Genomic DNA, 112584 nt, shown 5'->3' with positions numbered 1-112584 from the left:
GCCTCGAACACTTCCGAGGCCGCACTTTCCCTGAAAGTGCGCAGACCCAGGCACCCCCACCCCGACGGCCAGGACCTGCGGCGGGTTAGCTGAGGGTGGCCCGGAGGGCGGCTTCCTTGGCGGCTACCAGGTTCTCCAGGTCCTGCTGGTAGGTCGTCATCTTGGCGCGCAGGTGCTCGTCAGCCGCGCCGAGAATCCGCACGGCGAGCAGGCCGGCGTTGCGGGCGTTGCCGATCGAGACGGTGGCCACCGGAATCCCGGCCGGCATCTGCACGATGGACAGCAGCGAGTCCATGCCGTCGAGGTGCTTCAGCGGCACCGGCACGCCGATCACCGGTAGCGGGGTCACCGAGGCCACCATGCCGGGCAGCGCCGCGGCCCCACCGGCACCGGCGATGATGACCTTCAGGCCACGGTCGGCGGCGTCACGACCGTACTCGATCATCGCGACCGGGGTCCGGTGCGCCGAGATCACCCGGACCTCGTACGGCACCCCGAAGTCGTCCAGCACCTCGGCTGCGGCCCGCATGGTCGGCCAGTCCGAGTCACTGCCCATGATCAACCCGACCTTGGTCACTCCGGTGTCCCCTCCGTTCGCGACCGCGGGGCTCGCGGGCTCGCGCTTCGCGCTCACTCCTGCCCCTCGCGCAGCCAGCGCACGGCCCGCGCGGCACGCGCCCGTACGTCGTCCAGGTCGTCACCGAGCACCGTGACGTGCCCGACCTTGCGGCCGGGCCGCACCTGCTTGCCGTAGAGGTGCACCTTGGCGCCCGGCTCGGCCGCGAAGAGGTGGTGCAGCCGCTCGTCGATCGACATCCCGCCCGGCTCGCCGCCGAGCACGTTCGCCATCACCACAACCGGCGCGGCCAGCGCGGTGTCACCCATCGGGTAGTCGAGCACCGCCCGCAGGTGCTGCTCGAACTGGGAGGTCCGGGCCCCCTCGATGGTCCAGTGCCCAGAGTTGTGCGGACGCATCGCCAGCTCGTTGACCACGATCGCCGGTCGGCCGGTCGCGTCGCGCACCTCGAAGAGTTCCACCGCGAGCAGGCCGACCACGCCGAGGGCGGTGGCCAGGTCGATGGCGAGCTGCTGGGCGGTGACCGCCAGTTCCTCGTCCAGGCCGGGCGCCGGCGCCAGCACCTCCACATTGATGCCGTCCCGCTGCACGGTCTCGACGACGGGGTACGCGGCCACCTGGCCGAACGGCGAGCGGGCCACCTGCACGGCGAGCTCCCGCAGCAGCGGCACCCGCTCCTCGACGATCAGCCGGGTGCCGCCGGCGAGCAGCGTCCGTGCCAGCTCGATGGCCTGGGCGGCGTCGTCGACCAGCCAGACCCCCCGGCCGTCGTAGCCACCGCGGGCCGCCTTGAGCACCACCGGCCAGCCGACCTGCTCACCGAATCCGACCAGGTCGGCGGGCTCGGCGACCGGTCGCCACGCCGGATTGGGTGCGCCCAGCTCGGCCAGACGCTCCCGCATGACCTGCTTGTCCTGGGCGTACAGCAGCGCGTCCGCTGGCGGGTACAGGGTCACGCCCTCTGCCGCCAGTGTGCGGATGTGCTCGGTGGGCACATGCTCGTGATCGAAGGTGACCACGTCGCAGCCCTTGGCGAAGGTGCGCAGTGCGGCCAGGTCGGTGTGGTCGCCGTACTGGACGTCGGCGGCGACCAGCGCCGCGCCGTCGTCGGGGGCGGCCGCGAGTACGCGCAGTGACTGGCCGAGGGCGATCGCGGCCTGGTGGGTCATCCGGGCCAGCTGGCCGCCGCCCACCATGCCGACAACAGGCAGACCGGTACGGGAATCCATAGCGCGGCCAGCCTATCCGGGCCGCCGACGCGGCTACCCGCAGGGCCGGCGCTCCCGCCGTCGAACCGTCCGGGCACCGCCCCCGGTGCCGGGCCCGGGGCGCGGGCCACCTCGCGGGCCGCTACGCCGGGCAACCGTCGGGCCGGCGGGACGCTCAGCTGAGCTCGGCAATCAACTCCTCGACCGACGTGACCGGGCGCTGGCAGACGAAGCCCCGGCAGACGTACGCGGCGGACCGCCCGTCGACCAGCGGCCGGTCGGCCAGCAGCGGCACCCCGGGCTGGTCCGGGCGCCCGGCGACCACCACCGCGCCGGGCGGGGCGTGCCGGTGGGCCGCCGCCACCAGCGGGTCGCCGGTCGGGTCGTCGGTCGCCACGGCGATCTCGTACGGCCCGGAGAGCAGCGCCTCGCCGACCGTGGCCGCGTACCCGGTGAACCGGGCGTGCTGCCCGACGATCGGCGCGACCGTGCCGAGTGCCACCTCGGCGGCCTCCCGGTAGCGGGTCTCCCCGGTCAACGCCGTGTACGCGACCAGCCCGGCGACCAGCGCCGACCGACCGGACGGGGTCGCGTTGTCGGTCGGGTCCGCCGGACGGGCGACCAGCCGCTCCGCGTCGTCGGCGGTGTCGTAGAAGGCGCCACCGGGCGCGGCGAAGTGCTCCAGCGCGGTGTCCAGCAGCCCGCCGGCCAAAGTGAGCCAGCGGCCCTCGCCGGTGAGCTGGTGCAGCGCGCAGAACGCCTCGGCCACGGAGCCGTAGTCCTCCAGCACGCCGGCCGGCGCACCGACCGCACCGCCCCGGGAGACCCGGCGCAACCGGCCATCGACCAGGTGCACGGTGGCCAGGTGCTCGGCCGCGTCGCGCATCGCACCGTCGGCGACGATGACGACGCCCTCCATCAGGTTCGCGTCGTCGTCCTCGGGCGACGCGTACAGCGCGACGACCTGCTGGAACTCGACGATGGCGGTGATCGCCAGGCCGTTCCAGGCCGCCACCACCTTGTCGTCACGGGCTGGCTGTGGCCGGTCGTCCCGGGCCGTGAGCAGCCGCCCCACCACCTGCTGCCAGCGAGCCCGGATCTCGGGTGCGACATCGTCGACGTCCCGGGCGAGCCGCAACACGCTCGTGCCATGTTCGAACGTGCCCTCGTCGGTCACGGCGAACAGGTCCGCGGCCCAGCGGCCGTCCTCCTCGCCCAGCACCTCGACGAGTTGGGCCGGCGTCCAGGCGTAGGTGAGCCCTTCGACGCCCTCGGTGTCGGCGTCCAGCGCGGACGCGAAGCCCTCCCCCGGCCGGTGCAGTTCGTCGGCGAGGAAGCGGGCGGTGTCCCGGGCGACCCGGCGCGCCAGCGGGTCCCCGGTCAGCCGCCAGAGCTGGGTGTAGACCCGGAGCAGCAGCGCGTTGTCGTAGAGCATCTTCTCGAAGTGCGGCACCGTCCAGTGCGCGTCCACCGAGTACCGGGCGAAGCCTCCGGCGAGCTGGTCGTAGATGCCGCCCCGGGCCATCGCCTCGGCGGTGTGCCGGACGATCTCCAGGCTGCGCGGGTCGCCCGTTCGCTGGTGGTGGCGCAGCAGGAAGAGCAGGTTCATGTGCGGCGGGAACTTCGGGGCGCCACCGAAGCCGCCGTTGGTCGCGTCGTACCCGCCGGCCAGGTTCGCGGCTGCGGCGTCGAGCAGCGGGGCGTCCAGCGGCGCGGTGGGGCCGCCCACGGCCTGGGCGCCACCGATCGCCTCGACCACCGCGGCGCCCTGGCGCAGCACCTCCTCGCGCTGGTCCCGCCACGCGGTGGCGACCGACTGGAGCAATCGGACGAAGTTCGCCCGCGGAAAGTAGGTGCCGCAGAAGAACGGGGTGCCGTCCGGGGTGGCGAAGACGGTCATCGGCCAGCCGCCGTGACCGGTCATCGCCTGGGTGGCGGTCATGTAGACCGCGTCCACGTCCGGGCGTTCCTCACGGTCCACCTTGATCGACACGAAGTCGTCGTTCATCAGGGCGCCGACCTGCTCGTTCTCGAACGACTCGTGTGCCATCACGTGGCACCAGTGGCAGGCGGCGTATCCCACCGAGATGAGCACCGGCACGTTCCGCCGCTTCGCCTCGGCGAACGCCTCGTCGCACCAGGGCCACCAGTCGACCGGGTTGTCGGCGTGCTGGAGCAGGTACGGACTGGTGGCAGTGGCTAGTCGGTTCACCCGACGACCATAACCAGCCCCGGCCGGTCACGCCGGGCGGTCACCCGCCGAGCACCCGCCCCGGGCCGCGGGACCCGGGCACGACATCCACACAGCTCAATCGACTCTAGGGCGTCGACGGACGATTGGCTGCCCCGTCCGAAACAGATCAGCGGAGGTGGCCCCGGCGGTCAGGAGGCGCCGTCGGCGCGGAGGCGGAAGACGTTCGACTCCGCCGAGTCGCGCAGCGACCCGAGCACGGCACTGATCTTGTCGGCCGGCATCGGCTTGAAGAAGTGGTAGCCCTGCGCGGAGGTGCACCCCAGCTCGGCGAGCGCCATCCGCTGCTCGGCGGTCTCCACCCCCTCGGCCACCACCCGCAGCCCCAGCTCGTGGGCGAGGCCCACGGTGGTCCGCACGATCGCCGCCGCCTCCGGCGAGTCCGCCATCCGGATCACGAAGGAGCGGTCCACCTTCAACTCGTCCACCGCAATGCGGGTGAGGAAGGTCAGCGAGGAGAAGCCGGTGCCGAAGTCGTCCACCGCGAGCTGCACACCCATCGACCGGAGCGTGGCCAGCACCTCGTCGATGACCTCCAGCTCGCTCATCACCACCGTCTCGGTGATCTCCAGGACCAGCCGGCGCGGTGGCACCTGGTGCCGCCGCAGCGCGTCGGCGATCTCCGTCGGCAGCCGGGGGTCGAGCAGGCTACGCGCGGACAGGTTCACCGAGATCGGGACGTCGAGCCCCTCCTGGGCCCAGCCGGCGGCCACGCCGAGCGCCTTGTCCAGCACGTACCGGGTGAAGGTGCCGAGCTGCTCGCTGTTTTCCACCGGGCGGATGAAGTCGGCCGGGCCCAGCCAGCCGCGCCGGGGATGCCGCCACCGGATCAGCGCCTCCACACCGGTGGGCGCGCCGGTGGCCAGGTCGACCGCCGGCTGCAATGCCAGCACCAGCTGGTCGTCGACCTTCAGCGCCTCGCGCAGCTCGGCGAGCAGGGCCAGTTGGTCGGTGCTGGCCGCGTCGCGGGCGCTGTCGTACGCGGCGACACTGCCGCCGCCCTCCTTGGCCTGGTACATCGCGATGTCGGCCCGGCGCAGGAGCTCCGTCAGGTCGGCGGTGCCCGCGTCGGCCACGACCACCCCGACGGAGACCTCGATCGACATCCGCACCCCGGCCACCTCGGTCGGCGCGGCCAGCCGTTCGGCGATCTCCCGGGCCTGGCGCATCGCGTGCGCCATCGGGGCGGCCCGGTCGCCGACCACCGGCACCGAGGTGAGCAGCAGAGCGAACTCGTCGCCACCGAGCCGGCCGAGCAGGTCACCGGAGCGGGCCAGCGCGCTGAGCCGGTTCGCGGTCAGCCGCAGCAGCTGGTCACCCGCGGCGTGCCCCAGCGTGTCGTTGACTTCCTTGAACTGGTTGATGTCCAGCAGCAGCAGCGCCACCGGGTGGTCGTGCGCGAGCTGCCGCAGCGCCTGATCGCCCTTGCCGAGCATGGCGGGCCGGTTGGCCAGCCCGGTGAGCGGGTCGTGCACCGCCTCGTACGACGACCGGGCCGTGACCAGCCGCAGCTCGCGGTGGGTCGCGGCGTCGTGCAACGCGGCGGCGAGCGCGTCGCCGAACGCGGCCACCGCGTCGTGTTCCCGGGCGGTGGGCGGAGCGGACCGGGGGAACCGGACCCGCAGCCGACCGACCGGCGCGGCACCCACCGACAGCGGACGGATCAGCTCGTCCTCGTCGGGTTCCGACCGGTCCGGCGGGCCCACCTCCCGGTCGACCAACTGGCCGCCGGCGTCGCCCCGGTAGCGGCGCCACCGGCCGTCGGCCCGGGCCACGTCCACATCGACCAGCTCGGCGTTGAACAGCGCCAGCGCGCCGGTCACCGCCGCGCTGGCCACGCCCCGCTCGTCGAGCTGGTTGAGAGCCGCGGTGGCCTCGGCGAAGGCCCGCCACGTCCGGCGTTCCTGGTCGGCGCGCAGCCGGTAGCGGTAGGTCTGCTGGAGCAGCCAGAGCAGCGGCGGGAGCAGCAGCAACCAGCGCGGGTCGAGCTCCAGCAGCGCGACCACCACCAGGCCGACCGCCACATTGCCGACGAACATCAGCAGCTTGCCGCGCAGCGCGGCGAGCAGCGGCGGCCCGATCGGCAGCCCGTGCCGCAGGCCCAGCGTCACCCCACCGAGCCACGCGGTCACCAGGAGGTACGTCACCGAGCCCGCGATCACGGCCAGCGCCAGCCTCGGGGTGGGCGCGGCGAGCAGCGGGTGGCCCAGCGCGGTGGCCACGGACACGGCCAGCGCCGACGCGGCGGCCAGCGACGCGGCGATCCGGACGATCTCCAGCACCGGTCGACGGTCGTTGTGCAGCGAGAGCACCGCCCAGGCCAGCCCGGCGCCGAGCAGCGTGGCCGACGGTAGCCAGCCGGCCGGCGCCAGATAGAGGCAGACGATCAGCGCCGCCTCGCCCCAGGTGATGCTGACCATGCCGGCGGCGGAGCGGAACCGCAGCCGTGCGAACTGGGCGACGGCGAAGACGGCCACGGCGATGCCGAAGCGGGCCGGTCCGCCGAGCGGATCGTCGGCCGGCAGCCGGTGCGGGAGGGTCAACCCGACCGCGGCGGCGACCAGGGCGGTCAGCGTCACGGCGGCGGTGAGCACGAGCAGCCGGGCAGGCGTGCCGCGCACCCCGAGCCGGTCGAACGGGTCGCCGGCCGGGCCGGAGGTCATCGACCTCCCCCGTCAGCCGAGCGACCAACGACGATACGGCGGGCGGCCGGTGCTGTGACGGTCATCGGCGCCCCCTTCCGCGCACGGCTCGGGGACTTTTGGTCCCCCCGGCGGAAGGCTAAGCCAAACCGGGTGGTCGCAACAGGGGGCGACCACCCGGTTCGGCGTGAATCATGCGTGGACTACCCGTTCCGGTGCTGCTGGTGCCCGTTGGGAGCGGGCGTGGAGGAATCACGCGCTCCGGTCCCGTCTGTCGGATCGGCGACTGCCGCTTCGGCCCTGGGCGGGTCGGTCGGCGGCGTCTGCTGCGGAAACCGGTCGGGCAGCCGGCGCAGCCGGGCGTTCATGTTGCGGATCAGCAGGATGGTCGCGGTGGCCAGCAGCAGGATGAGGAACAGGCCCATCGGACCGGCCAGGCCACCCGTGCGGGTGTCCCCGAAGTTGTTCGCCGCGAGCACCTGGGCAGCGGTCAGCATGGCGTTCCTCCGATGTGCGGTTGGTTACCAGGGTAGCCCCGTGCGGAATCAGCGCGCGTGCGCCGTCTCCCGCACCCCGGCGAAGAGATCGGACTCGGGCATCGGGCTGTCCACCACCGAACGGGCGAGCTCGTAGTCCTCCGTCGGCCAGGCGCGCCGCTGGAGTTCCATCGGCACGTGGAACCAGAAGCCGTCCGGGTCGACCTGGGTGGCGTGGGCGCGCAGCGCGTCGTCACGGACCGGGAAGTATTCGGCGCAGTCCACCCGGGTCGTGATCCGGGGGCCCTTGTCCGGCCGATCCTCCCAGCGCTTGAGCCACTCGTCGTAGGGCGACTCCAGGCCGGCGGCGAGCATGCCCTCGTGCAAGGCCATGATCTTGGCCTTGGAGAAGCCGATGTCGTAGTAGAGCTTCAGTGGCTGCCACGGGGCGCCCAGCTCCGGGTAGCGCTCCGGGTCGCCGGCCGCCTCGAAGGCGGCCACGCTCACCTTGTGGCACATGATGTGGTCGGGGTGCGGGTAGCCGCCCTCTTCGTCGTACGTGGTGACCACGTGCGGACGGAACTCGCGCATCAGCCGCACCAGCGGGCCGGCGGCCACCTCGACGTCCTGGAGGGCGAAGCAGCCCCCGGGCAGCGGCGGCAGCGGGTCACCCTCGGGCAGCCCGGAGTCGACGAAGCCGAGCCAGGCCTGCTCGACGCCGAGGATCGCCCGGGCGGCGTCCATCTCGGCGCGGCGGATCTCGCCGATGTTGGCCCACACGTCGGGGCGGTCGAGCTTGGGGTTGAGCACGCTGCCGCGCTCCCCGCCGGTGCACGTCACGACCAGGACATCCACGCCCTCGGCGACGTACTTGGCCATGGTCGCCGCACCCTTGCTCGATTCGTCGTCCGGGTGCGCGTGGACGGCCATGAGACGCAGTTGTTCTGCCAACTTCGGCACTCCTCGTCTGTGCCGGCCGGTGGACCCGACCGGGCTCGACCGGCTGACCTGCCGGGATCCTCCTCCGCACCCGGTCGCCGATCGGCACCAGGGGTGCCCGACCTGCCATTCCCGCCGCTGAGCCGGGCTGGGAGGATGGACTCTGTCATTCTTGCTGATGCCGCCGACAACAACGCCAGGAGATACCCGCCGGTGACCGAGACGCACGCCACAATTCCACCGGGCGCGCCGGTTTTTCCGGCCGGCCGCTACGGCCGCCGTCGGGCGACCGGCGGCGGGCGCCGCCGCACGCTGCTGACCGCGCTGGCGCTGGTGGTGCTGGTGGGGGCGCTGAGCCTGATCTCGGTCCGGCTCTACCGGCAGTACGGCGACCCCGTCTACGACGCCCAAGTGATCACCTATACCGACATCACGGACAACCAGGTGCTGGTCGACTTCCGGGTGACCGTGCCACCGGGTGGATCGACGGTCTGCGTCCTGCGTGCCCGGGACCGCGCTGGCGCCGAGGTGGCCCGCGAGGAGGTCACGGTGACCGCCGAGCCGGGCAACCGGCACGTGACCGCCCGGCACCGCCTGGCCACCACCGGCCGGCCGTTCATCGGCGAGGTGCTGCGCTGCCGAGCCCCGGCCTGAGCTGCCACGACAGCGCCGCGGCAGGCGGTCGGGAGGGGCCGGTGCGGACCCGTACCCCCGGTGTTGGAGGCGGACACCAGCGGTGATCACCGACACCCTGTGTCGTACCGCACTGGTAACTTGGTAGTTCACCTGTCAGCCAGCCACGCACAACTGAGGAGACCGCCTGTGTCCACTGGCAACGAGGCGCCCGCCACCTGGCTGTCCCAGGACGCGTACGACCGCCTCCAGGCCGAGCTCGACGAGCACATCGCCAACCGCCCGGCGATCGCCGCGGAGATCAACGCCCGGCGCGAGGAGGGCGACCTGCGGGAGAACGGCGGCTACCACGCCGCCCGCGAGGAGCAGGGCAAGGCCGAGGGCCGGATCCGCTACCTGCAGGAGCTGCTGCGCACCGCCAAGGTCGGCGAGGCGCCGACGACGGACGCGGTGTCGCCCGGCATGGTGGTGACGATCTACTTCGACGACGACACCGAGGACACCGAGACCTTCCTGCTCGGCTCCCGGGAGATCGCGGCCACCACCGACCTGACCGTCTACAGCCCCGAGTCGGCGCTCGGCAAGGCGATCCTGGGCGGTCGGCCCGGGCAGACCTGCACCTACACGGCGCCGAGCGGTGCCGACATCAAGGTGACCGTGGTCAGCTTCGACCCGTTCTCCGGCTGATCGCCACCGGCCCCACCACACGCTGCGGCGCACCGCCGGCGAGGCGTGGCACCTGCGGGTGTCACGCCTCGCCGGCGAAGACCACCTGGTAACCGCTGGCCCGCAGTGCGCTGATCAGCGTGTCCGAGTGCTCCACCCCCCGTGTCTCCACCGACAGCGCCACCTCCACCTCGCCGAGGCCGAGGTGCGGGTTGGCCCGCTGGTGCTCCACGTCCACCACGTTGGCCCGATGCTCGGCGATCTGGGTGAGCAGCGAGGCCAGTTGCCCGGGCCGGTCCGAGCAGCGCACCGTCACCCTCAGGTAGCGACCCGCGGCGGCCAGACCATGCTCGATCACCCGCAGCATCAGCAGCGGGTCGATGTTGCCGCCGGAGAGCACCGCGACCACCGGGGCCTCCACCTGCACCACACCGGCCAGCAACGCGGCGACGCCGACCGCGCCGGCCGGCTCGACCACCTGCTTGCCCCGCTCCAACAGCATCAGCAGCGCCCGGGAGATGTCCTCCTCCGAGACCGTGACGATCTCGTCGACCAGCTTGCGGACGTGACTGAAGGTGATCTCCCCCGGCCGGCCGACCGCGATGCCGTCCGCGATGGTGGAGAAGGCGGGCAACCGGACCGGTTCCCCAGCCACCAGTGAGGGCGGGAAGGCCGCCGCGCCGGCCGCCTGCACACCGATGATGCGGACGTCGGGCCGCAGCGCCTTGGCGGCCACCGCCATGCCCGAGATCAGACCGCCGCCACCCACCCCGGTGATGATGGTACGCACGTCCGGGCACTGTTCGAGGATCTCCAGCGCCACCGTGCCCTGGCCGGCGATCACATCCGGGTGGTCGAACGGGTGGATCAGCACCGCGCCGGTGCGCTCGGCGTACGTGTGCGCGGCGACCAGCGCCTCGTCGACCGTGTTGCCGGCCAACTCGACCTGCGCGCCGTACCCCTTGGTGGCGGCCACCTTCGGCAACGGCGCGTTGACCGGCATGAAGACCGTGGCGTGCGTGCCGACCAGACCGGCGGCCAGCGCCACGCCCTGCGCATGGTTGCCCGCGCTCGCCGCGACCACGCCGCGTTCCCGCTCCGCCGCCGACAGCCGCGAGATCCGCACGTACGCACCGCGCACCTTGTACGAGCCGGCCCGCTGCACGTTCTCGCACTTCAGCCACGTCGGCCCGCCCAGCGCCGCGCTCAGCGGCCGGGAGGGCTCCAGCGGCGTGGTCCGGGTGACGCCGGCGAGCAGTTCGCGCGCGGCCCGCACGTCGTCGAGACCGACCAGTTCCGTCATGCCCCGATCGTGCCACCCGCCCCCGGCGCCCCCTGCGGCGACACCGCGGACGCCGGAGGCAACCCGGTCGGCACGGGTTCACCCGGCGCCGGCACGCCGAGGACCGGGAGCACCGGCCAGCCCGGGGCGGCGACCGGCCAGACCGGCATGGCCCGGGCGATGCGCGCCTCCTGCATGGTGGAGATCCGGCGGACCAGCACGATCAGCGCCACGGCGGCGACCACGCAGGCCACGGCGGGCAGCGTGTTGCGGAGCACGGAGTCCCGGTAGTGGTCGACGTACGCCTGGTAGCCGGCATCGGTGAAGGGGGCCTCCGGCAGCCTGTCGTACGCCTCGCCGTCGGCGCGACTGACCAGCCGCTCGCCGAGGAGGAACACCAGCCAGGCGGCCCACCAGACGTACACAGGCTCGGGGTGAACCGCCGCCAGAGGCTGTCGCGGGCCACGTTGGCCACCACCCGGGCCGGCATCACGAAGTTCGCGAACGGCACCAGCCAACCGGCGATCGCCCAGCCGGCCGCGAGCGACGGCAGCGCACCCGGGAACGCCTCGATGTTCTTCCGCGCCCGCCACGTCCAGATGATGACCAGCACGGCGGCGGTGAGGTACGCGGCCAACATGGGCAGCGACAGCAGCCCTCCGACGATCGCCGCGCCGAGCAGCAGGTCCGCGTTGCCCTCGGCCCTGGCCTGCCGGGCCATCGCCATCCCCACCAGCGGAGCGAGTGCCGCTACGAGGTACAGCACAGCGGTCGCGCCGACCGCGATGCGGGCAGCCAGGCCGATGCCACGTACCGAGTAGGTCGGCAGCCCCGGAGTGACGGCGGGCTGGCCGATCGGCGTGTAGCAGCGCTGGCATTCGTGGTGCTCGGGGGAAGTGGCGTCCCCGCAGGTCTGGCAGCGCATTGATGTCTCCCGGTCAGCGCGACGATGCGCGCACACCGTAGACGATCATGCGGCGGCCGGCGACCCCGTTCCGACCCGGGGATAGCCGGGGGCGTGCCGGGACCACGGGGCGGCCATCTCGAACTGACCGGCCACGCCGAGCAGCAGCAGCTCCGAGCCGGGCGGACCGACCAGCTGCACGGCGACGGGCAGCCCGTCCGGGCGGCGACCCACCGGCACCACGATCGCCGGCAGACCGGCGATGTTCCACGGCGCAGCGAACGGGGCGTACCGGATGTTGGCCGTCATGTTCGCCCGCCAGGACCGGTCGGACCAGCGTGCGGCCTCCGGCGGCGCGCTGGCCAGCGCCGGGGTGAGCAGCAGGTCGACGGAGTGGTCGGTGAAGAAGTCGATGGACCGCTGCCGCCAGGCGGCCCGGTCGGCCTCCCGGACGTAGCCGCGGCGCTGCGCCCACTCGCCCAGGGCGACGTGTCGCCGGGTGCGCCGTTGCAGGTCGCGCCGGTCCAGCCCGCCGGCCCGGACGTCGGCCGCGGCGGCGGCGAACCAGGTGGCGATGCCCTGCAGGCCGAGCGCGGTGGGATAGACCGGATCGGCCGGCACGGTGTCGTGCCCGGCCGCGGCGAGCAGCCGGCCGGCGGCCGCGACCGCGTCGCGGTTGGGCGCGTCCGGCGAGACACCGCGCACCGGGGAGCGCAGCGAGACGCCCACCCGCAGCCGCTGCGGCGGGACCAGCTTCTCCGGTCGCCGGCCGGCGAGCACCGAGAAGCTGACCGCCGCGTCCGCCACCGTGCTGGTCAACATGCCGTGCTCGGTGAGGCCGAACCAGTCTTCCGCGCCGAGCTGGCGGGGGACCACGCCCCGGCCGGGCTTGAGCCCGACCAGGCCACAGCAGGCCGCCGGGATCCGGATCGAACCGAGGCCGTCGTTGCCGTGCGCGATCGGCACCAGCCCGGCGGCCACCGCGGCGGCGGCGCCGCCGGAGGAGCCGCCGGGTGTACGCCCGCTGTCCCACGGATTGCGGGTCACCGCACCGTTGTCGTCGGTGAGCGCCCACAGCCCCAGCTCGGGCATCCGGGTCACGCCGAGGATCACCGCGCCGGCTCCGCGCAGGCGGCGCACCACCTCGTGGTCGGCCTCCGCCACCTCGGTACGCACCGCGGCGGAGCCGTTCCAGGTGGGCAGGCCGGCGACCGGAGTGTTCTCCTTGACCGCCACCGGCACCCCGGCCAGCGGCAGGTTGGCCAGGTCCTCCTGCTCGTCGACCTTCTCCGCCTCGGTGATCGCCTCGCCGCCGCGCACGGCGCGGAACGCGGCCAGCTCGCCGTCGGCCCGCGCGATGTACTCGAGGTGATCGGCGACGACCTGGGTGGCCGAGACGTCTCCCCTGCGTACGCCCCGGGCGATCTGCTTGGCGGTCGCCCCGACCCAGGTCGCCATGATGTCCTGCACGGCCATCCTCCCCAGCGGTCAGCCCAGTGCCTGCTCCAGATCGGCGAGCAGGTCGTCGACCGTCTCGATGCCGACAGACAGTCGCACGAGATCGCCGGGAACTTCAAGCGGCGAGCCGGCAGCACTTGCGTGTGTCATCCGCCCCGGGTGCTCGATCAGGGACTCCACCCCGCCCAGCGACTCGGCGAGCACGAAGAGCTTGGCCCGGTTGCAGATCTCCACCGCGTGGTCCTCGCCGCCGGCCGCCCGGAAGGAGATCATGCCGCCGAACCGGCGCATCTGCTTGGCGGCCACCTCGTGGCCGGGGTGCGAGGGCAGCCCGGGGTAGAGCACCTGGGCCACCTTGGCGTGCCCGTCGAGGTATCCAGCGAGCCGCTCGGCGTTGTCGCAGTGCCGGTCCATCCGTACCCCGAGGGTCTTGATGCCGCGCAGGGTGAGCCAGGCGTCGAACGGGCCGTTGATCGCGCCCATCGCGTTCTGGTGGTAGCGCAGCTCCTCGCCGAGCGCGGCGTCGGCGACGACTAGCGCGCCACCGACCACATCGGAGTGGCCACCGATGTACTTGGTGGTGGAGTGCACCACCACGTCCGCGCCGTGCGCGATCGGCTGTTGCAGGTACGGCGAGGCGAAGGTGTTGTCGACCACCAGCAGCGCGCCCGCGTCGTGCGCCACGGCGGCCAGGGCGGCGATGTCGGCGATGCCGAGCAGCGGGTTGGTCGGCGTCTCCACCCAGACGATCTTCGTACGGCCCGGCTGCACGGCGGCCCGGACCGCGGCCGCGTCGGACACCTTGGCCGGGGTGAACTCCAGGCCCCACCGCTGGGCGACCCGGGCGAACAGCCGGTACGTGCCGCCGTACGCGTCGTCCGGGATGACCACGTGGTCGCCCGGCTTGCAGACGGCCCGCAGCAGGGTGTCCTCGGCAGCCAGGCCGCTGGCGAAGGCGAGCCCCACCGGCCCGCCCTCGAGCGCGGCCAGGCACTCCTGGAGCGCGTCGCGGGTCGGGTTGCCGGAGCGGCTGTACTCGTAGCCGAGCCGGGGCGCGCCGACAGCGTCCTGCGCGTACGTGCTGGTCTGGTAGATCGGTGGAATCACCGCGCCGGTGCGGGCCTCAGGGTCCTGACCGGCGTGAATGGCGAGCGTCTCGAAGCCGTGGTTCATTCTGGTGAGGCTAGTGCCCCGCCCGGCGGTCCGGGGCGGGGCCGGGCAGCCGGCATAGCCTGGACCGATGAGCGGGTGCGTCTTCTGTGGGATCGTGGCCGGCGAGGTGCCCGCGTTCCGGGTGGCCGACGAGCCGGACGGAGTGGCGTTCCTGGACACCCGCCCGGTCTTCGTGGGGCACGTGCTGGTGGTGCCCCGGGCCCACCTGGTGACCCTGGCCGAGCTGCCGGCCGACCTGCTGCCGGGCTACTTCGCGCTGGTCCAGCGGCTCGCGGTGGCTGTGGAGACCGGTCTGGGGGCTGGTGGGACGTTCGTAGCGATGAACAACAAGGTGTCCCAATCCGTGCCGCACCTGCACACCCACGTGGTGCCCCGGACGAAGAAGGACGGGCTGCGCGGGTTCTTCTGGCCGCGTACCCGCTACCCGAGCGATCAGGACGCCCGGGACGTCGCCGCCCGGGTGGCCGACGCGCTGCCACCCCCGCCCGGCCGGCGGCCTGACTGCCGGCCTGGCGGGTAAGGAACCTGGGCCCGCCGGCGTTGCATGCGGCAGAGGTAGGAGAGGAGTTCCACCGTGTTCCTTCGCCAGTCCAAGGCTGAGCTGCCCACCCCCGACCAGGCCCTGCCGGGCCGCTCGATCCCCATGCCGGTCGCCGACCGGCACGAGGTGCTCGGGACCCCGCTGAAGGGCCCGTACCCGGAGGGCCTCCAGGTCGCCGTCTTCGGTATGGGCTGTTTCTGGGGCGCCGAGCGGCTGTTCTGGACGCTGCCAGGGGTGTTCACCACCTCCGCCGGCTACGCGGGTGGCATCACCAAGAACCCGACGTACGAGGAGACGTGCTCCGGCCGGACCGGGCACGCCGAGGTCGTCCAGGTGGTCTACGACCCGAGCAAGATCGCTTATGAGGATCTGCTGAAGGTCTTCTGGGAGAACCACGACCCGACCCAGGGCATGCGCCAGGGCAACGACGTGGGCACCCAGTACCGGTCGGCGATCTACACGACCACCGACGAGCAGCGGGCCACCGCGGAGTCGTCCCGGGACGCGTTCCGGCCCATCGTGACGCGGGCCGGCAAGGGTGAGATCACCACGGAGATCGCCCCGCTCGCCGGCTACTACTTCGCTGAGGACTACCACCAGCAGTACCTGGCGCCGACAAAGAACCCGAACGGGTACTGCAACCACGGCCCGAACGGGCTGAGCTGCCCGGTCGGCGTGGCGCGCACCGCCGGCTGACCGCCAGCCACCCGCACGACCACGATGCCCGGCCGCCGAGAGGCGGCCGGGCATTCCCGTCCGGCGTGTGATCGAAATCCGTTGCCGAGCCCGGCCGGGACTCGATAGCGTGGCGGTACACGTGAAAGGAGGTGGTCCAGACTTGTATAGCAATCGGACTCGTGAGGTGGCTGTCCGCTAGCCGCTGTCCTCGACAGTGATCGGTCCGCCGCGAGGCGGGCACCAGCAACAACGTCGAGACCGTGTGGCAGCGGTGCGGCGAATCCACGACAGCCACCCGACCCCCGGGGTGCCGGCCCAGTCCAGCCGGCCCGCGCGAGAGCGCGGAACACCCCGGGGGTCGCTTCATCTCCCGGCAGGGGCCGGGCCGGTCAGGTCAGCCGGAGGAGAGCGCCGTGTCGATGCGCGAGCTGGTGGTGCTCGGGACGGCCAGTCAGGCCCCGACCCGGCGGCGCAACCACAACGGTTACGTGCTGCGCTGGGACGACGAGGTGATCCTCTTTGACCCGGGCGAGGGCAGCCAGCGCCAACTCCTGCACACCACGGTCACCGCCACCGACCTGACCCGGATCTGCGTCACCCACTTCCACGGCGACCACTGCCTCGGCCTGCCCGGCACCATCCAGCGGCTCTCGCTGGACCGGGTGACGCACCCGGTCGCCGTGCACTTCCCGGCCGGCGGCGCCGAATACTTCGCCCGGCTGCGGCACGCCACCTCCTTCTACGAGACCGCCGAGCTGCGGGTCGAACCGATCGAGGCGGACGGGCAGCGGATCACCCTGGGCTGCGGCACGCTGGAGGCGCGCCGGCTGCGGCACCCCATTGAGACGTACGGCTACCGGCTCATCGAGCCGGACGGCTGCCGGATGCTGCCGGAGAAGCTGGCCGCGTACGGCATCGCCGGGCCGGCCGTCGGCGAGCTGATCCGGGTGGGCCACCTCGACCTGGACGGACGCCGCGTCACCCGGGACGAGGTGAGCGTGCCCCGGCCGGGGCAGCGGTTCGCCTTCGTGATGGACACCGGTCTCTGCGACGGCGTCTACGCCCTCGCCGAGCACGCCGACCTGCTGGTCATCGAGTCGACCTTCCTGGAGTCGGAGGCCGCGCTCGCCGCCGAGGTCGGCCATCTGACCGCGGCGCAGGCCGCCCGGGTGGCGACCGAGTCCGGGGTACGGCGGCTGCTGCTCACCCACTTCTCGCAGCGGTACCCCGACCCGCGCCGGTTCCACGACGAGGCGCGCGCGCACTTCGACGGCGACCTGATCATCGCCGAGGACCTGACCACGGTGCAGCTCCCACCACGCCGGGTAGCCTCGGCCGGGTGACCGTCACGCTCCGCCCCGCCACCGGTGACGACCTGATGGGGGTGGGCGCCCTGCACCAGCGCTCCCGGGTCGCCACGTACTCCTCCTTCCTGCCGGCCGAGGCGCTGGCCGACCCGACACCGGAGGCGATGGGGCGGTACTGGTCCGAGCGGTGGGGCTGGGAGCGGGACACCCACCGGCTGACCGTGGCGGAGCGCGCCGGGACGCTGGTCGGGTTCAGCTACCTCGGCCCGGACGACGAGGACGATCCGGCCACCGGGCTGCTCAACGCCATCCACCTGGACCCGGCCGAGCAGGGGCGGGGCATCGGCCGCACGCTGATGGTCGACGCGCTGGACGCCATGCGCGGGCGGGGCTGGCGGCGAGCGGTGCTCTGGGTGCTCCGGGACAACGTGCACGCCCGTGGCTTCTACGAGCGCGGCGGGTGGATCCCGACCGGTCTGGAGCGCGAGGAGCACATCGGTGCCGCCCTTACGCCTCAACTTCGCTACACACGCCTCTGCTGAGAAGACCGGGTGAGCGCCTCCGCGCGCCAGGCGCCTCCGCGCGTCAGGCGCCCACCCCTATTTCAGGGCCTTTGCTCTGCTTCAACCTACGCAACAGTGAACGTCCGATTATCGGACACTCGATGTTGCGTGGAGTGAAGCAGAGCAAAGGACACGGTGGAGGTCGGTGCCGCCCGCACCTGGGAACTCGAAGGCAGGGCGGAGAGGGACTTAGTGGGCACCCAGGTGGGCGAGGAGGTCCTGGCGGGTGAGGACGCCCTTGGGCTTGCCGTCGACGAGGACCAGGGCGGCGTCGGACTTCTCCAGCAGGCCGACGGCCTCGCTGACCGGCTGGCCACCACCGATCATCGGCAGCGGGTCGCCCATGTGCCGCTCGATCGTGTCGTGCAGGTGCGCCTGCCCGGTGAACAGCGCGTCGAGCAGGTCCCGTTCCGCGATGGAACCGGCCACCTCGCCGGTCACCACCGGCGGCTCGGCCTTGAGCACCGGCAGCTGCGAGACGCCGTACTCGCGCATGTAGTCGATCGCGTCGCGGACCGTCTCGGTCGGGTGGACGTGCACCAGCTCGGGCAGCCCGCCCGGCTTGCTCGCCAGCGCGTCGGCCACCGTCGGCTCGGTGCCGGAGTTGTCGAGGAAGCCGTACCGGGCCATCCACGAGTCGTTGAAAATCTTGGAAAGGTAGCCCCGGCCACCGTCCGGCAGCAGCACGACCACCACGTCGTCCGGGCCGGCCCGGCGAGCCACCTCCAGCGCGGCGACCACCGCCATGCCGCAGGAACCGCCGACCAGCAGCCCCTCCTCGCGGGCCAGCCGCCGGGTCATCTCGAAGGACGCCTTGTCGGAGACCTCGACGATCTCGTCGGCGACGCCCCGGTCGTACGTCTCCGGCCAGAAGTCCTCGCCGACGCCCTCCACCAGGTACGGCCGGCCGGTGCCGCCGGAGTAGACGGAGCCCTCCGGGTCGGCCCCGATGATCCGCACCCGGCCCTCGGAGGCCTCCTTGAGGTAGCGGCCGATGCCGGAGATGGTGCCGCCGGTGCCGACGCCCGCCACGAAGTGGGTGAGCCCGCCCTCGGTCTGCTTCCACAGCTCCGGGCCGGTCGTCTCGTAGTGCGAGCGCGGGTTGGCCGGGTTGCTGTACTGGTTGGGCTTCCAGGCGCCGGGGATCTCCCGGGTCAGCCGGTCGGAGACGTTGTAGTACGAGCGCGGGTCCTCCGGGGCGACGGCGGTCGGGCAGACCACCACCTCGGCGCCGTACGCCCGGAGCACGTCCTGCTTGTCCTGGCTGACCTTGTCGGGGCAGACGAAGACGCAGCGGTAGCCCTTGAGCTGGGCCACCAGGGCCAGCCCGACGCCGGTGTTGCCACTGGTCGGCTCGACGATGGTGCCGCCGGGCTTGAGCAGGCCGGCCGCCTCGGCGTCCTCCACCATCCGCAGCGCGATCCGATCCTTCACCGAGCCGCCCGGGTTGACGTACTCGACCTTGGCGAGCACGGTGGCCTGGATGCCCTCGGTGACGTTACGCAGGCGTACCAGCGGGGTGTTGCCGATCATGTCGACGACGTTGTCGTAGTACTGCACGGTGTGCCCTTCGTTGCGGCGCCGGCGACGGCGGCCGGGCAGACGTTTCCTCGCCGCCCAGGGTACGTGCCGTCAGGGCACCAGCCCCCCGGGGATGACCGAGCTGCGCCGGGCCTCCCACTCGAGGAAGCGGTCGGTCTCGGCGAGCACGCTCCCGGCCAGCCAAGTGACCATGACCGCGTCGTCCGCGAGCCCGAAGATCGCCAGTGGGATCTCGGGGAGCAGGTCGATCGGCGAGACGATGTACGCCGTCGCCGCGGTCATCAGGGCCAGCCGGAGGCCACCGTCGTACTGCCCACGGGCGGTGGCCCGGATCATCCGGGGCAGTGCCGCCAACCGGGCGCCCAGTGACGGCCCGCCGCGTGCCCCGGACGCCAGTGCCCGGGCCAGCGCCGTGAACGCCGCGCTGCGCTTCAGTGTCTTTGCCATGGTCGCGCTCCTCTCCGCCGGATCAGCGTGGCGGGTCGGCGCAAGTCTGCCGGCCTCCCCCGGGACAGGTACCCCGTCGCGTCGGTTTCCAGGCACCCGCGAGCCGTCACGACGACAGCGGCGTGTCGGCCCGGCGAGATAATGTCGTGGTATGGGGGTGGCTGGTTCCGTCGTACCCGTTGATCCGCGCTGGCGGCAGGCCCGGCGGGTCGCCCGCCTGGCGGCCCTCGGGACGGGCGCCACCGCGGCGGCCGCGATCGCGACCGGCGGCGTGCTGCTCGGCCAGGCCCGCCAGGCCCGGCGCACCATCCCGATGGCCGAGGCGCCGCCGCCGCGCTGTGACGGGGTGTACGGCGCGAAGTTCCCTGGCCCGGCGCTCACCATGGTCGTGCTCGGCGACTCGTCGGCGGCCGGCTACGGGGTGCACCGCCGCCGGGAGACGCCCGGCGCTCTGCTCGCCACCGGCCTGTCCCGAAGGCTGCACCGGCCGGTGCGGCTGCACCGTTTCGCGGTGGTCGGGGCCATCTCGGCAGTGCTCCGGCACCAGGTGGAAGCGGCGCTGGAGCGCCAGCCCGACATCGCGGTGATCCTGATCGGCGGCAACGACATCACCAACCGCACCCCGCGCGGGCTGGCCGTGCGCTACCTGGTTGAGGCGGTCCGCACACTGCGCGACGCCGGATGCGAGGTGGTCGTCGGCACCTGCCCCGATCTGGGCGCGATCCGCCCGATCCAGCCACCGCTGCGTTGGCTGGCGCACCGGTGGAGCCGGCAGCTCGCCGCCGCCCAGACGGTGGCCGTGGTCGAGGCGGGCGGCTGGACGGTCTCTCTCGGCGACCTGCTCGGCCCCCGCTTCGTGGCCGAGCCGCACCGGATGTTCGCCTGGGACCGGTTCCATCCCTCGGCCGAGGGGTACGCGGTGGCCGCCGCCGCGCTGCTTCCGACGATGCTCTCCGCGCTCGGCACGGGGCAGGAACGACGGGTCACACCTACACCGGGCGAGGGCGTACGGTCGCTGCCGGAGGCCGCGCAGGAGGCGGCCCGGCACGCCGGCACGGAGGTCAGCGGCACCCAGGTCCGGGGCCACGACCGCGGGCCGGCCGGCCGGTGGGCGCAGCTGCGCCGCCGGGCGTTCTTCGGTGTCGGTGCGGTGCCGCAGCGCGGGGCCGCCCCGGACACCTCGACAGTGGAGGGACTGGCATGAACGAGCGCAGCGAGCGGGACGTGACCGCCGGTTTTTCGGGCCGACTGGGTCGGGCCGCGGCCCTCTCGCTGCTCGCCGGCACCGTGGGCGGCGCTGCCGTCCTGGCCGGCGAGGCGTTCGTCGCCCGGCACCGGCGCTACGCGCAACCGGAGCTGGGGCTGGCGCTGCGGGCCACGATCGGCCGGGCTGGCGCGCCGCCGCTGCGGCTGGTGCTGCTCGGCGACTCGTCGGCGTTGGGCGTGGGCGTCGACCGGCTCGAGGACACCATCGGCGGGCAGTTGGCCAACCTGCTCGCCGAGGGCCCCGCCGGGCTGCGGGTGCACCTGTCCAGCGTCGGCGTCTCCGGGTCCCGCTCGACGGACCTGACCACCCAGGTGGCCCGGGCCCTGCTCGGCGAGCGGCCCGACGTGGCGCTGGTCCTGATCGGGTCGAACGACGCCACCGGGCTGCGCCGGCCCGCCGACGCGGCGGCGTATCTCGGTGCGGCGGTGCACCGGCTGCGCGAGGCGCGGGTCGAGGTGGTGGTGGGCACCTGCCCCGATCTCGGCGCCGTACGGGCCATCGCGCCCCCGTTGCGTCAGCTCGTCGGCTGGTCCGGGCGCCGCGTGGCCCGAGCCCAGACCACGGCCGTGCTGGATGCCGGCGGCGCGGTGGTCGATCTGGCCACCGAGACCGGGCCGGTGTTCCGGGCCGACGCGGGCACGCTCTGCCACGACGGCTTCCATCCCTCCGCCGACGGCTACCGGGTGTGGGCGCACGCCCTGCTCCCCGCCGTAGCGGCCGCTGCGGTGGTCGCCTCGCGCCGCTAGATCGACCGGGCTCGGGGTGACATTTCCCGCCGGGCCGCCTTCTTCCGCGCCAAGTTACCGTCGGGTTAACGTGGGTCCATGCCGATTGAGTCGTCCCGCGACGCCGTCATCGTCGCCACCGCCCGCTCCCCCATCGGCCGGGCGCACAAGGGGTCCCTGCGCGACGTCCGCTCCGACGACCTCGCCGCGACCGTCGTCCAGGCGGCCCTGGACAAGATCCCCCAGCTCGACCCGACCACGATCGACGACCTCTACCTCGGGTGCGGCCTGCCCGGTGGCGAGCAGGGCTTCAACATGGCCCGGGTGGTGACCACCCTGCTCGGGCTGGACACCGTGCCCGGCGCCACGCTCACCCGCTACTGCGCCTCCTCCTTGCAGACCACCCGGATGGCCATGCACGCGATCCGGGCCGGCGAGGGCGACGTGTTCGTCTCCGCCGGCGTGGAGATGGTCTCCCGGTACGCCCGGGGCAGCTCCGACGGGCTGCCCCCCGAGGCGCAGGCGCTGGTCGGCGGCGGTTGGGAAAATTCGCGCTTCGCGGCGGCCGGTGAGCGCTCGAAGCGTCGCGCGCAGGGCGGCGCCGAGGTGTGGACCGACCCACGCGAGTCCGGCGAGCTGCCGGACATCTACCTGACCATGGGGCAGACCGCGGAGAACCTGGCCCAGGTGTACGACGTCACCCGCGCCGACATGGACGCGTTCGGCGTCCGCAGCCAGAACCTCGCCGAGAAGGCCATCGCCGACGGCTTCTGGGCCCGGGAGATCACCCCGGTCACCACGCCGGACGGCACGGTGGTGAGCACCGACGACGGCCCGCGGGCGGGCGTCACCGTGGAGGGCGTGGCCGGCCTGAAGCCGGTGTTCCGTCCGGACGGCCGGATCACCGCCGGCAACTGCTGCCCGCTCAACGACGGCGCCGCCGCCGTGGTGGTGATGAGCGCGCAGCGGGCTGAGGAGCTCGGGCTGACCCCGCTGGCCCGGATCGTCTCCACCGGCGTGACCGCGCTGTCACCGGAGATCATGGGCCTCGGTCCGGTCGAGGCGTCCCGGCAGGCGCTGCGCCGCGCCGGCATGACCATCGACGACGTCGACCTGGTCGAGATCAACGAGGCGTTCGCCGCGCAGGTCATTCCCTCGTACCGGGAGCTGGGCATCCCGGAGGAGAAGCTGAACGTGATGGGCGGCGCGATCGCCGTCGGCCACCCGTTCGGCATGACCGGCGCCCGGATCACCGGCACCCTGCTCAACGCACTGGAGTGGCACGACAAGACCATCGGTCTGGAGACCATGTGCGTCGGCGGCGGTCAGGGCATGGCCATGGTGCTGGAGCGGCTCAGCTGAGCCGACAGTCTCTCAAAGAGCGCTGCGGGTCGCCGTCACCTCGGCGGCGGCCCGCGCCAGCACCTCGGCACCCGGGCCGGCGGCGATCAGGTCCGCCACCACCACCCGCACCTGGTCGGGCAGGGCCAGGTCGTTGTCCAGCCGGGGCACCACCCGGCGGGGCTCGCCCTCGGCATCGGCGGCCAGGTTGGCGATCTCCTGGACGAGCCGGTGCACCAGGTCGGCGCGGGACATGTTGCCGGTGGTCGCGGCCGCCGCCCAGCGGGGCTGCTGCCAGTGCCCGACCTGACGGACCAGCAGCTGCACGGCCTGGTCCAACTCCGCTGCGCTCATCGCCGCCGAGTCTACGGCCGGCGCCGGGCGCTGGACGTCGGGCCGGTCAGCGGCGCAGGTAGCTGAGCAGCCGCAGCAGCTGCCAGTAGAGGAAGACCAGCCCTGTGAGCAGGCCGAACGCGCTCAGCCACGCGTACCGGCGGGGTCGGCCGTCGCGCACCGAGCGCTCGACGAGGTCGAAGTCGAGGATGAAGCTGAGCGCGCCAGCGATGATGGCCACGACCGAGAAGGCGTACGGCAGCCAGCCGACCTCGCCACTGACGCTGTAGACGGCCAGCCCCGGCCGCCCCGAAATCAGGTACGACACCAGGTTGACCACGCTGAGCACGGCGATGCCGAGCAGCGCCCCGATCACCAGGCGGGCCAGCCGGGGCGTCGCCCGGATGATCCGGGCCCGGTAGAGCGCCGCCATGCCGAGGAAGACGCCGAAGGTGCCGGCCACCGCCTGCACCACGATGCCCGGATAGACCAGCTCGAAGGCGCGGCTGGCCACCCCCAGCAGCAGCCCCTGGAGCAGGGCGTAGCCGACGATCGGCACCGGGTTGGTGATCCCGCGCAGCGAGATGACCAGGACCAGCGCGATCGAGGCGAGCGCGCTACCGGCCAGCGCGGCGGGCAGCCAGGCCGCCTCCGGCACCACGGCCCAGGAGACCGCCGCGGCCGCGCCGGTGAGCAGCAGCAACCCGACGGTGCGGACCACCACGTCGTCGACGGTCATCGCCTCGACGTCGCGGGCGCCGAGCACCCGGGCCTCCAACCGGCCGGTCTCGTCCAGCCGGTTGAGCACCGGGTTGTTGCTGCGCACCGCCGCCTCCTTCGCCGCGTACCCCATCGCAGTCACTCTGCCCCGGGCGGACCGGCGGCGGCGGGTAAACGGCACGGCCGGCGCAGACGACGGCGCCCGCCACCGCGGAAGCGGGGCGGGCGCCGGTCGGCACTGCGGACGAGATCAGTCGTCACCCTGGAAGTAGCTCAGCAGGCGCAGGATCTCGATGTACAGCCAGACCAGGCTGACCAGGATGCCGAAGGCGGCCGTCCAGGAGTAGCGCTGCGGCAGGCCCATCCGGACGCCGTCCTCGATCTCCTTGAAGCTGAGCACGAAGCTCAGCGAGGCGACCACGATGCACACCAGGCTGAAGCCGATGGCCAGCGGACTGCCGTCGCGCAGGCCGGTGTTGACACCGAACAGGGCCAGCACCAGGTTGATCAGCATGACCGCGAAGAGACCGGTCATCACCGCGATCATGCCCTTGACGAAGGCCGGGGTGGCCCGGATGACCTTCGCCCGGTACAGCATCGCCATCAGGAAGAAGATGCCGAAGCTGGCCGCCGCGGCCTGGAGCACGATGCCGTCGAACGCCGTCTCGAACGCCTTGCTGACCATGCCGACGAAGACGCCCTCGACGACCGCGTACGTGATGACCAGCGCCGGGTTGGCCATCCGGGAGAACGAGATGATCAGGCCGAGCACCAGGCCGACGACCGCCGCGCCGATCCAGGCGACACCGACCAGCGCGTCGGGCACGAGCACCCAGGCGGCTGCGGCGGAGATGCCGAGGATGCCGAGCAGGGCGACGGTCTTGACCACCACGTCGTCGACGGTCATGGGCGCCACGGTCGGCGGCGCTGCCGGGTAACCGGCCTGGGACGGGTACTGCTGGGGAATGCCGGGCTGTCCGTACGGCCCGGTCGGGGCGTACCCGGCGGAACGCTCCCGCTCGGCCGCCTGGCCGAGCCGGGCGAGCACCGGGTTCGAGGTCTTCACTGTCTGGCCTCCCTCAGGGGGTCGTTTGCACGTGAACGTGCCCTCCAAGAGTAAACGGCCCGGCCAACTCCTGGTGATCACGAATGAGAATGCGTTCAAGCCCGCTGGTGCCCGGGGCGGGGGTCGAACCCGCACGCCTTGCGGCAGCCGCTTTTAAGGCGGCCGTGTCTGCCGTTCCACCACCCGGGCGGGGTGGCACCGGCGCGCCGACACGCACGGTGCAGTGTCACCGTAGCCGGTTCACGGCGACCCGGCGTACCCCGCCAGGCTGGCCGCACTAGGGTCGATGCCGTGAGCAGCGCAGCCCCCACGGCCCCCGACGCCGCCCCTGAGCAGGCCTTCCGCCTCGCCGATCAGGTCAACCGCCAAGCCTGGGCCGTCCGGCTGCTGGCCGCCGTCCGTCGGCACCGGGCGGACCTGCTCGTCGCGCTGATCTGCACGGTGGTGGCCGGCTGGCTCACCCACGGGCTGTGGCCCGACCCGGCCGGCCGGACGCTGGCGCTGAACCCGGAGGACCAGGCCCTCTACGAGTGGTTCCTCGCGGTCGACGCGCGAGCGCTGCTCGGCGACTTCAGCCTGCTCACCGACCGGCTCAACGCCCCCGACGGGGTCAACCTGATGGCCAACACCACGGTCATCGCGCTCGGCATCGTCTGCGCGCCGATCACCCTGCTGCTCGGCGCGCCGGTCACCTTCGCGCTGCTCGCCGCCGCCAACCTGGCCGGCACCGCCGTCGCCTGGTACCTGCTGTTCCACCGCGCGATGCGCGTCCGCCGGTTCGCCGCCGCCCTCGGCGGAGGGCTGTGCGGGTTCGGCCCCGGCATGATCTCGCAGACCAACAGTCATCTGCACATGACCGCCCAGTGGCTGGTGCCGGTGATCGTCTGGCTGGTGGCCCGGCTGCTGCGGGCGTCCGACCCGGGGCCCACGCCGCCCGCCACCCGCGCCGGGTCCGACCGTGCGCTGCGCGCCGCACCGGACCGGCGGCGCATGCTCAGCTCCGCGGCCGGGCTGGCCGCGACGGTCACCGCACAGGTCTTCATCGGCGAGGAGGTGCTCTTCCTCGCCGCCGTCACGCTGCTGGTGATGGCGGTCAGCTACGCCGTGGCGGACCGGGACCTGGCCCGCCGGGCGCTGCCCAACTTCGCCGGCGGGCTGGCGATCGCCGCCGGGCTGGCCCTGCTGGTACTCGGATATCCGCTGTGGTTCCAGTTCGCCGGACCACAGGGGGTCGCCGACGGGATGTTCAGTCCGGCCTACTTCTCCGCCGACCTCAGCAGCTGGTGGACCGTCTCCCCACTGTCGGTGGCCGGCAGCGCCGAATCCGCCCGGCTGACCACCGGCCCGGCTGAGTACAACACCTTCCTCGGCCTGCCGCTGCTGCTGGTCACCGCGCTCTGCGCGATCTGGGTCTGGATGGGGCGGCGCCGGCTGGTTCTCGCCTGCGTGGTCGCGGCGCTGGCGATGGGCGCGCTCTCACTCGGTCCGGAGGTGGTGCTCGGCGGCACCAGGACGGCGCTGCCCGGCCCGTACGCCCTGCTGGCCGGGTTGCCGGTGGTGGACGGCGCGCTGCCGATGCGGTTCGGCCTGGCGCTGCTCCCGATCGTCGCGACACTGCTGGTGCTGGCACTCGACAAGGCCCTCCGCAGCACCGGTCGGGCGCGGCGGCTGGTGCCGCTGGGCGTCGTCGCGGCGCTGCTGCCGATCTTCCCGACGCCGCTGCCGACGGCCGAGCGGCCCGCCGTGCCGGAGTTCATCACCGGCGGGCACTGGCGGCAGTGCGTCCACCCGGGCGGCGTGCTGGTCCCGGTACCGCTGCCCACGCCCAAGGAACCGTGGCCGATGCGCTGGGCGGCCGCCGCCGACGCCGGCTTCGGTCTGCCCGAGGGATTCTTCATCGGGCCGTACGGGCGGGGCGGCACCGCGGCGATGGGCACCTTCAAGCAGCCCACCTCCGCCCTGCTGGCGGACGTCGCGCGGCGCGGCGACCAGCCGGTCATCGGCGACGAGCAGCGCCGGCAGGCCGCCCGGGACGCCGACTTCTGGGGCGCCTCCTGCGTGGCGCTGGCGGACGACGCCCCACACGTGGAGAGCCTGCGCGCGACGCTGGAGCAGCTCTACGGCCCGGCCACCCGGATCGCCGACGCCTGGATCTGGCGGGTCTGACGCCACCGGCGCGCCGCGCCCCGGCCCCGCTCCGGGCGTTAAGAAGGGGCCCCTCCTCTACCGGAAACGATAGGAAGGGGCCCCTGCGCACATCTCGGTCAGACGCGGGGGGCACCGACCGGCTGGGATGCCTCGACGAACTCCTCGCGCGGGTCGTGCAGCTGACCCAGGGCGACCACCTCACGCTTGAGGAAGAACGCCAGCGACCAGTCCACCAAAACCCGTACCTTGCGGTTGAACGACGGGATCCGGCTCATGTGGTACGTCCGGTGCATGAACCAGGCCGGCCAGCCGGTCATCTTGACGCCGTATACCTGGGCGACGCCCTTGTGCAGGCCGAGACTGGCGACGCTGCCGGCGTGCTTGTGCTTGTAGTTGACCGGCTCCCGGCCCCGGATCACCGCTGCGATGTTGTCGGCCATCAGGGCGGCCTGACGCACCGCGTGCTGGGCGCTCGGCGAGCAGAAGTTGCCCGGCTCCTTGGTCAGGTCGGGCACCGCCGAGCAGTCGCCGGCGCTCCACGCGCCCTCGACCACCCGGTCACCGTCGACCACCTGGAGAGTGGGCAGGCAGGTGACCCGCCGGCGGTCGTCGCGCGGGAAGTCGGTGGCGTCCAGCATCGGCGACGGCTTCACGCCGGCCGTCCAGACGATCGTGTCGGAGCGGAAGCTGTCGCCGTCGGAGAGCTTGACCAACCCGTCGACGCAGGACTCCAGCCGGGTGTCCAACCGGATGTCCATGTTCCGCTTGAGCAGCTGCTGCACCGTGTAGGCGCCCATGTCCCGATCGACCTCCGGCAGCACCCGCTGGGTGGCCTCGACCAGCACCCAGCGCATCTCCTCGGGCTCCAGCTCCGGGTAGTAGCGCATGGCGTCCCGGGCCATGTCCTCCATCTCGGCGAGCGCCTCGATGCCGGCGTACCCACCACCGACGAAGGTGAAGGTCAGCGCCGAACGGCGAACCTCGGGATCCGGGGTGACGGCAGCCACGTCCAGACGGTCCAGCACGTGGTTGCGAAGGTAGATCGCCTCGCCGATGGTCTTGAACCCGATGCCCTGCTCGTGCAGGCCGGGGATCGGCAGCGTCCGCGACACCGAACCCGGCGCCACGATCACATGGTCGTACGCGATCTCCCGGGCCGGGCCGACGATCGGCTGCACGGTGGCCACCTTGCGGTCGTGCTCGACACGCGTGACCGTGCCTGACACCACCGTGCACCGGCGCAACTCCCGCCGCAGCGGCACCACGGAATGCCGCGGGGAGATGTTGCCCGCCGCCGCCTCGGGCAGGAACGGCTGGTACGTCATGTGCGGCTGGGGGTCCACGACGATGACCTCAGCCTCACGGGAGCTGAGCTTCTTCGACAGGCGCAGGGCCGCATAGAGACCAACGTGCCCGGCACCCACCACAAGGATCCGCTTCGGATTCACGTCATCTATCTTTCCCCGGCCGGCTCAGGTAATCCCGCTCGCGCCCCCCATCTGTGACGGAGCACAACCTCTGTGACCTGGCTAACCCCGCCCCACCCACCAACTACCTGCGTCGCAGCAGCCAGCCCAGCAACGCGGCTATCGCCACCGCCACGAGCAACCCGAGCACGGTGACCCACTGGTGGCCACTCTGCCCACCCATGCCCGCGACCTGCAACAGCAGCACGCCCAGCACGGCGGTACCCAGCAGCACCGCGCCCGCCCGCAGCAGCCAGCGGGTGATCAACTCCGGGTCCAGCACCGCGTCGTAGGGCAGCAGCGCGGCCAGTGCGCACAGGGTGTGCCCCAGGTAGAGCAGCGCAGCGAGGGCGAGCAGCCGCCAGAGCGCCACCGGCCGGCCGTAACCGTCGGTGGCGAGCAGCCAGCCGCCGACCGCGACCAGCGCCGCGAAGGTCGGCCAGACCCGACGCGGACCCACCGCGGGCAGCAGCGCGGCCACCGCCATGAAGAGGAGCGGCCGGCCGGACAGCACCTCGGCCGGGAACGCCACCGCGAACCCGGCCAGCACGGTGACGAAGATCCCGGCCCGGACCATGAGCGGAGCGGGGCTGATCCGGGCGAAGGCGTTCTGGCCCGCCCTGACCCGGCCGGCGACGGCGTCGATCATCTGTTTCCGCCCTCACTCCTCGCGCTCACCGGAGCCCCGCATTCGTTCGCGACTGCGGGGCTCGCAAGCTCACTCCTCGCGCTCACCGGGCACCAACCCTCGGGGCCATCGCCAGCCGCGCCACATCCCGCAGCACCTGGTCGAGGCTGCCGGCACCCGCCCAGCGCACCACGGGCACGCCGTGCTCCCGGAGCTGCCCGATCATGATTTCCCGGTCCAGCCGCCACAGCCGGTACGCCACCTCGGCCCAGCCCCGGTCCTTCGGCGGCGTCAGGTCGGCCGGCAGCGTGTCGACCGCCACCACGAACCGCCCGGCGCGGGCCAGCCGGGCCAGCATCTGCGCCGACCGCTCGTCCAGCAGCGGGGTGAGCACCACCACCAGCGCGTCCGAGGAGAGCAACTGCGGGCCGAACACCTGGTCGTACGGCTCGTGCGGGGAGGATTCGGCGCGTACGTCGAGCAGCCACTCCAGCACGGTCAGGTACTGCCGGCGACCGGCGGCCGGGCGCAGACGTCGCGCCGCCGGCCCGTACTCCAGGAGCGAGACCCGGTCGCCCCGGTGCAGATAGTGCTCGGCGATCGCGGCGGTGGCCCGCACCGTGGTGTCCAGCACGGAAGCCGCGCCACCCACCCCGCCCGAGCGGCCCGCCTCGGCGAGCACGTCGAGCAGCACCACCACCTCGGCGTCCCGGTCGGAGAGGGTGGCCGCCACGTGCAGTTGCCGGGCGCGCAGCGACACCCGCCAGTCGATGCGGCGTAACCGGTCACCGGGCCCGAAGATCCGGACGCCGGCCAGCTCGCCACCCTCGCCGGGCCGTCGGGAGTGGTGCGCTCCGACCAGGCCGGCGGCCCGCGGCATCGCCTCCACCGCCTCGAACGGCTCGGTTCGCGGGTAGACCCGGACCCGGACCGGTTCGGTGATCACCGCCCGGGAGACCAGCAGGCCACCCGCCGTGGCGACCCGCGCGCCGGCCGGACCGATCGGGTGCCGACCCCAGCGCAGGGCCCTGCCGGCCAGTTCGAGGTCCACGGCCGTCGCCCTGGGCACCGAGGTCACGAACGGCCGGTCGGCGACGGAGCGCACCGCGCCGCCGGCCGGTGCCGCACCACCGCTGGGCGTCGCGTCGCCGGACGACCCGTCGAGGCCGAAGCCGGCCCGCTCGATCCGCAGCCACGGAGAGACCCGGGACCGCACCACCACCAGGTCGTAGTCGACCGTGTCCGGGTTGCCGACGGTCACCGCCGCCGTCACCTCGCCGCCCTCGACCAACGGCCCGTCCTCGCCAGGGGTGACCCAGACCTGCGGAAGCGCGGAGGGCCGGCGGCGCAACGCGTACGCGGTGCCGAGCGCGAACGGGGCGGCCAGCACGATCAGGTCGACCCGCCCCAGCAGCACCCCCACCACCAGCAACAGGCCGGCGAGCAGCACCGCCCGGCCGAGTGCCCAGGTGGGCGCCCAGCCGGTGGCCGGCTCCGGCTCGGCGGATCGCGGCGCGGGCACTGTCGGTCCGGTCATCAGCGTCGGGACCCGCCGGCGGCGTAGCTGGGCAGCGCGCCGCTGGCCGGCGCCGGGGTGCCCTCCAGCACCTCGCCGACCACGAACGCCGGGTCGACCCGGCGCAGCCACATCTCGGGGCGCAGGGTGATCCGGTGGGCCAGCGCGGGCGCCGCCACCTCCTTGACGTCCTCCGGCACCACGTAGTCCCGGCCGCCGAACACCGCGCGGACGCGGGCCAGCAGCAACAGTGCCAGCGAGCCGCGCGGCGACGCGCCGACCAGCACCGACGGGTGCTCCCGGGTGGCCGCGGTGAGCGCCACGATGTAGCGGCCGACGGAGTCCTCCACCACCACGTCCTCCAGGGCGGCCTGCATCGTCCGCAGGGTGGCCGCGTCGACCACCGGCTTGATCTCCGCCTCCTCGCGGCGGCGACCCATCCGGCGGCGCAGCACCTCCCACTCCTCGTCGTGCTCCGGGTAGCCGAAGGAGACCCGGAGCAGGAACCGGTCCAGCTGCGCCTCGGGCAGCGGATAGGTGCCCTCGTACTCGATCGGGTTGGCGGTGGCCAGCACGTGGAACGGCTCGTCCAGCTTGTAGGTCACCCCCTCCACCGAGACCTGCTTCTCCTGCATCGCCTCCAGCAGAGCGGACTGGGTCTTCGGGGGCGTCCGGTTGATCTCGTCGGCGAGGAGCAGGTTGGTGAAGACCGGGCCGGCCCGGAAGGTGAAGTCGCCGTTGCGCTGGTCGTAGAGGAACGAACCGGTGACGTCGGCGGGGAGCAGGTCCGGGGTGAACTGGAGGCGGCGGAAGTCCAGCCCGAGCGCCTGGGCGAAGGAACGGGCGGTGAGCGTCTTGCCGAGCCCCGGCAGGTCCTCCAGCAGGACGTGCCCACCGGCCAGGATGCCGGCGAGGACCAGCTCCAACGCGTCCCGCTTGCCGACCACGACGGTGCCGACCGCGTCCAGCACCGCCCGGGCCAGACGGCCGACCTCGGCGGCGGGCATGCTCGGGTCCACGTCGTTCATGAGATCTTCTCCAGTTCGGCGACGATCACCGCGAGGTCGCGCGGCGACGGGGGGCGGCGAGGCGGGCTCTCCAGGAACGTCCACAGCCGGTCGCCCAGCAGGACATGGGCGCGGGCCGGGTCCGACTCGCGGGTGACGCCGTGCTTCAGGCGCATCCGCTCATCGGCCAGTTCAGCGATCCGGGGCAGGACCACTCCGGTGAAGCGTTCGGGTCGCGTCGTGGACCAGTCGAGCGGCCATTCCCAGCGGTTGACCGCGGTGCGCAGCGCGTCCCGGGCGCCCCAGTTGTAGCTGCCATCCTCCTCGCCCGTCGCCATCCGGCCGCCCGGCGGCGGGGGTGGCGGCGCGAGCAGGCCGGTGACCCGGCGGACCGCCAGCACGGCGAGCACCCCGGCGATCAGCACGGGCAGGGAGACCTGGAGGCCGACCGCGCGCAGCCCGGCGACCAGCACCGCGACCAACGCGGCCGCGACCGCGAGCGAGCGCAGCGCCAGGCGGGCCCGACCGCCACGCGACTGCGGGTCGGGCCGTGCCGGCTCCTCCTCGAAGGCGAGCAGGTCGTCGATGCTGGTGCTGCTCAAGCCGGCACCTCCGGGGCGGGGGCCACCGTGGCCAGTTCGTGGCGCAGCCGGCGCAGCGCGGCTCGGGCCTGGTCGCGGGTGCGTTCGTCGATGGGGCGGGTCGCGTACCGGGCCTCCCGGTAGACGTGCGCGAACTCGGCCAGCACGTCGGCGCTGACGATCGCCGGCACCCCGGCCGACGGGTCGCCGCGCAGGAGCCGGGTGACCAGGTCGGTGGGGGTGTCGCCGAGTCGCCGGGGAACACCGGCCGTGGCGGCGGCCTCCTCCAGGCGTACCCAGCAGGCGATCACCGCGACCCGGGGATCGGTGTCCCGGTCGTCCAGCTCCACCAGGCCGGCGTCGAGGGCGGCGACCACCTCGCGGGCGGTGCCCTCGGCCGTACGCCGGGCCCGCTGCGCCGGCAGTGCCCGGGTGGTACGGCGCACCGCGCCGCGAATGAGGATCCAGGCGAGGTAACCGAACACGGCGACGATGGCCAGCCCGAGCAGCACCATCGCCACTGTGGCGATCCACTGCGGGATGTGCGCCTGAGTGGCCTCGCCGGCGTCACGCGGCTCCACCGGGATCGACGGCGATGGCTGCGCCGTCGGGTACTCGGGGACCCAGGGGACGTTCTCCGCGGCCGGGGGGATCCGGCTGGCCCCGATCGACGAGTGCGCGGAGGCCAGCGCGGCCCCGGCGAGCAGGACGGCGACCGCACCCACCGGCCACCATCGGCGGAGCAGGCCGAGCACCTGGCGCAGCACCCCGGGCTCACCGGCGGGGTACGGCGTGGGCGGGCGCGTTCCGTCTGTCATGGCCACCGCCCCACGCACTCTCAGTCCACTCCGGCCAGCTGCTTGGCCCGGCCGAAGACATCGTCCAGCATCTCTGGTGTCAGCCGCCCGGTGAAGGTGTTCTGCTGGCTGACGTGGTAGCAGCCGAGCAATTCTGGTGCGGCCGTGCCGGACCAGTGTGCCCCATGGCCGAACCTCGGTCGCGGGCTGGGCGGGCGCTGCCCGTACACCTGGTGCAGCACCGGCCACCACGCTGCCCAGGCGAACGCGCCCAGCGCGACCACGACGCGCAGGGTGGGCCGGATGAGCGCGACCTCGCGGTGCAGCCAGGGCGCGCAGTTGTCCCGCTCGTCGGGGGTGGGCTTGTTGTCCGGCGGCGCGCACCGGACAGCCGAGAAGATGCGGGTGTCCCGCAGAGCCAGCCCGTCGTCGGCGGCGACACTGGTCGGCTGGTTGGCGAGCCCGGCCCGGTGCAGGGCGGCGAAGAGCACGTCACCCGACCGGTCGCCGGTGAAGATCCGGCCGGTCCGGTTGCCACCGTGCGCGGCGGGCGCCAGCCCGAGGATGGCGATCCGCGCGTCGGCGGCTCCGAAGCCCGGGACCGGCCGGCCCCAGTACTCCTGGTCGCGGAAGGCGGCCCGGCGGGTGCGGGCCACCTCCTCCCTCCACTGGACCAGGCGAGGGCAGGCGAAACAGTCGCTCACCGCCGCGTCCAGGTCGGCCAGGCCGGTCGCCCGCGCGGCGCGGACGACCACCTGCTCAGGGGTACGCGACTCAGCCAAGCTTGGCCCGGAAGAGTTCCAGGGTGCGGGCGAATGCGCTGGCGGCGGCCCGCTGGTCGAACGCCTCCGGCCGGTCGTCGTTGAAGAAGGCGTGCGAGGTGCCGGGATAGTCGTAGAGGTGGCAGGTGCCGCCGGCCTCCTCAATGGCCCGGCGGGCGGTCTGCACACCCTCGGCGGCCGACGTGCCGTCCTCTTCTGAGCAGTGGATGACGGCGGCCTTGCCGGCGTAGTCGGCCCAGTCGGGGCGCATCGACTCCCAGGGCAGAACGGGGTAGAAGCCCACGCTGGCGACGATGCGCTCGGAGAGCGTGGCCGACCAGAGGGCCAGACTGCCGCCGGCGCAGAAGCCCACCGCCCCCACCTTGCCGGTGACCTCCGGCCGCCCGGCGAGGTAGTCGGCGGCGCCGGCGATGTCCTTGGCCGCCTCGTCCATCCGCATCGCCATCAGCAGCCGCTGCGCATCGTCCGGCTCGCTGGTGGTCTCACCGTGGTAGAAGTCCGGGGCGAGGGCGACGAAGCCGGCCTCGGCGAACCGGTCCGCCACCGACCGGATGTGCGGGACCAGGCCCCACCACTCCTGGATGACGATGACGGCGGGGCTGGCGATGCCGCTGGCAGGTATCGCGAGATACCCCTCGCTCGCGCCCCCGTTGCTGCGGTAGCTCACCATCTCGCCCATCGGCCGTCCTCCTAGCGGTCAGTCATCGTTGGCTGGTCGCCCAGTGGTCCTACGTGCCGGTAGCCTGCCATGCCGCGCCGCCGCCGGGAAGACGCGGGAACAGTGGCGTTCACCTCCCGTTCGGCGGGTGGTGACTCCGCGTATGCCGACGGCGGCGGGGTAGGTTCCCCCGCCGCCGTCGGTGCTGCCGCCCGGTCTGCTGACGCTCCGGTCAGGCCTTCTTGGTCAGGCAGAGCAGGTAGCCCGTCTTGCCCGGCTCGATGCTGTAGAAGACGTAGCCCTCCTCGCCCTCCTTGAGGTACTGGTCGCACGCGGTGCCGGTCTTGGCCTGCGTCTCGGTCTGCCCGTCGACCCGACCGACCACGTTGTACGCCGCGTCGGTGGAGGTGCACTCGACGACCTTGGCGCCGTCGACCTCCTCCTCCTCGGTGCCGGTGACCTCGGGCAGCTCGGCGATGCAGTCGCCGGCCTTCGCGTCGGCCGTCTCGTCCTTGTTCAGGAAGTTGCCGATCGTGGTGGCGAGACCGAACTTCAGGCCGGCGATGACGACGAACACGACGATCGCGCCGATGATGCCGAGGGCCTTCCTTGCACCGGGCTTCTTCGCCTCCGGCTCGACCGGCGACGGCGTCTCGACGGCCGGCTGGGGCGGCGCGACGTCGGACGCGGGGGGCGGTGCGACCTGCTCTGACACGGGGGTTCCTTCCGAGGGGTTGATGAGCAGACGACACCGTAACGATCATTGATTTCCGGCGTCGTCCCGCTCGCCTCGTCCGTTCAGCTATTTCCCAGCTTCGTGTGCATGATCCAGTTCACACCCGTCGTTCAGCCCGTCGCGGTCGGGGTCGGTGTGCCGGTCGGCGTCGCGGTCGGGCCCACCGTGGGCTCAACGGTGGCCGTCCCGGTCGGCTCGGGCATCGCGGTCGGGGTCGGCATCGGCGTCGCGGTAGGAGCCGGCATCGGCGTCGCGGTCGGGACCGGCATCGGCGCGCCCGGGGCCCGGGGCCCGAAGGGCGCCAGATCCGGGCAGTACGGGTACGGCCGCAGCAGTGGGTTGCCGTACTCGTCGACACGGCCTTCGCAGTCCGGGTAGCCGAGCCGGATCGGGTCGCCGTTCTGGTCGAAGAGCCGGGCGTTCTCCACCAGCCGGCCCTCGCTGTCGTAGACGAAGACGTCCCGCACCTGGTCGTACGGGCCGTTGATCGACGTCGGGTCGATGCCGTAGTCGCCGTAGCGCATCCGGTCCTCCGCCTGGATCAGGGAGGAGAGCGCGAAGACCACCAGCACCCCACTGCCAACCTGCACCGCCGAGCGCGGCCAGCGGGTCAGCTGGGCCGAACGACGGCCGATCCAGATGGAGGCGAGCACGAAGCCGACCAGCATGATGAATCCGGCGAGCAGTTCTCCGCCGAACCGGGGCAGCAGGCCGAAGCTGCCGCCCGTGCTGATCACGGTGACCAGCATCGCCGCCAGGTAGCCGCGCAGGACCCACCAACCGGGGCGCAGCAACCGGAGGAAGTCGCTCGCCGTCGCGTACCCCAGGGGTGGGCCGAGCCGGGTGTCGATCGAGCGCAGCCGGCTACGGACCCGGACCACCGCGGTGGCGACCCGCTGGTCGAGGTTGCGCCCACCGCCCGGTGCTCCGGCCGCGGCGCGCAGCTCGGCGGCGTACGTCTCGGGCTCCCCAAGCCGCTCGACGAGGGTGCCGTCGGCCTCGGCGGCCACCTCGGCGAGATGGTCGGCCAGATCCTCGGTCAGCTCGTCGCGTCGGGTGGGCGGCAGGTCGGCCAGCGCCGCTCGGACCCGCGCCACATAGTCCGTGATTTCCTGCTCCGTGACGGTCATGCCGCCATCCCCCGATCGTCGAGCAGACTGTCCATGGTGGTGGCGAACGAGCGCCAGAGCTTGCCGGAGCGGGTCAACTGGTCGCGCCCGGCGGCGTTGAGTGCGTAGTACTTGCGGTGCGGCCCGGATTCGCTCGGCACGACGTAGGTGGTGAGCAGGCCGGCGGCGAAGAGGCGGCGCAGCGTGCCGTAGACCGAGGCATCGCCGACCTCCTCCAGCCCGGCTTCGCGGAGCCGGCGCAGGATGTCGTAGCCGTAGCCGTCCTCCTCCCGGAGCACGGCCAGGACGGCCAGGTCGAGCACGCCCTTCAGCAACTGTGTGGTGTCCACGCACTGCACACTACTGTGCACTGCGAAGTAGCGTCAACGATTCGGCCCCCGACACGCCGGGCCGCAGGGTCGGCGTGTCGTCCCAGTCTGGACATTTCGCCTGAGAGGACCGGGCACGTCCGGGGTCAGACCGGGAGCTGGGCGGTGATCGACTCCAGATTGGCGATGTCGGGGTATCCGGACCAGCGGGATACCCCGACTTCGCGGATCTCGTGTTGATCAATCCCAGCTAGTTCGAGGCCGGCTGAAGACTCCAGGCGATGCCGTCGAGGATGTCGTGCTCCGAGGCGACCACCGACGGCATTCCGGCCCGCTCCATGATCACGCGGAGCACCAACGCGCCCGCGCCGATCACGTCGGCCCGGCCCGAATGCATCACCGGGATCGCCAGCCGCTGCTCACGGGTCCGACTCAAGAGGTCGGCCGTCACCCCGGCCACCGCGTCGTAGGACACCCGAGCGTGGTGGATGCGCTCCGGGTCGTACTCCCGCAGGCCCTCGGCGATGGCGACCACGGTCGTGACCGACCCGGCGAGACCGACCAGCGTGGCCGCCTCCCGGCCGGGCACCACCGCGAGCGCCCGGTCCACCGCCGCCGCGATGTCGGCCTGCGCGGCGGCGACCTGCTCCGGCGTCGGCGGATCGCCCGGCAGGTGCCGCTCGGTCATCCGCACGCAGCCGATGTCCACCGAGATCGCCGCCCGCACCCCGTCGGCCCGGTCACCAACCACGAACTCGGTGGAACCGCCGCCGATGTCCACGACCAGGAACGGCTCCTTCGCGTCCGTGGGAAGCCCACGCACCGCACCGGTGAAGGAGAGCCGCGCCTCCTCGTCACCGCTGACCACCTCGGGCGCGACGCCGAGGGTCCGCTGCACCATCTCGGTGAAGTCGGCGGCGTTGGCCGCGTCCCGGGAGGCCGAGGTGGCACACATCCGCACCCGCTCCGCACCCAGCTTCTCGATGTCGGCGGCGTACGACGCCAGTGCCACCCTGGTCCGTTCGATCGCCTCCGGCGCCAGCCGGCCGGTCCGGTCCACGCCCTGGCCCAGCCGGACGATCTCCATCCGTCGGGTCAGGTCGGTCAACGGCGCCTGCGGCCCGGCCGACGGGTCGGGCAGGTCGGCGACCAGCAGTCGGATCGAGTTGGTCCCGCAGTCGATGGCCGCCACACGCGTCGTCACGGCAGCAACCTTACGGCAGGCCAGGCGGTCGCCCGGCGGCTTGTCCGGCCGAGGGGCACGCCGCGGAGAGGTCCGACACCGACGCCTCCGAGCCCGCACCCAGCAGGTGAGCGCCGAGCGGTGTCAGATGGTGCCGGACGGCCCCGCCGTCCCGTTCGCTGGCGATCAGCCCGGCCGACCGCAGCGCGGTGGCGTGCTCCGACGTCGAGGAGAGACTGATCCCGACGGCCCGGGCCAGCACCGTCGTGGTCAGCCCACCGTCGTCCGCGAGCCGGCGGAGCACCAGTGCCCGAGTGGCGCCGAGCAGCCGCCCGAGGGAGTCGACCCCCGCGGACGCGGCCCGGCGAGGCATCGGCACCGGGTAGACGAGCAGGATCGGCCGACCCGGCTCGACCAGCACCCGGGGACGCGGACCAGCCAACGGGGAGGGCAGCAGGACGAGCCCGTGCCCGGTGCCGGTCAGCTCCCCATGCCACCAGGTCCGCACCTACAGCACCGGCTCCCGCCACCGGATCGCCGGGTGCAGACCGTCGAAGAGGTTGGCCAGGCCGTGCCGCACCAACCGCTGGCTGGCGCAGACCACCTGCTGGCGGTGCGCTGCCATCAGATCGGGCCAGTGCGGCGCCAGGACCGCCTCGAACCACGTGCGCACGGCCCCGCCGAACATGTCCAGCAACTCCGGGTCGGCCGCCGCGAACCGCCGCCGCAGCGGGCTGGCGGCCACCTCGGCGTACGCAGCGGTGACCTCCGCCCGGACCCGCCCCGCCGGGGTGGCCCGGATGACCTCGAGACCGGCCGCCACCGACTCCAGGCCGTCGAAGGGGGTGACGAAATCCGGGAGGCTCCCGCGACCGGGCAGAAGGTGCCGCAGGACCGCGGTGGCGGCCTGGGCGGCACCGGCGGCCTCGACAGCCGCTGCCCGCTCGGCCAGGGACGGCGCCATCACCGCGACCGTGGGATCACGCAGCCACTGACCGGCCAGCAGCGCGGTGCCGACCGGGTGCAGCCGGTCGGCGAATCGCACCCGGCACAGGTCCGCCGGCCCGAGTTGGAGGCGAAGCATAGGGACAGCCTGCCTGCCTTCGCCCAGGACCGAAAGGGTTGATCCGCACGGGAACCGCCTCCAGGGTGGACGTCGGGGTCGACGGGGGGTGGCCGGCGTGCGGCGGACGATGGCGGTGTTGACGGGGTTGTGCCTCATCGTGGTGGTCGCGGCCTGTGACGAGCGGGGCAGTCCTCGTCGGCCCCGCCAGCCGCAACCTCCGGCGAACGCCCGACGCCGGGCGACCACCGGCTCACCCTGAAGCACAACGGGCTGGACCGCACCTACCTCCTGCACGCACCACCCGGGTACGACCCGGGCCGGTCGCCCGCACTGGTCATCGCGCTGCACTTCTATCCCGGAACCGGCCCCGCCGGCGGGAGCTGACTGGCCTGGACGCCAAGGCCGACAAGGACAACGTGCTGGTCGCCTACCCCGACGGGCAGGGTGGCGCCGCGATCGGGGTGGTCAGCGGCGGCTACAGCGGATCCCTGACCACGGCCGAGAGCTACGTGCCGCAGAAGCCGGTCTCCGTGATCACCTTCATCGGCGGGCAGGACCGGTACGCCTCGATCTTCCAGCGGGCATGCGGACGTGGCAGCAGCGGCTCACCTGCCGGCCGAGCCCGAAGGCGTCCGGGGTGCCGGGGGTGACCCGGACCGTGGCCGGCTGCGCGGACGGCAGCGATGTCAACGTCTACACGATCGAGAACATGGGCCACAGCTGGCCGGGGGCGACATCCGGTCAGCTCGCCGCATCGGCCGCGGGTCTGTCGGCCACCGACCTGATGTGGGAGTTCTTCGCCGCGCACCCCCGCAAGGCCTAGAGCCGCAGCAGCATCCGGGTGTTGCCCAGCGTGTTCGGCTTGACCCGCTCCAGGTCCAGGAACTCCGCGACGCCCTCGTCGTACGAGCGCAGCAGCTGCTCGTAGACCGGCTGCGGCACCGGCGCGCCGTCGATCGCCTGGAACCCGAAGGAGGCGAAGAACCGGGTCTCGAAGGTGAGCACGAAGATCCGGGCCACGCCCAGTTCCCGGGCCGCGTCGATCAGCTCGCCCACCAACCGGTGCCCGATCCGTTGGCCCCGGCAGGACGGATCCACCGCGACCGTGCGGATCTCGGCCAGGTCCTCCCACATCACGTGCAGCGCTCCGCAGCCCACCACGGCGCCGTCCGCGGCGCGGACCGCCACCCGGAACTCCTGCACGTCCTCGTAGAGGGTGACGGTGGCCTTGCTGAGCAGCCGCCGGTCGTCGGTGTACGTGTCGACCAGTCGCCGGATGCCCCGCACATCCCCGGTGCGGGCCCGCCGGACCAGGATCTGGCTCTCGGCAACCGGTGCCGACGACCCGGCGTCCGCGCTCATTCGCCCGCCGGCACGTCCACGCACGGGCCGGCCGTCCACCAGGGTTCGACCAGCGCCAGCGTCTCGTCGCCGAACGGGTTCACGCCGGGGCCGGCACCCAGCGCGTGACCCAGGTGCACGTGCAGGCACTTCACCCGGCCGGGCATCCCGCCCGCCGAGATGCCGGCGATCTCGGGCACCTCGCCGATCGCCTCCCGGCGGGTGAGGTAATCCTCGTGCGCCGCCCGGTAGTGCGCGGCCAGCTCGGGATCCGTCGTCAGCCGGTCGGCCATCTCCTTCATCAGCCCGGCCGACTCCAGCCGGCTGCACGCAGCCGTGGCCCGGGGGCAGGTCAGGTAGTACAGCGTCGGGAACGGGGTGCCGTCGGCGAGGCGGGGCGTCGTCTCCACCACGTCCGGCAGGCCACACGGGCAGCGGTGCGCCACCGCCCGGGTCCCACGGGGCGGGCGGCCGAGCTGCGCGGCCACCGCGGCCAGGTCGGCCTCGGTGGCGGGCTCCCGGTGCGGCAGGGGTACGGAATCCGCCGCCGACTCCGGCGGTGGTGCGACAGTCACGGTGCCCATCTCTCCTGGTGCGCTGGTCGGTGGTTCACTTGCCCGGCTGCTGGCTGTCCGCCGCCTGAACGCTCGACCAGAGCGTGTCGTACCAGGTCACCGGGCCGGCCGCCGGGGCCGCTCCGGCCGACTTCCCGGCGTCCCGGGCAGCGCCCTCCGGGTCGTGGAGCACCACCATCATCTTCTCGCCCGGTCGGCCCATGAAGAACCGTTCCCGGGCCTGGGTCTTGATGTACTCGTCGTCCTGCCATTTGGCGGCCTCGGCGGCGAGCTTGCCGATCTCTGCTTCCTGCGCCGCCTGTGCCGCCTCCATCCGCTCGATGTCGGCCTGCTGGTCCAGGTAGACCCGGACCGGGTAGGTGTAGGCCAGGGCGAGCGCGATCAGGACCGCGAACAGCACGGTGGCCCGACCGGTGAAGCGACGGGGGTGGGGTGCGGCGAGCCGCTTGACGGCACCACCGGCGGCGGTACGTCGTGCCGCGGCCGGGCGGTTCGCGGAGCGAACCCCCTCGGCGCCCCGGGCCGCGCCGGGCGCCCGACCAGCGGCGCCGCGTGGCTCAGCGCGTACGCCGGCCTCCCGGACCGATCCCCGCGTGGCGCGGCCGCCACCCGACCGACCGGACTGACCCGGCCGGCGGGCGGGACGCTGACCACCCGGTGTGCGGCGCTGCTGCATCGTCACACCCCTCCCCCGAGGCTCTGCGTCTCAGGCCGAACGGTAGCGCGGGAAAGCGCCGACACCGGCGTAGCGCGCCGCGTCGGCCAGCTCCTCCTCGATCCGGAGCAGCTGGTTGTACTTGGCGACGCGGTCCGAGCGGGCCGGCGCGCCGGTCTTGATCTGGCCGCAGCCGGTGGCCACCGCCAGGTCGGCGATGGTGGTGTCCTCGGTCTCGCCGGAGCGGTGGCTCATCATGCACTTGAAGCCGGCCCGGTGGGCCAGGTCCACCGCGTCCAGGGTCTCGGTCAGCGAACCGATCTGGTTGACCTTGACCAGGACCGCGTTCGCCGCCTTCTCCGCGATGCCGCGGGCGATGCGCTGCGGGTTGGTCACGAACAGGTCGTCACCGACGATCTGCACCCGGTCGCCGATCGAGGCGGTCAGCGTCTGCCAGCCGGTCCAGTCGTCCTCCGCCAGCGGGTCCTCGATCGACACGATCGGGTAATCGTCGGCCAGCTTGGTGTAGTAGGTGCTCATCTCCTCGGCGGACTTCGGGGTGCCCTCGAAGGTGTAGGTGCCGTTGTCGAAGAACTCCGTCGCCGCCACGTCGAGCGCGAACACGATGTCGCTGCCGAGCCGGTAGCCGGCCTTCTCGACCGCCTCGGCGATCAGGTCCAGCGCCGCGGCGTTGGTCGGCAGGTTCGGCGCGAAGCCACCCTCGTCGCCGAGCCCGGTCGACAGGCCCTTCTTCTTCAGCACCGACTTGAGCGCGTGGTAGACCTCCGCGCCGGAGCGCAGCGCCTCGCGGAAGGTGGGCGCGCCGATCGGCGCGATCATGAATTCCTGGATGTCGACGTTGGAGTCGGCGTGCGCGCCGCCGTTGAGGATGTTCATCATCGGCACGGGCAGGAGGTGCGCGTTCGGGCCGCCCAGGTAGCGGAAGAGGCTCAGCTCGGCGCTGCCGGCGGCGGCCTTCGCGACCGCGAGGGAGACGCCCAGGATGGCGTTCGCGCCCAGCTCCGACTTGCTGTCGGTGCCGTCGATGTCGAGCATCTTCTGGTCGATCAGGCGCTGCTCGCTGGCCTCGTACCCGATGATCTGGTCGACGATCTTGTCTTCGACGTTGGAGACCGCCTTCTCCACGCCCTTGCCCTGGTAGCGGTCGGCGTCACCGTCGCGCAGCTCGATCGCCTCGAAGGCGCCGGTTGAGGCGCCGGAGGGCACGGCGGCGCGGGCCACCGTGCCGTCGTCCAGGCCGACCTCGACCTCGACCGTCGGGTTGCCCCGCGAGTCGAGAATCTCCCGGGCGACGATTCCCTCGATGGTTGCCACTGAGTCGCTCCTCGTTGTTGTGATCCGGTCCGTGGGTGGGCCGCGACGGTGCGGCTGAGGCAGGTGTTGAACGCAGCGTATCGGGCCACGAGAACGGGCACGGCGTCGCCCGCGCACCCGAGTCGCCCCACAGTGACGGACATTCCCGGATTTCCGGGCGTCAACCGGCAACGGGTTTGCGCTGCGCCGACTCGATCCACCAGGCTGGTCGCCATGCCCGCCGCCTCGACCACCCTCCGCATGCTCGCCGTGTCGGTCATCGCGTCGCTCACGGTCACCGGCTGTCAGACATTCGAGGACGCCGGACGCGCCATGGGCCGCTCCGATCTGGTCAACGACCTCGCCGCCCGGCTCGACCGGGCGCTGGAGCTGACCTACTCGGCCGAATACCAGCTACCCGGCGGAGAGACCGCCGCGATCGTGCAGGCCCAGGACCCGGCCCGCTCCGCGTACAGCTACCCGGGTGGCCGACTCACCGTCACCCCGGACGCGATCACAAGGTGCACGGCGGCCGGCGGCCGCACGGCGTGCACGGTGGCCACGCCACCCACCCCGGGCAGCAAGCCCACGGTGGCGCTCTTCGCCGAGGCGAACGAGCAGGGCCTGGTCACCCCGCCGGTGGTGGTCGGGCTGCTGACCGCCGCCGCGCTGGACCCGCAGGCGGTCATCAGACAGAGCGACACCACCGTCGCCGGACACCACGCGACCTGCGTCGAGGTGCAACGGTCGGACGGCGACCTGACGGCCTGCGTGACCACCGACGGCGTGCTCGGCAGCTTCACCGGGCCGGTCGACGGCAAGCCGATGGAGCTGGCGCTGAGCAGCTACTCCGAGACGGTGGCGAAGGACGCGTTCGACCCGCCCGCCGGTGCCAGCGTGGTGGACCACCGGCCGGGCGGCTCGTGACCCGCCCGGCCGTCGGGTCGGTGCCCACCGCACAGCGCGCCGGGTTCCAGCCGGGGGCCGACGACGGGCGCCCGCCCGCGCCCACCGACCTGGCCCTGCCGGTGATCGGCGCGAAGCTGCTGACCGCCGCCGACGGGACGGTGGCCCGGGTCGCCGACCTGCCCGCCGACACCCCCTGGGTGCCGCTGGGCACCCTCGACGGGGTGCCCGCGTGGGCGACCGACCTGGCCACCGCCGACGGGGTCCCCGGCCGTACGCGCGGCTGGGCGTCGCTCGCCGCCGAGGTGCCCGAGCCGCTCGCCACGCTGGCCGGCCGGGCGTTGGCCGTGGTCACCTGGCGGCGTACCCACCGGTGGTGCGGCGCCTGCCGTGCGGGGTTGACCGACCAGCCCGGCGAGACCGCCCGGCGCTGCCCCGACTGCGGCCTGTACGTCCCGATGCAGCTCTCCGCCGCGGTGCTGGTCGCGATCACCCGGTCCGGCCCGACCGGTCGCGCCGACGAGCTGCTGCTGGTCCGGCACGCCACCGGACCGACGGGGCTGTGGGCGCTCGTGGCCGGCTTCGTCGAGGCCGGCGAGACCCTGGAGGCGGCGGTGCACCGCGAGGTCGGCGAGGAGGTCGGGCTCAGCGTCGACGGGCTGGCCTACTTCGGCAGCCAGCCGTGGGCGATCTCCGGCCCCGGGGTGCTGCTCGCCGGCTTCACCGCCCGCGCCGCCGACCCGCTGGCCGAGCCGGTGGTCGACGGCCGGGAGCTGACCCAGGCCCGCTGGTTCGGCCTGGACGCGCTGCCGGCGGAGCTGCCGCCCGCGTACTCCATCTCGCGCTGGCTGATCGACGCGACGGTGACCGCCGGACGGCGGTGACCGGCGCGACCGCGGGGCGGGATGTGCAAGATCCGCACAAGTTCGGGGAAGTTGCTGCCTCGGGTGCGCCGGAGGCAGCAACTTCCGAGTAGTTGTGCGGATCTTGGCGCTGGCGCGCGTTGGCGTCGCGGCCCGGGCGCGGTCAGGCCGAGGCCAGGTAGAGGGTGGGCCGCAGTCCTCCCGGTCGTCGGCGACGGTGGCCACGAGGTCGCGGTCGGGCAGCTGGAGCAGTAATGCCCCACGGGTGCAGGTGGTTGGTCATTGACTCCGCCCGTGGACGTCACCGTTCAGCTCGGCGAGCCAGGTGTCCACCCCCTCGGCGTCGAAGCGGAAGCCGAGCGGTTTCCTCAGACGTCGAGCAGGGTGCGTAGGTGGCGCGGGGGCGGGCAGTCGTGGGCGAGCATCGCGTCGTGCCAGTCACGCACCGACACCCCGTGCGGGCGGGCGGCGGCGATCTCCGCCACCTCGCTGTACCCCACGAAGTAGGTGGAGAGCTGCGTGGATGTGAGCAGGGAACGGCGCCACTTGCCGGCGGCCTCGCCCTCCTCCTGGAAGCCACGCCCGGTCATCAGCGCCATCGCCTCGGCCTCGGGCAGGTCCTCGGCGTGCACCAACTGGTCGAGCAGCGCGTTGATGGTCATCCGCAGCTGCATCTTGAGCTGCTGCAACCGCACCGGCAGGCCGCCGAAACCGAGCCCGGCCATCAGCTCCTCGGCGTACACCGCCCAGCCCTCGATGAACGGGCCCGACTCGGCCAGCGCCCGAACCCGGGTGCCACCGACGTAACGGCGGGCGTGGGCGAGCTGGAGGAAGTGCCCGGGCATCGCCTCGTGCACGGTCAGGTTGCGGATCATGTGATCGTTGTACTCGCGGTAGAACGACTCGACCCGGTGCGCCGGCCAGTCCGTGGGGGTGGGCGCGATGCAGTAGAACGTCGGCAGTGCCGCGCTCTCCAGCGGGCCGGGCGAGTCGCAGTACGCCACCGCGACGCCCCGGGCGAACTCCGGCATCTCCTGGATCACGCACCGGTCGTCGACCAGGGTGACCAGATCGTGCGCGCGGACGAAGTCGGTCGCCTCGTCCAGGGTCACCCCGGCCAGCTCGACGATGGTCCGGTCGTCCGGGTGCTCGGCGGCGAGCACGTCCAGCGCCCGGCGTACCGCCGCGTCGTCGGCCCGACCGCCGACCAGCTCGACGGACGCCTCGCGGATCTCCGCGGTGACCCGGTCCAGGTTGGCCCAGGCGCGGCGCTGGATCTCGGCGGCGCCCAGCTCGGTGTCCAGGGTGTGCCAGAGCCGGGCCTCCCAGCGGCGGCGGCCCAGGCGGGGATCACGGCCGGGGCCGCTGTCGGCGGCCAGGCCGATGCGCAGCCAGGCGACGAACTCCTCCAGCGCGGCGATCGCCGCGGTGGCCGCCGGCTCCACCCGGTCGAAGCTGCCGGGCGCCTGGGCGAGCAGCGGCGGCAGCTCGTCGCGGATCAGCGCGGCCGTGCCGGTGAACTGCCCGACCGCCGTCTCGGCGTGGATCCGTGGCATGTCCCGCAGCGTCGCGCGGGCGGTCGCCAGCGCGTCCGGTACGGCGGCGAGCCGGCCGGCCAGGTGGGTCAGCCGCACCTCGGCCGGGGCGTACGGGCGGGCCAGCAGCGGGTGCAGCAGCGGGCCGGGGTTGTGGTGCAGCGGATCCCACTCGTGCGACCGGATCTCGGTCAGCTCGAACAGCTCCCGATCCACGAACGAGGTGAGCAGCGCATGGTCCACCTGCTCCTCGACGTCCAGCGAGTCGGGGTCCAGTTCGGACAGTGCGTTGGCCGCGTCGGAGAGCATCGCCCGGTCGGTGGCCAGCGCTTCGGTGGACAGATCCGGTAGCCGGTCGTCGTACCGGTGGTCCCCCGCCGCGGTCGCGACACCCGGTCGACTCTCCAACAACGCCTCGACGACCCGCTCCGCCAGAACCCCAAACGCTTCCACCCCCCGACCCTACCGACCGCCCCTCGGCCAGCCGCGTTGATCAAGAGGTTTGCGTCCGGATCCGGCACGGAGGTGACGAAGACCTCCTGATCAACGTCATCCGGTGGACGGGGTGGGACGCTCGGCGGCGCGGACCGCCTCGGCGTAGGCGAGGGTGGTGCGGCGCAGCGCGGCCTCCGGGTTCAGGTCGGCCTGGCGGGCCGCCGCGACCGTGGTCAGGAGGCTGGCGCCGAGCCTCGCCTCCGCGTCCACCTGAGAGTCCGCCAGTGGCGGCGGGACGGCCAGCCCGACCCGGGCGGCGCGGTCCAGGATCGTCGCGGCCAGGGCGAGGGCGGGCTGGCTCAGCGCCACGCCGTCCAGCACCGAGTCGCGCGCCTTCTCGGCCCGCTTGATCCGCTCCCAGTTGGCGGTGATCTGCTCCAGCGTGCCCGCCTCCGCACCGGCGAAGACGTGCGGATTGCGTCGGATCATCTTGTCGACCAGGCCACCCGCAACGTCGTCGACGTTCCACCGCTCGCCCTCGGGCAGCTCCTCGGCGAGCCGGGCGTGCAGCACCACCTGGAGCAGCACGTCACCCAACTCCTCGCGCAGCGCATCGGTGTCGCCGGCGCTGATCGCGTCGTACGCCTCGTAGCTCTCCTCCAGCAGGTAACCCGCGAGGCTGCGGTGCGTCTGTGCCCGCTTCCACGGGTCGCCACCCGGCGAGGCCAGCCGGTCCAGCACGGCCACCGCGTCCAGCAGCCGGGCGCCCGGCGGATCCCACGAGCCGTACATCAGCTCCAACTCGGCCAGCCCCGGCTCACGGGCCAGCCGCAGACCCAGCTCCCGGGCCAAGGACTCGTCGCCGGCCGGGCCGGCCAGCCAGACCGCGGCGCCGTGCGCCGCGACCGCGTCCAGCAGCGGCTGCGTCGCCGGACCGTCCACGACGGCGACCTCGGCGCCCGCCTGGCGCACGGCCGTGACCAGCTCGCTCTCCGCGCCGGTCAGCACCGGATGCTGACGTACGACATCCCAGGCGGCGGAGGTCAGCAGACCGGCCGGCAGCCGGGGCGAGGTGACCAGCAGGATGATCCGTGCGGTCATGCTCAGTTGGCCGTGCCCTCGGCTTCCGGAGTGGCGGTCGACTGGACCGACTCCGGGGTGGAGATGTCGGTGACCGCGTCGGAGCCCAGCTCACCCAGCGGCACGCTCACGGCGGGTACGTCGTTGGGGAAGCTGAGCACCGGGAACTCGAGTGGACGGTAGCGGGGGCTGACCGTCACGTCGTAGCTTTCGGCCGCCTCGACCAGCGACCGTCGGGTGGCCAGCGCGCCGCGCAGCTGTTCGCCGTCGAGTTGGCGGACGGCGTCCTCGTCGGTCATGGTGGCCGGGATCAGGCCTGCGTTGCGGCCGACCGTGATCAGGGCGGCCATCTCCTGCTCGGTCGGCGCGACCGGCTCGGACGGCACGCCCGACAGGCACGTGTAGAGGTCGGCCACCTGCCGCACGTACCCGGTCCCGGGCGCCAGCCCGAGAACCTCAGCGACCTGCTCGGGCGCCACCTGGCCGCGCGGCTGGTAGTCCTTCTCGTCGGAGACCTGCTCGCACACCTCGCTCAACACCAGCACGCTGGCCACCTGGACGGCCCCGGGCAGCTGCGGCTCCGGCGGCGCGGGCTGGCCGCCGGCGGTGGACGACGGGGTCGGAGACGGGGTCGGCTTCGGGTTCTTGTCGCGCAGGTCCTTCAGCACGGCGGCGACCCGGTCATCGGTGATGCGGTGGTCACCGATGTAGGCGGCGATACCGGGCTCGGCACGGCAACCGGAGAGGGCGACGAGACCGACCGCCACGCTGGCGACGGCGACAAGACGGCGAGCACGCATGACGGTCACTCTCTCACGGCAGGACACGTCGCTGTGACGCCCCCCACCACACGCGTCCCTCGCAGTCCGGGTCGACCAGGGACGGTGTCGGCGCACCCGGCACCGACACCATCCCTGACCGGGAAGCCCCGGGGCTCAGGCGGTCGCTCCCGCCGCCACAGCCGGAGCGGGGGCGCCCAGCACGTCGGAGAGCAGTTGGGCGCACCACTCCAGCAGAGCCTGGTCGCGCAGCGGCTCGCCACCGACCCGACGCGTGGTCGGCCGGGGCACGCTGACCTGGTCGGTCGCCTGCTTGTAGACCGCGTCCGGGTGGTAGCGCTTGAGCCGCAGCTGCTTCGAGTCTGGCAGCGGCAGCGGCCCGAACCGGACGTGCTTGCCCTGCATCGACACATCGGACAGGCCGTACCGGCGGGCCAGCAGGCGGAACCGGGCCACCGCCACCAGGTTCTGCACCGGGGCCGGCGGCTCGCCGTACCGGTCGGTCATCTCGGCGACCACCTCGCGCAGCCGCTCCTCGTCGCGCGCCTCGGCGAGCTTGCGGTACATCTCCAACCGCAGGCGCTCCACCCCCACGTAGTCGTGCGGCAGGTGCGCGTCGACCGGCAGGTCGATCTTGACATCGGCCTCCTCCTCCGGCCGCTCGCCCTTGAACGCGGAGACCGCCTCGCCGACCATCCGCACGTACAGGTCGAAGCCGACACCCTCGATGTGCCCGGATTGCTCGCCGCCGAGCAGGTTGCCGGCGCCCCGGATCTCCAGGTCCTTCATCGCCACGTACATGCCGGCGCCCAGCTCGGTGTGCTGGGCGATGGTGGCCAGCCGCTCGTGGGCGTGCTCGGTGAGCGGCTTCTCCGGCGGGTAGAGGAAGTAGGCGTACGCCCGCTCCCGGCCCCGGCCGACCCGGCCACGGATCTGGTGCAGCTGGGCCAGGCCGAGCAGGTCCGCCCGTTCCACGATCAGGGTGTTGGCGTTCGGGATGTCGATGCCGGACTCCACGATCGTGGTGCAGACCAGCACGTCGAACTCCTTCTCCCAGAAGCCGACCATGACCTTCTCCAGGGCCTCCTCGCCCATCTGGCCGTGCGCCACCGCGACCCGCGCCTCGGGCACCAGCTCACGCAGCCGCCGCGCCGCCCGGTCGATCGACTCGACCCGGTTGTGCAGGTAGAAGACCTGCCCGTCGCGGAGCAGCTCCCGGTGGATGGACGCCGCCACCTGCCGGTCGTCCTGCGCGCCCACGAAGGTGAGCACCGGGTGCCGCTCCTCCGGCGGGGTGGCGATGGTGGACATCTCCCGGATGCCGGTGATCGCCATCTCCAGGGTGCGCGGGATCGGCGTGGCCGACATGCTCAGCACGTCGACCGAGGCACGCAGCGTCTTCAGGTGCTCCTTGTGCTCGACACCGAAGCGCTGCTCCTCATCGACGATCACCAGCCCCAGCTGCTTGAACCGGGTGGCGGTCTGGAGCAGCCGGTGGGTGCCGATGACGATGTCGACGGTGCCGTCGGCGACCATCTCCAGCGTCCGCCCCGTCTCCTTCGGAGTCTGGAACCGGGACAGCTGCCGGATCTCCACCGGGAACTGGCTCATCCGCTCGGCGAACGTGTTGTAGTGCTGCTGCACCAGCAGCGTGGTCGGCACCAGCACCGCCACCTGCTTGCCGTCCTGTACCGCCTTGAACGCCGCCCGGACCGCGATCTCGGTCTTGCCGTAGCCGACGTCGCCGCAGATCAACCGGTCCATCGGGACGGTCTGCTCCATGTCCCGCTTGACCTCGTCGATCGCGGCGAGCTGATCCGGCGTCTCCTGCCAGGGGAAGGCGTCCTCCAGCTCCCGCTGCCACGGGGTGTCCGGGCCGAACGAGTGCCCCTTGGACGCCTTGCGGGCGGCGTAGAGCTGGATCAGCTGCGCGGCGATCTCCCGGACCGCCTTGCGGGCACGGGCCTTGGACTTCTGCCAGTCCGAGCCGCCCATCTTGTGCAGGGTCGGCTGCTCGCCGCCCACGTAGCGGGAGAGCTGGTCGAGCTGGTCGGTCGGCACGAAGAGCCGGTCGCCGGGCTGGCCGCGCTTGCTGGCCGCGTACTCGATGACCAGGTATTCCCGGCTGGCGCCGTTGACGGTGCGTTGCACCAGCTCGACGTAGCGGCCGATGCCGTGCTGCTCGTGCACCACGTGGTCGCCGGCCTTGAGCTCCAGCGGGTCGATGGTGTTGCGCCGCCGGCTCGGCATCTTGCGCATGTCCCGCGTCGAGGTGCCCCGACCACCGGTCACGTCATTGCCGGTGAGCAGCACGAAGCGGGACGCCTCGTCGACGAATCCACTGCTCAGCGCGCCACAGGTGACCACGAGCTCGCCCGCGACCGGGGCGGTCGGCACCTCCTCGACGAGCCGGGCGCCCAGCCCGGCGTCCCGCAGCACCTCCACCGCCCGCTGGGCGGGGCCGTGCCCCTCGAAGACCAGCGCGATCGACCAGCCCTCGCCGGCCCAGCGCTTGAGGTCCTCGACCACCCGCGAGGTCTCGCCGTGATAGAGCGGCGCCGGCTGGGCGGACAGGGTCACCGCGATGGCGTCGTCCGGAGTGACGGCGGCCTGCTCCGGCGCATCTTCCCAGGGCTGCCGCGTCTCGGGGGTCTCCGCTTCCACCAGGCCGAACGGGGACACCGTCCACCACGGCTGGCCGAGCTTGCCCGCGGCGGCGCGTACCTCGCCGAGGGTGCGGAAGGCGGCGGCGCCGACGTCCACCGGGGCCTGGCCGCCGACCGCGGCGGCGGCCCAGCTGGCCTGGAGGAACTCCTCCGAGGTACGCACCAGGTCGTGCGCCCGGGTGCGGATCCGCTCCGGGTCGCAGAGCAGCACGTGGGTGGCGGCCGGCATGGCGTCCAGCAGCAGCTCCAGCGAGTCGGGGCCGACCAGCACCGGAGCCAGCGACTCCATCCCCTCCACCGGGATGCCCTCGGCCAGCTTGTCCAGGATCTCGGCCAGCTCCGGGTGCTGCTCGGCGAGCGCGGCGGCCCGCTCACGGACCGGCGGGGTGAGCAACAGCTCCCGGCACGGCGGCGCCCAGAGCAGCGGAACCTGCTCGATGGTCCGCTGGTCGGCGACGGCGAAGGTGCGGATCTCCTCCACCTCGTCGCCCCAGAACTCGACCCGGGACGGGTGCTCGTCGGTGGGCGGGAAGACGTCCAGGATGCCGCCGCGCACCGCGAACTCGCCGCGCTTGGTGACCAGGTCGACCCGGGCGTACGCCATGTCGATCAGCCGGCGGGCGACCTCCTCCAGATCCGCCTCCTCGCCCGCGGCGAGCTGCACCGGCTCCAGGTCGCCGAGCCCCTTGAGCTGCGGTTGGAGCAGCGAGCGGACCGGGGCCACGACCACCCGCAGCGGCCCGGTGCTGCCGTGCGCGTCGGCCGACTCCGGGTGCGTCAGCCGGCGCAGCACCGCCAGTCGCCGGCCGACCGTGTCCGAGCGCGGGGAGAGCCGCTCGTGCGGCAGCGTCTCCCACGATGGGAACACCACCACCTGCTCCGCCGGCAGCAGCCCGCCCAGCGCAGCGGCCAGGTCGTCGGCCTCGCGGGTGGTGGCGGTCACCGCCAGCACCGGCCGGCCGGCCCCGCCACCGGGGCCGTCGGGATCGGCCGCGACAGCGGCCACCGCGAACGGGCGCAGCGCCGGTGGGGCGGTGATGTCGAGGCCGTCGACCTGGGCGGCACCGGAGCGCGCCAGGTCACGCGCCCGGGCCAGCCCGGGGTCGGCCAGGGCGGCGGAGAACAGACCGGTGAGCATGTGATCACTTCCAGGGGAGTCGACGCACACGACGGCTGCCCCTCGTCCGGTCGGACGGGGGGTGCACGACGACCAGCCTATCCCCGTCCACCGACAGCCACCCCCTTCCGCCCAGGTCCACGCCGCGCCACCCCGAAACCGCCGCACCCTGGCGCCCTCGCGCCCCCGTCCGCCGCGTCCTCGCGTCCCGCGTCCCCGCCGTCCCCGCCGTCCTCGCGCCCCGCCAATCCCCGCCGTCCTCGCATCCCGCGCCCCGCCGTCCCCGCCGTCCCCGCCGTCCCGCGCCCCGCCGTCCCGCGCCCCGCGCCCCGCGCCCCGCGCCCCGCGCCCCGCGCCCCGCGCCCCGCGCCCCGCGCCCAAGATCCACACAACTTCAGGGATGTAGGGGCCTCGGCGCGCCGGGAGACCACTATTTCCCTGAAGTTGTGTGGATCTTCGCGCCGCCCACGCCGCCCACGCCGCCGCACCGCCCACGCTGCCCGCGCCGCCGCGCCGCCCACGCCGCCCACGCCGCCCGCGCTGCTGTGTCCGGGCCGGGCGGACCACGCGGACGGACCGGACGACGTGGATCTTGACGGGGAGCGGCGGTCGTGATCGGGTCTTGGCATGAGCGGGCAGTGGCGGGCGCAGTTCGACGCCGAGGTGAGCTTCGCCAACGGCGGTGGGCTGCGCACCGATGGGTTCCGGCTGGACATTCCGGGTCGAGAGATCGCCGACCAGGACCTGGCCGCGTTGTTCGTCCGGCATCTCGGGCTGCTGATGGTCGCCGAGGTCCGGATCAGCGCGAAGACGATCATCGAGGAGCCGCACAAGGGTGGCCGTGGCGTCGCCGTCGGCGAACCCGGCGGCAGCCGGCGGCTGGTCGAGCTGAGCCACGTGATCAGCGACGGGATGACCACCCTGCCCGGTTGGCCCGCGCCGCAGATCGGCGACTGGCTGACGTTCGCGGCGTCCCGCGCCAGCTATGCGCCGGGCACCGAGTTCCGGGTGGCTCGGATCGACATGATCGCCAACACCGGCACCTACCTGGACACCCCCGCACACCGCTGGACCGGCGGCGATGACCTGGCCGGGGTGCCGCTGAACCGGCTCGCCGACCTGCCCGGTGTGGTGGTCCGGGTGCCGGCCGGCACGCGGGCGGTGGACCGGTTGATGCTGGCCCCGTACGAGGTGGCCGGGCGCGCGGTGCTGCTGCACACCGGCTGGGATGCGCACTTCGGCACCGAGCGGTACGGCACGCCGGAGGCGCCGCACCTGACCGGGGACGCCGCCCAGGCACTGGCCGACGCCGGCGTGGCCCTGGTCGGCATCGACTCGATCAACATCGACGACATGAGCCCAGCGGCCGGCGGTGAGCGCCCCGCGCACAGCGCGCTGCTCGCCGCCGGCATCCCGATCGTGGAGCACCTGACCGGCCTGGGCGCCCTGCCGCCGAGCGGCTTCCGCTTCACCGCGGCCCCACCGATGGTGGCCGGCATGGGCACTTTTCCGGTCCGCGCCTTCGCCATCGTCGACAGCTGAGCGCGCTCACAACGGACGGGCCCGTCCGAGCCTCGGCCGCCGCCAGCACCGGAGAGGCCGAGCCCCGCGCCCAAGATCTACACAACTTCAGGGAGGTAGTGGCCTCCGGTGGACCCGGACACCACGGCTTCCCTAACGTTGTGAAAACCAGCCGGGCAGCCGGGCAGCCCGGCGGCCGGACAGGTCAGTAGCGGACCGCGATGCGGCGGGCCTCGGCGTCGACCAGGACCTCTCCGCCGTACGGGATGATCACCTGCGGGTCGGTGTGCCCGAGGTCGACGTCGAAGACCAGTACGGCGTCGGGCGCGTACTCCGCGCAGGCCCGGGTCACCGCGGCCCGCTGGGCCGCCGCGTACGCCCGGCGCTGGTCGATGGTGTGCGGCCGGTCGAAGTCCCACGCCTTGGCCCGCCCGACCAGCACCGCCGGGAAGCTGGCGAGCAGGCCGCGCTCCCCCAGGTTGCGCAGGATCCGGTACACCTCAGTGTCCGAGGGCAGCTCCTGAGAGGTCTCGATCAGCAGGACCGAGCCGGCCAGCGACGCGGCCGGGGCCACCCGGTCGGCGGCGAGCAGCCAGTTGAGCACCTCCAGGTTTCCGCCCCAGGTGCGTCCGCGGACCACGTGGGCCGGGCCCTGCCAGTGCCAGCCCTCGCCCGGCAGCATCACCGGCTCCTCGGCGAGGGTCGTCGGGTCCCGCCAGTCGCGTGGCTCGTCGCCCCATCTTGTCGCCGGGCTGAGGTCGTACCAGTCGGTGCTGAAGAGCGCCGCGCGCAGCGAGCCGAAGGTCAGCGGGTGCGGCGCGCCTGGCCTTCCGAGGTGCACCAGCACCGACCCGCCGTGGTACGCCACGATCCCCAGCCGGTGCAGGTGGTTGAGCACGTTGGTGTTGTCGGAGTAGCCGAAGTAGGGCTTCGGGTTGGCGCGCAGCACGTCGTCGTCGAGGTGCGGAGTGACCCTGATCAGGTCGTCCCCGCCGACGGTGGCGAGCACGGCGGCGATCGTCGGGTCGGCGAACGCGGCAGTGAGGTCGCGGGCGCGATCGCGCGGGTCGGCCCCCATCACCCGGGTGGTCGGGTACTCCACCGGCTCCAGGCCGAACTCCTCGCACAGCCGCCGCAGCCCCAGCTCGTGGACATGCGGGAAGAGGCCCGGCAGGCCGGCGGAGGGTGAGACGACAGCGACCCGGTCGCCCGGCTTCGGCTTGGTGGGGTATCGCGGCACATCCATGATCAGACGGTAGCGGGCAGGACCAGCGGATTTCGCCGGGCGAAACACCGCAGGCAGGGCAGGAGCCTCCCTGGGCTGCCTGGTGGACGAGGCGCCGGACGGGGCCGTCGGGCGAGACCCCGCGCGGGCCGTTGAGGTGATCTCCGAGGTGTTCCGCGTCACGGCGCGCCATGCGGAGAGCCCCTCCTGCCATCCGGCCCGGCGCGGATACCATCCAGGGAGTCGGACAGCGCTGTCCTTCGTACTCACGTAAGGAGCGCATCGTGACCGACCAGCACGACCACGACGGCCCGGACGCCGCGCTGCGCGCCGACATCCGCCGGCTCGGCACCCTCCTCGGGCAGACCCTGGCCCGCCAGGAGGGTCGACCACTGCTCGACCTCGTCGAGGAGATCCGCGCCCAGGTCCGCACCGACGCCCCGGCGGCCGCCCAGCGGCTCGGCGGGCTGGACGTGACCACCGGCACCAAGCTGGCCCGCGCCTTCTCCACCTACTTCCACCTGGCCAACATCACCGAGCAGGTGCACCGTGCCCGGGACCTGCGCCGCCGCCGCGCCGTGCAGGGCGGCTGGCTGGACCAGGCGGCCAAGATGATCGCCGAGCGCGGGGTGCCGGCCGAGGAGATCGCCGCCGCGGCCCGCCGGCTGGCGGTCCGGCCGGTCTTCACCGCGCACCCCACCGAGGCGGCCCGCCGCTCGATCCTGTCCAAGCTGCGGGCCATCGCCGACGAGCTGGACACCGAGACCGCCAACGCGATCCTCTACGGCGCCAGCGACGAGGGCCCGGCGAACCGTCGGCTGGCCGAGCTGCTGGACCTGATGTGGCAGACCGACGAGCTGCGGCTGGACCGGCCGGACCCGACCGACGAGGCCCGCAACGCGATCTACTACCTGCGTGACCTGTACGCCGAGGCCGCGCCCCAGGTGCTCGACGACCTGGCCGACACGCTGCGCACGCTCGGCGTGGAGACCTCGCCGACGGCCCGGCCGTTGAGCTTCGGCACCTGGATCGGCGGTGACCGGGACGGCAATCCCTTCGTCACCCCGGCGGTCACCCGCGAGGTGCTGACCATCCAGCACGAGCACGGCATCGCGGCCACCGAGAAGGCGATGGACCACCTCATCAACGAGGTCTCGGTCTCCCGCCGGCTGCGCGGGGTGTCACTGGACCTCTCCGCCAGCCTCGCCGCCGACCTGGACGCGTTGCCCGAGGTGGCGCCCCGGTTCCGCCGGGTCAACGCCGAGGAGCCGTACCGGCTCAAGGCTCGCTGCGTGAAGGCGAAGCTGGCCAACACCCGGCAGCGGTTGCGCCAGGGCACCGCGCACGTGGCGGGCCGCGACTACCGGGGCTCAGCCGAGCTGATCGCCGACCTGGAGCTGCTGCGCGCCTCGCTGGCCCGCAACTCCGGGCAGCTCACCGCCGTCGGCCGACTGGCCTCCACCATCCGGACGGTCTCCGCGTTCGGCCTGCACCTGGCGACGATGGACGTCCGGGAGCACGCCGAGGCGCACCACGCGGTGCTCGCCCAGCTGTACGGGGCCGTCGGCGAGGTCTCCGACTACCCGGCGCTGTCCCGCCTGGAGCGCACCAAGCTGCTCGCCGACGAGCTGACCGGTCGCCGGCCGCTGTCCACGCTGGACACTCCGCTCTCCGAGCCGGCCCGCAAGACGTTCGACGTGTTCGGCACCATCCGGGAAGCGCAGGACCGGTTCGGCACCGAGGTCATCGAGTCGTACATCATCTCGATGACCCTTGGCGTGGACGACGTGCTGGCCGCGGTGGTGCTGGCCCGCGAGGCCGGGCTGGTCGACGTGCACAGCGGGCGGGCCCGGATCGGGTTCGTGCCGCTGCTGGAGACCCCGGCCGAGCTGAACGCCGGCGGCGAACTCCTCGACGAGCTGCTGTCGCTGCCCGCGTACCGGGCGCTGGTGGCCGCCCGGGGTGACGTGCAGGAGGTCATGCTCGGCTACTCCGACTCCAACAAGGAGGCCGGGATCACCACCAGCCAGTGGTCGATCCACCGGGCGCAGCGCGCGCTGCGCGACGTGGCCGCCCGGCACGGGGTGCACCTGCGGCTGTTCCACGGCCGGGGCGGCACGGTGGGGCGCGGCGGCGGGCCGACGCACGAGGCGATCCTGGCCCAGCCGTACGGCACGTTGGACGGCGCGATCAAGGTGACCGAGCAGGGCGAGGTGATCTCGGACAAGTACAGCCTGCCCTCGCTGGCCCGGGAGAACCTGGAGCTCACCCTCGCCGCGGTGCTTCAGGCGACCCTGCTGCACACCGGTCCCAGGCAGCCGGCGGAGATGCTCGAACGCTGGGACGCCGCCATGGACGTGGTCTCCGAGTCGGCGTACCGGTCGTACCGGTCGCTGGTCGAGGACCCGGACCTGCCCGCGTACTTCTGGGCGTCCACCCCCACCGAGCTGCTCGGCGCGCTGAACATCGGCTCCCGACCGGCGAAGCGCCCGAACACCGGTGCCGGGCTGTCCGGGTTGCGGGCCATCCCGTGGGTGTTCGGCTGGACGCAGACGCGGCAGATCGTGCCGGGCTGGTTCGGCGTCGGCGCGGGGCTGGCCGCCGCCCGCGAGGCCGGGCTGGCGGACGTGCTGGCCGAGATGCACCGCAACTGGCACTTCTTCCGCACGTTCCTGTCGAACGTCGAGATGATGTTGACCAAGACCGACCTGAGCATCGCCCGCCGGTACGTCGAGACGCTGGTGCCGAAGAAACTGCACCCGATCTTCGAGCAGATCGAGCAGGAGTACGAGCTGACCAAGCGGGAGGTGCTGGCGGTGACCGCCTCACCCGCCCTGTTGGAGAACTCGCCGGTGCTCCAGCGCACCCTCGCGGTGCGGGACACCTACCTGGAGCCGTTGCACCACCTCCAGGTGGCGTTGCTGCGGCAGTACCGGGAGTCCGGTGCCGCCGGACGGGCGGTGGCGACCGCGCCGGGCGGCCGGCGCGCCCCGAGCGATGGCACGGCGCTGGAGCGGGCGCTGCTCACCACGGTGAACGGCATCGCCGCCGGGATGCGCAACACCGGTTGAGCGACCGCACGAAACAGGCCCCGGTCTGCGCGACCGGGGCCTGTTCGCGTGTCACTCGGCGGCGCTCACCAGTCGCCGCCTCCGAAATCACCGCCGCCGAAGTCGCCCCCACCGAAACCGCCGCCGCCGAAGTCGCCACCCGCGTAGTCCCCGCCGCCGACGTCGCCGCCCTGGTCCCCACCGTCGTAGCCCTGATCGCCGCCCTGGTCACCGGCGTCCGCGCCCTGGTCGGCGCCGTCACCGGAGCCCTCCTGGTGGCCCTCGTCATAGCCGTACCCCGGGTCGGCGAAGGCCGGCGAGAACAGCGCGTCGGCGATCAGGATGCCGCCGAGCACGCCCGCGCCGGCGCCCAGTGCCGTCTTCCACCAGGGCGTCGAGTACCAGCCCGCCGGCACCGGCCGGCCCTGGTAACGACCACCGGGGTAGTAGTAGGGCGTTTCCCGACCCGGCTGCGGACCGGCCCGGAAGGTCTGCCCCTGCACGTCGACCTCCCGCTCCTTGGTGAGCTGCCCGACGCCCCGCGCGGCGGCCAGCGCCGGCACCTCGGGCCCCGGGTCGATCCCCAGCGCCGTCCGCGCCGCCCGGATGTACGCCAGCCCCTCCAGCGCGGTCTCCCGAGCCAGCGCGAACTGGTGCGGCGTACGCGCCTGCTCCAGCTGCGAGCCCGCCGCGTTGTACCGCTCACCGGCGTCGGACAGGGCCTGGCGGACCGCCGGCTCGTCGCCGTGCAGGGTCATCAACTGGCCGCCGAGGCGCTCGTACCAGCGTTGCGCCTCCGCGCGGGCGTCACCGAGGGCGGTGCGCTGCCGGGCGGTGGCCTGGGCGCGGATGATCGCTGCGGCGCCCAGCACGCCGACCACCACGACGGCGAGGCACAGCAGAAGTTCCATGTCATCGAACGTACCCCCGGCTCGCACATCGTATCCGTCTGGCAAGCTCCGGTGATGGACGTCTCGACGCTGCTCCTGGTGATCGTGTGCCTCGGCGCCGGCGGGGCGGTGGGCTGGCTCGCGGCCCGGTCCCGGTCGGCGGCCGACATCGCCCGGCTGGACGCCACGCTGACCGCGACCCGGGAGGGCGAGGGGCGCCTGGAGCAGTCCATGCGGGCGCTCAGCTACGAGGCCACCGCCCAGTCCCAGGAGGCGGTGGCCCGCGCGGTGGCGCCGCTGCACGAGACCCTGCGCCGCTACGAGCAGCGGGTCGCCGATCTGGAGCACGACCGGGTCGACGCGTACGCCGAGCTGCGTGAGCAGGTCCGCTCGATGAACGCGGTCTCCGGCGAGCTGCGCACCGAGACCAAGCAGCTGGTGGCTGCGCTGCGCGCGCCGCAGGTGCGGGGTCGCTGGGGCGAGCACCAGCTGCGCCGGATCGTCGAGGCGGCCGGCATGCTGGAGCACTGCGACTTCTCCGAGCAGGTCACCGCCGCCACCGACGAGCAGGTCGTCCGCCCGGACCTGGTGGTCCGGCTGCACGGCGGCCGGTCGGTGGTGGTGGACGCCAAGGCGCCGTTCGACGCGTACCTCACCGCGATGGAGGCCCGCGACGAGCGCGGCCGGGACACGCACCTCGACGCGCACGCCCGGCACCTGCGGGGGCACGTCGACGCCCTGGCCGCCAAGTCCTACTGGGCCGCGTTCGACAGCTCGCCGGAGTTCGTGGTGCTGTTCGTCCCCGCCGACCCGTTCCTCGACGTCGCGCTCCAGCGTGACCCGACGCTGCTGGAGCACGCCTTCGCCCGCAACGTGGTGCTGGCCACGCCGGCCACCCTGGTCGCCCTGCTCCGCACGGTGGCCTACTCCTGGCGGCAGGAGGCGCTGGCCCGCAACGCGCTCGCGGTGCACACGCTGGCCCGGGAGCTGTACAGCCGGCTCGCCACCCTCGGCGACCACGTGGGCAAGCTCGGCTCGTCGCTGGCCGGCGCGGTGACCGCGTACAACCGGGCGGTCGGCTCGCTGGAGGCCCGGGTGCTGGTCAGCGCCCGCAAGCTCGCCGAGCTGGGTGTCTCGGACGAGGAGCTGGCCAGCCCGGCCCAGGTCGAGCTGACCCCCCGTCAGCCCCAGGCGCCCGAGCTGCTGGACGACGCCGTCCCCGTCGACCGCGACCGCTGACCGGTCCGCCGGCTGGTGGGCAGCGGGCCACCCGCTGGCCCACGGGAGCCGGGTCAGCTACGGTGCGCGCCCTCCACGACGAACGGCGTGCCCTGCTGGCAGGTGGTCATCATGCCGGGCTCCACCCGGCCGGTGACGGTCACCTTGGCGCCGGCCCTCAGCACGTCCCGCGGGCCGCCGATCAGCAGGTAGCCGTCGAGCAGCACGCAGTTCGGCTCCACGCCAGGGGTGATCGTGCCGGTGAGTTCGGTGGCTCCGACCGGCGGCGGGACGGTGGGTCCACCGGGTGGTTTGAGCGTCGAGGAGGGGGTGGGTGTCCCCGGGACGGGGGTCGACGGGACGGGGGTCGACGGGACGGGGGTCGACGGGACGGTCGCCGACGGGCTGGGCTGCCCGGTCGCCGGTGACGATCCGCTCGGGGCGGGGGTGGCAGGGCCGTCCGTGTCGCCGCAGGCGCTCAGCGCCGCGCAGACCACCAGGGCGGAGACGACGAGCCGAAAGGTCCTCATGCCGGTTTCGACGCGCCGGAGTGGCGGGGCGTTCCCGCCGGAACCCGGCCGACGCCACTCAACCGCGGGCCGCCGCGGCCTTCATGTCCCGCTTCAGCTCCTGCGGCAGCGAGAAGGTGAGCCGCTCGTTGGCGGTGGTGATCTCCTCGACGTCGGCGAAACCGCGCGCGGCCAGGTGCGTGAGCACATCCCGGACCAGATCCTCGGGGACGCTCGCGCCGGAGGTCACGCCGACGGTGCGGGCGTCGGCCAGCCAGGCGTCGTCGATCTCGTGGGCGAAGTCGACCAGGTGACCGGCGCGGGCGCCGGCGTCCAGGGCCACCTCGACCAGCCGGACCGAGTTGGACGAGTTCCGCGAGCCGACGACGATCACCACGTCACAGTCCGGGGCGATCTCCTTGACCACGTGCTGCCGGTTGGAGGTGGCGTAGCAGATGTCGTCGCTGGGCGGCGACTGGAGCAGCGGAAGCCGCTGCTTGAGCCGGGCGACCGTCTCCAACGTCTCGTCCACCGAGAGCGTGGTCTGGGAGAGCCAGACGACCTTCTCCGGGTCGCGGACGGTGATCTTGTCGACGCCGTCCGGGCCGTCCACCAACTGGATGTGGGCGGGAGCCTCGCCGGCGGTGCCGACGACCTCCTCGTGCCCCTCGTGACCGATCAGCAGGATGTCGTAGTCCTCGGCGGCGAACCGCTTCGCCTCCTGGTGCACCTTGGTGACCAGCGGGCAGGTCGCGTCGATCGCCTTCAGCGAACGCACCTTCGCCTGCTCGTAGACCTCGGGGGCCACGCCGTGCGCGGAGAAGATGACGGTGGCGCCCTCCGGGACCTCCTCGTTCTCCTCCACGAAGATCGCGCCCTGGGCCTCCAGGGTCTGCACGACGTGCTTGTTGTGCACGATCTGCTTGCGGACGTAGATCGGGGCGCCGTAGAGCTTCAGCGCCTCCTCGACGGTCTGCACCGCGCGGTCGACGCCCGCGCAGTAGCCGCGGGGCTTGGCCAGGAGCACGCGCTTGCCGGTCTGGGGGGTCGCCTGAGCCTCGGTCACCCGCCCATCGTACGTGTCCGATTTCCCGGCGGCAGCGGCTGCGACCCCGCGCCAGCTCCGCCCAGCCCTCGTTGATCAAAGTTGTTGCCCCGACCCGCCGTCAAGGCGGGCGATAACTTCATGATCAACGGGTCGGGCGGGGTGGGTCGTAGGGTGGGCGGGTGAGTGACGGGGCGCGGAGCAGCGCGGAGGAGCCGTGGCCGGTCCGGGTGGTCAGCCAGAAGGTGGGCGCCTGGATCGCGAAGCTCGGCTGGGTGTGGGTGGACGGGCAGGTGGCGCAGATCAGCCGCCGACCCGGGGCCAGCACCGTCTTTCTCACCCTGCGTGACCCGTCGGCCGACCTGAGTCTGACCGTCACCACCAACCGGGACGTGCTGGACGCCGGCGCTCCCGAGCTACGCGAGGGCGCCCGGGTGGTGCTGCACGCCAAACCGGAGTTCTACGCCGCCCGGGGCACGCTGAGCCTGCGCGCCGACGAGATCCGCCAGGTGGGGCTGGGTGAGCTGCTGGCCCGGCTGGACAAGCTCAAGAAGCTGCTCGCCGCCGAAGGGCTGTTCGACCGGGCCCGCAAGCGCCGGCTGCCGTTCCTGCCCGGCCGCATCGGGCTGATCACCGGCCGGGCGTCGGCCGCCGAGCGGGACGTGCTGACCAACGCACGGCGGCGCTGGCCGGCGGTGGAGTTCCGGACGGTCAACGTGGCCGTGCAGGGCCCGTCCGCGGTGCCGCAGATCATCGACGCGCTCAAGGTGCTGGACGCCGACCCGAGCATCGACGTGATCGTCATCGCCCGGGGCGGCGGCGGCATCGAGGACCTGCTGCCCTTCTCCGACGAGGCGCTCTGCCGGGCGGTGTTCGGCTGCCGTACCCCGGTGGTCAGCGCGATCGGTCACGAGACGGACGCCCCGCTGATCGACTACGTCGCCGACGTCCGCGCCTCCACCCCGACCGACGCGGCCAAACGGGTGGTCCCCGACCTCACCGAGGAGGTACGCCTCATCGGCCAGGCCCGGCACCGCCTCGAGCGGGCGGTACGCAACCTGGTCGACCGGGAGTCCCACCGGCTCGACGGGCTGCGCTCCCGTCCGGTGCTGGCCCGGCCCCAGGTGATGGTGGAGCAGCGGGCGACCGACCTGGGCGCGCTGCGTCAACGGGCCGGACGGTGCCTGGACCACCGGCTCGCCGCGGCCGACGACGAGCTGCGGCACACCCTGGCCCGGCTCCGCGCCCTCTCACCCGCCGCCACCCTCGACCGGGGGTACGCGATCGTGCAGCGCGCGGACGGTCACGTGGTCCGCGCGGCGGCCGACGTCGGCAAGGGCGACCCGCTGCGGGTCCGCCTGGCCGACGGTGAGCTGGCCGCCACGGTGGACGGCTGAGTGGCGGGGCGCGGCGGTCGGAGAGTGGTGTGCTGAGATGGACGCGATGACTGACGACACGAAGGCCGGGCCGGACGAGCGGCTCAGCTACGAGCAGGCCCGTGCCGAGCTGGCCTCGGTGGTGGAGCGGCTGGAGGCCGGCGGCACCTCCCTGGAGGAGTCGCTGGCGCTCTGGGAGCGCGGCGAGGCCCTGGCGGTGATCTGCCAGCGCTGGCTGGACGGCGCCCGGGCGCGGATCGAAGCCGCCCGGCAGGAGCCCGCCTCCTGACCGCCGGTGGGGCGACCGGAGCCGCCCCACCCGCGTACGACCGTCAGTTGAACAGGCTGTACAGCTCGGCCGGCGCCTCGACGACCTGGTTCGCCGGCGGCTTCTGCGCGGCGGTGGCGGCACCGTAGTCGGAGTACGTCATCCGGATCTCCTGGGCCGCGGTCTGCCCGGCGGCCGGGAGTTGCAGCACCAGCTCGCTGAGCCGGCCCTGCGGATCCACCTTCGCGGTGAACGGCACCGTCTTCGCCTGGGTGCCCAGCGCGGCGATCGTGGCGGCGTTCAGCGAGCCGGCCTCGGCCGCCTTGGTGACGTCGATGGTGCCGGCGTACGTGCCGGTGCCGGTGCTGCGGACCTCGGTGATGCCCTGGGTCAGCACCGCGCTGCCGGCCGGGTCGACCTTCTCGAAGTCGAAACCGAGGCTCCGGTTGCCCTTGATCCGGGTCTGGTCCAGGTGCTGGTACTTGCCGAGGTTGAGCTGCTTGACGGCGGGCAGGCTGTCGGCGGTGGGGCCGGTCAGCTCCAGCTTCACCCAGCTGTCCGGCTTGAAATGGATCACGTCGAGCTTCATGGCCAGGTCGGACGAGGGGCCGCCGATGGCGATCTTCATGGCCGCGCTCTGGCTCGGCTGGTGCACCTGGCCCTCCGCCGTGGATCCGGCGCCGGCGAGGGTGAAGCGGAAGTTTCCGTTGCTGATCTCCTTGGTGGAGTCGAGCAGCGCCTGCTTGGCGTCGCCCGCCACGGGCGAGCCGGACGGGCTCGGCGCGCCGGAGGCGCTCACCGTCGGGGACGCGGTCGATCCGGCGGTAGAGGTCCCATTGCTGTTGCAGGCGGCCAGACCGGGCGTGAACAGGGCGGCGGCTACCAGGCCGGCACTGAGTCGTCGAACAGTCATACGTGTCTCCCAAGGGGGTCACCCGACGACCAGGACGGCGCCGGAAACCGGGCGACGCAGCAGCACCTTCGGCTGCGCCGCGCGACCCGGGCCGAGCAGCGCGCCCGGGTCACTCCCTCCTTGTTCCCTGTCGACACGTCGCACAATCACCCGACTGTCCGGTTGTCGCCGGGGCCCGTGCGACGGGAACGGGGCGGCCTTCGTACGGCCGTAGCGCCGCCGACCGGAACGGGGTGGCCGCCGTCAGCGCAGCGCCTCGGCGAGGTGGCGCAGTTCGTTGTCCCGGGCATCACCGACGACGATGACCGTACGGGCCGGCTCCAGCAGGACCAGCGCCTGTTGGTTGCCCCGGGCGGTGTACCGCTGCCAGGTGCGCCCGGCCAGCTCCGTCGGGCCCTGCGGCTGACCCTGGCCGGTCAGCTCGGCCGGGAGCAGCCGCTCCGCCGGCACACTGCTCTGCAGCAGCTGAACGCCCCGCCCCTCCGGCGTGAGGTAGCCGATCCGCAGGTTCGCGCCGTCCTCCACCGTCTGGTAGCGGGCGCTGACCGTACGCCAGTCCGAACCCAGGCCCTCCGGCTGGCTCACCGGGAAGACGTTGGCCGACCGGGCCTGCTCGATCGCCGGCGCCGGATCGACCGTGGTCGGCTCGTCGCCGCCGAGGAAACCCCGGTAGAACGCCAGCAGCAGCGCGATCGGGATCAGCAGCACCAGCAGCGAGATCGCCATGTCCTTGGGTGACCGCTCGGATCGGGCGGCCTCCGCCCGCGGCGGCGGCGCGGGCCGCTCGCCGGTCTCGGCGGCGGCGTCGGTGGCGGGACCGCTCCGGACCGGCTCGTCCGCGGGGCTCGGCTCGACCAGGGCCGGCTCGTCGGCCGGCGCCGTCGGGTCGGTCGCGGCAGGCTCGGCACCGGATCCGGCGGGGAGGCCCGCCGGCGGCTGGCCGTCGGGCGGCGTGCGGTCGTCGGGTACACGGTCGGCTGGCTGTGCGGGTTCCACCCTGCCATCTTCGCAGCCGCCCGACCGGCGGTATCCGGGCCATCACCGCCCCGGGCCGATGCCGGGTCAGCCATCGTGTGAGGATCAGCGACAAAGCCGGCAGCGGGAGGCGTCCCGCAGTCGGTCCACCCCGCACCGTCGCGAGGAGGAGCAGCCGTCATGACGAACACCAGGACGCGGATCCCACAGGATCTCGACCGTAACCTTGCCCTCGACCTGGTCCGGGTCACCGAGGCCGCGGCGATGGCCGCCGGCCGCTGGGTCGGCCGGGGCGACAAGGAGGGCGGCGACGGGGCCGCCGTCGACGCCATGCGCAAACTGATCAACTCGATCCAGATGCGCGGCGTCGTGGTGATCGGCGAGGGCGAGAAGGACAACGCCCCGATGCTCTTCAACGGCGAACAGGTCGGCGACGGTACCGGCCCGGAGGTGGACGTCGCGGTCGACCCCGTCGACGGCACCACGCTGATGAGCAAGGGCATGCCGAACGCGCTGGCGGTGCTCGCCGTCTCCGAGCGCGGCGCGATGTTCGACCCGAGCGCCGTCTTCTACATGGAGAAGCTCGCCGTCGGGCCAGCGTACGCCGACGTGGTGGACATCAACGCCGGGGTGGCCGACAATCTGCGGCGGATCGCCAAGGTCAAGGGCACCGACGTCTCCGAGGTGACGGTCTGCGTGCTGGACCGCAGCCGCCACGACGACCTGGTCGCGCAGATCCGCCGGACCGGGGCGGGCATCCGGTTCATCTCCGACGGGGACATCGCCGGCTCCATCGCGGCGGCCCGGGGCGAGTCGGACGTCGACGTGCTGATGGGCATCGGTGGCACCCCCGAGGGCATCATCTCCGCCTGCGCGCTGAAGTGCATGGGCGGGGCGATGCAGGCCAAGCTCTGGCCGCGCGACGCCGAGGAGCGGGAGAAGGCGCTCGCCGCCGGGCACGACCTGGACCGGGTGCTGGGCACGGACGACCTGGTCACCGGGGACAACTGCTTCTTCGTCGCGACCGGCGTCACCTCCGGCGATCTGCTGCGCGGGGTGCGCTACCGGGCCGGCGGCGCGTACACCCAGTCGATCGTGATGCGCTCCAAGAGCGGCACCATCCGTGTGATCGACTCGTACCACCGGCTGGAGAAGCTGGCGCTCTACTCGGCGGTCGACTTCGACGGTCGTCCACTGGCCGAGCAGGAGTGAGCGTCACCGGCACGGCGACGCCGCAGACCCTGTCAGCAACCCGCCGGATCACCGGCGTCGCGCTGGCGTCGGTCTCCGGGGTCGCGGTGGCGGTGCAGTCTCGGATCAACGGCGAGCTGGGGGTACGCCTGGCCGACGGGTTCGCCGCCGCGATCGTCTCGTTCGGCATCGGCCTGCTGGTGCTGCTGGTTCTGGTGCCGGCCACCCCCGGCGGCCGGCGAGGGCTGGTCGGGGTGCGGGCCGCCCTCGCGTCGGGCGCGCTGCGGCCGTGGCAGTGCCTCGGCGGCATGTGCGGGGCGTTGCTGGTGGCCACCCAGGGGCTCACCATCGGCACGTTGGGCGTGGCGGTGTTCACCGTCGCGGTGGTCGCCGGGCAGACCGGGAGCGGCCTGGCGGTGGACCGGGCGGGGATCGGGCCGACCGGTCGGCAGCCGGTCACCCGGCAGCGGCTGGCCGGCGCGGTGCTCACCGTGCTGGCGGTCGGTCTGGCGGTCGGCGACCGGTTCGGTGACCCGGGCACGCTGGTGCTGGCCCTGCTGCCGCTGGTGGCCGGGGTGGGCACCGCCTGGCAGCAGGCGGTCAACGGCCGGGTCCGGGCGGCGGCCGACAGCGCGCTGACCGCCACGCTGATCAACTTCGCGGTCGGCACGGTCACCCTGCTCGTCGCGTTCGCGGTCGACACCGCGGTACGCGGCTGGCCGACCGGCCAGCTGCCGACCGAACCGTGGCTCTACCTGGGTGGCCCGATCGGCATCGTGTTCATCGCGATCGCCGCGGCGATCGTGCGCTTCACCGGTGTGCTGCTGCTCGGCCTCGCCACGATCGCCGGCCAGATCGTGGGGGCCGTCCTGTTGGACCTGGTGCTGCCCACCGCGGCTTCGCACCCCGGCCCGAACACCCTGCTCGGCGCCGCGCTGACCATGGTGGCCGTGCTGATCGCCGCGCTCGCGCCGCCCGGCCGCCGCTGAGCGGACCGGCCGGGTGGCGGGCGGGGTTCAGCGGCGCAGGGCCCCAACGGTCTCCTTCACCACCTGGTCGATGGGGGTCGGTCGGACACCGAGGGTGGCGGTGGCCGCGGTCGAGTCCATCAGGAACGGACGGTCGAACTGGTAGGCGGTCTCCCGCAGTTCGCGGATGAACGGGTCGGTCAGGCCGCCCAGCCACAGCACCGGGTAGGGCATCCGGATCAACTTGGGCGCGGGTGCCCCGGCCAGCGCCGCGGCCCGGTTGGCCAGTTCGCGCATCGGCGCTGCCGGCGCGCTGGGCACGTGCCAGGCCCGTCCCCAGGCCTGCGGGTCGGCCGCTGCCGCGACGAGGGTACGGGCGACGTCGGCGATGTACGTCCAGGTGTGCGGGGCGTCCCAGTCGACTGGTAGGAAGACCCGCTGCCCGGCGAGCACCCGGGGCAGCACCATCATCGCCAGCGAGGTGCCACCGGCGCCGACGTAGTCGGAGCCGCGCACCTCGGTGACCCGGACCCGGTCGGCCCGGTGGGCGGCGAGCGCGTCGGCCCACATCCGGTTGCGCACGCGACCCTTGGTGCCGGCCGCGTTCTCCGGGGTCTGCTCGGTCATCGGACCGTCGACCGGCCCGTACCCGTAGAGGTTGCCGACCGTGGCGAGCACCGCGCCGGTCCGCTCGGCGGCGGCGAGCAGGGCGCCGGCCAGTGGCGGCCAGTCGGTCGGCCACCGGTGGTAGGCCGGGTTCGCGCAGTTGTACAGCGCCTGCGCGCCGGTGGTGAGTGTGGTGAGGCGCTCGGCGTCGGCGGCGTCGGCGGCGACCCGCTCGATGGCGGGGTGCTCCGGTCCGTTGCCCCGGCGGCTGACGACGCGGACCTGCTCGCCGCGCTCGGCGAGGAGACGGGCGGTGGCGGTGCCGACCGGGCCGGTGCCGACGATCACGTGCAGTGCCATGACAAGACCTTTCGAAGCGGGGGTACGAAACAAGAGCGGTGCTCTCGGTGCACCACCACCATGCCTGCTGGTCGGACCATTCGTCAAGAGCAGTGCTCTCTATTTTGATTGGCGCTCCGTTTCGTGGCAGAGTGATCCCATGCCCGCTTCCTCGATCCGCGCCCGTGTCCGCGCCGAGATGATCGACGAGATCAAGGCGGTGGCCCGCCGCCACCTGGCCACCGACGGCGCCAACCTGTCGCTGCGGGCGGTCGCCCGGGACATGGGGATGGTCTCCTCCGCCATCTACCGCTACGTCCCGAGCCGCGACGACCTGCTCACCGCGCTGATCCTGGAGGCGTACGACGGGCTCGGCGACGCGGTGGAGGCCGCCGACGGCAGCACCGAGCGGCACGACCTGCGCGGCCGCTGGCACGCCGTGTGCCGGGCCGCGCGGGACTGGGCTATCACCCACCCCGCCGAGTACGCGCTGCTCTACGGCAGCCCGGTGCCCGGGTACGCCGCCCCCGAGGACACCGTCCTACCGGCCCAGCGCCCCCCGCTGACCCTCGTCGGCATCCTCCGCGACGGCCTGGCCGACGGGTTGCTCACGGTGCCCGCCGACGACCTGCCGGAGCCGGTCCACGCCGACCTGGCCGAGTTGGCCGACGCCTTCTTCCCCGGGTTGCCCACCGCCCTTCTCGCCCGGGGCATGGCTGGCTGGACGCAGCTCTTCGGGCTGATCAGCTTCGAACTGTTCGGCCGGTTGAACCAGACCATCGCGCACCGGGACGGGTACTTCGACCACCAGGTCGGGCTGATGGCCGACCTGATCGGCCTGCCCCGCCCGGAGTGACCGACGGTCACGGACCCGAACCGGCCCGCTGCCGGCACCGAGGTCAGCCGGCGTCGGACGAGTGCCCGGGGAACAGGTGGGCGCTCGGGTCGATGGCCACCGCAGCGTTGTTGACCGCCGTCGCGGCCTCGCCGAAGCCGGTCGCGATCAGCCGGACCTTGCCCGGGTACTCGGTGATGTCGCCGGCCGCGAAGACCCGGGACAGGTTCGTCGCCATGGCGCTGTCCACCAGGATGTGCCGGCGGTCCAGTCGCAGCCCCCACTCGGCGAGCGGGCCCAGGTCGGCGGTGAAGCCGAGTGCGGCCACCACGGTGTCCACCGGCAGCGTCTCGGTCGCGCCACCGCGTACGGTCACCTCGGCGCCGGTCACCGTGCCATCCCCGAACAGCCGGGTGACCTCGGCGTTGACCACCACCCGCACCGGCAGCGACAGCACTCGGGCGACCGTCGAGGCGTGCGCCCGGAACTTCTCCCGCCGGTGGACCAGGGTCACCGAGCGGGCCAGCGGTTGCAGCGTCAACGCCCAGTCGAACGCGGAGTCGCCGCCACCGACGATCAGCACGTCCCGGTCGGCCAACTCGGTCGGCTCGGGTACGAAGTAGACGATCCCGGCGCCGGGCGCGCTGTCGGCGCAGGGCAGCGGCCGAGGACTGAAGCTGCCCAGTCCGCCGGTGATCACCACAGCGCCGCAGCCGAGCTGCTCGCCACCGGCCAACCCGAGCACCGGCCGCTCATCGGCGTACGAGAGCTTCTCGGCCCGGGTGCCGAGCAGGTAGCGCGGGCCGAACGGGGCGGCCTGAGCCACCAGGTTGGCGACCAGATCGCGGCCCTTGACGGCGGGGAACCCGGCCACGTCGAGGATCAGCTTCTCCGGGTACATCGCGGTGACCTGACCGCCCGGCTCCGGCAGCGCGTCGATCACCGCCACCGACAGCCCTCGGAACCCGGCGTAGTACGCGGCGAAGAGGCCGGCCGGACCGGCCCCGATCACGGCAACATCGACCTCACGCATGGCGTACCGTCGCTTTCCGCTCACGGATCAACGCTTGCTGATCTCGACGGTAGGCGGGTGGCAGCGGTCGGGCAAGCACGTCCCAGAGGCGCGCCGAGGAACCGGTCAGGAAAGGCTGAGCGTGGACCCCGTGTAGTCCGAGCCACCGACGACGGGCCGGCGACGACGGAACAGGATCGCGGCCACCACCCCGCCGAGCAGCCCGAACAGGTGCCCCTGCCAGGAGATCCGCTCGTCGGTGGGGAGGATGCCGACCAGCTGCCAGCCGTAGAGCAGGCCGACCAGCAGGAAGACGGCGAAGTTCCACCAGCTGCGCTCGAAGATGCCCCGGGTGAGCAGAATGCCCAGGTACCCGAAGATCACCCCGCTGGCGCCGACCACCACCGAGTTGGGCGAGCCGGTGAACCAGACGCCGAGCCCGCTGACCAGGATGATGATCAGGGTCGACCAGAGGAAACGGCGGGCGCCGGCGGCCAGCACGAAGGTGCCCAGCAGGATCAGCGGGATGCTGTTGCTGTAGAGGTGGTCGAAGCCGTGGTGCAGGAACGGGGAGAAGAAGACCCCGTCCAGCCCGTCGATACGCTGCGGGATGATGCCGGCGGTGGCGTCCAGGCCGAACTCGAGCCCCTGGTCGACGGCCTCGATGAGAAAGAGGAACGGGACCGCCGCGCACATCGCGACGAAGGCCCGGCCGAGCGCGGCGTAGAACGCCTCGGTGCCGAACCGGTGGGGGTCGCCGCTTCCGGGGTGCAGGGTCACCCCCCAACTGCTATCAGTAAAAGGGGCTGACCGCCACTCACGTCCCGTGGGACCGGCACCGCGACGCGCGACGGCGGGACGGGTTGCCGTCGCACACCCGCCCCGCCGTCGACACCGTCAGTAGTGGCCGTTGCTCTGGAAGTAGCCCCAGGCGCCGCAGGGCGTGTCGTACCTGCCCTTGATGTAGCCCAGCCCCCACTTGATCTGGGTGGCCGGGTTCGTCCGCCAGTCGTCGGCGACGGTTCCCATCTTGCTGCCCGGCAGGGCCTGTGGGATCCCGTACGCACCGGACGAGGAGTTGCTGGCCTTGTGGTTCCAGCCGCTCTCCTTGGTCCAGAGCTTCTCCAGGCACGGGAACTCGGCGATACCGAAACCCGCATCGATCATCATGGCGCAGCCGACCTTGCGGTTGCCGCTGTACTCGGCGCAGGACGCCGGAATCGGCCCGTCGTACGGCTTGGGCTTCTCCGCCGCCTCCCGCTCCGCCGCCTCGCGCGCGGCCTTGCGGGACGCCGCGGCGGCCTTGGCCTTGCGGGCCCGCTCGGCGGCTTCCTTGGCGGCCTGCGCCGCCCGGAGCTTGGCCTCGTACTCGGCGGCCCGCTGCTTGGCGAACTTCACCTGGTGGGCGGCCTGCCGCTCGCGCTGGTAGGCGAAATCGGCGCGGTCGACCTCAAGGCCGACCTGCGCGGTCAGGCCCTGTTGCTGGGTTTCGCGGTCTTCGCCCAGGTAGAAGCCACCGGCAACGCCCACGGAGAGCAGCGCGACAGCAGCCGTACGGGCGCCCAACCGGCTCCACAGCCGACTCACGAAGTGGTCCCTTCGTCGGGGGCAAGGACGCGGCGCGGCGCCAGCCACACGAGGGCCGCCAGCCGTGCCGCGAGCGCCCCGACCGGTTGCCGGTCGCGCCGACGCACCGGCCTTCGCCGATGTCGTCCATCTCGGGACGAACGATCACCAACGATTCCCCTGGTGCGTGGGCGCTCGTTGGACACCATCGCGCACAGTGAGACCGATGGGAAACCAACCGCGCCGTTTGTGATCTGCGCCACACCGAAAATGTGGACGAACCCCTACATAAGCACCATCAAAGCGGGATGTCCTCCAGCAGATCCGTCACCATGGCGGCAATCGGCGACCGCTCCGAACGGCTGAGCGTGACGTGGGCGAAGAGCGGATGGCCCTTGAGCGCCTCGATCACCGCGGTCACGCCGTCGTGCCGCCCGACCCGCAGATTGTCCCGCTGGGCCACGTCGTGGGTGAGCACCACCCGGGAGCCCTGCCCGATCCGGGACAGCACCGTCAACAGCACGCCGCGCTCCAGCGACTGGGCCTCGTCAACGATCACGAAGGCGTCGTGCAGGCTGCGTCCACGGATGTGGGTCAACGGCAGCACCTCGAGGATGCCTCGCGAGGTCACCTCTTCCAGCACGTTCTCGTGCACCACCGCCCCGAGCGTGTCGAAGACCGCCTGGGCCCAGGGCGACATCTTCTCCGACTCCGACCCGGGCAGGTAGCCCAGCTCCTGGCCGCCGACCGCGTACAACGGGCGGAACACGATCACCTTCTTGTGCCGGCGGCGCTCCATCACCGCCTCCAGCCCCGCGCAGAGCGCCAACGCCGACTTGCCGGTGCCGGCCCGACCACCCAGCGAGACGATCCCGATCGACTCGTCCAGCAGCAGGTCGAGGGCGATCCGCTGCTCGGCCGAGCGGCCGTGCAGCCCGAACGCCTCCCGATCGCCCCGGACCAACCGGACCGACTTGTCCGGCAGCACCCGGCCGAGCGCGGAGCCGCGCCCCGAGTGCAGCACCAGGCCCGTGTGGCAGGGCAGACCGGCCGCTTCGTCCACGTCGAGCGCTTCGCCGGCGTACAGGCGGCCGATCTGGTCCTCGCCCAGCTCCAGCTCGGACATGCCGGTCCAGGTCGGGTCGCTGGCCTGGCCGTGCCGGTACTCGTCGGCCCGCAGGCCCACCGAGGCGGCCTTGACCCGCAGCGGCATGTCCTTGCTGACCAGGGTGACCTCCCGCCCCTCGGCGGCGAGGTTGAGCGCCACGGAGAGGATCCGGGCGTCGTTGCTCTCGGTGCGGAACCCGGGCGGCAGCACTCCGTCGTCGGTGTGGTTGAGCTCCACCCGCAACGTGCCGCCGTGGTCGTTGGCGGGCACCGGGTGGTCGAGTCGCCCGTGCGTGATGCGCAGTTCGTCGAGCATCCGCAGCGACTGCCGGGCGAACCAGCCCAACTCCGGATGGTGCCGCTTGCCCTCCAGCTCGGTGATGACCACGAGGGGCAGGACCACTTCGTGCTCGGCGAACCGGTGGAAGGCCGCCGGGTCGGACAGCAGCACGGAGGTGTCCAGGACGAAGGCCTGGCCGGCTGGTCGCGGCTCCTTGAGGTCTGCCGGCGCGGCGGCCGCCGTACGGCGACCCCTGGTGGCGCGGCGGGTCGTGGCAGTCGCGGCCGGGGTCTGATCGGCACCGGCGGTCGAACGGCGAGTCGTCACAGGCCTGCTCCGACGGATGGGCACCCGCCACCCGTGTTCCGCCTCCTCCGGCGCCCGGGGACACGGGGTCGGATGCGGAACCCCGTGCGCGAGGTCGCAGATCCGGGCGGACCGGCTGGCCCGGGAGAACCCCGTGCCATGCCTAGACGCTAGCGGCGGCGGACCCTCCCGGCTAGAGGGCGATCGTGGATCTTCGGAGACCGCCGTGTGAACACCGCACAGCCCGACGCGACCGCGTCCGGGCCGGCGCTGGCGGGGCGCGGCGGAGCCGGCCGGGATGCATGCCCCCTGCGCGCATCCCGGCCGGTGGGGCCACCGTCACCGGTCTGACGTGGCCCCGACGGTGCGTGTCCGCCGCGGACGACGCACCGCGCTCGTGGCGCCGGTCGGCGGATCCGCGCCCGGCGGCCCGCCGACCGGCCTCAGCCGGTCCGTCGGACGAGTGTGCCGGTCGGGTGCCGCCCGGTGATCGGAGCGGCCGGCGCGGTGAACGACGAGCCGGTGTAGGTGGTGCCGGGGCGGGCGACCGTGCCCGCGGACCGCACGACGCCCGCAGGTGAGACCGACAGGGCGGAGGCGATGGCCGCCTGGGCGTCGCGCCGACGCCGGTTCCAGGCACCCCGGTCACCGTCGAAGTAGCCCTGCCGGTAGCCGAAGCGGTAGCCGATGCGGTAGCTGAGCTGGCCGTGCAGACGGCCGGCCGCATAACTGGTGGCGCCGAGCACCAGGACGAGGAAGACCGCGAGGAACGGGCTCATCGGGCGGCCCCAGCCCGGCCCGCACGCCGGATCATCGCTCCTCCGGCTCGACCGCGGTGGGATCCGCGACGAGCAGCCGGTCCAGGTCGTCGGTGCTGACCTCCTCGACCAGCTCGACGCTGATCCGGCAGCCGTCCAGCAATACCTCGGCCACGGAGGAACGGCGGATCTCTCCGCCAGCGTCGTAGACCCGCACGCTCAGCTCGGGGCAGCCGAGATGGGTACGCCAGGCGTTCCACTCGGTGCGATCGCCGACGCTCAGCGACAGGTAGCGGCAGCCTCGGGCGAGGTAGAGGCGCCACGGGGCGGTCAGCCCCGCGGCCACCCCCTCGGCAATCAGCCCGAAGGCCTGGGCCCGGGTGGCGAGCTCGGTCACCACACCCCCCTCGCGCCGGGGGCGTGACGCATGTGAGCACCAATCGTCTCATGCACGTGACACACCGTAGATTGTCCCATGAGCGTGACAGTATCAGCTTTTCGTCCGTTTACCGCCGCCCCTAAGGGCATCTATTCTGCCCGGGTGACACCCCTCAACAGTGGCACTGGATCGTTTACCGGAAATCCGAGGAACCCGTCACGTCCGCGTGACGACGGCGTGCCCGGGGGCGCGCCAGCGGCCGACTGGCCGTACCGTCACGGGGTGACCGAGACGGCCAATGCGCGGAAGATCGCCTTCGCCACCTTCGTCCGGCGCGCGCTCGACGAGGCCCGGGCGACACGGGCCTGGAGCGGCACCGAGGTGTCCCGGCGCACCGGCGTCTCCCGGCAGACCATCAACCGGTGGGTCCGGGGTGACTGGGCCAGCGACCCGGAGGCCGAACGGGTGGTCGCCTTCTGCGAGGGCCTGGGGCTGAACCCTGCCGCGGCCTTCGCCGCCCTCGGCTGGGACCGTACGGCCGCCGGCCCGCGTGCTGGCCAACCGGCACCGCCGATGGACCCGGACGTGGAAGCACTGCTACGGCGGCTGGTCGACCCGAACGTGTCGGACGCGGAGAAGTTCCACATCCGCGAGACCATCCGATACCTCGCATACCGCCCAACGCTGCCGGTCGATGTCCGAAAAAGAGGGAATCAGGCCGGCTAGTTCCTCAGATGGCGAAAGAACGCCTGGTCAGGTTCATTCGTTTGGCTCCGGGGCCGGAACGGGCACGCTAGCGTCCCTATTCGTACTGCTTGGGCTCGTCGTCGGCGGGGGGACGGGACAAGGCCGAACCCAGCCCTGCGGGACAGAAGGAGGGGTCTGTCCATGACCCTGAAGTGGTTGGCAGTCGTGGTGGCCACGGTGTCGATGACACTGTGGGCGACCGGCAACGTGGTGACCCTCGTGGTCAACGGCGGGCAGCTTCCGCTGCTCGTCAACCTCCTCGTGCTCACCAGCGCCGGCACCGCGGTCGTCCTGGCCGTCGTGGCGGAGCTGCACGAGCGGCTGAACGACCGGATCAGCGCACTCACCGAGTTCCTGGTGGCACGGCTCAACGAGATCGAGAACCACACCGGCGATCGCAACACCGGGTTCGTGGAGGGCTATCTGCTGAGTCATGGCCAGGAGGCGGCGGTGGTGCCGTTCGGCCGTCGCGGACGAGGAGCCGCCGAACGCTGATCATGCGCCGCCGAGTGGGCCCGCTCGGCCAGGAATGAGCCTCCTTCGCCGGGGTACGCTGACGCGCGTGCCGCCGTTGAATCTGGGCAATCAGCAGCCGAGGACCCCGTTGAACGCCGACCGGGCCTGGCGGATCACCGCCGGCCGGGCCGCCGGGACCGTCCTCTTCTTCGACTTCGACGGCACGCTCGCGCCCGTCGACGACGATCCGACCGCGGTACGCCCCGCTCCGAAGGCGCTGGCCGCGATCGAGGCGCTGGCTCCGGTGGTGCGGCGGATCGCGATCGTCTCCGCCCGACCGGTGGAGTTCCTCCGGGACCGTCTCGGCGGGCTGGCCGGCGTGGACCTCTACGGCCTCTACGGGCTGGAGCACAGCCACTCCGGTGGGGAGACGGTCACCGAGCCGGCCGCGCTGCCCTGGGTGCCGACGATGGCGGAGCTGGCCGACCGCGCCCGTGCGGAGCTGCCGCCCGGCACGCTGGTCGAGTACAAGCGCCTCTCCGTCGCGCTGCACTGGCGCACCGCGCCGCAGCTCGGCCCGACCACGCAGCAGTGGGGGCAGGCACAGGCCGACCGGCTGGGGCTGCGGGTACAGGCCGGGCGGATGGTGCTGGAGCTCAAGCCGCCGGTCGACCGGGACAAGGGCATGGTCATCGGCGAAGTGATCCGGGAGGCCACCGGCGCCTGGTACTTCGGCGACGACGTCTCGGACATCAAGGCCTTCGCCGCGCTGCGCGCCCGAGCCGCAGCCGACCCGGACTTCTTCGGCGTCTGCGTGGCGGTGGCCAACCCGGAGACCGGCCAGGAGGTGGCGAACGCCGCCGATCTGACCATCGAGTCCCCGTCTGCCCTGGGCGACTTCCTCACCCGGGCACTGACCCACCTGCCCTGACCGGGCCGGGCGGTCTCAGTCGCGTCGCGGCGGCACGGCCGGCTCGGGCGCGACCCGGTCAGGCGCCGTAGCGACGCTGTCGGGTGGCGTACGAGCGCAGCGCACGCAGGAAGTCGATGTGCCGGAAATCCGGCCAGTTGAGCTCACAGAAGTAGAACTCCGAGTGCGCGGACTGCCACAGCATGAAGCCGGACAGCCGCTGCTCGCCGCTGGTGCGGATGACCAGATCGGGATCGGGCTGGCCGCGGGTGTAGAGGTGCTCGGCGATGTGCTCGACGTCCAGCACCTCGGCCAGCTCCTCGATGGTGCCGCCGGAGGCGGCGTGCTCCAGCAGCAGCGAGCGCACCGCGTCGGCGATCTCGCGCCGGCCGCCGTAGCCCACCGCGATGTTGACCTCGGCGCCGCCGCTGCGCTCCCGGGTGCGCTCCTCGGCGCCCTTGAGAGCCACCGCGGTCTGCGCGGGCAGCAGGTCGAGCGCGCCGACGATGCGCAGCCGCCAGGGGTTGCCCTCCTCGGCCAGCTCCACCACCAGGTCTTCGATGATCTTGAGCAGCGGGTCCAGCTCACTGGCCGGCCGGCGCAGGTTGTCGGTGGCCAGCAGGTAGAGAGTGACGTGCCCGACACCGGCCTGGTCGCACCAGCCGAGGACATGCTTGATCTTCGCGGCGCCGACCCGGTGCCCGTCGTTCGGGTCGACGAAGCCCATCTCCCTCGCCCACCGGCGGTTGCCGTCGCACATCACCCCGACGTGCCGGGGCACCGGCTTACCCGCGAGCTTCGCCGTGAGTCGGCGCTCGTACACGGAGTAGATAAGGTTCCGCAGCGTCATCACCTAGCAGCGTAGCGACCCGCCGGGCGGATCACCGCCTCGGAGCCCCATCCCCGCCGGGGAGTCCGATGCCGATCATGGCCAGGGTACGGGCGGTGAGCCGTCCGTCGCCCAGCCCCAACTCGACCACGTCGTCGAACACCCGGTCGTCCCGGCGGGCCGCCCGGACCGCCGCGTCGACCACCCGCCGACGCCGCGCCAACCACGCCGCAACCGAGCTGTGCCGCAGATGGGTGCCGAGGCGACGACGGAGTCCGTCGGCGTAGCGGCGGGCGGCGGCCTCCGGTGCGCGGGCCGCCGCCGCCCCGGCCAGCGCACCGGAGAGCAGCGCGTAGAAGATGCCCTCCCCGGTGAACGGATTGATCAGCGACAGCGCGTCCCCGACGAGCAGGGTGCGGCCCTGGCCCGGTGCCGGCCGGTGGGTGGACAGCGGCAGGTGGTGGGCACGCAGCGCGGTCACCGTCGCGAGGTCGGTGCCGGGCAGCAGCGCGGCCAGCCGGTCCAGCAGGTACGCCCGGCTCAACGACTCACCGCGCAGCACCTCCCCGTACCCGACGTTCGCCCGCCCGTCGCCGATCGGAAACGACCAGGCGTACGCCGGCCAGCGCGCCCGCGAGGTGACGATGAGCTGCTCGGACGGGCCGGGCAGGGCCGGCGCGTACCCCCGGATGGCCAGCGCCAGGTGCCGGTCGGGGTTCACCGGGTGGCCGAGCGCGCGGCGCACCACCGACCCGGCGCCGTCCGCGCCCACCACCACCCGGCCGGACAGCTCCCCGTCGAGCACCACCCGGTCGGCGAGCGGCTGCACCCGTCGGACGGTGTGCCGGTGCAGCTGCGCGCCGGCGGCCACCGCGGCCGCCACCAGCCGTGCGTCGAAGACCTGCCGGGGCACCGTGTACGCCGGGCGGGGCAACGCCCGGGCCACCGCGCCACCGCTCGGCGCGATCATGCGCAGCGCCGGCAGCGGGGCGTAGCCCGCCACCGCCTCGGTCACCCCCAGCTCGGCGAGCACGTCCACCGAGTGCGCGGCGATCCCGTCACCACACGCCTTGTCCCGGGGAAAGTCGGCCCGGTCAAGCAGCAGCACGCTGGCACCCGCCCGGCGGGCCGTCAGCGCGGCGGCCGCTCCGGCCGGCCCCGCTCCCACCACCACCACGTCGAACTCGTCGCCCACCGCAAGCCTCCCTCCAGCCGGTGCGGCGCGGCCGGTCCCGCCCCGCCGACGATCCGCCTGCGCCGCCGGCCGCTGTGACCGACGCCACCCGCCATCCTGCCTCCTGCCCGTCCGGGTCGACCGACACCGAGGCGCCCGATCCGGCCGAAACGCTCCGGCCCGAGGATTCCTCATGCCGTGCGGGTGCGTGCCGCAGTCACCTTCGCCAGCAGGTGCGTGGTCGGAGACCAACGCTGCCGGCCGCTGCTCGACCCTGTCGTGGGCGAAAGAGCGCCATACCTCAGAGTCATATTTATGACCCTGAGGTATGGCGCTCATCGGACCGGCCGCCGGGCCGCACCGGGCGGATCGTCGCCGGACGACCCGACCGGTCGGCGCGGTAACCGGGGCCGCGGGCCGCGCGGGTCAGGCCGGGGTGGCGGCGCCTTCGGCGCTGGCCGCGCGCCGTAGCCCGTACAGCGTCAGGGCGGCGGCGAGCAGCGGGCCGCCGTCGCGGACCAGGCCGTCCACGCCCAGAAGCCACCAGCACAGCGGCAGGTCCACGGCGAGTACGGCCACCGTGACGACGACCAGCAGGCCGCGCGCCCAGTGCTTGCCGCGCATCAGGAAGGCGGTGCAGAACAGCACCGCGTAGCTGGCCGCGATCCCGGCGCCGAACCAGAACAGCACGGCCGGCACCGCGGTCAGGCGACCGTCCAGGATGGATCCACCGGCCACCAGCGACGGGACCAACATCAGCGGGCTGTAGGTGAACGCCGCCACCCGGCTTGTCAGCAGCCCACCACTGGCCTCTGGGCGGCGCGGAGGGGTCTCCCGCCAGGAGATGCCGCCCCGGTCGATCATCAGCCGCGGCCGGTGCCGAACCAGGTGCCCGGCCAGCGCCGGCGAATGGTAGAGCAGCCAGACCACCGCGGCACAGAGTGCGGTGAGCGCGGCGAAGCCGAGCAACCCGGGCAGTGGCGGCACTCCCTGCCGAGGCACGATCAGCCGGCCGACGGCGAAGATCGTGGTGACCGCGAGGATCAGCCCGAACGGGCGCGCGACCGTGCGGCCCCGCCGTACGTGCCCGATCAGCAGCAGGAAGCCGAACGAGCGCAGCATCGCCCAGCCGGTCCGCACCGCCAGGCCGAAGCCCTGCTCCGGGGCGTACCACCAGTTGAGCAGCTCGACCACGACGGTGGCCGCCGCGGTCGTCGCGAGCAGGATGGTGAGCACCCGGACGGCGGACGGCCGCCGGACCTCGGTCTCGGCGGCCGTCCTCATGGGATCCGATGATGCCCGGCAGGGGCGGTGTTCACACCTACCGTTGCGGCTGCGCGGCATCCAGGCGGGCTCGCAGCGCGTCCAGCTCGGCCCAGAGCACGCCGGGCAGCTTGTCACCGAACTTCTCGAACCACTCGGTGACCAGAGGCAGCTCGTTGCGCCACTCGTCCGGGTCGACCTTCAGCGCGATCCGGACGTCCTCCGGGGTCATGTCAAGGCCCTCGACGTCCAGCGAGTCCGGGGCCGGAACCATGCCGATCGGAGTCTCCACCGCCTCGGCCCGGCCCTCGATCCGCTCGACGACCCACTTCAGCACCCGGGAGTTCTCGCCGAAGCCCGGCCAGAGGAACGAGCCGTCCGGGTCCTTGCGGAACCAGTTGACGTAGTAGATCTTGGGCAGCTTGGCCTCGTCGCCGTCGGTGCCCTTGCCCATCTCGATCCAGTGCCGGAAGTAGTCTCCGGCGTGGTAGCCGATGAACGGCAGCATGGCCATCGGGTCGCGGCGGACCACACCGACCGCGCCGGACGCGGCGGCGGTGGTCTCCGAGGAGAGCGTCGCCCCCATGTAGACGCCGTGCACCCAGTCCCGCGCCTCGGTCACCAGCGGGATGGTGTCCTTGCGACGGCCGCCGAAGAGGATCGCGTCGATCGGCACGCCGTTGGGGTCGTAGTAGTCATCGGCCAGGATCGGGCACTGGGTGATCGGGGTGCAGAACCGGCTGTTCGCGTGGGAGGAGAGGGCGTCGCTCTCCGGCGTCCAGTCGTTGCCCTTCCAGTCGATCAGGTGCGCCGGAGGCTCGCCCATGCCCTCCCACCAGATGTCCCCATCGTCGGTGAGGCCCACGTTGGTGAAGATGGAGTTGCCCCGGTCCAGCGTCCGCATCGCGTTGGCGTTGGTCTTCCAGTCGGTGCCCGGCGCGACGCCGAAGAGGCCGTACTCCGGGTTGACCGCGTAGAGGCGACCGTCCTCGCCGAACCGCATCCAGGCGATGTCGTCGCCGATGGTCTCGACCTTCCAACCCGGGATGGTCGGCTCCACCATGGCCAGGTTGGTCTTGCCGCAGGCGGAGGGGAAGGCGCCAGCGATGTGGTAGACCCTGCCCTCCGGCGAGGTCATCTTGAGGATCAGCATGTGCTCGGCGAGCCAGCCCTCGTCGCGCCCCATCACGCTGGCGATCCGCAGCGAGTAGCACTTCTTGCCGAGCAGCGAGTTGCCGCCGTACCCGGAGCCGTACGACCAGATCTCGCGTGTCTCCGGGAAGTGCGAGATGTACTTCGTCTCGTTGCACGGCCACGCGACGTCCTGCTGGCCCGGCGCGAGCGGGGCGCCGATCGAGTGCAGCGCGTGCACGAAGTCCGCGTCGTCACCCATCGCCTCGAGGACCTTGGCGCCCATCCGGGTCATGATCCGCATCGAGGCGACCACGTACGGGCTGTCGGTGATCTCGACGCCGAACATCGGGCTCTCGGCCTCGACCGGGCCCATGACGAACGGGATGACGTACATGGTGCGACCGCGCATCGAGCCGCGGTACAGGTCGGTCATCGTCCGCTTCATCTCGGCCGGCGCCATCCAGTTGTTGGTGGGGCCGGCGTCCGCCTCGTCGACGGAGCAGATGAAGGTGCGTTCCTCGACCCGGGCGACGTCCGTGGGGTCGGTGCGCGCGTAGAACGAGTTGGGCTTCTTCTCCGGGTTCAGGCGGATCAGGGTGCCGGCCTCGACCAGCTCATCCGTGAGGCGGCGCCACTCCTCGTCGGACCCGTCCACCCAGACGACCCGGTCGGGTGTGGTCAGTTCCGCGACCTCACGGACCCAGGCGAGCAGTTTCGGATGGGACGTCGGGGCCTGATCGATACCCCGCACAACAGCCGGAGCAACCATGACACATCTCCTTGTGGTCGACGCTGACCGATCTATGGGATGCACGAGACTCAGCGGCGCGATGCGTCGCCTTCGTGGAAACCTGGGATTGGGCTCAGCGTAAACCGGGCAGCCTTCCGAGTCAGTGGGACTGGTTGTGAAGAACTGCACAAGGTACGGCTACGCTGCGGCATTGGGAGCTGATACCCGCTTTCCCGCGCAGTTTCACGCAAATCTTGTTGTGCACCCCAGCCGACGTGTGTTGCGGTCGGGCGGCGAACCGGCCCCGCCGACCGGTGCGTGGATTCCCGTTCCGGGGCGCGTCAGTCCTTCCGATTGGTTACGCTGCGTTCAACAGCGGCGCACCCGACGCCAGCCCCGCACGAGCGACCACGCCTGCTCGCCGTTGCTACCCCGCTGACTGGTCGCCAGCCGGTAGGCTCGGCCCGTGGCCGCCACGATGACCGGGGAGCAACCGGGTCCCCGGCAGACCCGACCGGGTCTGGTCCGGGCGCTGCTCGACCGTTTCGGTCACCTCGTCCACGAGATGAGCAAGTTCGCCACGGTCGGCGGGATCGCCTTCCTCGTCGACTTCGCGCTGTTCAACTACCTGACGACCGCGCGTGGCGTCGAACAGGTGACGGCGAAGACCATCTCCACCATCATCGCGGCCACCTTCGCCTTCGTCGGCAACCGGTTCTGGACCTGGCGGCACCGCCAACGCAACAACCCGGCCCGGGAGTACGCGCTCTTCTTCTTCTTCAACGCGGTCGGCCTCGGCATCGCGGTGGCCTGCCTGGCGATCAGCCGGTACGGGCTCGGCAGCATCTGGCCGGAGGTGTTCCAGACGCCGCTGGCCGACAACATCGCCAGCTTCATCGTCGGCACGGGCCTCGGCACGCTCTTCCGATTCTGGTCCTACCGGCGGTTCGTCTTCATCGAAGCGGGAACCCGGACCGTTCCGCAGGTGAAGCACGACCGAGACCACGGGGCGTGACCTGCCGCCCACCTCGTCCAGCCGGTGATCGCCGGCTTCACCGACTGCCCTAAGGTGTTTCGCATGCGTCTTGTCCGTCTGCTGCCTGAGCGCTGGCAGAAGTTCATCCGCGAGGCGCTCAAATTCGGCATCGTCGGCGGCATCAACACCGTCATCAATTACGCGGTGTTCAATGTCCTTGCACTCACCGTCTTTGCCGATGGTCAGTTGAAGGCCACCGTGATCGCGACCATCGTCGCCACGATCACGTCGTATCTTATGAACCGTCACTGGACGTACCGGGATCGGCCGAAATCGGCGCTCCGGCGGGAGTACGTCCTGTTTTTCCTCTTCAACGCGACCGGTCTGCTCATTGAGCTGGGCGTGCTGGCCGCAGCCAAGTACGGCCTCGGCGTGCACGGCCTGCTGGCGCTGAACGTGGCGAAGACCGGTGGCGTGCTGCTGGCCACACTGTTCCGGTTCTGGTCCTACCGGACCTTCGTCTTCCAGCCCGTCGTATCGGCCGAGGACGAGGCGAAGGCCGAGCCCACCTGGCACAGCATCCCGCGTGACGAGTGGGACAACATGGCCGAGATGGACCCGGTCGCCGAGCTTGCCGAATCCGTCTCCGAGCTGGAAGAGTCGCAGTCCGCCGATCGCCCGGCGCCCACACCCGGCCCGATCGGCGCTCCCACCCAGGGGCGGCCCATGCCCCTGAGCGCTGGTTTCTCCGCCGACCTGGACGCGGAACTCGCCGCGGAGCTGCACGCCGGCACCCGCCGCGCGCCCCGCCGGTGACACCACCCACCGCCCGTTCCGGCACCGGGGCACGCGCCGAGCTGTTCTTCGAGGACCTCGTTCCGGGGCTCACCGTCGACCTCGGCGTGGTCACGGTCGACGGTGACGAGATGGTCGCCTTCGCCCGTCGCTTCGACCCTCAGTGGTACCACGTCGACCCGGAGCTGGCCGGAGCGAGCCGGCACGGCGGGCTCATCGCCAGCGGTTTCTACACCGTCAGCCTGTTCATGCGGGCGTACGTCGACCACCTGCTGTCCCGCGCGGCGGCCGACGCCTCCCCCGGCCTGGAGGAGCTGCGCTGGCTCGCCCCGGTACGCGCCGGGGACCGGCTCGCCGTCCGGGTCGACGTGATGGGTGCCCGGCCGTCCACCGCCCGCCCGGGCCTCGGCACCGCCAGCCTCACCGGCACGATGCTCCGCCTCGGCCCCGACGACCGGCCCGAACAGGAGGTGCTGCGGACCCGCTTCCGCGGCTGGTTCGCCCTGCGCCCGGTCGAACCCCTGCCGGAGACCGAACCGCCCGCCACGGAACCGTCCGGGACCGAACCGCCCGCGTGACCCGCCCCGGCACGGTGGCCGGGGCGGTCGCGGAAGTCGGGATCAGCTCGTGGTGTCGCGCAGCGGCTTGCCCTCGCGCATGTCGGCGAGGATGTCGCGCATCTCCCCGTCGCCCAGCGAGTGCTTGTCGTGCTGCGCCTCGACCAGCTCGTACAGGGTGGTCTGCACCTGGCCGACCCCCGGGACGTCGGCGAGCACCGACTGGCCACGCTCGCCGGCCGACTCGATGGTGAGCGTGCCGCAGCCGAGCAGCCGCTCGATGAAACGCTGGTTCATCGAGTGGTCGTTGATCCGGGTGAGCGGAAGGTCCCGCCGGTCCCGGGAGAACACACCCTGCTGGAGCAGCACCCGTTCGTTGGTGAACAGGTAGTGCGTGGTGCGCCAGACCAGGAACGGCCACAGCCCGAGCCAGAGCACGGCGACCAGGGCGAGCACCCCGATCACGGCCAGCGCGATCGAACCACCGCCGCTCGCCGGCAGCAGGAGCACGCCCGCCACCACCGCGGCGATGGCCAGCACCAGCACCGCGATCGGCCGGATCAACGCCTTCCAGTGCGGGTGCAGGTGCAGCACGACATGCTCGTCCTCGGTGAGCACGTCTTCGGGGAACGCCACGGGAACCTCCATCGCCATTTTTCCGACGCGCAGACCGTAACCGGTCCAACCGCCCCGGCGGATCAGCCGCACGGGGTGGGTTGTGTCAACAGGGGACCCTTCCTCTACCGCAGGCGTGAAGAAGGTGCCCTTCCTCTCACCGGAGGTGGAGGACGTCGCCGGCGGCCAGGACGCGGTCGCCGGTGGGGGTGGTGACCAGGAGCTGACCGTCGGGGTCCACGCCGGTGGCGGTGCCGGTCAGGTCGTCACCGCCGGGAAGCAGGACCCGCACCTCACGGCCGACCGTGGCACACGCCGCCAGGTAGGCGTCGCGCAGGCCGCTGGCCACCGCGTCCCCGCCGGCGGCACGCCAGCGGTCGTACCAGTCGGCGACCGCGCGCAGCAACGCCCGCAGCAGCGGGTCCCGGTCGGTGGCCGCCGCGCCGGCCAGTTGGAGCGAGGTCGCCGGCAGCCCGGTCGGGTTCACCGGCAGCTCGTCGGCGCGCAGCGTCACGTTGAGCCCGATACCGAGCACGATCGCCGGCGGCTGGTCGGGCGAGCGGCCCGGCACCGCCTCGGCCAGCACGCCCGCGCACTTCGCGTCGCCGATCAGCAGGTCGTTGGGCCACTTCAGGGTGGCCTCCAGCTCGGCCAGCCGGGCCACCGCCTCGACCAGCGCCACGCCGGCCAGCAGCGGCAACCAGCCGTACCCGGTGGGCGGCGCCGCCGGCCAGCCGCGGTCCGGCACGGCCTCGCCGGGCCGCAGCAGCACGCTGGTGGTGATCCCGGCCCGCGGTGGCGACTGCCACACCCGGCCACGCCGGCCCCGCCCGGCGGTCTGCCGCTCGGCGACCACGACCAGACCCTCCGGCTCGCCGGCCCGGGCCGCCTCGGCCACGTCGGCGTTGGTGGAGCCGGTCTCGGTGCGAAGCTCCAGCCGGGCCCACGGGCCGTGCGGCGCGACCAACGCGCGCCGCAGCCGGGTCATCGACAGCGGCGGGCGGTCCAGATCGGTGTACGGGGAGCCCGGCATCCCGCCAGCCTACGGCGGTGGCCGTACCGGCACTGAGGCGTACTGCACAGCGGCGTCGTCCTGAACCATCGTTATATTCCCTGGGTGACTACCGAGACCGGGACCAACATCCACAGCACCGCGGGCAAGCTGGCGGACCTGGAGCGCCGGGTCGACGAGGCGGTGCACGCCGGATCGGCGCGCGCGGTCGAGAAGCAGCACGCGCGGGGCAAGAAGACCGCCCGCGAGCGGATCGAGATGCTGCTCGACGAGGGCTCCTTCGTCGAGCTCGACGAGCTGGCCCGGCACCGGTCCACAGCGTTCGGGCTGGAGAAGAACCGCCCGTACGGCGACGGCGTGGTCACCGGCTACGGCACGGTGGACGGCCGGCAGGTCTGCGTCTTCGCCCAGGACTTCACGGTCTTCGGTGGCTCCCTCGGCGAGGTCTTCGGCGAGAAGATCGTCAAGGTGATGGACCTGGCCATGAAGATCGGCTGCCCGGTGGTCGGCATCAACGACTCCGGCGGGGCGCGCATCCAGGAGGGCGTGGTCTCGCTCGGCCTCTACGGCGAGATCTTCTTCCGCAACGTCCGGGCCTCCGGCGTCATCCCGCAGATCTCGCTGGTGATGGGTCCCTGCGCCGGCGGCGCGGTCTACTCCCCGGCGGTCACCGACTTCACCGTGATGGTCGACCAGACCTCGCACATGTTCATCACCGGCCCGGACGTGATCAAGACGGTGACCGGCGAGGACGTCGGCATGGAAGAGCTGGGCGGGGCCCGTACGCACAACTCCCGCAGCGGCAACGCGCACTACCTCGCCACCGACGAGGAGGACGCGGTCGACTACGTCAGGGCGCTGCTGTCGTACCTGCCGTCGAACAACCTCGACGAGCCGGTGGTCTTCGAGGCTCCCGCCGAGCTGACGATCAGCGACGAGGACCGGGAGCTCGACACGCTGATCCCGGACTCGGCCAACCAGCCGTACGACATCCACCGGGTGATCGAGCACGTCCTCGACGACGGGGAGTTCCTGGAGGTTCAGCCGCTCTACGCGCAGAACATCGTGGTCGGCTACGGCCGGGTCGAGGGGCGCCCGGTCGGCGTGGTGGCCAACCAGCCGATGCACTTCGCCGGCACCCTGGACATCGCCGCCTCGGAGAAGGCCGCCCGGTTCGTCCGCACCTGCGACGCGTTCAACATCCCGGTGCTGACCTTCGTGGACGTGCCCGGCTTCCTGCCCGGCACCGGTCAGGAGTGGGACGGCATCATCCGCCGCGGCGCCAAGCTCATCTACGCGTACGCCGAGGCGACCGTCCCCAAGGTCACCGTGATCACCCGCAAGGCGTACGGCGGAGCGTACGACGTGATGGGCTCCAAGCATCTCGGCGCGGACCTGAACTTCGCCTGGCCGACCGCGCAGATCGCGGTGATGGGCGCGCAGGGCGCGGTGAACATCCTCTACCGCTCCGAGCTGGCCGGCGCCGAGGATCCGGCGGCGGTCCGGGCCGAGAAGATCGCCGAGTACGAGGACACCCTGGCCAACCCGTACGTGGCGGCCGAGCGCGGGTACATCGACTCGGTCATCCCGCCGCACGAGACGCGCACCCAGATCGTCCGGGCGCTACGCGTCCTGCGCACCAAGCGCGAGACCCTGCCGCCCAAGAAGCACGGCAACATCCCGCTCTGATCTCGCTCCCTTGATCTGCACAACCTCGGGGAAAGTGCTGCCTCCGAACGACGGGAGGCAGCAACAACCCTGATGTTGTGCGGATCAACAGCGGTCAGCAGGCGGGGTTGGCGGCGGCGCACATCCGCCTGGCGGCGACCTCCGTCAGGCGGCCCAGGTCCAGCTCGGTGCCGGTCTGTCCCAGACTGAGTACGGTGATCAGGTCGCCCACCCGGACCACGGCGGTGGTGGTCGGCCGGGGTGGCGCACCGATGGGCTCGCCCGTCTTCTGGTCAACGGGCTGCGAACCGGTGTGCCGCAGCAGCGCAGCCCCGTCGCCGGCGAAGTCCCGCTGGACCACCGCCCAGCGGTGCGTCGCCGACCCGGTGCCCGTTGCGCTCCCCACCTTGTACCCGCCGATGCTGTTCCACTCGGCACACGGGGCAACCAGGTCGTCCAGAGTGGCGAGAAGCTGGATGGCCGCGTCCGGAGTCAGCCGGTAGACATCCTGCGTGACCAGACCATCGGACTGGGTGAGGATTGCCGCAGCGCGCTTCGGCACCAGGGTCTGCGAGCGGGACAGGATCGAATGCTGCCAGCCGGCCGAGCGCCCCTGACTCGTCCGGCAAGCGCCGAGCATGTGGTCCAGCAGGACCGGCTCGCCCAGCCCCGATTGGCTGAGCTGCACATCGACCTGCTGCGGCAGGTCGGCTGGCTGCAACAGGGCGTCGGTGGTGATCTCGTGCCGGGTCGGCGAGGCGGAGGGCGCGGCGGCCGGCGGAACCGGCGGCGGAGACTTCCTCGGCGCAGCGACCGCCGCGGCGGAAACCCCGGCGAGGGCCAGCACGACGGTGGCCACCACGATCCTGCGCTGGCTGCGGCGACGGGCCCGGGCGCGGATCTCCTCCGGGCCGGGCCATTGCACGTCGCGCAGTTCCCGCTGGATGTGTTCGACGAAGGTCGGGTCGTCACGCATCGGTGGCCTCCTCCAGATCAGAGACGGCGAGCAGCCCGGCGAGCGCAGCGCGCCCCCGGGAGAGTCGGGCCTTGACCGTGCCGACCGGGGCGGCGGTCTCCCGCGCCACCTCGGCGACCGGCATGCCGACCAGGTAGTAGAGGGCGATGGCGACGCGTTGCTCCTCGGGCAGCCGGCGCAGCGCGGCGACCACCTCGACGGTGTCGGTACCCGGGCCGGGAACCGTCTCGGTGGCCCCGTGCCGCAGGTACGCGCGGGCGCGGCTGCGCAGGCTGCGCCACCGGCTGACCGCGATCCGGCTGGCCACCACCCGCACCCACGCCTCCGGGTCGTCGTACCCGCTGACCGTCGACCAGCGCTGCCACGCCCGGATGTACGCCTCCTGCACGGCGTCCTGCGCCTCGCCCCGGTCGCCGGTGAGCACGTAGACGAAACCGAGCAGTCGTTGTCGGCTCCCGCGGTAGAACTCGTCGAACCCGTCGACGTCCGGCACCCGCTACCTCCCCGTGTCGGTCGCAGGAAACACGCGCCGGGCAGGGTGATCGGTTGCCCAGGTCAGGCGATCATCTTCTCGAGCTCGGCGAGCGGGAACGCGCCGGCTCCGATCCGCTCCCGGACCGCCCGGCGTACGGCCCGCTGCACGGCGACGTTGGCCGGCGTCGGTACGCCGTGCAGCCGGCCGAGCAGCACGATCTCACCGTTGAGGTGGTCGACCTCGGTCGAGCCCGCGCCCCGGGCCAGGCTCTGCCAGGTGGAACCGCCGGAGCGGCCCTCGCCGGCGACCGGGCGCTGCTGAACCCGGTCACCGCGTTCGGCTCGCTCCTCGTCCGGCGAGGTGTGCGCGATGCGTGCGGCGGCGAGCGCGGCGACGCCCTCGGCGCGTACCCGCTCGGCCAGCGCGTCCGGGATGTCCCGGCCGAGCAGCGCCTGGAGGCCGTTGCCGAGGTTGGCGAGCAGTTTGCCGTACTTCCAGCGCATCACGTCCGGCCGGACCGGGGCGACGAACCCGGCGGCGGTCAGGTCGGCGGCGATCGCCTGATCGGTGTCGTCGGCGATCGCCTGATCGGTGTCGTCGGCGCCGGCCGGGTAGTGCCCGACGTGCAGCATTCCCGGGTACGGGTAGCCGTTGGCCACCACCACGCCCGGGTCCAGGTGGGTGGCCGGCAGCCAGACGCAGACCGGGTGCACCGTGGCGAAGAGCCGCAGCGCGGCCCGCTCGTTGGCCACCCCGTTCTGCGCGGTGACCAGTGGCAGCCGCTCACCCGCCGTGCCACCCCCGGCCACCGGCGCGTCCACCCAGGCGGCCAGCGCGCCAGCGGTGTCCTGCGACTTCACGGTGAGGATCAGCACCGTGTCGGCCGGCAGCGGGCGGTCACCGGGGCCGTCCACGGCGGCGAGCCGGGCGGTGATCTCGCCGTCGGGCTGGCGCAGGGTCAGGCCCCGATCGCGGATCGCGTCCAGGTGCGCGCCCCGGGCCACCAGGGTCACGTCCCGGCCGGCCTCGGCCAGCCGCACCCCGATGGTCCCGCCGACCGCGCCCGCCCCGATGATCACGTATCGCATGGCCTCATTCTGCCCGTCCGGCGAGATGGTCGCGCTCGTCGCCGTTCGGCACACGGTGGGCGTGGTCGTTCAGACGGTCAGGCCGGCGTCGGTGAGGATCGGGCCGGTGAGCAGCAGCGCGCCGGCGACGAGCGCGGCCAGGTTGACCAGGGCGAAGAGGAACACCCAGAAGAACGCCGGGAACGGGGTGAGCCCGGCGAGCTGGTCGGCGTCGGAGGCGGGCATCCGGCCGCGCGAGCGCAGCTGTTGCAGTTCCACCACTGGCCGCACCCCGCCGAGCAGCAGGAACCACACCCCGGTGTACGCGAACGCGGCCTGCACCTGCGGGGTGGCGTACCACGAGACGGCGAGCACCAGGGCGCCGGTGACCAGCAGCGACACCACGCCGAAGGCGTTGCGGATCATCACGAGCATGGCGAGCAGCAGCGCCACCGCGACCCAGAGCAGGAGGGTGATCCGGTTGCCGCCGAGCAGCCAGGCGCCGGCCAACCCGACCAGCGGTGGGGCGATGTAGCCGGCGAGCAGGGTGAGGATCATGCCCGGCCCGGTGGGCCGGCCGGCGGAGAGCGTCAGCCCGGAGGTGTCCGAGTGCAACCGGATGCCGCGCAGCTTGCGGCCGGTGAGCAGGGCGATCAGCGCGTGCCCGCCCTCGTGGGCGATGGTGATGGCGTTGCGGGCGATCCGCCACGGCAGTCGGGTGCTGACCACCACCAGCGCGACGGCCGCGGTGATCAGCACCAGCAGCGGGGGCGGGTCCGGCTGCGCGCCGAACAGCGTGTCCCACAGGTCGCCCAGCCCGTCGATCGACATCATGGGGCGCGAGCCTACCGGCGGCGTTCGGTGTCGGTCCCGGGCCACCGCCTCGTATCGTGTGAGACTGATCGGGTGGCGAGCGGAGCGGGAGGTGGCCGCCGATGAGCGCGGAACCCCTGGGGCACCACGTCGGGCTCTGGACCGAGGCCGACTACTTCGCCCTGGGTGAGACCCCGGACCGGATCGAGCTGCTCGACGGGAGCCTGATCGTGAGCCCTGCCCCGAGCAAGCGACACCAGTTGGTGTCGTGGAATCTCGTCGACAGCCTGCGGCCAGCAGCACGGCCGCATAACCTTCTCGTGTTCGAGGCGGTCAACGTGCGGCTCGGGGTGGACCGGATCGCCATCCCGGACGTGGTCGTCGCGGACACCGACGACGAGGGCACCGTGGTGGAGGCCGCCGAGGTGGTCCTGGTCTGCGAGCTCGTCTCGCCAGGCAACGCCGCCGCTGACCGGCTGGTCAAGATGCAGCTCTACGCCATCGCGCGGATCCCCTGGTACCTGCTGGTCGAACAGGACGGCGACGGTCAGTCGTTGCGGCTGTTCCGGCTCGACGGCGAGCACTACGTCGAGGACCAGGTGGCCAAGCCCGGCGAGGTGCTGACCATCGTGGAACCGTTCCGCTGGCAGCTCGACCCCGCCGCTCTGCGCTGATCCGTCCCACCGCGATGTCCAGGTCCCACCGACACCCGTCGATGAAAGTTTCTTCAACAACTCTTGTGATCTAGGGCAGTTACCTCCAAAGATGGGCATCAATAGCCCGACGTCCTTGGAGGCAGCCATGGCCCGTACCAGATCACCGCTGCGCCGCGTGCTCGCGGCCGGCCTCACCCTCCTCGCCACCGCGGCGGCGACCCTGGTCGCGACCGCCGGACCGGCGGCCGCCGCCACCACGCCCGGCGTCGACGTGTCCCACTACCAGGGCACCATCAACTGGACCAGCGTGCGCAACGCCGGCATCCAGTTCGCCTTCATCAAGGCCACCGAGGGCACCAGCTACAAGGACCCGAGATTCAACGCGAACTACGTCAACGCGTACAACGCCGGTGTGATCCGCGGCGCGTACCACTTCGCCCGGCCGAACATCTCCGCCGGCTCGACCCAGGCCAACTACCTGGCCTCCAACGGCGGCGCCTGGTCGGCGGACAGCCGGACCCTTCCCGCCGCGCTGGATCTGGAAGCCAACCCGTACGCCGGCGGCTACTGCTACGGCCTCAGCACGACCGGGATGCGCAACTGGGTCCAGGACTTCCTGAACACCTACCGCTCCCGCACCGGCCGCCACGCGGTCATCTACACCACGACGAGCTTCTGGAACCAGTGCACCGGCAGCTGGACCGGCCCGTGGGCGAACCACCCGCTCTGGCTGGCCCGCTGGTCGAGCACGCCGGGCGCGCTGCCGGCCGGCGCGCCGGTGTGGAGCTTCTGGCAGTACACCAGCACCGGCTCGGTCCCGGGGATCAGCGGCGGCGTGGACCGCAACTACTGGAACGGCGACCGCTCGCGGCTGATCGCGCTGGCCAACAACACGGCCTGACCGGCCCGGTCCGCCCGATCCGCCTGGGGAGGCGGTTGGCGGCAGCGGGATCGGCTGTCACCTCACGGTCGACAATCGGTCCGGCTGCCGCCACGCCACCGGTACGGGTCAGGCCCGCGTCGGCTCATCGCCGGCACCACCACCGGAGTGTCCTTACTGGTCAGAGCACTCCGCCGGGTCAGCCGCCAGGCAGCCACCCCAAAGACGGCAATGGTCACGACGCTGAGCAGTGCGATGAGCGCCCAGATTCCCGCGCTGACCAGCAGCAGGACCGCGTCGCCGAGCGCGACCAGCATCCACAGTGCCAGCCGGGGCCGAGCATCCCTCCGTCGGTAACCCATGTCGTACCTCCTTCCGTCGTCGGAGGTCAGATACCCCGGACGACGCAAGGTCATGTGAATGGATTTCGCTCCGACGTTCAGTCCGTGCGGTCGGGCACGAAGCCCTTGGCGATCCGGTCGAAGTTCGGCAGGTTGGCCTGCCAGTCCTTCTCCGCGATCTCCCACCGCAGGGCGTACCCGCGATTGCTGGCCGTCACGAAGCCACGGTTACGGACGTGGATCCGGGTGCCATCACGGGTCTCCAGCCACTCCCAGTCCCCGCAGGTCTTCCAGAAGTTGCACGGCTTGATGCTGAGGTACTGGTAGTTGTTGACCCGACTCTTGCGGTCCGACTCCTGCTCCTGCCAGTCCTTGACCGCGTCGTCCTTCGGCGTGCTGGTCCACTGCACGAGCAGTTCACCCGGCCCGTTGGACTGGTCGAACAGAATTGTGCTGCCATCGACCTGCCGGCGCACCCAACCGTCGGGCAGCGGCAGGGAGAAGCCGGCCGGGTCCTTGTGCAGCTTCCAGCCGGCCGGCAGCGCGTTCGGGTCGACCGAGGGCGTGGCCGACGCCGTCGGGCTGGGAGCGCCGCTGGTGGGTGGGGGCACGTCCGGCGCGGAGGTCTGCGGCGCCGGGGCCGAGGTGGCGGCACCCCCGGTCGGGCCGGCCTGCGGGCTGTTGTCGCCGCCGCCCTCGCCCTTGGTGAGCAACGGCACGATCACCACGAGGCCGATCAACAGCAGGGCAACCACGGCCCCGATCAGCAGGTTGCGCCGGCTGTTGTTCGGCTTCGTACCGTCCGACAGCGGCACCGCCGCGCGCCCGGCCGGGCTGACCGGGGGCATGACCGACGTCGGGGTCGACGGCCTGCGCTGTTCCGGCGCCACCGGCGGACCGTCGACCGCGGTCGGCTCGTCGTCGGCGTTCGTCGTATCGTCGGCGGGTGCGCCGTCCCCGACGCTGACGCCCGCGGTGGGCTCGGCGTCGGCGGTGTCCGGGCGGTCGATCGTGGCCGTCGGCTCGGCCGGCACGGGCGCGGTCGGCTCGGCGTCCGGCGCGGAGGGAACGACGGCCGTCGGCGTGGCATCACTCGCGGAGGTCGCGGCCGCAGCGGCCGGCGGAGTCCGCGGCGCCGGCGGCGACACCGGACGGTCGGCGCTCCCCTCGGCGGGTCGCGGTGCCGGCACCAGCGGCGGGCGCGGCTCGCGCGGGCCGTTCGGCCCAGGCCGGCGTACGCCATCCAGCAGCGAGATGCCGCGCGCCCGCTTGCCACCGGCGCGACGCAGCAGCCGCTCCGCCACCTCGGCGTTGATCCGCTCGTTCGGGTCCTTGCGCAGCAGGCCGTTCAGCACCGGTTTGAGCGGGCCGGCGTTCTTCGGCGGCGGCATCGGCTCGGTGGCCAGCGCGGCCAGCGTGGCGATCGCCGACGGCCGAGCGTACGGCGACTTGCCCTCCACCGCCGCGTAGAGCGTCGCGCCCAGCGACCACAGGTCGGCCTCCGGCCCGGCGGTGCCCTCCCGGGCACGCTCCGGCGAGATGTACGCCGGCGAACCCAGCACCATGCCGGTGCGGGTGACGTTCGGGTCGCCCGGGATGGTCGCGAGACCAAAATCGGTCAACACCACCCGGCCGTCGTCGCCGAGCAGCACGTTGCCGGGCTTGACGTCGCGGTGCATGACGCCCGCCTTGTGGGCGGCGTTGAGGGCACCCAGCACGCCGAGGCCGATCTCGACCGTGCGGGCCGGCGACACCGGCCCGTCCTCGGCGAGGGTGTCCTGCAACGACTTCGACGCCACGTACTCCATGACGATCCATGGATCACCATCGGTGCGGAGCACGTCGAAGATGCGGACAACATTGACGTGGTTGAGCCGGGCGATGGCCCGCGCCTCGCGCAGCGAACGCTCCCGCATCTCGCGGCGTTCCTCGTCGGTGAGGCCGGGCGGCGGCACCAACTCCTTGATGGCGACGTCCCGGTGCAACACCTCGTCGCGCGCCTTCCACACCCGACCCATGCCGCCCTGGCCGAGCGGCGACAGAAGCCGGTATCGGTCAGCGACGAGTTGGGGAAGCGCGTTCGACATCGGTGAGACGGTACCCGGAGCCGCTGATCGTCACACCGCCGGCACGCCACTCTGCGTTCCCTGTAACTTCGCGCCGCGTACCCTGGCGTCATGTCTGCCGAAGAGCCGCTGTTCCGGGTCGTCCGCGGCGTGCCCACCGCCGAGGAACTGGCCGCCCTGGTGGGTGCGATCGTCCTCCGGTCCCGCCCGGCCGTCGCCCCCGCGCCGGTGGCGACGTCCGCCTGGGCTCGCAGCGGTCGACCGGCCGGCGCGGCGCTCGCGGCCGGCCCGGGCGGATGGCGCTCCGCCGGCCTGCCCCGCTGACCCGACCCGCCGCACGGGGGCTGCCAGCGTCGCTCCCAGCCGTTAACCTCACTCAGGGAAACGGTGCCGTGACGGGTAGGGAGGATCGATGATCCCCGAAGAGGACCGGCCAACCCCCTGGCTGCGCAACTACGGCGGCATCGAGGCCGACATCCGCCAGCTCCGGGAGTTCGCCGACCGGCTCGCCGCCGAGGTCGAACGCAACTACGCGCCACACCTGTCGTACATCGCCGACGACATGTCCGCCCAACTGCCCAACCCCTGCGACGCCTTCATCGAGCTGGTCACCTTCCTGCACGCACACCACGAGACGCAGCAGGCCACCGCCGACATGGTGTACGCCGTCCGAGGGGCCACCGGCCACCTGGCCGCCGTCGCCGACCGCGTCGCCACCCAGTACTCCGACGCCGACGCCTTCTCGGCCGCCCGCGTGGTGGACGTACAGCGGGCACTCGCCGACCCGGGGACCGTCCTGCCCGGCGGCCCAACGCCGATGCTGGCCGACCCGACCGGCCCCGAAGGGGACAGGCCGGTGGTGCTGCCGTGATCGAACGGGGCAGCGGCCGCACCTCCGGCGTCACCGACTGGCAACTGATGGACGTCAACAGCATGTGGGCGTGCCTGCAGGACCACGACACCGCCAACCACTGGAAGCAGGTCGCCGGCTGGCGCAAGGTGTGCGACCTGGCCCAGATCCACCTCGGCCGGCTCCAGGAGTACCGGCGCGGGCTCGCCGAGGCGTGGCCGCCCGAGACCAGCGCCGCCTCCCGTACGTACCTCGCTCAACTCGATGAGCTGATCGACAAGGTGCGGCACACCCACGACGCCGCCGCCGCCAACTACACCGCGCTCTCCGCCGCCACCCAGGCCATCGGCACCACCCGCTCCGAACTTCGCAAGGTCCATGAGGAGTACGCCACCAAGCTCCAGCAGAAGCAGGCGTACGAGGCGACGGCCGCCGACCCGAAAGCGGTCATGGGCAGCCGGGTCACGGAATCACCGGTGACCGACGCCGAACTGGAGCGGCTGAACACGCAGGCGCGGGGCATGATGTTCAACCTCAGCGGTGAACTCCAACAAGCCCAAGCCACCCTCCAAAAACCACCGGCGCTGCGGCCACCGATTCAATCTGGGGATCCTGACGCATTAGGCCCGACCTCCACAGCGCCGGTTATCCCTCCGATCGTCCCTGTACCGATGCCAACGGTCGGCAGGCCTGTGGCGGCCCCACCTGCAAAAGCCGACCTCGCGGTGCCCATGCCGCAAGCGCAAGGCGTGGGACCAGTCCTAGGCAGTGCAGGAACTGGCCTAGTGAACAGCCCCGCCACGGTGAACACAGGGAACACGCCTCTACCGACGTCGACCGGCCCACATCTAGGGCCTGGGCTGCCACCCAGCCCGTCGATCCCATCCCGCGCCGCAGGCCTGCCGATCTCAACTAATCAGCCACCGGGCGGCAGCATGAATCGGCCGCAGGCGTCGTCTCCGATGGCGCAGCCACGCCTGACGCCCCCTAGCGGACTGATTGGCGGCCCGCCCGGACCGGGGCTCGGTTTACCAGGCCCCGGGGCCACTCCGCCCCGGAAGGTCAATCCGATTGGAGGTGTGATCGGCGGCGGTGGGGCTGGCACAGGACCTACAGGGGGCGCTGGGTCTCGTCCGGGCGGCGGCCGCGCACCTGGCGGCATCCACGGAGGCATTACTCCAATCGGCGGCGCACCTTTCATGGGAGCCAATACAGGCACTGGCCTACCTCCCGGACGCCCAAGCCGTCACCAGCGAGACGGCGACCAAGCTGGCCGATGGGATCCGGATAATCCGTGGGAAACCGACCAAGGGGTGAACCCCGTTGTCCGCCCAGGAGATGAGCAGGGCCCGATTGACCCTGGCCCGGCCATTGGATTCAATCGGTGACTATTTGCACCACCGTGCCCCTGACTTCATTGTTGACACTCATCGCGTTAGCCATGCCAACAAATTTCTCGACACAACCTAGCCAAGCAGCTGATGCTGCCGCCCGGATTCGGGCAGAGCAGTGGCACCTCAGCTATCTTCAGGCGACCACGGCCCAGCAGATTAGTCGCGGCAAGGGAGTAGTTGTCGCTGTACCAGATACTGGGGTTGATCCGCACCCCGATCTACGCAGCAACCTGCTCGCGGGAACAGACATCATCGCTGGCGGAAATGGCGACGGTCGACGAGACAGGGATAGTCATGGGACGTCCATGGCTGGCTTGATTGCTGCTCATGGCCGGGGTAGGGAACTGGGCGCGCTAGGCATTGCGCCCGAAGCGAAAATTTTGCCAATATATGATTCCCCGCCACACGCCTATGGCGAGCCGAACGATCTCGCGGAAGGAATAGAGTACGCAATAGCGAACGGCGCGGATGTGATAAGTGTTGCCTCTGTCGGCGGAAGTAGTTCAAGACTGCGCCAAGCGATCCGAGCCGCCCTCAACGCAAACATAGTTATCGTCGCTGGTGCTGGCAATCTGCCTCGCGACCAGACCATTGGATACCCGGCCAGCGAAACTGGCGTAATCGCTGTCGGCGGTGTCGACCGCGCAGGAAGGCATGCGGTCGTCTCGGTGACTGGACCGGAAATCGACGTAGTAGCGCCGGCGGTCGACATCTACAGCACCAGCTACGACGGAAAGTACTCGAAAGGCACGGGGACCTCGAGCGCGACGGCGATCGTGGCGGGGGCAGCGGCGTTGATCAGGTCCAAGTACCCCTACCTGCCCGCTCAGGAGGTGGCACACCGCCTGACGGCCACCGCCGTCGACAAGGGTCCGCCCGGGCGCGACGACGAGTACGGCTATGGCGTGATCGACCTCGTGGCAGCGCTGACGGCGGACGTACCCCCGTTGGGGTTCGAGTCGGCGAGCGCGCCGGCCGGCGGTGGCCCGACCACGACGGCCGGCGCTCAGCCGGACGACGACGGCGCGGCGGTAGGTGGGCTCGCCACCCTCGGTGTGCTCGTGGCCGCCGGCGTCGGATGGGCGCTGGTGGTGCGGCGAAGGCGACGCGACGACGGTCCGCCACCTCGTATCAGTCGCTGACAGGTCGACGACCCGTGATCGACCCGGGATCAGTGGTGTCGCGGCATCCTCGGCGCTGGGACAGCCCGAGGTCAAGGAACCCGAGTCGATCAAGCGGTGATCGACTCGAGGTCGGCGATCTGGGGGTGTCCGCGGGGGTGGGATAGCGCGATGTCGGTGATGTGGAGTGGATCAATGCGCGCAAGAGCGCCGACCGGGAGCGCGCGGGTCGGATGGTCGTGGCGGGGGTGGTGAGCCGGTAACGTCGGTCGGGTGTCTGCATCCCTGCCGCTCCGTCTCGTGCTCGCCTCGGCGAGCCCCGCCCGTCGCAAGTTGCTCCAGGCCGCCGGCATCGAGCCGGACGTGCTGGTCAGCGGGGTGGACGAGTCCCTGGTGGTGACCGATCGCGCCGAGGAGTTGTGCCTGGAGCTGGCTCGGCTCAAGGCACAGGCCGTGCTGACCCGGCTGAGCCCGGCGACCGACCAGCGGACGCTGGTGATCGGCTGCGACTCGGTGCTCGCGTTCGACGGGGAGATCCTCGGCAAGCCGGCCGATCCGGCGGACGCCACCCGGCGCTGGCAGCGGATGCGGGGGCGCAGCGGCGTCCTGCACAGCGGGCATTGCCTGATCGACGTTGTCGCCGTGCGGCGCGCCGAGGCGGTCGCTTCGACCACCGTCCACTTCGCCGACATCAGCGACGACGAGATCGCCGCCTACGTGGCCAGCGGTGAGCCGCTGGCGGTGGCCGGCGCGTTCACCATCGACGGGCTGGGCGGGCCGTTCGTCGAGCGGATCGAGGGTGACCCGGGGACGGTGGTCGGGCTGTCGATGCCGCTGCTGCGCCGCCTCCTCGCCGAGCTGGGCCTGCAGATCACGGATCTGTGGACGAAGGTCGCGCCCGGCGGTCAGACGGTCGAGCCGCTCGGTAACGTCCGGTCATGACCACCAAATCGATCCCGCTCACCGACGAGCTGCACGCGTACATGGTCGCGCACGGCGCCCCACCGGACGAGATCATCCGGGACCTGGCCGAGGAGACCCGGTCGGTGCTGCCGGAGCACGCCACGATGCAGGTGGCTCCGGAACAGGCCGCGCTCCTGACCTTCCTCACCCGGTTGCTCAACGCACGGCACGTCGTCGAGGTGGGCACGTTCACCGGGCTCTCGTCGCTGGCGATCGCCCGTGGGTTGCCCGAGGGCGGGCGACTGACCTGTTTCGACATCTCCGAGGAGTTCACCGGCATCGCCCGGCGCTACTGGGCTCGCGCCGGAGTGCAGGACCGGATCGACCTGCGTATCGGCCCGGCTGGGGACCGGCTGCGGGAGCTGCCGCACGAGCGGTACCTGGACTTCGCGTTCATCGACGCGGACAAGACCGGCTACCCGATCTACTGGGCGGAGCTGGTGCCCCGGATGCGTCCCGGCGGGGTGATCGCCGTTGACAACGTGCTGCGCGGCGGCCGGGTGATCGCGCCGCAGAACGAAGCCGACCGGGCCATCGCCGCCTTCAACGACGAGGTGCTGGCCGATGTGCGCGTGGACCCGGTGATGCTGCCGGTCGCCGACGGCCTGACCCTGGCCCGGGTGCGCTGAGCGCCGGCAACCGCTGAACCCGAATATCGGGGTGTCCTCGTGCGAGGGACACCCCGATATTCAGGAACTCGTGTTGATCAAGCGCGGCCGCCAGACGAAGCCGGACGGCGAGCGTCAGCGCACGCTGCGGGCGAACTGGCGGGCGGCCCAGACGACACCCAACGCGGCGAGCACCGCGGTGATGGTCAGGCCCTGCCAGACCTTGTCGCTGCCGAGGTCACCGGCGAACAGCGCCCGGGTGCCGTCGACCGCCCAGGAGAACGGGTTCCAGTCGGCGATGGCCTGCAACCAGCCGGGCGCGAAGGTCAGTGGCAGCAGGATGCCGGAGAGCAGCAGCACCGGCTGCGCCACCGTGTTCATCAGCGGGGCCAGCGCGTCCTCGCTCTTGACCTTGAGAGCGACGCCGTACGAGACGGCCGAGGTCATCAGCGCGATCAGGGCGAGCATCAGGTACGCGAGCAGCAGGTCCCCGATGAACACCCGCAGGTCGAACAGGAGCGCCAGCAGGGTGATGATGACCGCCTGCACGAGGAGCGAGACCACGTCGCGCAGCGAGCGACCGAGCAGCAGGGCGAGCCGGCTGATCGGGGTGACCCGGGAGCGTTCGATGACCCCGGCGCGCAGCTCGGCGATCAGGCCGAAGCCCTGGAACAGGCCGCCGAAGATGGCCAGCAGCACCAGCAGACCGGGTACGAAGATCTTGTAGGCGGCGGCCTGGGTGGGCGCGTTCAGCGCCGGCTTGAGCAGTGGGGCGAAGAGCAGCAGGTACATCACCGGCTGGAAGACGCCGACGAAGACCCAGACCGGGTTGCGCAGCAGCAGCTGGGTCTGCCGCTGGAAGATCAGCCAGGTGTCACGGGCGAATTTCATGAGTCGTCTCCGGGTGGTCAGGACTCGCGCAGCGAGCGGCCGGTCTTGGTCAGGAAGACGTCGTCCAGGCTGGGCCGGTGCAGCTCGATCGAGCGCAGGTCGAGCCCGGCCTGGTCGAGTCTGCGCAGGACCTGCGGGATGGCCGTGGCGCCCTCGTCGACGTAGAGACGCAGGCCGCCCTCGTCGGCGGTCTCCAGCTTGTTGACGTACGGCTCGCCGTCGAGCGCCTGGGCGGCCTGCGGGGTGGCGGCCAGGTCGAGGCCGACCAGCACGACGTCACCGGAGATCTCCCGCTTGAGCTCGGTGGGAGTGCCCTCGGCCACCACCTCGCCGTTGTCCATGATCGCGATCCGGTCGCAGAGCGCGTCAGCCTCGTCCAGGTAGTGCGTGGTGATGAAGACGGTCATCCCGTCCCGGCGCAGCCGGCGGATCTCGTCCCACATGTGCGCGCGGCTCTGCGGGTCGAGGCCGGTGGTCGGCTCGTCCAGGAAGACGATCTTCGGCTCGTGGATGATGCCGAGCGCGATCTCCACCCGCCGGCGCTGGCCGCCGGAGTAGGTCTTGCACTTGCGGTCGGCGTACTCGGTGAGCTGGAAGGCCTCCAGCGCGCGGGCGGCGCGCCGCTGCGCGTCGGCCTTGCCGATGCCGTACATCCGGGCGTGCAGCACCAGCTCCTCGCGGGCGGTCGACTCGTCCCACGTGCTGCCGCCCTGGGGGACGTAGCCGATCCGGCGGCGCACCTCGGCCGGATCCTTGCGCAGGTCGGCGCCGGCGATCGTGGCCTCGCCGCCGTCCGGCTCGATCAGCGTGGCGAGCATCCGCAGCGTGGTGGTCTTGCCGGCGCCGTTCGGGCCGAGGAAGCCGAAGATCTCGCCCTCGGCGACCTCGAGGTTGACGCCCCGCACGGCGTCCACCGTCTTCGTCTCTCGACCCGCGCGGGAGCGGAACGACTTCCGCAGCCCCCTGGTCTCGATCATCTCTGCTCCTGGTCGTCCGGGCCGGCCGCTGCCGGCCGTCGAAGGGGACGAGCCGAACGGCGCACTCCCCCGCTGTGCCGTCAGCAGGCTAACGCGATATAACTCTTATGGTCAACGTTGATTATTCCGCGTTGCGAGCGGTCGGCTCGGCCCCGTCCGTCCACTGCGGCCAGCCCTCGGCGTTCTCCAGCTCAGCAGGTAGGTACGACACTCCGGAATCGATTTTCTCGGCGATCCGCTCGCACCAGGCCATCTCCGCCTCGGCCCGCGCCGACCAGAGCTCGAACATCCACCCCACGTGCGCGGGCTTGGTGTTGCGCACCCAGTCCGAATCCAGCGAGGCGCGCATCGACTCGATGCCGGCCCGCAGCAGGTTGGCCCGGTTGCGCAGGGCCGCCGCCGCCTCGGGACGTGGCATCGCGGGCAGGAAGGAGAACGCCGCCGCGAACGGGTCCACCGGCTCGGAGAAGTTCCACCAGAGGCCGCGCAGCAGCGTCTCGAACTCGTCCTCGCCCTTCGGGGTCACCTCGTAGGTGGTACGCGCCGGACGGGCGCCGACCTGCTCGGTGGCGACGGCGCGGAGGAGGCCCTCCTCGGTGAGTTTGCGCAGCGCGTGGTAGATCGACCCGGGCTGCACGTTGGCCCACTTGTCGGCGCTCCAGCTCAGCAGCTCGCGGCGCACGTCATAGCCGTGTACGGGCTGCATCCACCGCACCAGACCGAGAATCATCATCCGAGTCGCAGACACCGGACAAGCGTAATAGGCAAGTTTGACTAGAACGCGGCAGGCACAGTGCGGCATCCCACACTGAGCGATCGTTAGGGCCACCAGGGTGGCCGATACACTCCCGGTCAGTAACCTGCCGGGAGGAGCCACGAAGGTGCGCAAGGTCCTTATCGCCAACCGCGGCGAGATCGCCGTCCGGGTGATCCGCGCCTGCCGCGACGCCGGCCTGGGCAGTGTCGCCGTGTACGCGGACTCCGACCGCGACGCCCTGCACGCCACGCTCGCCGACGAGGCGTACGCGCTCGGCGGGGACAGCGCGACCGAGACGTACCTGCGCATCGACAAGCTGCTCGACGTGGCCGCGCGGGCCGGCGCCGACGCCGTGCACCCCGGCTACGGCTTCCTGTCCGAGAACGCCGAGTTCGCCCAGGCGGTCATCGACGCCGGGCTGACCTGGATCGGCCCCACCCCGCAGGCGATCCGAGACCTCGGTGACAAGGTCACCGCCCGGCACATCGCGCAGCGCGCCGGCGCACCGCTGGTCCCCGGCACCCCGGACCCGGTGGCCAGCCCGGACGAGGTGATGGCGTTCGCCGTCGACCACGGTCTGCCGGTCGCCATCAAGGCCGCCTTCGGTGGCGGCGGACGCGGGCTCAAGGTGGCCCGGACCATGGAGGAGATCCCCCAGCTGTTCGAGTCGGCCACCCGGGAGGCGGTCGCGGCGTTCGGCCGGGGGGAGTGCTTCGTCGAGCGCTACCTGGACCAGCCGCGGCACGTCGAGGCGCAGGTCCTCGCCGACCAGCACGGCAACGTGATCGTGGTGGGCACCCGGGACTGCTCGTTGCAGCGGCGGCACCAGAAGCTGGTCGAGGAGGCCCCCGCGCCGTTCCTCAGCGATGCCCAGCGGGCCCAGATCCACGACAGTGCCAAGGCGATCTGCCGCGAGGCCGGTTACCACGGCGCCGGCACGGTGGAGTACCTGGTCGGCGTGGACGGCACCATCTCCTTCCTGGAGGTCAACACCCGGCTCCAGGTCGAGCATCCGGTGACCGAGGAGACCGCCGGCATCGACCTGGTCCGCGAGCAGTTCCGGATCGCCGACGGCGAGAAGCTGCGCAGCACCGAGGACCCCACGCCGCGCGGGCACTCCATCGAGTTCCGGATCAACGGCGAGGACCCGGGCCGCAACTTCCTGCCCGCCCCCGGCACGGTCACCGCGCTGCGGCTGCCCACCGGCCCCGGTGTCCGGGTGGACACCGGCATCTCGGCCGGTGACGTGATCGGCGGCAACTTCGACTCGCTGCTGGCCAAGGTGATCATCACCGGTGAGACGCGAACCGAGGCGCTGGAGCGGGCCCGCCGCGCGCTGGACGAGATGGTGGTCGACGGGATGGCCACCGCGCTGCCGTTCCACCGGCTGGTGGTACGGGACGAGGCGTTCACCGCCGAGCCGTTCACCGTGCACACCCGGTGGATCGAGACCGAGTTCCACAACACCGTGCCGCCCTTCGCCGCCGCCGCCGGCGCCGCCGAGGCATCGGCCGAACGCGAGACCGTCGTGGTCGAGGTGAGCGGCAAGCGGCTGGAGGTCAGCCTCCCCGCCGGCTTCGGCGGGGGTACGACCACCGCCGCGCCCGCCTCCCGCAAGCCGACCCGGCGCGGTGGCGGGGCCAAGGCCGGCGCACCGGTCGGTGGCGACACGCTCACCTCGCCGATGCAGGGCACGATCGTCAAGATCGCCGTGGCGGACGGCGACACCGTCGTCGAGGGCGACCTGGTGGTGGTGCTGGAGGCGATGAAGATGGAGCAGCCGCTGCACGCCCACAAGACCGGCACGGTCAGCGGACTCTCCGCCGAGGTCGGCGCCGTGATCACCGCTGGTGCCGCGATCTGCACCATCGCCTGAGCCGTTGGGAAGGGTCCCTCCCTAACAGCCTGGCGGGCAGTCGGCGCGACGCGCCGGCCGTCAGCGGAGGGTCTCGGCGGCGACTCCGCGGACGGCGGCGGTCAAGGCGTTCAGTACGTCCGACTCCAGTCGCCAGTGCTGCCAGTAGAGCGGGACATCCAGGTGCCGGTCCGGCGCGAGGTCGACGCAGCGACCGGCGGCCAGGTCGGCCTCGGCGATCTGTTCCGGCACCAGGCTCCAGCCGAGCCCGAGCCGGATCGCCTCGCTGAAGGCCGGCACCGACGGCACGTAGTGCACCGGCGGGTCGAGGGGGCGACCCGCCACCGCCCGGATGAAGCGGTGCTGCACCCGGTCCTTCCGGTCGAAGACGACCAGCGGCGCGACCGCCAGCGCGGAAGGGGTGAACCCGCCGACGAAGTGGGACGCGGCGAACTCCGGCGTGGCCAGCGCGCGGTAGCGCATGGCGCCGAGCCGCAGCACCCGGCAGCCCTGCACGGCCTCCCGTTGGGCGGTCACCGCCGCCGTCACCGAACCGTCCCGGAGCAGTTCCGCGGTGTGGTCCTGATCGTCCTGCCGCAGGTCGAAGGAGAGGCCGTTCCGCTGCGGCAGTCGGGCCAGGGCTGCGGGGAACCAGGTGGCCAGCGAGTCCGCGTTGACCACCACGGCGACCCGGACGCGGCCTCCGCCGGCCAGCGGGCCGCGGGCGTCGGCCAGCGCCTCCCGTTCGAGCAGCGTGAGCTGGCCGGCCAGGCGCAGCAGCGGGCGGCCAGCCTCGGTCGCCACGCACGGTCGGGTCCGGCGGACCAGCACCTGGCCGACGGTCTCCTCCAAAGCCTTGATCCGCTGGCTCACCGCCGACGGTGTGACGTGCAGCAGCCGGGCCGCCGCCTCGAAGCTGCCCTCCGCGACCACCGCGTCGAGCGTCCGCAGCTGCGCCGAGTCGAGACCTTCCATCAGCAGAGCTTAAGCTAGGTGAGAATGTTTAGTTGGACTGGTGTTAGCGCCCGGCCCTAGCGTCGATCCGTGCTCACCTCCGCCATCGCCGGCTTCTCGATCTCCATCGCCCTCATCGTCGCCATCGGCGCTCAGAACGCGTTCGTCCTGCGCCAGGGCCTGCGCCGCGAACACGTCGTGCCCGTGGTGCTCACCTGCGCCGCGTCGGACGCCCTGCTCATCACGGCGGGCGTCGCCGGGGTCGGCACGCTGGTGACGGGCCGCCCGGGCGTGCTGACGGCGATCCGCTGGGGCGGCGCGACGTTCCTGCTCTGCTACGCGGCGCTCGCCGCCCGCCGCGCCCTGCGTCCCGGCGCCCTGTTGCCCACCGAGCGGCCGCCGACCACCCTGCGGGCCACCCTGCTCGCCTGCGCCGCCTTCACCTACCTGAACCCGCACGTCTACCTGGACACCGTGCTGCTCCTCGGCGGGGTGGCACAGCAGCACCCGCACCGCTGGGTCTTCGGCGCCGCGGCCGCCCTGGCCAGCGTGGTCTGGTTCACCGCGCTCGGCGCCGGTGCGCAGCGCCTCGCGCCGCTGCTCGCCCGTGCCGCCGCCTGGCGGGTCCTGGACGCGGTCATCGCCATCGTGATGGCCGGGCTCGCCGCGGCGCTCCTGTTGGGCTGACCACTCCCGGGACAGGTGACACCTCCTGGGATCAGGCGAACGCCGGCGGGAGTGTTTTACGTGACCACCAGCGGCGGTACGGCGCACGAGCGGGAATGATGGCCGGGTGCAGTTCCTTCACGGCGCGGTCCCCGCGCACGACCTGACCTACACCGACGTCTTCATGGCGCCGGCCCGCTCCGACCTCGGTTCCCGGCTCGATGTCGACCTCTCCACCGGCGACGGCACCGGCACCACCATCCCGTTGGTGGTGTCGAACATGACCGCTGTCGCCGGCCGGCGGATGGCCGAGACGGTGGCCCGGCGGGGCGCGATCGCGGTGATCCCGCAGGACATCCCGATCGAGGTGGTGGCGAACGTCGTCGCCTGGGTCAAGCAGCGGCACCTGGTCTACGACACGCCCATCACCCTGGGCCCGACCGAGACCGTGGGTGACGCCATCCACCTGCTGCCGAAGCGCTCGCACGGCGCGGTGATCGTGGTCGACGAGGCCGGCCGCCCGCTGGGCGTGGTCACCGAGGCGGACACCATGGGCGTGGACCGGTTCGCCCAGTTGCGGCACGTGATGTCCACCGAGCTGCACACCGTCCCGGCGGACGCGGACCCGCGTACCGGCTTCGACCTGCTCTCCGCGGGCCGGCGGCGGCTCGCCCCGGTGGTGGACGCCGACGGCCGACTGGTCGGGGTGCTGACCCGGCAGGGCGCCCTGCGGGCCACCCTCTACACGCCGGCGGTGGACGACCGGGGTCGGCTGCGCATCGCGGCCGCGGTCGGGATCAACGGGGACGTCACCGGCAAGGCCGCCGCGCTGCTGGAGGCGGGGGTGGACACGCTGGTCGTGGACACCGCGCACGGCCACCAGGCGCGGATGATCTCCGCGCTGCAGGCGGTCCGCAAGCTGGACCCGGGGGTGCCGGTGGCGGCCGGCAACGTGGTGACCGCCGAGGGGGTACGCGACCTGGTCGAGGCGGGCGCCGACATCATCAAGGTCGGCGTCGGCCCGGGGGCGATGTGCACCACCCGGATGATGACCGGTGTGGGCCGGCCACAGTTCTCCGCCGTGCTCGACTGCTCGGCGGCGGCCCGCGAGCTCGGCCGGCACGTCTGGGCCGACGGCGGCGTGCGGCACCCCCGTGACGTGGCGCTCGCGCTCGCCGCTGGCGCCTCGAACGTGATGATCGGTTCGTGGTTCGCCGGCACCTACGAGTCCCCCGGCGACCTGTACACCGACGCGGACGGCCGGCGGTACAAGGAGAGCTTCGGGATGGCTTCGGCGCGCGCGGTCAGCGCCCGTACCGCCGACGACAGCCCGTACGACCGGGCCCGTAAGGCGGTGTTCGAGGAGGGCATCTCCTCGGCCCGGATGTACCTGGACCCGGCCCGGCCCGGCGTCGAGGACCTGATCGACGAGATCATCGCCGGGGTTCGCAGCGCCTTCACCTATGCCGGCGCGCGGGACCTGACGCAGTTCCACGAGCGGGCCGTCGTCGGCGTGCAGAGCGCCGCCGGCTTCACCGAGGGCATGCCGCTACCCACCAGCTGGTGAGCCGTGGGGGTGATCGACTCCGTCAGGTGACCAGTCGGCGCAGCACGGCGCGGGCGGCCTCTCGCGGCTCGTCACCGACCCGTTCCGGCAGTGCGCCCGCGAGCCAGAGGGTCGCGAAGCCGTGCGCGATCGACCAGGCCGCGAGCGCGTCCCGGTCGGCGTCGGCGGGCGCACCACGGGTGGGCAGCGTGGCCACCCCGGCCCGCAGCGCGGCCCTGGCCCTCCCCTGCGCGTTCACCAGCTCGGCGTCGTCGGCCCGGTAGAGCTCGGGCCGGAACATCACCTCGAAGTGCGCGCGGCGCCGGACGGCGAAGTCGACGTACGCGACACCGGCGGCCAGCAGGTCGTCGCCCGCCGCGGTCAGCGCCTGCGCCAACAGGTCGAAGCCCTGGGCTGCCAGGGTGGTGAGCAGACCCGCCTTGTCGCCGAAGTGGTGGGCGGGCGCGGCGTGCGAGACGCCGGCTCGGCGGGCCAGGTCGCGCAGGCTCAGCGCGGCCGGCCCGACCTCCTCGATCGCCTCCAGCGCGGCGGCGAGCAGGGCGTTGCGCAGGTCGCCGTGGTGGTAGGCGCGCGTTCCGGTCATGCCCGAATCCTATCTTGCCATTGACAAGATGACACCCACCGAGGCAATCTTGCCAGTGGCAAGTTCACGAGGAGGATTCCGATGGCACCCCTGATCGCCCTGCTGGTCGGCACCGCACTGGCCCGGTTGACCGGCTTCGCAGGCGTCGCCGCGCTGGACGGCTGGCACCCCGCCCTACGGGTCGGACTGGCCCTGATGTTCACGCTGACCGCCGTGGCGCACTTCGTCGGCCAACGCCGCACCGACCTGATCGCGATGGTCCCGCCCGGCCTGCCCCGGCCGGACCTGCTGGTCACCGTCACCGGCGCGCTGGAGCTGGTCGGCGCGGTCGGCCTGCTGGTCCCGGCGACCGCCCGTCCGGCCGCCATCGGGCTCGGTCTGCTGATGCTCGCGATGTTCCCGGCCAACGTCTCGGCTGCCCGCCGGAAGCTGGCCCTGGCCGGGCGACCGGTCACTCCACTCGTCCAGCGCACCGCTCTGCAGATCGTGTTCGTAGCCGCCGCGGCCGTCATTTCGTTTGGCCCCTGACTATCAGGGGGCTAATCTGCTGTCGTGGAACTCGTCACTCTCCAGGATGTGCCGCTCGGCCGGCTGCTGGTGGTGGCCGGGCACCTCGTCGGGCAGCGGTGGAACCGCTACCTCGCCGAGGAGCACGGCCTCACCCAGGCCGGCATGGTGACCCTGATGACGCTCGCCCGGCACGGCGAGCTGCCCCACCGCGAAGTCGCCGAGCGGGGCTTCGTGCGCCCGGCCACCCTGACCGGCATCGTGGACACACTGGCCCGCGAGGGGCTGGTCGAGCGGCAGCGCGACGACCGCGACCGACGCAGCGTCCGGCTCGCCATCACCCCCGCCGGGCGGGAGCGGGTGGCGGCCCTCACCACGCTGATGCACTCCGGACGCCCGCTCACCTCGGTCGACGCCGACCCGGCGAAGGCCCAGGTGATCCGGGAGTTCCTGCTCGAGGTCATCGGCAGCGGGGACGACCCACGGATGACCGGACGCCGCACCGAAGCGAAGGACCCGGCGTGCTGATCCGACTGCTGCGCAACCAGTTGCGCGCCTACCAGCGACCGTTGACGGCGGTGGTGCTGCTCCAGTTCGTGGGCACCATGGCGTCGCTCTACCTGCCCAGCCTCAACGCCGACATCATCGACCGGGGCGTGGCCCGGGGCGACACCGACTACATCGTGCGCATCGGCGGCTGGATGCTGCTGGTCAGCCTGATCCAGATCATCTGTTCGATCGCCGCGGTGTACCTGGGCGCGCGGATCGCGATGGGCTTCGGCCGGGACGTGCGCGCGACCCTGTTCGGGCACGTCAACCGCTTCTCCGCCCGCGAGGTGGCCCGGTTCGGCGCGCCGTCGCTGATCACCCGCAACACGAACGACGTGCAGCAGGTGCAGATGCTCGTGCTGATGAGCTGCACCATGCTGGTCGCCGCGCCGATCATGAGCGTGGGCGGTGTGGTGATGGCGCTCCGGGAGGATCTCGGGCTCTCCTGGCTGATGCTGGTCAGCGTGCCCGTGCTGGCCGTCGCGCTCAGCATGATCATCCGCCGGATGGTGCCGGGCTTCCGGCTGATGCAGACCCGGATCGACACGGTCAACCGGGTGCTGCGCGAGCAGATCACCGGCATCCGCGTCGTCCGCGCCTTCGTCCGCGAGCCGTACGAGACGGATCGCTTCGCCGTCGCCAACGCCGACCTGACGGCCACCGCGCTGCGTACCGGCCGGCTGCTGGCACTGATCTTCCCGGTGGTCATGCTGGTGCTGAACGTCTCCAGCGTGGCGGTGCTCTGGTTCGGGGCGCAGCGGGTGGACGCCGGCGCGATCCAGGTCGGCGCGCTCACCGCCTTCCTCCAGTACCTGATGCAGATCCTGATGGCCGTCATGATGGCCACCTTCATGCTGATGATGGTGCCCCGGGCCGCGGTCTGCGCCGAGCGGATCGTCGAGGTGCTGGACACCGACTCCTCGGTGGTTCCCGCCGCCCAGCCGGTCGCCGAGCTGCCCACCAGGGCCGAGCTGGAACTGCGCGGGGTGCGCTTCCAGTACCCGGGGGCGGTCGAGCCGGTGTTGCGGGACGTCTCCTTCCGGGCCACCCCCGGCACCACCACAGCGATCATCGGCAGCACCGGCGCGGGCAAGACCACCCTGCTGTCGCTCATTCCCCGCCTGGTCGACGTCACCGCCGGCGCGGTGCTGGTCGACGGGGTGGACGTGCGGGAGCTGGCGCCCGACGAGCTGTGGCGGCGCATCGGCCTGGTGCCGCAGCGGCCGTACCTGTTCACCGGCACGGTCGCCAGCAACCTGCGCTACGGCAACCCGGACGCCACCGACGACGAGCTGTGGACGGCACTGGAGATCGCCCAGGCCCGGGACTTCGTGGCCCAGATGCCCGGCGGGCTGGACGCTCCGATCGCCCAGGGTGGCAGCACCGTCTCCGGCGGGCAGCGGCAACGCCTGGCCATCGCCCGGGCCCTGGTCCGGCAGCCGGAGATCTACCTCTTCGACGACTCGTTCTCCGCGCTCGACCTCGGCACCGACGCGCGGCTGCGGGCGGCGCTGCGTCCGGTCACCGCGCAGTCCGCAGTGGTGATCGTGGCCCAGCGGGTCTCCACGATCATCGACGCCGACCAGATCATCGTGCTTGAGGACGGGGGGGTCGTCGGAGTGGGACGACACGAGGAACTGCTGGAGAGCTGCCCGACGTACGCCGAGATCGTGGCCTCCCAGCAGACCGCGGAGGTGCCGGCATGAGCGAGCCCGACGAGCCGCGGACCGCGGCCGTACCCACGCAGAAGCCGGCCGGCGACGAGCGGACGCCGGGGGACGACACGCAGCAGCCCGGCGGCGACGCGCGGACGCCGAAGCGGCTGCCACCCGGACGTCAGGGCGGCGGCCCGGCGTGGATGGGTGCCGGGATGCCCGCCGAGCGGTCGATGACCTTCGGACCGTCCGCCCGGCGCCTGCTCGGCCGGCTGCGCCCGCACCGGCTGCACCTGGCCGCGATCATCGCCCTTGCCGTGGTGAGCGTCGGGTTCAGCGTGGCCGGGCCCAAGATCCTCGGTCACGCCACCGACCTGATCTTCAACGGGGTGATCGGCCGGCAACTGTCGGCGGGCACCACCTCCGAGCAGGCCATCGCGGCGGCCCGGGCCAGCGGCAACGACAGCTTCGCCGACATGCTGGCCCGGATGGACGTGGTGCCCGGCGTGGGCATCGACTTCGACGCCCTGAGCCGGGTGCTGCTGCTGGCGCTCGGGCTCTACCTGGCCGCGAGCGTGCTGTCGTGGTGGCAGGGCTGGCTGCTCAACGGGGTGGTCCAGCGCACCGTGCTGCGGCTGCGCGCCGAGGTGGAGGAGAAGCTCAACCGGCTGCCGCTGCCGTACTTCGACCGGCAGCCCCGCGGCGAGCTGCTCAGCCGGGTCACCAACGACATCGACAACATCTCGACCAGCCTCCAGCAGACGCTCAGCCAGCTGCTCACCTCGCTGCTGACCGTGGTCGGCGTGCTGGCCGTGATGTTCTGGATCTCGCCGCTGCTGGCCCTGGTGGCGCTGGTCGCGGTGCCGCTGTCGGTGCTGGTCACCCAGCGCATCGCCAAGCGCTCCCAGCAGCAGTTCATCGCCCAGTGGAAGCACACCGGCGAGCTGAACGGCCAGATCGAGGAGGCGTACACCGGCCACGAGCTGGTGAAGGTCTTCGGCCGACAGCGTGAGGTGGAGGCCGCGTTCAACGCCAAGAACGAGGAGCTGTTCCGGGCCAGCTTCGGCGCCCAGTTCATCTCCGGGATCATCATGCCGTCGATGATGTTCATCGGAAACCTCAGCTACGTGGCGATCGCGGTGGTCGGCGGGCTGCGGGTGGCGTCCGGCTCGATGAGCCTCGGCGACGTGCAGGCGTTCATCCAGTACTCCCGCCAGTTCACCCAGCCGCTCACCCAGCTCGCCTCGATGGCCAACCTGCTCCAGTCCGGAGTGGCCTCGGCCGAGCGGGTCTTCGCGGTCCTCGACGCCGACGAGCAGAGCCCCGACCCGCTCCAGCCGGCCCGGGTCGCCGACCCGCACGGCCGCGTCGAGTTCGAGCACGTCTCGTTCCGGTACGAGCCGGACAAGCCGCTGATCGCCGACCTGTCGCTGGTCGCCGAGCCAGGGCACACGGTGGCCATCGTCGGCCCGACCGGCGCCGGCAAGACCACCCTGGTCAACCTGGTCATGCGGTTCTACGAGCTGGACGCCGGCCGGATCAACCTGGACGGGGTGGACATCACCTCCATGCGCCGCGACGACCTGCGGGGTCGGATCGGCATGGTGCTCCAGGACACCTGGCTCTTCGGCGGCACCATCCGGGACAACATCGCGTACGGCCGGCCGGACGCGACCGAGGAGGAGATCCTCGCCGCGGCCCGGGCCACCTTCGTCGACCGGTTCGTGCGCAGCCTGCCGGACGGCTACGACACGGTCATCGACGAGGAGGGCAGCAACGTCAGCGCCGGCGAGAAGCAGCTCATCACCATCGCCCGAGCGTTCCTCGCCGAGCCGTCCCTGCTGATCCTGGACGAGGCGACCAGCTCGGTGGACACCCGCACCGAGGTGCTGCTCCAGCGCGCGATGGCCGCGCTGCGCTCGGACCGGACCAGCTTCGTCATCGCGCACCGGCTCTCCACCATCCGCGACGCCGACCTGATCCTGATGATGGAGAACGGTCGCATCGTCGAGCAGGGCACCCACGAGAAACTGCTGGCCGCCCACGGCCCCTACCACCACCTCTACCGCTCCCAGTTCACCGGCGCGGCGGTCGACGACGAATCCGGCGACCCGGCCGCCACCGCCGTCCCCCAGCCCGCGCCGATCTAGGGCGAATCGTCGTGCGTGGAGATCGACTGGCAGCGCTTCGCCCTAGATC

Annotated in this window: 110 protein-coding genes, 1 tRNA gene and 3 pseudogenes; 44 read left to right on the top strand and 70 right to left on the bottom strand. The window is 72.4% G+C overall.

Annotated features, from left to right (window positions below):
• Nucleotides 1-85: 85 nt before the first annotated feature.
• From purE to mca, 6 genes are all read right to left on the bottom strand, one after another.
• On the bottom strand, nt 86-577 hold the full coding sequence (purE, locus tag KBX63_RS13415) for a 5-(carboxyamino)imidazole ribonucleotide mutase (protein ID WP_210911502.1): 492 nt from the start codon (nt 575-577) through the stop codon (nt 86-88).
• A gap of 53 nt (nt 578-630) precedes the next feature.
• Nucleotides 631-1806 carry a 5-(carboxyamino)imidazole ribonucleotide synthase gene (locus KBX63_RS13410; RefSeq protein WP_210911341.1) on the bottom strand — a complete coding sequence of 392 codons (1176 nt, stop codon included), beginning with the start codon at nt 1804-1806 and terminating at the stop codon, nt 631-633.
• A 154-nt stretch (nt 1807-1960) separates the two neighbouring features.
• Nucleotides 1961-3997, bottom strand: coding sequence for a thioredoxin domain-containing protein (locus tag KBX63_RS13405; protein WP_210911340.1), 2037 nt, complete (start codon nt 3995-3997; stop codon nt 1961-1963).
• A 170-nt stretch (nt 3998-4167) separates the two neighbouring features.
• A complete protein-coding gene (locus KBX63_RS13400) occupies nt 4168-6699 on the bottom strand; it encodes a bifunctional diguanylate cyclase/phosphodiesterase (RefSeq protein ID WP_210911339.1) in 2532 nt (843 codons plus the stop codon).
• A 182-nt stretch (nt 6700-6881) separates the two neighbouring features.
• Nucleotides 6882-7175 (bottom strand): hypothetical protein, encoded by a 294-nt coding sequence (locus KBX63_RS13395; RefSeq protein WP_210911338.1) that lies wholly within the window; start codon nt 7173-7175, stop codon nt 6882-6884.
• Between the two features lie 48 nt (nt 7176-7223).
• Nucleotides 7224-8105, bottom strand: coding sequence for a mycothiol conjugate amidase Mca (gene mca / locus KBX63_RS13390; protein WP_210911337.1), 882 nt, complete (start codon nt 8103-8105; stop codon nt 7224-7226).
• Between the two features lie 201 nt (nt 8106-8306).
• On the opposite strand from mca, the gene KBX63_RS13385 reads away from it, so the two are divergent.
• Together KBX63_RS13385 and greA are read left to right on the top strand one after the other, a co-directional pair.
• Nucleotides 8307-8747 (top strand): DUF4307 domain-containing protein, encoded by a 441-nt coding sequence (locus tag KBX63_RS13385; RefSeq protein WP_210911336.1) that lies wholly within the window; start codon nt 8307-8309, stop codon nt 8745-8747.
• A gap of 168 nt (nt 8748-8915) precedes the next feature.
• Nucleotides 8916-9413 (top strand): transcription elongation factor GreA, encoded by a 498-nt coding sequence (greA, locus tag KBX63_RS13380; protein ID WP_210911335.1) that lies wholly within the window; start codon nt 8916-8918, stop codon nt 9411-9413.
• Nucleotides 9414-9474: 61 nt separating this feature from the next.
• Here the strand turns inward: greA and ilvA are convergent, their stop codons facing one another.
• The 4 genes and pseudogenes from ilvA to KBX63_RS13360 all read right to left on the bottom strand — a co-directional run bounded on the left by ilvA (nt 9475) and on the right by KBX63_RS13360 (nt 14209).
• Entirely contained in the window at nt 9475-10695 is a 1221-nt protein-coding gene (gene ilvA / locus KBX63_RS13375; RefSeq protein ID WP_210911334.1) for a threonine ammonia-lyase, read from the bottom strand.
• Nucleotides 10692-11314 (bottom strand): annotated as a pseudogene (locus KBX63_RS13370) (DUF4328 domain-containing protein). The gene ilvA and the pseudogene KBX63_RS13370 overlap by 4 nt, the downstream one beginning before the upstream one ends.
• Nucleotides 11315-11644: 330 nt before the next feature.
• Nucleotides 11645-13054 (bottom strand): amidase, encoded by a 1410-nt coding sequence (locus KBX63_RS13365; RefSeq protein WP_210911333.1) that lies wholly within the window; start codon nt 13052-13054, stop codon nt 11645-11647.
• A gap of 12 nt (nt 13055-13066) precedes the next feature.
• On the bottom strand, nt 13067-14209 hold the full coding sequence (locus KBX63_RS13360) for a cystathionine gamma-synthase (protein WP_210911332.1): 1143 nt from the start codon (nt 14207-14209) through the stop codon (nt 13067-13069).
• 67 nt (nt 14210-14276) lie between these two features.
• Between KBX63_RS13360 and KBX63_RS13355 the strand changes: the two genes are divergently transcribed.
• The 4 genes from KBX63_RS13355 (at nt 14277) to KBX63_RS13340 (ending at nt 17277) form a co-directional block, all read left to right on the top strand.
• Nucleotides 14277-14729: an HIT family protein gene (locus tag KBX63_RS13355; protein WP_210911331.1), complete on the top strand. Its 453-nt coding sequence runs from the start codon at nt 14277-14279 to the stop codon at nt 14727-14729.
• 54 nt (nt 14730-14783) lie between these two features.
• A complete protein-coding gene (gene msrA / locus KBX63_RS13350) occupies nt 14784-15446 on the top strand; it encodes a peptide-methionine (S)-S-oxide reductase MsrA (protein WP_210911330.1) in 663 nt (220 codons plus the stop codon).
• Nucleotides 15447-15841: 395 nt separating this feature from the next.
• On the top strand, nt 15842-16771 hold the full coding sequence (locus KBX63_RS13345) for a ribonuclease Z (protein WP_210911329.1): 930 nt from the start codon (nt 15842-15844) through the stop codon (nt 16769-16771).
• Nucleotides 16768-17277, top strand: coding sequence for a GNAT family N-acetyltransferase (locus KBX63_RS13340; protein WP_210911328.1), 510 nt, complete (start codon nt 16768-16770; stop codon nt 17275-17277). The genes KBX63_RS13345 and KBX63_RS13340 overlap by 4 nt, the downstream gene beginning before the upstream one ends.
• Before the next feature lie 210 nt (nt 17278-17487).
• Here KBX63_RS13340 and KBX63_RS13335 read toward each other — a convergent pair whose 3' ends face one another.
• Together KBX63_RS13335 and KBX63_RS13330 are read right to left on the bottom strand one after the other, a co-directional pair.
• Nucleotides 17488-18858 carry a cystathionine beta-synthase gene (locus KBX63_RS13335; protein WP_210911327.1) on the bottom strand — a complete coding sequence of 457 codons (1371 nt, stop codon included), beginning with the start codon at nt 18856-18858 and terminating at the stop codon, nt 17488-17490.
• Between the two features lie 72 nt (nt 18859-18930).
• Nucleotides 18931-19287: a YkvA family protein gene (locus KBX63_RS13330; protein WP_210911326.1), complete on the bottom strand. Its 357-nt coding sequence runs from the start codon at nt 19285-19287 to the stop codon at nt 18931-18933.
• Nucleotides 19288-19438: 151 nt separating this feature from the next.
• On the opposite strand from KBX63_RS13330, the pseudogene KBX63_RS13325 reads away from it, so the two are divergent.
• From KBX63_RS13325 to KBX63_RS13315, 3 genes and pseudogenes are all read left to right on the top strand, one after another.
• Nucleotides 19439-20505, top strand: a pseudogene (locus KBX63_RS13325) (SGNH/GDSL hydrolase family protein); the annotation flags it as partial.
• Nucleotides 20488-21300 carry an SGNH/GDSL hydrolase family protein gene (locus KBX63_RS13320; protein WP_210911324.1) on the top strand — a complete coding sequence of 271 codons (813 nt, stop codon included), beginning with the start codon at nt 20488-20490 and terminating at the stop codon, nt 21298-21300. The pseudogene KBX63_RS13325 and the gene KBX63_RS13320, both read left to right, overlap by 18 nt.
• A gap of 78 nt (nt 21301-21378) precedes the next feature.
• Nucleotides 21379-22641, top strand: coding sequence for an acetyl-CoA C-acetyltransferase (locus KBX63_RS13315; protein ID WP_210911323.1), 1263 nt, complete (start codon nt 21379-21381; stop codon nt 22639-22641).
• Nucleotides 22642-22653: 12 nt separating this feature from the next.
• Here KBX63_RS13315 and KBX63_RS13310 read toward each other — a convergent pair whose 3' ends face one another.
• From KBX63_RS13310 to KBX63_RS13295, 4 genes are all read right to left on the bottom strand, one after another.
• On the bottom strand, nt 22654-22974 hold the full coding sequence (locus KBX63_RS13310; protein WP_210911322.1) for a hypothetical protein: 321 nt from the start codon (nt 22972-22974) through the stop codon (nt 22654-22656).
• A gap of 46 nt (nt 22975-23020) precedes the next feature.
• Complete coding sequence (locus tag KBX63_RS13305; protein ID WP_247662267.1) at nt 23021-23806, bottom strand: Bax inhibitor-1/YccA family protein; 786 nt, start codon at nt 23804-23806, stop codon at nt 23021-23023.
• A gap of 117 nt (nt 23807-23923) precedes the next feature.
• Nucleotides 23924-24739, bottom strand: coding sequence for a Bax inhibitor-1/YccA family protein (locus KBX63_RS13300; RefSeq protein WP_210911321.1), 816 nt, complete (start codon nt 24737-24739; stop codon nt 23924-23926).
• Between the two features lie 105 nt (nt 24740-24844).
• A tRNA-Leu gene (locus KBX63_RS13295) sits at nt 24845-24928 on the bottom strand.
• 102 nt (nt 24929-25030) lie between these two features.
• On the opposite strand from KBX63_RS13295, the gene KBX63_RS13290 reads away from it, so the two are divergent.
• The gene (locus tag KBX63_RS13290) at nt 25031-26905 is read left to right on the top strand and encodes a hypothetical protein (protein ID WP_210911320.1); all 1875 of its coding nucleotides are present in this window, start codon (nt 25031-25033) and stop codon (nt 26903-26905) included.
• 98 nt (nt 26906-27003) lie between these two features.
• Here the strand turns inward: KBX63_RS13290 and KBX63_RS13285 are convergent, their stop codons facing one another.
• From KBX63_RS13285 to KBX63_RS13220, 14 genes are all read right to left on the bottom strand, one after another.
• Nucleotides 27004-28335: an NAD(P)/FAD-dependent oxidoreductase gene (locus tag KBX63_RS13285; protein ID WP_210911319.1), complete on the bottom strand. Its 1332-nt coding sequence runs from the start codon at nt 28333-28335 to the stop codon at nt 27004-27006.
• Nucleotides 28336-28438: 103 nt separating this feature from the next.
• Nucleotides 28439-28999, bottom strand: coding sequence for a hypothetical protein (locus KBX63_RS13280; protein WP_374102220.1), 561 nt, complete (start codon nt 28997-28999; stop codon nt 28439-28441).
• An 85-nt stretch (nt 29000-29084) separates the two neighbouring features.
• Nucleotides 29085-30518, bottom strand: coding sequence for a DUF58 domain-containing protein (locus KBX63_RS13275; protein WP_210911317.1), 1434 nt, complete (start codon nt 30516-30518; stop codon nt 29085-29087).
• Nucleotides 30518-31525 carry a MoxR family ATPase gene (locus KBX63_RS13270; protein ID WP_210911316.1) on the bottom strand — a complete coding sequence of 336 codons (1008 nt, stop codon included), beginning with the start codon at nt 31523-31525 and terminating at the stop codon, nt 30518-30520. Before KBX63_RS13270 ends, KBX63_RS13275 begins: the two co-directional genes overlap by 1 nt.
• Nucleotides 31522-32106, bottom strand: coding sequence for a hypothetical protein (locus KBX63_RS13265; RefSeq protein WP_210911315.1), 585 nt, complete (start codon nt 32104-32106; stop codon nt 31522-31524). The genes KBX63_RS13270 and KBX63_RS13265 overlap by 4 nt, the downstream gene beginning before the upstream one ends.
• The gene (locus tag KBX63_RS13260; RefSeq protein ID WP_210911314.1) at nt 32103-32903 is read right to left on the bottom strand and encodes a DUF4129 domain-containing protein; all 801 of its coding nucleotides are present in this window, start codon (nt 32901-32903) and stop codon (nt 32103-32105) included. Before KBX63_RS13260 ends, KBX63_RS13265 begins: the two co-directional genes overlap by 4 nt.
• Nucleotides 32904-32923: 20 nt before the next feature.
• Nucleotides 32924-33664 (bottom strand): uracil-DNA glycosylase, encoded by a 741-nt coding sequence (locus KBX63_RS13255; protein ID WP_305798331.1) that lies wholly within the window; start codon nt 33662-33664, stop codon nt 32924-32926.
• On the bottom strand, nt 33657-34343 hold the full coding sequence (locus KBX63_RS13250) for a dienelactone hydrolase family protein (RefSeq protein WP_210911313.1): 687 nt from the start codon (nt 34341-34343) through the stop codon (nt 33657-33659). The genes KBX63_RS13255 and KBX63_RS13250 overlap by 8 nt, the downstream gene beginning before the upstream one ends.
• Before the next feature lie 211 nt (nt 34344-34554).
• The gene (locus KBX63_RS13245) at nt 34555-35037 is read right to left on the bottom strand and encodes a hypothetical protein (protein WP_307871704.1); all 483 of its coding nucleotides are present in this window, start codon (nt 35035-35037) and stop codon (nt 34555-34557) included.
• A gap of 131 nt (nt 35038-35168) precedes the next feature.
• A complete protein-coding gene (locus KBX63_RS13240; RefSeq protein WP_210911312.1) occupies nt 35169-36188 on the bottom strand; it encodes a hypothetical protein in 1020 nt (339 codons plus the stop codon).
• The gene (locus KBX63_RS13235) at nt 36185-36517 is read right to left on the bottom strand and encodes a PadR family transcriptional regulator (RefSeq protein WP_089017691.1); all 333 of its coding nucleotides are present in this window, start codon (nt 36515-36517) and stop codon (nt 36185-36187) included. Before KBX63_RS13235 ends, KBX63_RS13240 begins: the two co-directional genes overlap by 4 nt.
• A gap of 229 nt (nt 36518-36746) precedes the next feature.
• The gene (locus tag KBX63_RS13230) at nt 36747-37688 is read right to left on the bottom strand and encodes a Ppx/GppA phosphatase family protein (protein WP_210911498.1); all 942 of its coding nucleotides are present in this window, start codon (nt 37686-37688) and stop codon (nt 36747-36749) included.
• A gap of 22 nt (nt 37689-37710) precedes the next feature.
• Nucleotides 37711-38187, bottom strand: coding sequence for a helix-turn-helix transcriptional regulator (locus tag KBX63_RS13225; RefSeq protein WP_210911311.1), 477 nt, complete (start codon nt 38185-38187; stop codon nt 37711-37713).
• A complete protein-coding gene (locus tag KBX63_RS13220) occupies nt 38188-38763 on the bottom strand; it encodes a hypothetical protein (protein ID WP_210911310.1) in 576 nt (191 codons plus the stop codon).
• 398 nt (nt 38764-39161) lie between these two features.
• On the opposite strand from KBX63_RS13220, the gene KBX63_RS35170 reads away from it, so the two are divergent.
• Both KBX63_RS35170 and KBX63_RS35165 read left to right on the top strand, forming a co-directional pair.
• Nucleotides 39162-39395 carry a hypothetical protein gene (locus KBX63_RS35170; protein ID WP_247662265.1) on the top strand — a complete coding sequence of 78 codons (234 nt, stop codon included), beginning with the start codon at nt 39162-39164 and terminating at the stop codon, nt 39393-39395.
• Entirely contained in the window at nt 39392-39568 is a 177-nt protein-coding gene (locus tag KBX63_RS35165) for a hypothetical protein (protein ID WP_247662264.1), read from the top strand. The genes KBX63_RS35170 and KBX63_RS35165 overlap by 4 nt, the downstream gene beginning before the upstream one ends.
• On the opposite strand, the gene KBX63_RS13210 is transcribed toward KBX63_RS35165, so the two are convergent.
• Genes KBX63_RS13210 through eno form a run of 4 tightly spaced genes read right to left on the bottom strand, consistent with a single transcriptional unit; the run spans nt 39565 to nt 42651 of the window.
• Complete coding sequence (locus tag KBX63_RS13210; protein ID WP_210911309.1) at nt 39565-40107, bottom strand: amino-acid N-acetyltransferase; 543 nt, start codon at nt 40105-40107, stop codon at nt 39565-39567. The two genes, KBX63_RS35165 and KBX63_RS13210, sit on opposite strands and share 4 nt — an antisense overlap.
• Nucleotides 40104-40661 (bottom strand): DUF501 domain-containing protein, encoded by a 558-nt coding sequence (locus tag KBX63_RS13205; RefSeq protein ID WP_121654562.1) that lies wholly within the window; start codon nt 40659-40661, stop codon nt 40104-40106. The genes KBX63_RS13210 and KBX63_RS13205 overlap by 4 nt, the downstream gene beginning before the upstream one ends.
• Nucleotides 40662-40695: 34 nt before the next feature.
• The gene (locus KBX63_RS13200; protein ID WP_210911497.1) at nt 40696-41337 is read right to left on the bottom strand and encodes a septum formation initiator family protein; all 642 of its coding nucleotides are present in this window, start codon (nt 41335-41337) and stop codon (nt 40696-40698) included.
• A 30-nt stretch (nt 41338-41367) separates the two neighbouring features.
• Nucleotides 41368-42651 carry a phosphopyruvate hydratase gene (eno, locus tag KBX63_RS13195; RefSeq protein ID WP_210911308.1) on the bottom strand — a complete coding sequence of 428 codons (1284 nt, stop codon included), beginning with the start codon at nt 42649-42651 and terminating at the stop codon, nt 41368-41370.
• Between the two features lie 213 nt (nt 42652-42864).
• Between eno and KBX63_RS13190 the strand changes: the two genes are divergently transcribed.
• Nucleotides 42865-43557, top strand: coding sequence for a hypothetical protein (locus KBX63_RS13190; RefSeq protein WP_210911307.1), 693 nt, complete (start codon nt 42865-42867; stop codon nt 43555-43557).
• A gap of 20 nt (nt 43558-43577) precedes the next feature.
• Nucleotides 43578-44420: an NAD(+) diphosphatase gene (gene nudC, locus KBX63_RS13185; RefSeq protein WP_210911306.1), complete on the top strand. Its 843-nt coding sequence runs from the start codon at nt 43578-43580 to the stop codon at nt 44418-44420.
• A gap of 347 nt (nt 44421-44767) precedes the next feature.
• Here the strand turns inward: nudC and KBX63_RS13180 are convergent, their stop codons facing one another.
• The 4 genes from KBX63_RS13180 to mfd form a co-directional block, all read right to left on the bottom strand.
• Nucleotides 44768-46387: a DUF885 domain-containing protein gene (locus tag KBX63_RS13180; protein ID WP_210911305.1), complete on the bottom strand. Its 1620-nt coding sequence runs from the start codon at nt 46385-46387 to the stop codon at nt 44768-44770.
• A 96-nt stretch (nt 46388-46483) separates the two neighbouring features.
• Complete coding sequence (locus tag KBX63_RS13175; RefSeq protein ID WP_210911304.1) at nt 46484-47470, bottom strand: nucleoside triphosphate pyrophosphohydrolase; 987 nt, start codon at nt 47468-47470, stop codon at nt 46484-46486.
• Nucleotides 47471-47472: 2 nt separating this feature from the next.
• Nucleotides 47473-48249 (bottom strand): hypothetical protein, encoded by a 777-nt coding sequence (locus KBX63_RS13170; protein WP_210911303.1) that lies wholly within the window; start codon nt 48247-48249, stop codon nt 47473-47475.
• A gap of 135 nt (nt 48250-48384) precedes the next feature.
• Nucleotides 48385-52032 (bottom strand): transcription-repair coupling factor, encoded by a 3648-nt coding sequence (mfd, locus tag KBX63_RS13165; RefSeq protein ID WP_210911302.1) that lies wholly within the window; start codon nt 52030-52032, stop codon nt 48385-48387.
• Nucleotides 52033-52638: 606 nt separating this feature from the next.
• Here mfd and KBX63_RS13160 point away from each other — a divergent pair.
• A complete protein-coding gene (locus tag KBX63_RS13160) occupies nt 52639-53553 on the top strand; it encodes a cyclase family protein (protein WP_210911301.1) in 915 nt (304 codons plus the stop codon).
• 184 nt (nt 53554-53737) lie between these two features.
• On the opposite strand, the gene KBX63_RS13155 is transcribed toward KBX63_RS13160, so the two are convergent.
• A complete protein-coding gene (locus KBX63_RS13155) occupies nt 53738-54778 on the bottom strand; it encodes a S66 peptidase family protein (RefSeq protein ID WP_210911300.1) in 1041 nt (346 codons plus the stop codon).
• A 263-nt stretch (nt 54779-55041) separates the two neighbouring features.
• Between KBX63_RS13155 and ppc the strand changes: the two genes are divergently transcribed.
• Nucleotides 55042-57828: a phosphoenolpyruvate carboxylase gene (gene ppc, locus KBX63_RS13150; RefSeq protein ID WP_210911299.1), complete on the top strand. Its 2787-nt coding sequence runs from the start codon at nt 55042-55044 to the stop codon at nt 57826-57828.
• A 65-nt stretch (nt 57829-57893) separates the two neighbouring features.
• Here ppc and KBX63_RS13145 read toward each other — a convergent pair whose 3' ends face one another.
• The gene (locus KBX63_RS13145) at nt 57894-58718 is read right to left on the bottom strand and encodes a hypothetical protein (RefSeq protein WP_210911298.1); all 825 of its coding nucleotides are present in this window, start codon (nt 58716-58718) and stop codon (nt 57894-57896) included.
• Between the two features lie 54 nt (nt 58719-58772).
• Here KBX63_RS13145 and KBX63_RS13140 point away from each other — a divergent pair, with 54 nt between their 5' ends.
• A complete protein-coding gene (locus tag KBX63_RS13140) occupies nt 58773-59936 on the top strand; it encodes a DNA recombination protein RmuC (RefSeq protein ID WP_074316837.1) in 1164 nt (387 codons plus the stop codon).
• 53 nt (nt 59937-59989) lie between these two features.
• Here KBX63_RS13140 and KBX63_RS13135 read toward each other — a convergent pair whose 3' ends face one another.
• Complete coding sequence (locus KBX63_RS13135; RefSeq protein WP_210911297.1) at nt 59990-60445, bottom strand: hypothetical protein; 456 nt, start codon at nt 60443-60445, stop codon at nt 59990-59992.
• A 58-nt stretch (nt 60446-60503) separates the two neighbouring features.
• Nucleotides 60504-61490, bottom strand: coding sequence for a 4-hydroxy-3-methylbut-2-enyl diphosphate reductase (locus tag KBX63_RS13130; protein ID WP_210911296.1), 987 nt, complete (start codon nt 61488-61490; stop codon nt 60504-60506).
• A 161-nt stretch (nt 61491-61651) separates the two neighbouring features.
• Here KBX63_RS13130 and xseA point away from each other — a divergent pair, with 161 nt between their 5' ends.
• Nucleotides 61652-62866: an exodeoxyribonuclease VII large subunit gene (xseA, locus tag KBX63_RS13125; RefSeq protein WP_210911295.1), complete on the top strand. Its 1215-nt coding sequence runs from the start codon at nt 61652-61654 to the stop codon at nt 62864-62866.
• A gap of 46 nt (nt 62867-62912) precedes the next feature.
• Nucleotides 62913-63134 carry an exodeoxyribonuclease VII small subunit gene (locus KBX63_RS13120; protein WP_053655421.1) on the top strand — a complete coding sequence of 74 codons (222 nt, stop codon included), beginning with the start codon at nt 62913-62915 and terminating at the stop codon, nt 63132-63134.
• 43 nt (nt 63135-63177) lie between these two features.
• On the opposite strand, the gene KBX63_RS13115 is transcribed toward KBX63_RS13120, so the two are convergent.
• The 3 genes from KBX63_RS13115 to KBX63_RS13110 form a co-directional block, all read right to left on the bottom strand.
• A complete protein-coding gene (locus KBX63_RS13115; protein WP_210911294.1) occupies nt 63178-64026 on the bottom strand; it encodes a hypothetical protein in 849 nt (282 codons plus the stop codon).
• A gap of 18 nt (nt 64027-64044) precedes the next feature.
• Nucleotides 64045-64176 carry a hypothetical protein gene (locus tag KBX63_RS35970; RefSeq protein ID WP_256443035.1) on the bottom strand — a complete coding sequence of 44 codons (132 nt, stop codon included), beginning with the start codon at nt 64174-64176 and terminating at the stop codon, nt 64045-64047.
• Between the two features lie 93 nt (nt 64177-64269).
• Complete coding sequence (locus KBX63_RS13110) at nt 64270-65022, bottom strand: DUF4245 domain-containing protein (RefSeq protein WP_210911293.1); 753 nt, start codon at nt 65020-65022, stop codon at nt 64270-64272.
• A gap of 159 nt (nt 65023-65181) precedes the next feature.
• On the opposite strand from KBX63_RS13110, the gene glpX reads away from it, so the two are divergent.
• Together glpX and KBX63_RS13100 are read left to right on the top strand one after the other, a co-directional pair.
• A complete protein-coding gene (gene glpX / locus KBX63_RS13105) occupies nt 65182-66213 on the top strand; it encodes a class II fructose-bisphosphatase (RefSeq protein ID WP_210911292.1) in 1032 nt (343 codons plus the stop codon).
• On the top strand, nt 66210-67181 hold the full coding sequence (locus KBX63_RS13100; protein WP_210911291.1) for a DMT family transporter: 972 nt from the start codon (nt 66210-66212) through the stop codon (nt 67179-67181). The genes glpX and KBX63_RS13100 overlap by 4 nt, the downstream gene beginning before the upstream one ends.
• Nucleotides 67182-67208: 27 nt before the next feature.
• Here the strand turns inward: KBX63_RS13100 and KBX63_RS13095 are convergent, their stop codons facing one another.
• Nucleotides 67209-68126: an NAD-dependent epimerase/dehydratase family protein gene (locus tag KBX63_RS13095; RefSeq protein ID WP_210911290.1), complete on the bottom strand. Its 918-nt coding sequence runs from the start codon at nt 68124-68126 to the stop codon at nt 67209-67211.
• A gap of 139 nt (nt 68127-68265) precedes the next feature.
• Here KBX63_RS13095 and KBX63_RS13090 point away from each other — a divergent pair, with 139 nt between their 5' ends.
• Complete coding sequence (locus KBX63_RS13090; protein WP_210911289.1) at nt 68266-68961, top strand: TetR/AcrR family transcriptional regulator; 696 nt, start codon at nt 68266-68268, stop codon at nt 68959-68961.
• 43 nt (nt 68962-69004) lie between these two features.
• On the opposite strand, the gene KBX63_RS13085 is transcribed toward KBX63_RS13090, so the two are convergent.
• The 6 genes from KBX63_RS13085 to KBX63_RS13060 form a co-directional block, all read right to left on the bottom strand.
• The gene (locus KBX63_RS13085; protein ID WP_210911496.1) at nt 69005-69973 is read right to left on the bottom strand and encodes an NAD(P)/FAD-dependent oxidoreductase; all 969 of its coding nucleotides are present in this window, start codon (nt 69971-69973) and stop codon (nt 69005-69007) included.
• A 105-nt stretch (nt 69974-70078) separates the two neighbouring features.
• A complete protein-coding gene (locus tag KBX63_RS13080; RefSeq protein ID WP_210911288.1) occupies nt 70079-70732 on the bottom strand; it encodes a rhomboid family intramembrane serine protease in 654 nt (217 codons plus the stop codon).
• Between the two features lie 117 nt (nt 70733-70849).
• Nucleotides 70850-71539, bottom strand: coding sequence for a lytic transglycosylase domain-containing protein (locus tag KBX63_RS13075; protein ID WP_210911287.1), 690 nt, complete (start codon nt 71537-71539; stop codon nt 70850-70852).
• 277 nt (nt 71540-71816) lie between these two features.
• Nucleotides 71817-73232: a PhoH family protein gene (locus tag KBX63_RS13070; RefSeq protein WP_210911286.1), complete on the bottom strand. Its 1416-nt coding sequence runs from the start codon at nt 73230-73232 to the stop codon at nt 71817-71819.
• Nucleotides 73233-73654: 422 nt separating this feature from the next.
• Nucleotides 73655-73990, bottom strand: coding sequence for a hypothetical protein (locus KBX63_RS13065; RefSeq protein ID WP_074316807.1), 336 nt, complete (start codon nt 73988-73990; stop codon nt 73655-73657).
• 31 nt (nt 73991-74021) lie between these two features.
• Nucleotides 74022-74366, bottom strand: coding sequence for a hypothetical protein (locus KBX63_RS13060; protein WP_210911285.1), 345 nt, complete (start codon nt 74364-74366; stop codon nt 74022-74024).
• A 264-nt stretch (nt 74367-74630) separates the two neighbouring features.
• On the opposite strand from KBX63_RS13060, the gene KBX63_RS13055 reads away from it, so the two are divergent.
• The 3 genes from KBX63_RS13055 (at nt 74631) to otsB (ending at nt 76482) form a co-directional block, all read left to right on the top strand.
• Nucleotides 74631-75074 carry an XRE family transcriptional regulator gene (locus KBX63_RS13055; RefSeq protein WP_089021730.1) on the top strand — a complete coding sequence of 148 codons (444 nt, stop codon included), beginning with the start codon at nt 74631-74633 and terminating at the stop codon, nt 75072-75074.
• 162 nt (nt 75075-75236) lie between these two features.
• Complete coding sequence (locus KBX63_RS13050) at nt 75237-75590, top strand: hypothetical protein (RefSeq protein ID WP_109817382.1); 354 nt, start codon at nt 75237-75239, stop codon at nt 75588-75590.
• A gap of 67 nt (nt 75591-75657) precedes the next feature.
• Complete coding sequence (gene otsB, locus KBX63_RS13045) at nt 75658-76482, top strand: trehalose-phosphatase (RefSeq protein ID WP_210911284.1); 825 nt, start codon at nt 75658-75660, stop codon at nt 76480-76482.
• 58 nt (nt 76483-76540) lie between these two features.
• Here the strand turns inward: otsB and KBX63_RS13040 are convergent, their stop codons facing one another.
• The 4 genes from KBX63_RS13040 to KBX63_RS13025 all read right to left on the bottom strand — a co-directional run bounded on the left by KBX63_RS13040 (nt 76541) and on the right by KBX63_RS13025 (nt 81630).
• Nucleotides 76541-77311: an isoprenyl transferase gene (locus tag KBX63_RS13040; protein ID WP_210911283.1), complete on the bottom strand. Its 771-nt coding sequence runs from the start codon at nt 77309-77311 to the stop codon at nt 76541-76543.
• Nucleotides 77312-77342: 31 nt separating this feature from the next.
• A complete protein-coding gene (locus tag KBX63_RS13035; protein ID WP_210911282.1) occupies nt 77343-78485 on the bottom strand; it encodes an NAD(P)/FAD-dependent oxidoreductase in 1143 nt (380 codons plus the stop codon).
• A 405-nt stretch (nt 78486-78890) separates the two neighbouring features.
• A complete protein-coding gene (locus tag KBX63_RS13030; protein WP_210911281.1) occupies nt 78891-79748 on the bottom strand; it encodes a hypothetical protein in 858 nt (285 codons plus the stop codon).
• A 37-nt stretch (nt 79749-79785) separates the two neighbouring features.
• Nucleotides 79786-81630 carry a phosphoenolpyruvate carboxykinase (GTP) gene (locus tag KBX63_RS13025; RefSeq protein WP_210911280.1) on the bottom strand — a complete coding sequence of 615 codons (1845 nt, stop codon included), beginning with the start codon at nt 81628-81630 and terminating at the stop codon, nt 79786-79788.
• A gap of 136 nt (nt 81631-81766) precedes the next feature.
• Between KBX63_RS13025 and KBX63_RS36710 the strand changes: the two are divergent.
• The 4 genes and pseudogenes from KBX63_RS36710 to KBX63_RS13010 form a co-directional block, all read left to right on the top strand.
• Nucleotides 81767-81856 (top strand): annotated as a pseudogene (locus KBX63_RS36710) (GtrA family protein); the annotation flags it as partial.
• A 213-nt stretch (nt 81857-82069) separates the two neighbouring features.
• Nucleotides 82070-82606, top strand: a complete 537-nt coding sequence (locus KBX63_RS13020) for a GtrA family protein (RefSeq protein ID WP_247662291.1) — start codon at nt 82070-82072, stop codon at nt 82604-82606.
• A gap of 63 nt (nt 82607-82669) precedes the next feature.
• Nucleotides 82670-83383 carry a GtrA family protein gene (locus KBX63_RS13015; RefSeq protein ID WP_210911495.1) on the top strand — a complete coding sequence of 238 codons (714 nt, stop codon included), beginning with the start codon at nt 82670-82672 and terminating at the stop codon, nt 83381-83383.
• Complete coding sequence (locus tag KBX63_RS13010; RefSeq protein WP_210911278.1) at nt 83380-83940, top strand: MaoC/PaaZ C-terminal domain-containing protein; 561 nt, start codon at nt 83380-83382, stop codon at nt 83938-83940. Before KBX63_RS13015 ends, KBX63_RS13010 begins: the two co-directional genes overlap by 4 nt.
• A gap of 42 nt (nt 83941-83982) precedes the next feature.
• On the opposite strand, the gene KBX63_RS13005 is transcribed toward KBX63_RS13010, so the two are convergent.
• Both KBX63_RS13005 and KBX63_RS13000 read right to left on the bottom strand, forming a co-directional pair.
• On the bottom strand, nt 83983-84555 hold the full coding sequence (locus tag KBX63_RS13005) for a PH domain-containing protein (protein WP_210911277.1): 573 nt from the start codon (nt 84553-84555) through the stop codon (nt 83983-83985).
• A 136-nt stretch (nt 84556-84691) separates the two neighbouring features.
• Nucleotides 84692-85567, bottom strand: coding sequence for a biotin--[acetyl-CoA-carboxylase] ligase (locus KBX63_RS13000; RefSeq protein WP_210911276.1), 876 nt, complete (start codon nt 85565-85567; stop codon nt 84692-84694).
• 84 nt (nt 85568-85651) lie between these two features.
• On the opposite strand from KBX63_RS13000, the gene KBX63_RS12995 reads away from it, so the two are divergent.
• A complete protein-coding gene (locus KBX63_RS12995; RefSeq protein WP_210911275.1) occupies nt 85652-87235 on the top strand; it encodes an acyl-CoA carboxylase subunit beta in 1584 nt (527 codons plus the stop codon).
• 94 nt (nt 87236-87329) lie between these two features.
• Here KBX63_RS12995 and KBX63_RS12990 read toward each other — a convergent pair whose 3' ends face one another.
• The 4 genes from KBX63_RS12990 to KBX63_RS12975 all read right to left on the bottom strand — a co-directional run bounded on the left by KBX63_RS12990 (nt 87330) and on the right by KBX63_RS12975 (nt 90566).
• The gene (locus KBX63_RS12990; protein WP_210911274.1) at nt 87330-88190 is read right to left on the bottom strand and encodes a hypothetical protein; all 861 of its coding nucleotides are present in this window, start codon (nt 88188-88190) and stop codon (nt 87330-87332) included.
• Nucleotides 88183-88683 (bottom strand): SigE family RNA polymerase sigma factor, encoded by a 501-nt coding sequence (locus tag KBX63_RS12985; RefSeq protein ID WP_210911273.1) that lies wholly within the window; start codon nt 88681-88683, stop codon nt 88183-88185. The genes KBX63_RS12990 and KBX63_RS12985 overlap by 8 nt, the downstream gene beginning before the upstream one ends.
• Before the next feature lie 62 nt (nt 88684-88745).
• The gene (locus tag KBX63_RS12980; protein WP_210911272.1) at nt 88746-89753 is read right to left on the bottom strand and encodes a ketopantoate reductase family protein; all 1008 of its coding nucleotides are present in this window, start codon (nt 89751-89753) and stop codon (nt 88746-88748) included.
• 69 nt (nt 89754-89822) lie between these two features.
• Nucleotides 89823-90566, bottom strand: coding sequence for a M50 family metallopeptidase (locus tag KBX63_RS12975; RefSeq protein WP_210911271.1), 744 nt, complete (start codon nt 90564-90566; stop codon nt 89823-89825).
• A gap of 101 nt (nt 90567-90667) precedes the next feature.
• Between KBX63_RS12975 and KBX63_RS12970 the strand changes: the two genes are divergently transcribed.
• Entirely contained in the window at nt 90668-91219 is a 552-nt protein-coding gene (locus tag KBX63_RS12970) for a Uma2 family endonuclease (RefSeq protein WP_210911270.1), read from the top strand.
• Between the two features lie 127 nt (nt 91220-91346).
• Entirely contained in the window at nt 91347-92102 is a 756-nt protein-coding gene (locus tag KBX63_RS12965) for a GH25 family lysozyme (protein WP_210911269.1), read from the top strand.
• 62 nt (nt 92103-92164) lie between these two features.
• Here the strand turns inward: KBX63_RS12965 and KBX63_RS12960 are convergent, their stop codons facing one another.
• Nucleotides 92165-92443, bottom strand: coding sequence for a hypothetical protein (locus tag KBX63_RS12960; RefSeq protein WP_210911268.1), 279 nt, complete (start codon nt 92441-92443; stop codon nt 92165-92167).
• 77 nt (nt 92444-92520) lie between these two features.
• A complete protein-coding gene (locus KBX63_RS12955) occupies nt 92521-94509 on the bottom strand; it encodes a serine/threonine-protein kinase (protein WP_210911267.1) in 1989 nt (662 codons plus the stop codon).
• Between the two features lie 90 nt (nt 94510-94599).
• Here KBX63_RS12955 and KBX63_RS12950 point away from each other — a divergent pair, with 90 nt between their 5' ends.
• Together KBX63_RS12950 and KBX63_RS12945 are read left to right on the top strand one after the other, a co-directional pair.
• Complete coding sequence (locus KBX63_RS12950) at nt 94600-94812, top strand: acyl-CoA carboxylase subunit epsilon (protein ID WP_210911266.1); 213 nt, start codon at nt 94600-94602, stop codon at nt 94810-94812.
• Between the two features lie 88 nt (nt 94813-94900).
• Nucleotides 94901-95359, top strand: a complete 459-nt coding sequence (locus KBX63_RS12945) for a hypothetical protein (RefSeq protein WP_210911265.1) — start codon at nt 94901-94903, stop codon at nt 95357-95359.
• Nucleotides 95360-95651: 292 nt separating this feature from the next.
• Here the strand turns inward: KBX63_RS12945 and KBX63_RS36410 are convergent, their stop codons facing one another.
• Nucleotides 95652-95861, bottom strand: a complete 210-nt coding sequence (locus KBX63_RS36410; protein WP_210911264.1) for a hypothetical protein — start codon at nt 95859-95861, stop codon at nt 95652-95654.
• Nucleotides 95862-96779: 918 nt separating this feature from the next.
• Between KBX63_RS36410 and KBX63_RS12935 the strand changes: the two genes are divergently transcribed.
• The 3 genes from KBX63_RS12935 (at nt 96780) to KBX63_RS12925 (ending at nt 99445) form a co-directional block, all read left to right on the top strand.
• Entirely contained in the window at nt 96780-97874 is a 1095-nt protein-coding gene (locus tag KBX63_RS12935) for a S8 family serine peptidase (RefSeq protein WP_210911494.1), read from the top strand.
• A gap of 252 nt (nt 97875-98126) precedes the next feature.
• The gene (locus KBX63_RS12930; protein ID WP_210911263.1) at nt 98127-98795 is read left to right on the top strand and encodes a nucleoside triphosphate pyrophosphatase; all 669 of its coding nucleotides are present in this window, start codon (nt 98127-98129) and stop codon (nt 98793-98795) included.
• A complete protein-coding gene (locus KBX63_RS12925; protein ID WP_210911262.1) occupies nt 98792-99445 on the top strand; it encodes an O-methyltransferase in 654 nt (217 codons plus the stop codon). Before KBX63_RS12930 ends, KBX63_RS12925 begins: the two co-directional genes overlap by 4 nt.
• Before the next feature lie 114 nt (nt 99446-99559).
• Here KBX63_RS12925 and KBX63_RS12920 read toward each other — a convergent pair whose 3' ends face one another.
• The 3 genes from KBX63_RS12920 to KBX63_RS12910 form a co-directional block, all read right to left on the bottom strand.
• Nucleotides 99560-100315, bottom strand: coding sequence for an ABC transporter permease (locus KBX63_RS12920; RefSeq protein WP_210911261.1), 756 nt, complete (start codon nt 100313-100315; stop codon nt 99560-99562).
• Between the two features lie 17 nt (nt 100316-100332).
• Nucleotides 100333-101292, bottom strand: a complete 960-nt coding sequence (locus tag KBX63_RS12915; RefSeq protein ID WP_210911260.1) for an ATP-binding cassette domain-containing protein — start codon at nt 101290-101292, stop codon at nt 100333-100335.
• Nucleotides 101293-101413: 121 nt separating this feature from the next.
• The gene (locus KBX63_RS12910) at nt 101414-102025 is read right to left on the bottom strand and encodes a PadR family transcriptional regulator (RefSeq protein WP_210911493.1); all 612 of its coding nucleotides are present in this window, start codon (nt 102023-102025) and stop codon (nt 101414-101416) included.
• 148 nt (nt 102026-102173) lie between these two features.
• Here KBX63_RS12910 and KBX63_RS12905 point away from each other — a divergent pair, with 148 nt between their 5' ends.
• Nucleotides 102174-103925, top strand: a complete 1752-nt coding sequence (locus KBX63_RS12905) for a biotin carboxylase N-terminal domain-containing protein (RefSeq protein ID WP_210911259.1) — start codon at nt 102174-102176, stop codon at nt 103923-103925.
• A 60-nt stretch (nt 103926-103985) separates the two neighbouring features.
• Here KBX63_RS12905 and KBX63_RS12900 read toward each other — a convergent pair whose 3' ends face one another.
• Nucleotides 103986-104879 carry a LysR family transcriptional regulator ArgP gene (locus KBX63_RS12900; protein WP_210911258.1) on the bottom strand — a complete coding sequence of 298 codons (894 nt, stop codon included), beginning with the start codon at nt 104877-104879 and terminating at the stop codon, nt 103986-103988.
• 69 nt (nt 104880-104948) lie between these two features.
• Between KBX63_RS12900 and KBX63_RS12895 the strand changes: the two genes are divergently transcribed.
• A complete protein-coding gene (locus tag KBX63_RS12895; RefSeq protein ID WP_210911257.1) occupies nt 104949-105545 on the top strand; it encodes a LysE family transporter in 597 nt (198 codons plus the stop codon).
• Between the two features lie 106 nt (nt 105546-105651).
• A complete protein-coding gene (locus KBX63_RS12890; protein ID WP_210911256.1) occupies nt 105652-107091 on the top strand; it encodes a GuaB1 family IMP dehydrogenase-related protein in 1440 nt (479 codons plus the stop codon).
• Nucleotides 107092-107113: 22 nt separating this feature from the next.
• Here KBX63_RS12890 and KBX63_RS12885 read toward each other — a convergent pair whose 3' ends face one another.
• A complete protein-coding gene (locus KBX63_RS12885) occupies nt 107114-107674 on the bottom strand; it encodes a TetR/AcrR family transcriptional regulator (protein WP_210911255.1) in 561 nt (186 codons plus the stop codon).
• Between the two features lie 81 nt (nt 107675-107755).
• On the opposite strand from KBX63_RS12885, the gene KBX63_RS12880 reads away from it, so the two are divergent.
• The 4 genes from KBX63_RS12880 (at nt 107756) to KBX63_RS12865 (ending at nt 112535) form a co-directional block, all read left to right on the top strand.
• Nucleotides 107756-108202 carry a DoxX family membrane protein gene (locus KBX63_RS12880; protein ID WP_210911254.1) on the top strand — a complete coding sequence of 149 codons (447 nt, stop codon included), beginning with the start codon at nt 107756-107758 and terminating at the stop codon, nt 108200-108202.
• Nucleotides 108203-108226: 24 nt separating this feature from the next.
• The gene (locus tag KBX63_RS12875; RefSeq protein WP_210911253.1) at nt 108227-108709 is read left to right on the top strand and encodes a MarR family winged helix-turn-helix transcriptional regulator; all 483 of its coding nucleotides are present in this window, start codon (nt 108227-108229) and stop codon (nt 108707-108709) included.
• Nucleotides 108703-110436, top strand: a complete 1734-nt coding sequence (locus tag KBX63_RS12870) for an ABC transporter ATP-binding protein (RefSeq protein WP_210911252.1) — start codon at nt 108703-108705, stop codon at nt 110434-110436. Before KBX63_RS12875 ends, KBX63_RS12870 begins: the two co-directional genes overlap by 7 nt.
• 152 nt (nt 110437-110588) lie before the next feature.
• A complete protein-coding gene (locus KBX63_RS12865) occupies nt 110589-112535 on the top strand; it encodes an ABC transporter ATP-binding protein (protein WP_374102219.1) in 1947 nt (648 codons plus the stop codon).
• The last annotated feature ends 49 nt before the right edge of the window (nt 112536-112584 follow it).

The sequence above is a fragment of the Micromonospora sp. U21 genome, assembly GCF_018070045.1.
GTDB lineage: Bacteria > Actinomycetota > Actinomycetes > Mycobacteriales > Micromonosporaceae > Micromonospora.
This window is presented reverse-complemented; position numbering and strand designations above follow the sequence as displayed.

Excerpts from the sequence above, each read along its gene's own strand:
- KBX63_RS13315 (WP_210911323.1), top strand. The coding sequence starts at position 21,379 with ATGCCGATTGAGTCGTCCCGCGACGCCGTCATCGTCGCCACCGCCCGC.
- KBX63_RS13365 (WP_210911333.1), bottom strand. The coding sequence starts at position 13,054 with ATGGCCGTGCAGGACATCATGGCGACCTGGGTCGGGGCGACCGCCAAG.
- KBX63_RS13015 (WP_210911495.1), top strand. The coding sequence starts at position 82,670 with ATGCGTCTTGTCCGTCTGCTGCCTGAGCGCTGGCAGAAGTTCATCCGC.
- KBX63_RS12980 (WP_210911272.1), bottom strand. The coding sequence starts at position 89,753 with ATGCGATACGTGATCATCGGGGCGGGCGCGGTCGGCGGGACCATCGGG.
- KBX63_RS13330 (WP_210911326.1), bottom strand. The coding sequence starts at position 19,287 with ATGGCAAAGACACTGAAGCGCAGCGCGGCGTTCACGGCGCTGGCCCGG.
- KBX63_RS13360 (WP_210911332.1), bottom strand. The coding sequence starts at position 14,209 with ATGAACCACGGCTTCGAGACGCTCGCCATTCACGCCGGTCAGGACCCT.
- KBX63_RS12960 (WP_210911268.1), bottom strand. The coding sequence starts at position 92,443 with ATGGGTTACCGACGGAGGGATGCTCGGCCCCGGCTGGCACTGTGGATG.
- KBX63_RS12925 (WP_210911262.1), top strand. The coding sequence starts at position 98,792 with ATGACCACCAAATCGATCCCGCTCACCGACGAGCTGCACGCGTACATG.
- glpX (WP_210911292.1), top strand. The coding sequence starts at position 65,182 with ATGACGAACACCAGGACGCGGATCCCACAGGATCTCGACCGTAACCTT.
- mfd (WP_210911302.1), bottom strand. The coding sequence starts at position 52,032 with ATGCTCACCGGTCTGTTCTCCGCCGCCCTGGCCGACCCCGGGCTGGCC.
- KBX63_RS13170 (WP_210911303.1), bottom strand. The coding sequence starts at position 48,249 with ATGCGTGCTCGCCGTCTTGTCGCCGTCGCCAGCGTGGCGGTCGGTCTC.
- KBX63_RS12885 (WP_210911255.1), bottom strand. The coding sequence starts at position 107,674 with ATGACCGGAACGCGCGCCTACCACCACGGCGACCTGCGCAACGCCCTG.
- KBX63_RS13040 (WP_210911283.1), bottom strand. The coding sequence starts at position 77,311 with ATGACGCTGCGGAACCTTATCTACTCCGTGTACGAGCGCCGACTCACG.
- KBX63_RS13095 (WP_210911290.1), bottom strand. The coding sequence starts at position 68,126 with ATGGCACTGCACGTGATCGTCGGCACCGGCCCGGTCGGCACCGCCACC.
- KBX63_RS13310 (WP_210911322.1), bottom strand. The coding sequence starts at position 22,974 with ATGAGCGCAGCGGAGTTGGACCAGGCCGTGCAGCTGCTGGTCCGTCAG.
- KBX63_RS13275 (WP_210911317.1), bottom strand. The coding sequence starts at position 30,518 with ATGACCGGACCGACAGTGCCCGCGCCGCGATCCGCCGAGCCGGAGCCG.
- KBX63_RS13240 (WP_210911312.1), bottom strand. The coding sequence starts at position 36,188 with ATGACCGTCACGGAGCAGGAAATCACGGACTATGTGGCGCGGGTCCGA.
- KBX63_RS12950 (WP_210911266.1), top strand. The coding sequence starts at position 94,600 with ATGTCTGCCGAAGAGCCGCTGTTCCGGGTCGTCCGCGGCGTGCCCACC.
- KBX63_RS13155 (WP_210911300.1), bottom strand. The coding sequence starts at position 54,778 with ATGGATGTGCCGCGATACCCCACCAAGCCGAAGCCGGGCGACCGGGTC.
- KBX63_RS13200 (WP_210911497.1), bottom strand. The coding sequence starts at position 41,337 with ATGCAGCAGCGCCGCACACCGGGTGGTCAGCGTCCCGCCCGCCGGCCG.
- KBX63_RS13260 (WP_210911314.1), bottom strand. The coding sequence starts at position 32,903 with ATGACAGACGGAACGCGCCCGCCCACGCCGTACCCCGCCGGTGAGCCC.
- KBX63_RS12920 (WP_210911261.1), bottom strand. The coding sequence starts at position 100,315 with ATGAAATTCGCCCGTGACACCTGGCTGATCTTCCAGCGGCAGACCCAG.
- KBX63_RS12935 (WP_210911494.1), top strand. The coding sequence starts at position 96,780 with ATGCCAACAAATTTCTCGACACAACCTAGCCAAGCAGCTGATGCTGCC.
- KBX63_RS13270 (WP_210911316.1), bottom strand. The coding sequence starts at position 31,525 with ATGAACGACGTGGACCCGAGCATGCCCGCCGCCGAGGTCGGCCGTCTG.
- KBX63_RS13305 (WP_247662267.1), bottom strand. The coding sequence starts at position 23,806 with ATGGGGTACGCGGCGAAGGAGGCGGCGGTGCGCAGCAACAACCCGGTG.
- KBX63_RS13030 (WP_210911281.1), bottom strand. The coding sequence starts at position 79,748 with ATGAGGACGGCCGCCGAGACCGAGGTCCGGCGGCCGTCCGCCGTCCGG.
- KBX63_RS13210 (WP_210911309.1), bottom strand. The coding sequence starts at position 40,107 with ATGAGCGCGGACGCCGGGTCGTCGGCACCGGTTGCCGAGAGCCAGATC.
- KBX63_RS12900 (WP_210911258.1), bottom strand. The coding sequence starts at position 104,879 with ATGGAAGGTCTCGACTCGGCGCAGCTGCGGACGCTCGACGCGGTGGTC.
- KBX63_RS13020 (WP_247662291.1), top strand. The coding sequence starts at position 82,070 with ATGACCGGGGAGCAACCGGGTCCCCGGCAGACCCGACCGGGTCTGGTC.
- KBX63_RS13140 (WP_074316837.1), top strand. The coding sequence starts at position 58,773 with ATGGACGTCTCGACGCTGCTCCTGGTGATCGTGTGCCTCGGCGCCGGC.
- KBX63_RS12915 (WP_210911260.1), bottom strand. The coding sequence starts at position 101,292 with ATGATCGAGACCAGGGGGCTGCGGAAGTCGTTCCGCTCCCGCGCGGGT.
- KBX63_RS12910 (WP_210911493.1), bottom strand. The coding sequence starts at position 102,025 with ATGATGATTCTCGGTCTGGTGCGGTGGATGCAGCCCGTACACGGCTAT.
- KBX63_RS12970 (WP_210911270.1), top strand. The coding sequence starts at position 90,668 with ATGAGCGCGGAACCCCTGGGGCACCACGTCGGGCTCTGGACCGAGGCC.
- KBX63_RS13135 (WP_210911297.1), bottom strand. The coding sequence starts at position 60,445 with ATGAGGACCTTTCGGCTCGTCGTCTCCGCCCTGGTGGTCTGCGCGGCG.
- KBX63_RS13190 (WP_210911307.1), top strand. The coding sequence starts at position 42,865 with ATGCCCGCCGCCTCGACCACCCTCCGCATGCTCGCCGTGTCGGTCATC.
- KBX63_RS13395 (WP_210911338.1), bottom strand. The coding sequence starts at position 7,175 with ATGCTGACCGCTGCCCAGGTGCTCGCGGCGAACAACTTCGGGGACACC.
- KBX63_RS12965 (WP_210911269.1), top strand. The coding sequence starts at position 91,347 with ATGGCCCGTACCAGATCACCGCTGCGCCGCGTGCTCGCGGCCGGCCTC.
- KBX63_RS13065 (WP_074316807.1), bottom strand. The coding sequence starts at position 73,990 with ATGAGCCCGTTCCTCGCGGTCTTCCTCGTCCTGGTGCTCGGCGCCACC.
- KBX63_RS13085 (WP_210911496.1), bottom strand. The coding sequence starts at position 69,973 with ATGCGTGAGGTCGATGTTGCCGTGATCGGGGCCGGTCCGGCCGGCCTC.
- KBX63_RS13160 (WP_210911301.1), top strand. The coding sequence starts at position 52,639 with ATGAGCGGGCAGTGGCGGGCGCAGTTCGACGCCGAGGTGAGCTTCGCC.
- KBX63_RS12880 (WP_210911254.1), top strand. The coding sequence starts at position 107,756 with ATGGCACCCCTGATCGCCCTGCTGGTCGGCACCGCACTGGCCCGGTTG.
- KBX63_RS12955 (WP_210911267.1), bottom strand. The coding sequence starts at position 94,509 with ATGTCGAACGCGCTTCCCCAACTCGTCGCTGACCGATACCGGCTTCTG.
- KBX63_RS13145 (WP_210911298.1), bottom strand. The coding sequence starts at position 58,718 with ATGGAACTTCTGCTGTGCCTCGCCGTCGTGGTGGTCGGCGTGCTGGGC.
- KBX63_RS13400 (WP_210911339.1), bottom strand. The coding sequence starts at position 6,699 with ATGACCTCCGGCCCGGCCGGCGACCCGTTCGACCGGCTCGGGGTGCGC.
- KBX63_RS36410 (WP_210911264.1), bottom strand. The coding sequence starts at position 95,861 with ATGCCCCGCGCCTGCGTGTTCAGCCGCTCCAGTTCGGCGTCGGTCACC.
- KBX63_RS13410 (WP_210911341.1), bottom strand. The coding sequence starts at position 1,806 with ATGGATTCCCGTACCGGTCTGCCTGTTGTCGGCATGGTGGGCGGCGGC.
- KBX63_RS13115 (WP_210911294.1), bottom strand. The coding sequence starts at position 64,026 with ATGACTGTTCGACGACTCAGTGCCGGCCTGGTAGCCGCCGCCCTGTTC.
- KBX63_RS13355 (WP_210911331.1), top strand. The coding sequence starts at position 14,277 with ATGAGCGGGTGCGTCTTCTGTGGGATCGTGGCCGGCGAGGTGCCCGCG.
- KBX63_RS13025 (WP_210911280.1), bottom strand. The coding sequence starts at position 81,630 with ATGGTTGCTCCGGCTGTTGTGCGGGGTATCGATCAGGCCCCGACGTCC.
- ilvA (WP_210911334.1), bottom strand. The coding sequence starts at position 10,695 with ATGACGGAACTGGTCGGTCTCGACGACGTGCGGGCCGCGCGCGAACTG.
- KBX63_RS13320 (WP_210911324.1), top strand. The coding sequence starts at position 20,488 with ATGAACGAGCGCAGCGAGCGGGACGTGACCGCCGGTTTTTCGGGCCGA.
- KBX63_RS13090 (WP_210911289.1), top strand. The coding sequence starts at position 68,266 with ATGCCCGCTTCCTCGATCCGCGCCCGTGTCCGCGCCGAGATGATCGAC.
- KBX63_RS13175 (WP_210911304.1), bottom strand. The coding sequence starts at position 47,470 with ATGACCGCACGGATCATCCTGCTGGTCACCTCGCCCCGGCTGCCGGCC.
- KBX63_RS12990 (WP_210911274.1), bottom strand. The coding sequence starts at position 88,190 with ATGCGTGACGACCCGACCTTCGTCGAACACATCCAGCGGGAACTGCGC.
- KBX63_RS12945 (WP_210911265.1), top strand. The coding sequence starts at position 94,901 with ATGATCCCCGAAGAGGACCGGCCAACCCCCTGGCTGCGCAACTACGGC.
- KBX63_RS12865 (WP_374102219.1), top strand. The coding sequence starts at position 110,589 with ATGGGTGCCGGGATGCCCGCCGAGCGGTCGATGACCTTCGGACCGTCC.
- KBX63_RS13000 (WP_210911276.1), bottom strand. The coding sequence starts at position 85,567 with ATGCCGGGCTCCCCGTACACCGATCTGGACCGCCCGCCGCTGTCGATG.
- KBX63_RS13220 (WP_210911310.1), bottom strand. The coding sequence starts at position 38,763 with ATGCTTCGCCTCCAACTCGGGCCGGCGGACCTGTGCCGGGTGCGATTC.
- KBX63_RS13120 (WP_053655421.1), top strand. The coding sequence starts at position 62,913 with ATGACTGACGACACGAAGGCCGGGCCGGACGAGCGGCTCAGCTACGAG.
- KBX63_RS13250 (WP_210911313.1), bottom strand. The coding sequence starts at position 34,343 with ATGGGCGAGATGGTGAGCTACCGCAGCAACGGGGGCGCGAGCGAGGGG.
- KBX63_RS13050 (WP_109817382.1), top strand. The coding sequence starts at position 75,237 with ATGACCCTGAAGTGGTTGGCAGTCGTGGTGGCCACGGTGTCGATGACA.
- KBX63_RS12975 (WP_210911271.1), bottom strand. The coding sequence starts at position 90,566 with ATGATGTCGATCGACGGGCTGGGCGACCTGTGGGACACGCTGTTCGGC.